General features: G+C 68.4%; 101 protein-coding genes and 3 pseudogenes (2 of these 104 cut by a window edge). 21 read left to right on the forward strand and 83 right to left on the reverse strand.

Annotated elements, in window-relative coordinates:
• On the forward strand, nt 1-1,780 hold the 3' portion of the coding sequence (locus tag Q0653_RS10075) for a DUF4012 domain-containing protein (protein WP_298944483.1). It extends 17 nt beyond the left edge of the window; only the last 1,780 of its 1,797 coding nucleotides appear in the window; the start codon falls outside the window, past its left edge; it ends in the stop codon at nt 1,778-1,780.
• A gap of 35 nt (nt 1,781-1,815) precedes the next feature.
• A complete protein-coding gene (locus Q0653_RS10080) occupies nt 1,816-2,364 on the forward strand; it encodes an LPXTG cell wall anchor domain-containing protein (protein ID WP_298944484.1) in 549 nt (182 codons plus the stop codon).
• Between the two features lie 9 nt (nt 2,365-2,373).
• Here Q0653_RS10080 and Q0653_RS10085 read toward each other — a convergent pair whose 3' ends face one another.
• The 39 genes from Q0653_RS10085 to Q0653_RS10275 form a co-directional block, all read right to left on the reverse strand.
• Nucleotides 2,374-3,048 carry an endonuclease/exonuclease/phosphatase family protein gene (locus Q0653_RS10085; RefSeq protein WP_298944485.1) on the reverse strand — a complete coding sequence of 225 codons (675 nt, stop codon included), beginning with the start codon at nt 3,046-3,048 and terminating at the stop codon, nt 2,374-2,376.
• 5 nt (nt 3,049-3,053) lie between these two features.
• Complete coding sequence (truA, locus tag Q0653_RS10090; RefSeq protein WP_298944486.1) at nt 3,054-3,914, reverse strand: tRNA pseudouridine(38-40) synthase TruA; 861 nt, start codon at nt 3,912-3,914, stop codon at nt 3,054-3,056.
• Entirely contained in the window at nt 3,901-4,788 is an 888-nt protein-coding gene (locus Q0653_RS10095) for a carbohydrate kinase (RefSeq protein WP_298944487.1), read from the reverse strand. The genes truA and Q0653_RS10095 overlap by 14 nt, the downstream gene beginning before the upstream one ends.
• Before the next feature lie 376 nt (nt 4,789-5,164).
• Nucleotides 5,165-5,722: a 50S ribosomal protein L17 gene (gene rplQ / locus Q0653_RS10100; RefSeq protein ID WP_298944488.1), complete on the reverse strand. Its 558-nt coding sequence runs from the start codon at nt 5,720-5,722 to the stop codon at nt 5,165-5,167.
• 41 nt (nt 5,723-5,763) lie between these two features.
• Nucleotides 5,764-6,753 (reverse strand): DNA-directed RNA polymerase subunit alpha, encoded by a 990-nt coding sequence (locus tag Q0653_RS10105; RefSeq protein WP_203189897.1) that lies wholly within the window; start codon nt 6,751-6,753, stop codon nt 5,764-5,766.
• A 148-nt stretch (nt 6,754-6,901) separates the two neighbouring features.
• Nucleotides 6,902-7,300 carry a 30S ribosomal protein S11 gene (gene rpsK / locus Q0653_RS10110; protein WP_203189898.1) on the reverse strand — a complete coding sequence of 133 codons (399 nt, stop codon included), beginning with the start codon at nt 7,298-7,300 and terminating at the stop codon, nt 6,902-6,904.
• 43 nt (nt 7,301-7,343) lie between these two features.
• Nucleotides 7,344-7,718 (reverse strand): 30S ribosomal protein S13, encoded by a 375-nt coding sequence (rpsM, locus tag Q0653_RS10115; RefSeq protein WP_203189899.1) that lies wholly within the window; start codon nt 7,716-7,718, stop codon nt 7,344-7,346.
• 165 nt (nt 7,719-7,883) lie between these two features.
• Nucleotides 7,884-8,000 carry a 50S ribosomal protein L36 gene (gene rpmJ / locus Q0653_RS10120; RefSeq protein ID WP_005050492.1) on the reverse strand — a complete coding sequence of 39 codons (117 nt, stop codon included), beginning with the start codon at nt 7,998-8,000 and terminating at the stop codon, nt 7,884-7,886.
• Between the two features lie 71 nt (nt 8,001-8,071).
• A complete protein-coding gene (gene infA / locus Q0653_RS10125; RefSeq protein WP_017201569.1) occupies nt 8,072-8,293 on the reverse strand; it encodes a translation initiation factor IF-1 in 222 nt (73 codons plus the stop codon).
• A 138-nt stretch (nt 8,294-8,431) separates the two neighbouring features.
• On the reverse strand, nt 8,432-9,118 hold the full coding sequence (locus tag Q0653_RS10130) for a thioredoxin domain-containing protein (RefSeq protein ID WP_298944489.1): 687 nt from the start codon (nt 9,116-9,118) through the stop codon (nt 8,432-8,434).
• A 240-nt stretch (nt 9,119-9,358) separates the two neighbouring features.
• Complete coding sequence (locus tag Q0653_RS10135) at nt 9,359-10,342, reverse strand: hypothetical protein (RefSeq protein WP_298944490.1); 984 nt, start codon at nt 10,340-10,342, stop codon at nt 9,359-9,361.
• A 232-nt stretch (nt 10,343-10,574) separates the two neighbouring features.
• A complete protein-coding gene (gene map, locus Q0653_RS10140) occupies nt 10,575-11,402 on the reverse strand; it encodes a type I methionyl aminopeptidase (RefSeq protein WP_298741200.1) in 828 nt (275 codons plus the stop codon).
• Nucleotides 11,402-11,989 (reverse strand): adenylate kinase, encoded by a 588-nt coding sequence (locus Q0653_RS10145; RefSeq protein WP_298944491.1) that lies wholly within the window; start codon nt 11,987-11,989, stop codon nt 11,402-11,404. The genes map and Q0653_RS10145 overlap by 1 nt, the downstream gene beginning before the upstream one ends.
• Nucleotides 11,986-13,314, reverse strand: coding sequence for a preprotein translocase subunit SecY (gene secY, locus Q0653_RS10150; protein WP_298944492.1), 1,329 nt, complete (start codon nt 13,312-13,314; stop codon nt 11,986-11,988). The genes Q0653_RS10145 and secY overlap by 4 nt, the downstream gene beginning before the upstream one ends.
• Nucleotides 13,315-13,445: 131 nt before the next feature.
• Complete coding sequence (gene rplO, locus Q0653_RS10155; RefSeq protein ID WP_298740483.1) at nt 13,446-14,009, reverse strand: 50S ribosomal protein L15; 564 nt, start codon at nt 14,007-14,009, stop codon at nt 13,446-13,448.
• Nucleotides 14,009-14,194 (reverse strand): 50S ribosomal protein L30, encoded by a 186-nt coding sequence (gene rpmD / locus Q0653_RS10160; RefSeq protein ID WP_091484804.1) that lies wholly within the window; start codon nt 14,192-14,194, stop codon nt 14,009-14,011. The genes rplO and rpmD overlap by 1 nt, the downstream gene beginning before the upstream one ends.
• Complete coding sequence (gene rpsE / locus Q0653_RS10165; protein WP_298741205.1) at nt 14,194-14,841, reverse strand: 30S ribosomal protein S5; 648 nt, start codon at nt 14,839-14,841, stop codon at nt 14,194-14,196. The genes rpmD and rpsE overlap by 1 nt, the downstream gene beginning before the upstream one ends.
• Nucleotides 14,842-14,873: 32 nt before the next feature.
• Nucleotides 14,874-15,233, reverse strand: a complete 360-nt coding sequence (gene rplR / locus Q0653_RS10170) for a 50S ribosomal protein L18 (protein ID WP_298740499.1) — start codon at nt 15,231-15,233, stop codon at nt 14,874-14,876.
• A 2-nt stretch (nt 15,234-15,235) separates the two neighbouring features.
• Nucleotides 15,236-15,772: a 50S ribosomal protein L6 gene (gene rplF, locus Q0653_RS10175; RefSeq protein ID WP_298740502.1), complete on the reverse strand. Its 537-nt coding sequence runs from the start codon at nt 15,770-15,772 to the stop codon at nt 15,236-15,238.
• Nucleotides 15,773-15,778: 6 nt separating this feature from the next.
• Nucleotides 15,779-16,177, reverse strand: a complete 399-nt coding sequence (gene rpsH / locus Q0653_RS10180) for a 30S ribosomal protein S8 (RefSeq protein WP_298740504.1) — start codon at nt 16,175-16,177, stop codon at nt 15,779-15,781.
• 66 nt (nt 16,178-16,243) lie between these two features.
• On the reverse strand, nt 16,244-16,831 hold the full coding sequence (gene rplE / locus Q0653_RS10185) for a 50S ribosomal protein L5 (RefSeq protein WP_298740505.1): 588 nt from the start codon (nt 16,829-16,831) through the stop codon (nt 16,244-16,246).
• Nucleotides 16,831-17,190, reverse strand: a complete 360-nt coding sequence (gene rplX / locus Q0653_RS10190; RefSeq protein ID WP_298740507.1) for a 50S ribosomal protein L24 — start codon at nt 17,188-17,190, stop codon at nt 16,831-16,833. Before rplX ends, rplE begins: the two co-directional genes overlap by 1 nt.
• A gap of 4 nt (nt 17,191-17,194) precedes the next feature.
• Nucleotides 17,195-17,563 (reverse strand): 50S ribosomal protein L14, encoded by a 369-nt coding sequence (gene rplN / locus Q0653_RS10195; protein ID WP_261606522.1) that lies wholly within the window; start codon nt 17,561-17,563, stop codon nt 17,195-17,197.
• A 3-nt stretch (nt 17,564-17,566) separates the two neighbouring features.
• Nucleotides 17,567-17,881 carry a 30S ribosomal protein S17 gene (gene rpsQ / locus Q0653_RS10200; protein WP_298944647.1) on the reverse strand — a complete coding sequence of 105 codons (315 nt, stop codon included), beginning with the start codon at nt 17,879-17,881 and terminating at the stop codon, nt 17,567-17,569.
• Between the two features lie 116 nt (nt 17,882-17,997).
• Nucleotides 17,998-18,312, reverse strand: coding sequence for a 50S ribosomal protein L29 (gene rpmC / locus Q0653_RS10205; protein WP_298740515.1), 315 nt, complete (start codon nt 18,310-18,312; stop codon nt 17,998-18,000).
• Nucleotides 18,312-18,731 carry a 50S ribosomal protein L16 gene (gene rplP / locus Q0653_RS10210; protein WP_056223975.1) on the reverse strand — a complete coding sequence of 140 codons (420 nt, stop codon included), beginning with the start codon at nt 18,729-18,731 and terminating at the stop codon, nt 18,312-18,314. The genes rpmC and rplP overlap by 1 nt, the downstream gene beginning before the upstream one ends.
• Nucleotides 18,731-19,492, reverse strand: a complete 762-nt coding sequence (gene rpsC, locus Q0653_RS10215; RefSeq protein WP_298740519.1) for a 30S ribosomal protein S3 — start codon at nt 19,490-19,492, stop codon at nt 18,731-18,733. Before rpsC ends, rplP begins: the two co-directional genes overlap by 1 nt.
• Nucleotides 19,492-19,884: a 50S ribosomal protein L22 gene (rplV, locus tag Q0653_RS10220; RefSeq protein WP_298740521.1), complete on the reverse strand. Its 393-nt coding sequence runs from the start codon at nt 19,882-19,884 to the stop codon at nt 19,492-19,494. The genes rpsC and rplV overlap by 1 nt, the downstream gene beginning before the upstream one ends.
• A gap of 37 nt (nt 19,885-19,921) precedes the next feature.
• A complete protein-coding gene (gene rpsS / locus Q0653_RS10225) occupies nt 19,922-20,203 on the reverse strand; it encodes a 30S ribosomal protein S19 (protein ID WP_288784074.1) in 282 nt (93 codons plus the stop codon).
• A 12-nt stretch (nt 20,204-20,215) separates the two neighbouring features.
• A complete protein-coding gene (gene rplB, locus Q0653_RS10230) occupies nt 20,216-21,055 on the reverse strand; it encodes a 50S ribosomal protein L2 (RefSeq protein WP_298740529.1) in 840 nt (279 codons plus the stop codon).
• A 25-nt stretch (nt 21,056-21,080) separates the two neighbouring features.
• A complete protein-coding gene (gene rplW / locus Q0653_RS10235) occupies nt 21,081-21,392 on the reverse strand; it encodes a 50S ribosomal protein L23 (RefSeq protein ID WP_261606526.1) in 312 nt (103 codons plus the stop codon).
• On the reverse strand, nt 21,389-22,051 hold the full coding sequence (gene rplD, locus Q0653_RS10240; RefSeq protein ID WP_298944493.1) for a 50S ribosomal protein L4: 663 nt from the start codon (nt 22,049-22,051) through the stop codon (nt 21,389-21,391). Before rplD ends, rplW begins: the two co-directional genes overlap by 4 nt.
• Before the next feature lie 2 nt (nt 22,052-22,053).
• Nucleotides 22,054-22,713, reverse strand: coding sequence for a 50S ribosomal protein L3 (gene rplC / locus Q0653_RS10245; RefSeq protein ID WP_298944494.1), 660 nt, complete (start codon nt 22,711-22,713; stop codon nt 22,054-22,056).
• An 8-nt stretch (nt 22,714-22,721) separates the two neighbouring features.
• Entirely contained in the window at nt 22,722-23,030 is a 309-nt protein-coding gene (gene rpsJ, locus Q0653_RS10250; RefSeq protein WP_005050520.1) for a 30S ribosomal protein S10, read from the reverse strand.
• A 565-nt stretch (nt 23,031-23,595) separates the two neighbouring features.
• Nucleotides 23,596-24,567 (reverse strand): class C sortase, encoded by a 972-nt coding sequence (locus Q0653_RS10255; RefSeq protein ID WP_298944495.1) that lies wholly within the window; start codon nt 24,565-24,567, stop codon nt 23,596-23,598.
• 124 nt (nt 24,568-24,691) lie between these two features.
• A complete protein-coding gene (locus tag Q0653_RS10260; protein WP_298944496.1) occupies nt 24,692-26,380 on the reverse strand; it encodes a SpaH/EbpB family LPXTG-anchored major pilin in 1,689 nt (562 codons plus the stop codon).
• Nucleotides 26,381-26,439: 59 nt separating this feature from the next.
• A complete protein-coding gene (locus Q0653_RS10265; protein WP_298944497.1) occupies nt 26,440-30,933 on the reverse strand; it encodes a SpaA isopeptide-forming pilin-related protein in 4,494 nt (1,497 codons plus the stop codon).
• 219 nt (nt 30,934-31,152) lie between these two features.
• Complete coding sequence (locus Q0653_RS10270) at nt 31,153-31,980, reverse strand: glycosyl hydrolase (protein ID WP_298944498.1); 828 nt, start codon at nt 31,978-31,980, stop codon at nt 31,153-31,155.
• Nucleotides 31,981-32,039: 59 nt separating this feature from the next.
• Nucleotides 32,040-32,255 (reverse strand): Rv0909 family putative TA system antitoxin, encoded by a 216-nt coding sequence (locus Q0653_RS10275; protein WP_298944499.1) that lies wholly within the window; start codon nt 32,253-32,255, stop codon nt 32,040-32,042.
• Nucleotides 32,256-32,747: 492 nt separating this feature from the next.
• Here Q0653_RS10275 and Q0653_RS10280 point away from each other — a divergent pair, with 492 nt between their 5' ends.
• Nucleotides 32,748-33,593, forward strand: coding sequence for a DUF559 domain-containing protein (locus Q0653_RS10280; RefSeq protein WP_298944500.1), 846 nt, complete (start codon nt 32,748-32,750; stop codon nt 33,591-33,593).
• A gap of 582 nt (nt 33,594-34,175) precedes the next feature.
• Here Q0653_RS10280 and tuf read toward each other — a convergent pair.
• The 13 genes from tuf to Q0653_RS10345 all read right to left on the reverse strand — a co-directional run bounded on the left by tuf (nt 34,176) and on the right by Q0653_RS10345 (nt 54,774).
• Entirely contained in the window at nt 34,176-35,369 is a 1,194-nt protein-coding gene (gene tuf / locus Q0653_RS10285) for an elongation factor Tu (protein WP_261606362.1), read from the reverse strand.
• Between the two features lie 152 nt (nt 35,370-35,521).
• Nucleotides 35,522-37,636, reverse strand: coding sequence for an elongation factor G (gene fusA, locus Q0653_RS10290; RefSeq protein WP_298944501.1), 2,115 nt, complete (start codon nt 37,634-37,636; stop codon nt 35,522-35,524).
• A 74-nt stretch (nt 37,637-37,710) separates the two neighbouring features.
• Nucleotides 37,711-38,181: a 30S ribosomal protein S7 gene (gene rpsG / locus Q0653_RS10295; RefSeq protein WP_023954027.1), complete on the reverse strand. Its 471-nt coding sequence runs from the start codon at nt 38,179-38,181 to the stop codon at nt 37,711-37,713.
• A gap of 5 nt (nt 38,182-38,186) precedes the next feature.
• Entirely contained in the window at nt 38,187-38,555 is a 369-nt protein-coding gene (rpsL, locus tag Q0653_RS10300; RefSeq protein ID WP_298740550.1) for a 30S ribosomal protein S12, read from the reverse strand.
• A 243-nt stretch (nt 38,556-38,798) separates the two neighbouring features.
• Complete coding sequence (locus Q0653_RS10305) at nt 38,799-40,268, reverse strand: DUF5684 domain-containing protein (RefSeq protein ID WP_298944502.1); 1,470 nt, start codon at nt 40,266-40,268, stop codon at nt 38,799-38,801.
• Nucleotides 40,265-42,691 carry a transglutaminase domain-containing protein gene (locus tag Q0653_RS10310; protein ID WP_298944503.1) on the reverse strand — a complete coding sequence of 809 codons (2,427 nt, stop codon included), beginning with the start codon at nt 42,689-42,691 and terminating at the stop codon, nt 40,265-40,267. The genes Q0653_RS10305 and Q0653_RS10310 overlap by 4 nt, the downstream gene beginning before the upstream one ends.
• Nucleotides 42,688-44,046 carry a DUF58 domain-containing protein gene (locus Q0653_RS10315; RefSeq protein WP_298944504.1) on the reverse strand — a complete coding sequence of 453 codons (1,359 nt, stop codon included), beginning with the start codon at nt 44,044-44,046 and terminating at the stop codon, nt 42,688-42,690. The genes Q0653_RS10310 and Q0653_RS10315 overlap by 4 nt, the downstream gene beginning before the upstream one ends.
• Nucleotides 44,043-45,008, reverse strand: a complete 966-nt coding sequence (locus Q0653_RS10320; RefSeq protein WP_298944505.1) for an AAA family ATPase — start codon at nt 45,006-45,008, stop codon at nt 44,043-44,045. Before Q0653_RS10320 ends, Q0653_RS10315 begins: the two co-directional genes overlap by 4 nt.
• The gene (locus Q0653_RS10325; RefSeq protein WP_298944506.1) at nt 45,005-50,959 is read right to left on the reverse strand and encodes an Ig-like domain-containing protein; all 5,955 of its coding nucleotides are present in this window, start codon (nt 50,957-50,959) and stop codon (nt 45,005-45,007) included. The genes Q0653_RS10320 and Q0653_RS10325 overlap by 4 nt, the downstream gene beginning before the upstream one ends.
• Nucleotides 50,956-52,086 (reverse strand): serine/threonine-protein kinase, encoded by a 1,131-nt coding sequence (locus Q0653_RS10330; RefSeq protein WP_298944507.1) that lies wholly within the window; start codon nt 52,084-52,086, stop codon nt 50,956-50,958. Before Q0653_RS10330 ends, Q0653_RS10325 begins: the two co-directional genes overlap by 4 nt.
• A 78-nt stretch (nt 52,087-52,164) precedes the next feature.
• Nucleotides 52,165-52,863, reverse strand: coding sequence for a spermidine/putrescine ABC transporter substrate-binding protein (locus Q0653_RS10335; RefSeq protein ID WP_298742075.1), 699 nt, complete (start codon nt 52,861-52,863; stop codon nt 52,165-52,167).
• Nucleotides 52,864-53,326: 463 nt separating this feature from the next.
• Nucleotides 53,327-53,761, reverse strand: coding sequence for a hypothetical protein (locus tag Q0653_RS10340; RefSeq protein WP_298944508.1), 435 nt, complete (start codon nt 53,759-53,761; stop codon nt 53,327-53,329).
• 38 nt (nt 53,762-53,799) lie between these two features.
• Nucleotides 53,800-54,774: an ABC transporter gene (locus Q0653_RS10345; RefSeq protein ID WP_298944509.1), complete on the reverse strand. Its 975-nt coding sequence runs from the start codon at nt 54,772-54,774 to the stop codon at nt 53,800-53,802.
• A 128-nt stretch (nt 54,775-54,902) separates the two neighbouring features.
• Here Q0653_RS10345 and Q0653_RS10350 point away from each other — a divergent pair, with 128 nt between their 5' ends.
• Complete coding sequence (locus Q0653_RS10350; RefSeq protein ID WP_298944510.1) at nt 54,903-55,505, forward strand: hypothetical protein; 603 nt, start codon at nt 54,903-54,905, stop codon at nt 55,503-55,505.
• A 7-nt stretch (nt 55,506-55,512) separates the two neighbouring features.
• On the opposite strand, the gene Q0653_RS10355 is transcribed toward Q0653_RS10350, so the two are convergent.
• The 5 genes from Q0653_RS10355 to Q0653_RS10375 form a co-directional block, all read right to left on the reverse strand.
• Nucleotides 55,513-56,115 carry a hypothetical protein gene (locus Q0653_RS10355; protein ID WP_298944511.1) on the reverse strand — a complete coding sequence of 201 codons (603 nt, stop codon included), beginning with the start codon at nt 56,113-56,115 and terminating at the stop codon, nt 55,513-55,515.
• A gap of 94 nt (nt 56,116-56,209) precedes the next feature.
• Entirely contained in the window at nt 56,210-60,085 is a 3,876-nt protein-coding gene (rpoC, locus tag Q0653_RS10360) for a DNA-directed RNA polymerase subunit beta' (RefSeq protein ID WP_298944512.1), read from the reverse strand.
• 41 nt (nt 60,086-60,126) lie between these two features.
• The gene (rpoB, locus tag Q0653_RS10365) at nt 60,127-63,627 is read right to left on the reverse strand and encodes a DNA-directed RNA polymerase subunit beta (protein ID WP_298944513.1); all 3,501 of its coding nucleotides are present in this window, start codon (nt 63,625-63,627) and stop codon (nt 60,127-60,129) included.
• 237 nt (nt 63,628-63,864) lie between these two features.
• Nucleotides 63,865-65,454, reverse strand: coding sequence for a 5-oxoprolinase/urea amidolyase family protein (locus Q0653_RS10370; RefSeq protein ID WP_298944514.1), 1,590 nt, complete (start codon nt 65,452-65,454; stop codon nt 63,865-63,867).
• Between the two features lie 73 nt (nt 65,455-65,527).
• Complete coding sequence (locus tag Q0653_RS10375) at nt 65,528-66,283, reverse strand: 5-oxoprolinase subunit PxpA (protein ID WP_298944515.1); 756 nt, start codon at nt 66,281-66,283, stop codon at nt 65,528-65,530.
• 52 nt (nt 66,284-66,335) lie between these two features.
• On the opposite strand from Q0653_RS10375, the gene Q0653_RS10380 reads away from it, so the two are divergent.
• The 3 genes from Q0653_RS10380 to Q0653_RS10390 all read left to right on the forward strand — a co-directional run bounded on the left by Q0653_RS10380 (nt 66,336) and on the right by Q0653_RS10390 (nt 68,343).
• Nucleotides 66,336-67,199 carry a fused MFS/spermidine synthase gene (locus Q0653_RS10380; RefSeq protein ID WP_298944516.1) on the forward strand — a complete coding sequence of 288 codons (864 nt, stop codon included), beginning with the start codon at nt 66,336-66,338 and terminating at the stop codon, nt 67,197-67,199.
• A 78-nt stretch (nt 67,200-67,277) separates the two neighbouring features.
• Nucleotides 67,278-67,805: a hypothetical protein gene (locus Q0653_RS10385; protein ID WP_298742065.1), complete on the forward strand. Its 528-nt coding sequence runs from the start codon at nt 67,278-67,280 to the stop codon at nt 67,803-67,805.
• A 49-nt stretch (nt 67,806-67,854) separates the two neighbouring features.
• Nucleotides 67,855-68,343, forward strand: a complete 489-nt coding sequence (locus Q0653_RS10390; RefSeq protein WP_298944517.1) for a SprT-like domain-containing protein — start codon at nt 67,855-67,857, stop codon at nt 68,341-68,343.
• 20 nt (nt 68,344-68,363) lie between these two features.
• On the opposite strand, the gene Q0653_RS10395 is transcribed toward Q0653_RS10390, so the two are convergent.
• Together Q0653_RS10395 and Q0653_RS10400 are read right to left on the reverse strand one after the other, a co-directional pair.
• A complete protein-coding gene (locus tag Q0653_RS10395) occupies nt 68,364-68,990 on the reverse strand; it encodes a 2-phosphosulfolactate phosphatase (RefSeq protein ID WP_298742063.1) in 627 nt (208 codons plus the stop codon).
• 193 nt (nt 68,991-69,183) lie between these two features.
• Complete coding sequence (locus tag Q0653_RS10400) at nt 69,184-71,634, reverse strand: glycoside hydrolase family 3 N-terminal domain-containing protein (RefSeq protein ID WP_298944518.1); 2,451 nt, start codon at nt 71,632-71,634, stop codon at nt 69,184-69,186.
• Between the two features lie 86 nt (nt 71,635-71,720).
• Here Q0653_RS10400 and Q0653_RS10405 point away from each other — a divergent pair, with 86 nt between their 5' ends.
• Nucleotides 71,721-72,230, forward strand: coding sequence for a hypothetical protein (locus Q0653_RS10405; protein ID WP_298742061.1), 510 nt, complete (start codon nt 71,721-71,723; stop codon nt 72,228-72,230).
• A 1-nt stretch (nt 72,231) separates the two neighbouring features.
• Here Q0653_RS10405 and Q0653_RS10410 read toward each other — a convergent pair whose 3' ends face one another.
• The 5 genes and pseudogenes from Q0653_RS10410 to Q0653_RS10430 form a co-directional block, all read right to left on the reverse strand.
• Nucleotides 72,232-73,674 carry an ABC transporter permease gene (locus Q0653_RS10410; RefSeq protein WP_298944519.1) on the reverse strand — a complete coding sequence of 481 codons (1,443 nt, stop codon included), beginning with the start codon at nt 73,672-73,674 and terminating at the stop codon, nt 72,232-72,234.
• A pseudogene (locus Q0653_RS10415) lies at nt 73,671-74,432 on the reverse strand (ABC transporter ATP-binding protein). Before Q0653_RS10415 ends, Q0653_RS10410 begins: the two are co-directional and overlap by 4 nt.
• A gap of 95 nt (nt 74,433-74,527) precedes the next feature.
• The gene (locus tag Q0653_RS10420) at nt 74,528-75,175 is read right to left on the reverse strand and encodes a response regulator transcription factor (RefSeq protein WP_298944520.1); all 648 of its coding nucleotides are present in this window, start codon (nt 75,173-75,175) and stop codon (nt 74,528-74,530) included.
• Nucleotides 75,172-76,374 carry a histidine kinase gene (locus tag Q0653_RS10425; protein ID WP_298944521.1) on the reverse strand — a complete coding sequence of 401 codons (1,203 nt, stop codon included), beginning with the start codon at nt 76,372-76,374 and terminating at the stop codon, nt 75,172-75,174. Before Q0653_RS10425 ends, Q0653_RS10420 begins: the two co-directional genes overlap by 4 nt.
• A gap of 32 nt (nt 76,375-76,406) precedes the next feature.
• Nucleotides 76,407-76,895 carry an Lrp/AsnC family transcriptional regulator gene (locus Q0653_RS10430; protein WP_298944522.1) on the reverse strand — a complete coding sequence of 163 codons (489 nt, stop codon included), beginning with the start codon at nt 76,893-76,895 and terminating at the stop codon, nt 76,407-76,409.
• Between the two features lie 74 nt (nt 76,896-76,969).
• Here Q0653_RS10430 and Q0653_RS10435 point away from each other — a divergent pair, with 74 nt between their 5' ends.
• Nucleotides 76,970-78,472 (forward strand): DUF6421 family protein, encoded by a 1,503-nt coding sequence (locus Q0653_RS10435; protein ID WP_298944523.1) that lies wholly within the window; start codon nt 76,970-76,972, stop codon nt 78,470-78,472.
• A 6-nt stretch (nt 78,473-78,478) separates the two neighbouring features.
• On the opposite strand, the gene Q0653_RS10440 is transcribed toward Q0653_RS10435, so the two are convergent.
• Entirely contained in the window at nt 78,479-79,855 is a 1,377-nt protein-coding gene (locus Q0653_RS10440; RefSeq protein ID WP_298944648.1) for an MFS transporter, read from the reverse strand.
• A 127-nt stretch (nt 79,856-79,982) separates the two neighbouring features.
• On the opposite strand from Q0653_RS10440, the gene Q0653_RS10445 reads away from it, so the two are divergent.
• The gene (locus Q0653_RS10445; protein ID WP_298742054.1) at nt 79,983-81,044 is read left to right on the forward strand and encodes a low specificity L-threonine aldolase; all 1,062 of its coding nucleotides are present in this window, start codon (nt 79,983-79,985) and stop codon (nt 81,042-81,044) included.
• Nucleotides 81,045-81,374: 330 nt separating this feature from the next.
• Here Q0653_RS10445 and Q0653_RS10450 read toward each other — a convergent pair whose 3' ends face one another.
• The gene (locus tag Q0653_RS10450) at nt 81,375-82,616 is read right to left on the reverse strand and encodes a DivIVA domain-containing protein (RefSeq protein WP_298944524.1); all 1,242 of its coding nucleotides are present in this window, start codon (nt 82,614-82,616) and stop codon (nt 81,375-81,377) included.
• A 164-nt stretch (nt 82,617-82,780) separates the two neighbouring features.
• A complete protein-coding gene (locus tag Q0653_RS10455) occupies nt 82,781-83,437 on the reverse strand; it encodes a DUF4916 domain-containing protein (RefSeq protein ID WP_298742052.1) in 657 nt (218 codons plus the stop codon).
• A 56-nt stretch (nt 83,438-83,493) separates the two neighbouring features.
• On the opposite strand from Q0653_RS10455, the gene Q0653_RS10460 reads away from it, so the two are divergent.
• Genes Q0653_RS10460 through Q0653_RS10470 form a run of 3 tightly spaced genes read left to right on the forward strand, consistent with a single transcriptional unit; the run spans nt 83,494 to nt 89,619 of the window.
• Complete coding sequence (locus Q0653_RS10460; RefSeq protein WP_298944525.1) at nt 83,494-84,156, forward strand: alpha/beta fold hydrolase; 663 nt, start codon at nt 83,494-83,496, stop codon at nt 84,154-84,156.
• A 49-nt stretch (nt 84,157-84,205) separates the two neighbouring features.
• The gene (locus tag Q0653_RS10465; RefSeq protein ID WP_298944526.1) at nt 84,206-88,828 is read left to right on the forward strand and encodes an ATP-dependent helicase; all 4,623 of its coding nucleotides are present in this window, start codon (nt 84,206-84,208) and stop codon (nt 88,826-88,828) included.
• A 17-nt stretch (nt 88,829-88,845) separates the two neighbouring features.
• Entirely contained in the window at nt 88,846-89,619 is a 774-nt protein-coding gene (locus Q0653_RS10470; protein WP_298944527.1) for a DNA-formamidopyrimidine glycosylase family protein, read from the forward strand.
• Nucleotides 89,620-89,622: 3 nt separating this feature from the next.
• Here Q0653_RS10470 and Q0653_RS10475 read toward each other — a convergent pair whose 3' ends face one another.
• Nucleotides 89,623-90,282, reverse strand: a complete 660-nt coding sequence (locus tag Q0653_RS10475) for a YitT family protein (protein WP_298944528.1) — start codon at nt 90,280-90,282, stop codon at nt 89,623-89,625.
• Between the two features lie 77 nt (nt 90,283-90,359).
• Here Q0653_RS10475 and Q0653_RS10480 point away from each other — a divergent pair, with 77 nt between their 5' ends.
• The gene (locus tag Q0653_RS10480) at nt 90,360-90,767 is read left to right on the forward strand and encodes a transferase (protein ID WP_298944529.1); all 408 of its coding nucleotides are present in this window, start codon (nt 90,360-90,362) and stop codon (nt 90,765-90,767) included.
• A gap of 23 nt (nt 90,768-90,790) precedes the next feature.
• Here the strand turns inward: Q0653_RS10480 and Q0653_RS10485 are convergent, their stop codons facing one another.
• Nucleotides 90,791-91,189, reverse strand: a complete 399-nt coding sequence (locus Q0653_RS10485; protein ID WP_298944530.1) for a DUF1304 domain-containing protein — start codon at nt 91,187-91,189, stop codon at nt 90,791-90,793.
• Nucleotides 91,190-91,237: 48 nt separating this feature from the next.
• Here Q0653_RS10485 and Q0653_RS10490 point away from each other — a divergent pair, with 48 nt between their 5' ends.
• On the forward strand, nt 91,238-91,957 hold the full coding sequence (locus Q0653_RS10490) for a LysR family substrate-binding domain-containing protein (protein WP_298944531.1): 720 nt from the start codon (nt 91,238-91,240) through the stop codon (nt 91,955-91,957).
• A 32-nt stretch (nt 91,958-91,989) separates the two neighbouring features.
• Nucleotides 91,990-92,709 carry a GMP synthase gene (locus Q0653_RS10495; RefSeq protein ID WP_298944532.1) on the forward strand — a complete coding sequence of 240 codons (720 nt, stop codon included), beginning with the start codon at nt 91,990-91,992 and terminating at the stop codon, nt 92,707-92,709.
• Nucleotides 92,710-92,893: 184 nt separating this feature from the next.
• Here Q0653_RS10495 and Q0653_RS10500 read toward each other — a convergent pair whose 3' ends face one another.
• From Q0653_RS10500 to treZ, 6 genes are all read right to left on the reverse strand, one after another.
• Complete coding sequence (locus Q0653_RS10500; protein WP_298742043.1) at nt 92,894-93,703, reverse strand: tryptophan-rich sensory protein; 810 nt, start codon at nt 93,701-93,703, stop codon at nt 92,894-92,896.
• A gap of 246 nt (nt 93,704-93,949) precedes the next feature.
• Nucleotides 93,950-96,427 carry a CHAT domain-containing protein gene (locus Q0653_RS10505; RefSeq protein WP_298944533.1) on the reverse strand — a complete coding sequence of 826 codons (2,478 nt, stop codon included), beginning with the start codon at nt 96,425-96,427 and terminating at the stop codon, nt 93,950-93,952.
• Nucleotides 96,428-96,469: 42 nt separating this feature from the next.
• Nucleotides 96,470-98,113: a S8/S53 family peptidase gene (locus tag Q0653_RS10510; RefSeq protein ID WP_298944534.1), complete on the reverse strand. Its 1,644-nt coding sequence runs from the start codon at nt 98,111-98,113 to the stop codon at nt 96,470-96,472.
• 48 nt (nt 98,114-98,161) lie between these two features.
• A complete protein-coding gene (locus Q0653_RS10515) occupies nt 98,162-98,623 on the reverse strand; it encodes a hypothetical protein (protein WP_298944535.1) in 462 nt (153 codons plus the stop codon).
• The gene (locus Q0653_RS10520) at nt 98,613-99,254 is read right to left on the reverse strand and encodes a sigma-70 family RNA polymerase sigma factor (RefSeq protein ID WP_298944536.1); all 642 of its coding nucleotides are present in this window, start codon (nt 99,252-99,254) and stop codon (nt 98,613-98,615) included. Before Q0653_RS10520 ends, Q0653_RS10515 begins: the two co-directional genes overlap by 11 nt.
• A gap of 57 nt (nt 99,255-99,311) precedes the next feature.
• The gene (gene treZ, locus Q0653_RS10525) at nt 99,312-101,057 is read right to left on the reverse strand and encodes a malto-oligosyltrehalose trehalohydrolase (protein WP_298944537.1); all 1,746 of its coding nucleotides are present in this window, start codon (nt 101,055-101,057) and stop codon (nt 99,312-99,314) included.
• A gap of 1,233 nt (nt 101,058-102,290) precedes the next feature.
• Here treZ and Q0653_RS10530 point away from each other — a divergent pair.
• Nucleotides 102,291-102,650 (forward strand): hypothetical protein, encoded by a 360-nt coding sequence (locus Q0653_RS10530; protein ID WP_261606306.1) that lies wholly within the window; start codon nt 102,291-102,293, stop codon nt 102,648-102,650.
• Nucleotides 102,651-102,934: 284 nt separating this feature from the next.
• Nucleotides 102,935-104,344 carry an HNH endonuclease signature motif containing protein gene (locus Q0653_RS10535; RefSeq protein ID WP_298944538.1) on the forward strand — a complete coding sequence of 470 codons (1,410 nt, stop codon included), beginning with the start codon at nt 102,935-102,937 and terminating at the stop codon, nt 104,342-104,344.
• Nucleotides 104,345-104,439: 95 nt separating this feature from the next.
• On the opposite strand, the gene treY is transcribed toward Q0653_RS10535, so the two are convergent.
• The 6 genes and pseudogenes from treY to Q0653_RS10565 form a co-directional block, all read right to left on the reverse strand.
• A complete protein-coding gene (gene treY, locus Q0653_RS10540) occupies nt 104,440-106,803 on the reverse strand; it encodes a malto-oligosyltrehalose synthase (protein WP_298944539.1) in 2,364 nt (787 codons plus the stop codon).
• Entirely contained in the window at nt 106,800-109,031 is a 2,232-nt protein-coding gene (gene glgX / locus Q0653_RS10545; RefSeq protein ID WP_298944540.1) for a glycogen debranching protein GlgX, read from the reverse strand. Before glgX ends, treY begins: the two co-directional genes overlap by 4 nt.
• 72 nt (nt 109,032-109,103) lie before the next feature.
• Entirely contained in the window at nt 109,104-109,568 is a 465-nt protein-coding gene (locus Q0653_RS10550; RefSeq protein ID WP_298944541.1) for a glutaminase, read from the reverse strand.
• On the reverse strand, nt 109,565-110,254 hold the full coding sequence (locus Q0653_RS10555) for a cation:proton antiporter (protein ID WP_298944542.1): 690 nt from the start codon (nt 110,252-110,254) through the stop codon (nt 109,565-109,567). Before Q0653_RS10555 ends, Q0653_RS10550 begins: the two co-directional genes overlap by 4 nt.
• 20 nt (nt 110,255-110,274) lie before the next feature.
• Nucleotides 110,275-111,471: pseudogene (locus tag Q0653_RS10560) on the reverse strand (APC family permease); the annotation flags it as partial.
• 72 nt (nt 111,472-111,543) lie between these two features.
• Entirely contained in the window at nt 111,544-112,233 is a 690-nt protein-coding gene (locus Q0653_RS10565; RefSeq protein WP_298742031.1) for an SDR family oxidoreductase, read from the reverse strand.
• Between Q0653_RS10565 and Q0653_RS10570 the strand changes: the two genes are divergently transcribed.
• Nucleotides 112,219-112,575 (forward strand): GNAT family N-acetyltransferase, encoded by a 357-nt coding sequence (locus Q0653_RS10570; protein WP_298944543.1) that lies wholly within the window; start codon nt 112,219-112,221, stop codon nt 112,573-112,575. The two genes, Q0653_RS10565 and Q0653_RS10570, sit on opposite strands and share 15 nt — an antisense overlap.
• Nucleotides 112,576-112,683: 108 nt before the next feature.
• Here the strand turns inward: Q0653_RS10570 and Q0653_RS10575 are convergent, their stop codons facing one another.
• Entirely contained in the window at nt 112,684-113,223 is a 540-nt protein-coding gene (locus Q0653_RS10575) for a YaeQ family protein (RefSeq protein ID WP_298944544.1), read from the reverse strand.
• A 3-nt stretch (nt 113,224-113,226) separates the two neighbouring features.
• Between Q0653_RS10575 and Q0653_RS10580 the strand changes: the two are divergent.
• A pseudogene (locus tag Q0653_RS10580) lies at nt 113,227-114,069 on the forward strand (aminotransferase class III-fold pyridoxal phosphate-dependent enzyme); the annotation flags it as partial.
• Between the two features lie 3 nt (nt 114,070-114,072).
• Here Q0653_RS10580 and Q0653_RS10585 read toward each other — a convergent pair.
• Nucleotides 114,073-114,792, reverse strand: a complete 720-nt coding sequence (locus Q0653_RS10585; RefSeq protein ID WP_298944545.1) for a VIT family protein — start codon at nt 114,790-114,792, stop codon at nt 114,073-114,075.
• 119 nt (nt 114,793-114,911) lie between these two features.
• Between Q0653_RS10585 and Q0653_RS10590 the strand changes: the two genes are divergently transcribed.
• Nucleotides 114,912-115,343, forward strand: partial view of a GAF domain-containing sensor histidine kinase gene (locus tag Q0653_RS10590; protein ID WP_298944546.1) — the 5' portion only. 756 nt of this gene lie beyond the right edge of the window; the window shows 432 of its 1,188 coding nt (coding positions 1-432); the start codon lies at nt 114,912-114,914; its stop codon lies beyond the right edge, outside the window.

Consider the following 115,343-nt stretch of genomic DNA (forward strand, 5'->3'; position numbering starts at 1 on the left):
GCCCCCGCTGGCGCAGACCGTGGGTCGCGTGTGCGCATGGATCCTCGGCGGTGTGCTCGTGCTCGCCGTGCTCGCCGCAGCATGGATCGGTGTGCGCGGAGCGTTGGCGTACGGGCATCTGAGCGATGCTCAGCAGTCCGCGGCCGGTGCGGCCGAGGTGCTGCGCGACCCGTCCGCGGCCGCCGCGCTCGTCTCCGACCTCTCGGCCGACACGCGGGCCGCCCGAGACCTGACGAGCGATCCGATCTGGACGGCCGCCGAGGCCCTCCCCTGGATCGGTCCGCAATTGGATGCCGTGGGCACCGTCGCCGCCGCGATCGATGACGTCGCCTCCGAGGCCCTCACCCCCCTGACCGACGTCGCTGCGGGGTTCTCGATCGACGCCCTTCGCCCGGTCGAGGGGCGCATCGACCTGGCCGCCTTCAGCTCGATCAGCGCAGCCGCGCGCGCCGGCGCTGACGGCCTCTCCCGCGCCGCGACCTCGGTCGGCGCGATCGATGACACCGCGCTGCTCGGCCCCGTCCGACAGGCCGTGACGGAGGTGTCGGATCTCCTCGACTCGACGTCGCAGACCACCGACGCGCTCGCCCGTGCGACCACGCTGCTGCCGGCGATGCTCGGCGAGACGGGGCCCCGCAACTACCTCATCGTCTTCCAGAACAACGCGGAGTGGCGCTCGCTGGGCGGCATCGTCGGGGCGATGGCGGTCATCCAGACCGACAACGGCGCACTGTCGCTGACCGAGCAGGGGTCGTCGTCGGACTTCCGCCGCTATGACGGGCCGGTTCTCCCCCTCAGCCCCGAGATCGTCGGCATCTTCGGCAACCGCCCGGCGCAGTGGATTCAGAACGTCACCCAGGTGCCCGTTTTCTCCCTCACCGGCCAGCTCGCCCGCGAGATGTGGCTCCGCGAGAAGGGCCTGGCCGTCGACGGAGTCATCTCAATGGACCCGGTCGCGCTCTCGTACCTCCTCGCGGCGACGGGCCCGGTGGACCTGCCCACCGGGGAGCAGCTGACCGCCGACAACGCCGTCTCGCTGCTGCTGAACGAGGTGTACCTCCGTTACGAGAACCCGGCCGACCAGGATGCGTTCTTCGCCGCGGCGGCCGCCGCGGTGTTCGCGAAGGTCGCGGCCGGCGTCGCGGACCCTGCCGCTCTCGTCACCGCGCTCGGTCGCGCCGGCGAAGAACGGCGTCTCTTGATGTGGAGCGCGCTGCCGGAAGATCAGGCCGTGCTCGCCGACACAACCCTCGTGGGACCGTTGCCGGTCACGAATGAGGACCAGCTCGGTTTCGGCGTCTACCTCAACGACGGTACCGGCTCCAAGATGGATTACTACGTCGACGCCGACACGACGCTCGTCTGGGACACCTGCACGCGAAACGCCGACGACACTGCGACGGGGTCGATCACCCTCACTCTCACGCTCACCAACACGGCGCCGGCGGATGCCGCCACGTCCCTCCCCGACTACATCACCGGCGGCGGCGGTTTCGGCACCGAACCGGGTATTGCGAAGACCGTCGGCTACCTCTACCTTCCCCCCGAGACGGAGCTGACCGCAGCCACGATGTCGGACGGAAGCGGGTTCGGCGGAGGCATCGACGCGGGGCGGCAGGTCCTCTCGTTCAGCACGGATCTCGACCCGGGTGAGGCGACCACCGTCAGTCTCACCGTCCGCACGAAGACGCCCGGTGCGCAGAAAGCCGTCGCGTGGGTGACGCCGACCGTGCACCCGGACATTCCCACGTCAATTGGCGATTCCTGCACCGCCGACTAGACTTCAGCCACACCGCCTTACCACATCGGAGCATCATGCCCCCCGGCATCCAGAAGTCTGCGATCGCGCTTGCCCTCATCGGCCTGACGACCTTCGCTGTTCCGGCTGCCGCGCAGGCCAGCACGATCTACCCTCCCCGCGACGCCTGTTCGGTCACGCCGACCACCACCTCGCCCGGATCGCGCATCGTCTTCTCGTGCGCCGCCGACACCTTCGGCACCGAGGAGAACATCAAGATCACCGTGACCGGCGAGAACGGCGGCAACGCGACGTTCGGCTTCGTCCGGTTCGCCGTGAGCACCGGGTCCTTTGACGCGACGTCCAGCGCCGACGGCGCCCTCGGTGACGTCTCGATCACGTTGCCCAGCGACGCCTCGGGCATCTACAACATCGCCGCGGTCTCGCCCTCCTCGGCAGGCGGCACCGCCAGTGTCACGGTCACCGCATCCGGCGAAGAGAGCCTCCCGAGCACGGGAGGCGACGCCAGCGCGCTCGGCCTCTGGGCGGGTGCAGGACTCCTCGTCGTCGCCGGCGGCGCTGTCGCTATCGCAGCATCCGTTCGACGGAGCCGGAGCAACCGCTGAGATTTCTCTTCAGCGCCGCGTGAGCTCGGCGGTGATGAGGATCGGCAGGTGGTCGCTCAGCCCCTGCGGCAGTGTCGTGATGTCACCGATGGTGACACCGACCGAGGTCGCGAAATCGTAGTGACCCTTGAAGAACTTGTACCGCGTGTAGGTGCGGGTGTCGCTGAGGGTCAGCTCGTACCCGGCCTCTCGCACCTTCTGGCTGAGGGCCTCTTTGAACACGGGGTAGTTGTAGTCGCCGACCATCAGGATCGGCAGGTCGTCGCCGAGCGTCGACAGCTCCTGGAGCGCGGCCTGGATCTGCTTGCGGCGAAGGGAGTTCAGCGCCGTCAGCGGCGCCGCGTGGAAGCTCGCGACCGTGAACTCACACCCGTGGTCGATGTCGTACAGGCGCACGGCCAGCATCCGCTCCTCGGCCGGTTTCAGAACGCGGTCGTGCAGCGATTTCTTCAACGCAAGGGTGCGGATCTCGCGCGCCTCGAACGTGTTCCGGCGGTAGTAGACGGCAAGGCCCAGGCGATTGCGCGCCGTCGCCTCGGCAAGCTGCAGGCCGGCGATCTCGTCGGGGAGCGCTTCAGTGACCGCCTCCTGCAGGCAGAGGATGTCGGCGTGCGTCGATTCGACGAGATCGTCGAGCTCGCTGACGGCCTTGTGCTTGTTGAGGTTGTACGAGATGACCTTCACTCGGATCAGCCTAGGTGCTCCACGCCCCGTCGGGCACGTGTCTGCTCGGCACGGAGGGCCAACAGGTCCTCGGCCGGGTAGCCCACCTCGATGAGCGTGAGGCCACGGGCCGCGAGAACCGGAAACTCGCTCGTGCGGAGGCCCTCGTCGCGCAGACGCAGGATGTCGGCGGCCGTGAGCCGCCCTTCCCCGACCCGCGTGCACGCTCCGACGAGAGCGCGCACCATGCTGTGGCAGAAGGCATCCGCCTTGACGTTCGCGATCAGGATGCCGCGCTCATCGCGTCGCCACCCGAATTCGAGCAGCGTGCGGATCGTCGTCGCACCCTCGCGCCACTTGCAGTACGCCGCGAAGTCGTGGAGGCCGACCAGGGAGCGGGCCGCGGCATCCATCGCCGGGACGTCGAGCGGGGCCTTCACGCTCGTCGTGCGGCCGCGCTCGAGCGGGTCGTAGGGCCCGTCCGAGATGCGGTACTCGTAGCGACGCCAGACGGCCGAGAACCGGGCATCGAAGCCTGCGGGCGCCTCGACCACGCGGTGGACGGCGACGTCGGAGTACGGGCCGAGCACGCCGTTCAGCCGCGCAGCGAGCGCCTCGGGCTCGGGCGAGCGCCCCTTCGCCAGCCGGTCGCGCTGCGCATCGGTGAGGTCGAGGTGGGCGACTTGGCCCGCCGCGTGCACCCCGGCATCCGTTCGCCCGGCGACGACCAGTTGCGGGTCGCCGCCGAGGACACGGGCGATCGCCGCCTCCAGCGTGCCCTGCACGGTGCGGAGCCCCGGTTGGCGCGCCCAGCCCCGGAAGGCGGTGCCGTCGTACGCGAGATCGAGGCGCAGGCGCACGCGTCCCGGCTCTTCAGAGTGCAGCATCGACCTCGGCCCGGGTCGGCGGGTTGGCGCCCGGGCGCGACACCGTGATCCCGGCCATCACCGCGGCGCGGCGGAGCGCCCGCTCGAACGCCGCCTCGGACTCGAACAGGAGCGGATCGTCGAGAGCGCTGGAGATGAGGCTCGCCATGGCGGCATCGCCGGCGCCGATCGTATCGGCGACGTCGACGGCGTACGGGTCGACCTCGATGATTCCGCCGGGGCCGAGTCCGAGCGCTCCCTCACCGCCGCGGGTGATGACCGCGATGCGCGGGCCGTAGGCGGCGATCTCGGCGAGCACCTGCTCGGGCACGAGACCCGGGAAGAGCCACGCGGCATCCTCGTCGCTGAGCTTGACGAGGTCGGCCGTGCGGGCGGCGGCGACGAAGCGCGCGCGGGCCGCGCGGTGTTCGCCGACGAGCGCCGGGCGGATATTGGGGTCGAGCGTGACCAGGGCTCGGCCCTTCGCGCGCTGCAGGGTGTCGAGCACGGCCGTGCCGCCCGGCTCGAGAAACAGGGCGATCGAGCCGGTGTGGACGGCGCTGGCGTCACCGAGCGCCGGGGCGGCGATCGTCCAATCGATGTCGAAGTCGTACTCGGCCGAGCCGTCGGCGCGCAGGCGCGCCCGCGCGGTGGAGGTGCCGGCATCCGTCCATGACTCGTCGGCGACGACGGCGCCGGACTCTTCGACCTGGGCGGCGATGCGCGCACCGCGGTCATCGCGGCCGAGGCGTGTCAGCAGCGTGACATCGTGGCCCTGCCGCGCGAGACCGACCGCGACGTTGGCGGGGCTTCCGCCGACGAGCTCCCGATTGCCGCCGGCAGTTTCGACGATGTCGATGAGAGCCTCACCGATCACCAGCACCTGAGATGTCATTCCCCCAGTCTGGCCGACGCGGCGTCTCGCCGCGCTCACCCACGCGTTCCGGGCACCTTTTGTCGCCGCGGATGCCGGTTGGCGACACATCCTGCCCGCAAAGCGCCGCGTCACCATCGCACCCCCGCGCATCCCGGGCACCTTTTGTCGCCACGGATGCCGGTTGGCGACACATCCAGCCCGGGATGCGCCGCGCCGCGTCACCATCACACCCCCGCGCATCCCGGGCACCTTTTGTCGCCATGGATGCCGCAACACGACGAATCCTGCCCGCAACGCGCCGCGCCCCGCGACCACGCCCCGCGACCACGTCCCACGCGCGCGAAGAGGCCCGCACCGAAAAACGGTGCGGGCCTCTTCGGCTACAGCGGGAGAGTTACTTCTCGTCGGCGGGAGCCTCGACAGCCTCGTCGGCCGCAGCCTCAGCGGCTGCGCCCTCCTCGGGCGACTCAGCGCCGGCTTCGGCGGCCTCGTCGGCGACGGGAGCCTCCTCGACGGGCGCTTCCTCGGCCGGCTCAGCCTCAGCAGCCGGAGCCGCAGCAGCCGACTTCTTGGCCGACTTCGGCTTCGGGTTCACGGGCTCGAGAACGAGCTCGATGACCGCCATGGGGGCGTTGTCGCCCTTGCGGTTGCCGATCTTCGTGATGCGGGTGTAACCACCCTCACGCTCGGCGACGAGCGGCGCGATCTCGGCGAAGAGCTCGTGCACGACGCCCTTGTCGCCGATGACCGACAGCACCCGGCGACGGGCGTGCAGATCGCCGCGCTTGGCGAACGTGATCAGACGCTCGGCGAGCGGACGCACGCGCTTGGCCTTCGTCTCGGTCGTCGTGATCGACTTGTGGGTGAAGAGGGCCGCGGCGAGGTTCGCAAGCAGCAGGCGCTCGTGTGCGGGGCCGCCTCCGAGGCGGGGACCCTTTGTGGGCTTGGGCATGTCAGTTACTCCAGATGAAAGATGTCAGCGAGGGCCGAGACTCAGACGGTCTCGTCGTCGTAGCCGCCGTAGAAGTGTGCGCCGTCGAACCCGGGGACCGAGTCCTTCAGCGACAGACCGAGCGAGATGAGCTTGTCGCGCACCTCGTCGACCGACTTCTGGCCGAAGTTGCGAATGTTCATGAGCTGCGTCTCCGAGAGAGCGACGAGCTCGGACACCGTGTTGATGCCTTCGCGCTTGAGGCAGTTGTACGAGCGGACGGACAGATCGAGGTCCTCGATCGGCATCGACAGTTCGTTCGTGAGGACCTGCTCGACCGGCGCGGGGCCGATCTCGATGCCCTCGGCCTCGACGTTGAGCTCGCGCGCCAGACCGAACAGCTCGGTCAGGGTGCGGCCGGCCGATGCGACAGCATCGCGCGGCGACATCGACGACTTGCTTTCGACGTCCAGCACGAGCTTGTCGAAGTCGGTGCGCTCACCGGCACGGGTCGCGTCGACGCGGTAGCTGACCTTGAGCACGGGCGAGTAGATCGAGTCGATCGGCACCTGGCCGGCCTCGGCGTACTCGTTGCGGTTCTGGGTCGCCGAGACGTAGCCGCGGCCACGCTCGATCGTCAGCTCGAGCTCGAACTTGGCCGAGTCGTTGAGCGTCGCGATGACGAGCTCGGGGTTGTGGATCTCGACACCGGCGGGAGCGGAGATGTCGGCAGCCGTAACCTCACCGGCACCGGTCTTGCGCAGGTACGCCGTGATCGGCTCGTCGCGCTCCGAGGAGACGACAAGCGTCTTGATGTTGAGGATGATCTCGGTGACATCTTCCTTCACGCCCGGAATGGTGCTGAACTCGTGCAGCACTCCGTCGATCCGGATGCTGGTGACCGCGGCGCCGGGGATCGACGAGAGCAGGCTGCGACGCAGCGCGTTACCGATCGTGTAGCCGAAACCGGGCTCGAGAGGCTCGATGACGAACCGGCTGCGGAACTCGCCGATCTTCTCCTCGGTCAGAGTGGGACGCTGTGCAATAAGCACTATGTGTTCCTTTCGATCACGTGACCGCTATATGACACGTGTGGGTGGTGAGGTGTTGAGTTTTGTGAGGACGGATGACAGCGGCATCCGTCAGAAGTGATCGACGGGCCCAGGAACCCCCGAAGGGTTCCTGAGCCTGTCGAGAAAATCAGACGCGGCGGCGCTTCGGGGGACGGCAGCCGTTGTGAGCCTGGGGCGTGACGTCCGAGATCGAGCCGACCTCGAGGCCGGCGGCGGTGAGCGAACGGATCGCGGTCTCGCGGCCGGAGCCCGGTCCCTTGACGAAGACGTCGACCTTCTTCACGCCGTGCTCCTGCGCCTGGCGGGCGGCCGACTCGGCGGCCATGCCGGCGGCGTACGGCGTGGACTTGCGCGAGCCCTTGAAGCCCACTCCACCCGAGGATGCCCAGCTGATGACGGCGCCCGAGGGGTCCGTGATCGAGACGATCGTGTTGTTGAACGTCGACTTGATGTGGGCGTGGCCCAGTGCGATGTTCTTCTTTTCCTTGCGGCGCGGCTTGCGCGCTGCGGACTTGGCCTGTGCCATGTGCGTTATCTCCTAAAACCTGTGAGAAGCCGAGGGCCGCGCGTCAGCGCGCCTTCTTCTTGCCGGCGACGGTGCGCTTGGGGCCCTTGCGGGTACGCGCGTTGGTCTTGGTGCGCTGACCGCGCACGGGAAGGCCACGACGGTGGCGGATGCCCTCGTACGAGCCGATCTCCACCTTGCGGCGGATGTCAGCGGCGACCTCACGGCGAAGGTCACCTTCCACCTTGTACTCGGCGTCGATGTGATCGCGCAGGGCGATCAGCTGGTCGTCGCTCAGGTCCTTGACGCGGATCGACTCGTCGATCTCGGTGGCCTTGAGGATCTCGACCGAACGGGTACGGCCGATGCCGTAGATGTAGGTGAGGGCGATCACCACGCGCTTGTCGCGCGGGATGTCAACGCCGGCAAGACGTGCCATGCGGTTTCTCCTAGGAGTAGTGGAGGTGTGGAGCAGGATCGGTGCCCGGGCCTCCAGCCCGGGGTGTCCCCTCCGAAGAGGATCTGAACCTGCCTGTGGTTCTCCGGTGATCGAGTGCCGGCGGAGCCGGTGTACCGAGATCCCGGAGGGGATTGAATTGTGGGGTCAGCCCTGGCGCTGCTTGTGGCGCGGGTTCGACTTGCAGATGACCATGACGCGACCGTGGCGACGGATGACCTTGCAGTGGTCGCAGATGGGCTTGACGGAGGGGTTGACCTTCATGATTTTTCTTTCGCTGTCTTCGAGTCGGGTGGATGCCGCGGCATCCCCTCGCTCGTTACTTCTCGACCGGCCTAGCGGTAGCGGTAAACGATGCGCCCGCGGGTGAGGTCATAGGGCGAGAGCTCCACGACGACACGGTCCTCGGGAATGATGCGGATGTAGTTCTGCCGCATCTTGCCGGAAATCGTCGCGAGGACCTTGTGTCCGTTGCTGAGCTCAACGCGGAACATCGCGTTGGGCAGTGCCTCGGAGATCACACCCTCGATCTCGATGACTCCGTCTTTTTTCGCCATACGCTCGCTAACGCTGGGCAGACCGGTCGGTCTGCGGTGGATGGTTGTGTTCGGTGCAGAGACACGCCAATGAAGGCGCAACGCACCAAAGATCTAGTGTACGTGATAGTGCGGGATGCGGCAAACCGCCGCATCCGCTCAGTTGAAGAGCGTGGCGAACTGCCCCGTCGCGGGGATGGTGGAGTTCGAGATGACCTCGCCGTTGACCGCGAGCGTGGGCGTGCCGATGCCCGACGAGCCCGGCTGGACCGGAGTGTCTTGGGTCATCGCGGCGACGAAATCGGTGTAGGTGCCGTCCGTGACGCACGTGTCGATGCTCTCGACGCCGACGCCCTTGGCGATCTCGAGGATCTGCTCGTCGGTGAGTCCGGTGGAGTTCTCTTCGGGCTGGTTGTCGTACATCGCCTGCATGAAGGGGACAGCGGCATCCGGATCGGCTTCGGCAACGCAGTACATCGCATTCGCGGCGCGCGTCGAGAACGCGGTGCCCTGCGAGTAGCGGTCGAGGATCGAGATCGGGTGGATGTTGAGGGTGATTGTGCCGTCGTTGACGAGATCGAGGATCTCCTCGCCGTACGCCGACTCGAACTGGCCGCAGATCGGGCACATGAAGTCGAGGTATTCGTCGAGGGTCTGCTCGCCGTCGCCGACGATGATCGCACCGGTCGACTGGTCGATGCCGGATCCTGTCGGCAACGTGCCCGGGTCATTGGCAGCGTTGTTCATCCACACGACGAGGGCGATGACGAGGGCGACGATCGCGACGACGGCCACGCTCACCCAGATCGCGAACCGGTTGGTCTTGCCTGCTGCTGCCTGTGCCATGTTTCGGGTTGCCTTCTTCTCACGCCGCCGCTTGTCCCCTCTATCTTCCCCCATCCCCGGCTATGCATTCCCCGTGAGCGCCTCCCTCGCCCGGGCCGCTTCCCCCTCTCCCCTCTCCCCTCTCCCCTCTCCCCTCTCCGCCGAGCCGACACCTTCGGTGCGAGCCGACAAGTTGCGCACGCACCGAACGTGTCGGCTCGCGCCAAACCTGTCGGCTCGGCGGGTAGCCGCGGGTGCCTGTCAGCGACCCGGGCTGAGGTGGAAGGAGCGGAGACGCGCGGCGAGCGCGGCCGGTGATCGCAAGTGGCCGAGCTCCCAGCGGGCGAACGGGCGTCCGGTCGTGCCGCGGATCCAATCCTCGCGCCGCTTCTCGTCGATCATGACGTCGGCGGACGTGCGGCCGGCGAGCATCGCCGGATCGGAGTACTTGCCGAGGCCATCGAACTCACCCCACGCGCCGACGTCATCGAGCCCGAAGTCGACGAAGTAGTCGCGCCCACTCGGACCCGGGATCGCCACCTGTAGTCGCGGCGGAGCGTACCCGAGCAGCGACAAGTACCAGCGGCTGACGCTCTCCCCGGGTAGCTGAGCGCGTCCATCCGCGAATTCGACAATCGCACGCGCATGGACCACGCCACGTCCTCCGCGCGGAAGCCGCGCCCGCACACCCGCGCGGAACGCCTCCGCCGTGGCAGTGTCGTAGCTGCGCTCGGTCGCATCCCACGCCACGAGCCGGATGGCCGCATCGGCCACCGCGATCGCGGCTTCCTCGGAAGCCATGCGGACGGTGTCGGCGACCGTACGCGCGAGAGATGTGCACGGGATGCCGTCGATCTCGACGATGTCGTGACCGGGGACGGCCACTTCGTGCCGCGCGACCAGCGGGTCACCGGCAGCGACGTGCCCGTTCGCATGGATGCCGCTGACGTGGACGCGGCGCGGCTCCGTGCGAAAGAGCGGGAGCCCCCAGAGGACGGCAGCGGAACAGTGGGAGAACACAAGGCTCGATGTCGGGGGGCGTCTCTCGGCCGCCGCGGCGATACGCAGGAGATGTCGACCCTCCGCGTAGGTCGCCTGCCACGTACCCGCAGCCACGTACCACCCTCGTCCCACGCGGCGGAGGGCACCGGCGTTGACCTCGGCCGCGAGCGCACGGCCGGAGAGTCCTGCCCGCGCGAGGTCGCGGCGGGATCGGAGCATGGCGCGCGCGTCGGGCAGGAGCATCCTTCGACCCTGCCGTGCCGACGCACTCCCCCTCCGCGTCATCCCCATGATCCGTGGACAACTCCGCCAGAAACCTCACTGTGGAGGCAACTCCGAGCCGACAGCATCCGCGCGAGCCGACACGCTCTGTGCGCACAGAACCATGCGGCTCGCACAGAACCATGCGGCTCGCACAGAACCATGCGGCTCGCACAGAACCATGCGGCTCGGCGGGGCGCGCTGCGGGCGGGGGTTAGGGGATCGGGACGGGGGTCACGCCGAAGGGGGCGAGAGACGCGGCGCCGCCGTCGGCGGCGGTCAGCACCCAGATGCCGTCGTCGTGCACCGCGACGCTGTGCTCCCAGTGCGCGCCGTCGCTGCCGTCGACCGTCGTCACCGTCCAGTCGTCGTCCTCGACGAACGTCGCGTCGGATCCGGCGGTCACCATCGGCTCGATCGCCAGGCACAGGCCCGGCTTCACCTCGGCGCCGAGGTCGGACGTGCGGTAGTTGAAGACCGTGGGCGCCTCGTGCATCTTCCGCCCGATGCCGTGACCGACATAGTCGCGCAGGATGCCGTACTCCCCCTGCGCTTCGATGTAGGCCTGTACGGCGTCACCGACCTCACCGACCCGGCGGGCCGACGCGAGCGCCGCGATGCCGGCCCAGAGCGAGCCCTCGGTCACATCCGACAGACGCTGACGCGCATCGACGACAGCGGCATCCCCACCGGGAACCACAATCGTGATCGCCGAGTCGCCGTTCCAGCCTTCGTACTGCGCACCCGAGTCGATCGACACGATGTCGCCGGGCTCCAGCACACGCGAGCCCGGGATGCCGTGGACCACCTGGTCGTTGACCGAGATGCAGGTCGTGTGGCGATAGCCGCGCACGAGCTGGAAATTCGATTCCGCACCGCGCGAGCGGATGACGTCGAACGCCGCGGCATCCAGCTCCCCCGTCGTCACACCGGGAGCGATCAACGCCCGCACCGCGTCGAGGGATGCCGCCGTGATCAGACCCGGCTCCACCATCGACCGCAGCTGCGCGGGCGTCTTGTAGATCGAGCGACGAAGCCCCATCACGCCGTGATGCCGCGTGCGGACAGCGCCGCGACGACGCGCTCGAACACCTCGTCGAGGGAGCCGACACCGTCGACCTCGACCGCGATTCCGCGCGAACGGTAGACGTCGAGAATCGGCGCAGTCTCGGATTCATAGATCGCCAGGCGCTTGGCGATCGATTCCTCGTTGTCGTCGGCGCGGCCCTGCTCGGCCGCCCGCAACGACAGGCGCTCGATCGATTCGTCGCGCGGCACCGAGAGCTCGATGACGGCCGTCAGCGGTTCGCCGCGCTCGTCGAGGAACGCATCGAGGTCACCGACCTGACCGAGGTTGCGCGGGTATCCGTCGAGGAGGAACCCCGCGGCGGCGTCCGGCTGCGCGAGGCGATCGCGCACGATCGCGGACGTCAGCTCGTCGGGGACGAGGTCTCCCGCTTCGATGATGGCCTGAACCTGGCGACCGAGGTCGGTGCCGTCCTTGACGTTCGCCCGGAAGACATCTCCGGTCGACACAGCCGGAATCCCGAAGGCTTCGGCGATGCGGACGCCCTGCGTCCCCTTGCCGGAGCCCTGCGGTCCGATGATCAGGAGGCGAGCGGCGGTCATCGCAGGAGCCCTTCGTAGTGGCGCTGCTGCAGCTGCGCATCGATCTGCTTGACGGTCTCAAGACCCACGCCCACGATGATCAGGATCGACGCGCCACCGAACGGGAAGTTCTGGTTGGCGCCGACGGTTGCCAGCGCGATCAGCGGAAGCAGGGCGATGAGACCCAGGTAGATCGAGCCGGGCAGCGTGATGCGGGTGAGCACGTAGTCGAGGTACTCGGCGGTCGGGCGGCCCGCACGGATGCCGGGGATGAACCCGCCGTACTTCTTCATATTGTCGGCGACCTCGACCGGGTTGAACGTGATCGCGACGTAGAAGTACGTGAATCCGATGATCAGCAGGAAGTACGTGAGCATGTACAGCGGCTGGTCGCCGGTCGTGAAGTGCGCCTGGATCCAGGTGACCCATCCGGGGATGTTGCCCTCGGCATCCGGAGTCTGGTTGAACTGGGCGATCAGCGCGGGAATGTACAGCAGCGAGGAGGCGAAGATGACGGGCACGACGCCGGCCATGTTCACCTTGATCGGGATGTAGGTGTTCGTGCCGCCGAGCGTGCGGCGTCCCACCATCCGCTTGGCGTACTGCACCGGCACACGCCGCTGCGACTGCTCGACGAAGACGACGAGCGCGACGACGATCACGCCGACGGCGAGCACGAGGAGGAAGACCTCGAAGCCACGGGCCTGCTGGATCGACCACATGGCGGCGGGGAAGGTCGCGGCGATCGAGGTGAAGATGAGGATCGACATGCCGTTGCCGACGCCACGCTCGGTCACGAGCTCGGCGAACCACATGATGAGGCCGGTACCGGCGGTCAGCGTGATGATCATCAGCAGCTGCGCCCACCAGGCGGTGTTGGTCAGCAGCGCGTTGCACTCGGCGATGTTCGTCGAACCGAACAGCTGGCCGGAGCGGGCGACCGTCACGAGGGTCGTGGACTGCAGGAGCGCCAGCGCGATCGTGAGGTAGCGCGTGTACTGCGTCAGCTTCGCCTGGCCCGCCTGGCCCTCCTTGTAGAGGGTCTCGAAGTGCGGAATCACCACGCGCAGCAGCTGGACGATGATCGTCGCAGTGATGTACGGCATGACGCCGAGCGCGAAGATCGACAGCTGCAGAAGCGCGCCGCCCGAGAACAGGTTCACGAGCGAGAGCAGGCCCTCGCTGGCAGAACCGGTCTGGTCGAGGCACGACTGGACATTCGGGAAGCTCACGAACGGCGCCGGCACGTGCGCGCCGAGACGATAGATCGCGATGATGGCCAGGGTGAAGCCGATCTTCCGCCGGAGGTCCGGGGTGCGGAAGACCCGCGCAATAGCGCTGAACAAAGGAATTTCCTCCAGTGGGATTTCCGCCCGCGGGTGGCGGGTGCTTCGGGAGCACCGTTTCCCAGCGTACGGCAACAGGGACCGGCACCGGTTCTCGAGCGAATCGAGATCGGGCCGGCCCCTGCCGTGGATTACTTGATCGAACCGCCCGCGGCGATGATCTTCTCGCTGGCCGAACCCGAGACCTTGTCGACCGACACGGTGAGCTTGACCGAGATGTCGCCGGTGCCGAGCACCTTGACCTTCTCGTTCTTGCGCACGGCGCCCTTGGCGACGAGGTCCGTGATGGTGACGTCGCCTCCGGTCGGGTACAGCTCGGCGAGCTTGTCGAGGTTGACCACCTGGTACTCGACGCGGAACGGGTTCTTGAACCCGCGCAGCTTCGGTGTACGCATGTGGAGGGGCATCTGCCCACCCTCGAAGCCGGCCTTCACCTGGTAACGGGCCTTCTGACCCTTGGTGCCGCGACCGGCGGTCTTGCCCTTCGAGCCCTCACCGCGACCCACGCGGGTCTTGGCCTTGTTGGACCCGGGGACCGGACGCAGGTGGTGGACCTTCAGCACACCGGGACGCTTGGTCTCCGCTTCCTTCGCAGCCGCAGCCTTCGTCGCAGGCGCCTTTTTGGCGGCCGGCTTCTTGGCGGGGGCCTTCTTTTCGACGACTTCTTCGGTCGCCTTCGTGGCCTTCTCAGCCATCAGTCGATCTCCTCAACCTTGACGAGGTGCGCGACGGTCTTGACGTATCCGCGCGTCTGCGCGTCATCCGGACGAACGACGGAGTCGTTGATCCGCTTCAGACCGAGCGAACGCAGCGTGTCACGCTGGTTCTGCTTTTCGCTCACCTTGGACTTGATCTGTGTCACCTTCAGACGGGCGGCCATCAGGCACCTACCTTCGCAGCGGCCGCGGCGTCAGCCTCGGCGCGGATCAGACGAGCCGGAGCCACCTGGTCGAAGTCGAGACCACGACGGGCGGCGACGGCACGGGGCTCTTCGAGCTGCTTGAGCGCCGCGACGGTCGCGTGCACGATGTTGATCGTGTTCGACGAACCGAGCGACTTCGAGAGCACATCGTGGATGCCGGCGCACTCGAGGACGGCACGCACGGGGCCACCGGCGATAACACCGGTACCGGCGGCAGCCGGACGAAGGAGCACGACACCGGCAGCGGCCTCACCCTGCACGGGGTGCGGGATGGTCGAGCCGGAGCGGGGCACGCGGAAGAAGTTGCGCTTGGCCTCTTCGACACCCTTGGAGATGGCGAGGGGAACTTCGCGGGCCTTGCCGTAGCCGACGCCGACGAGTCCGTTGCCATCGCCCACGACGACGAGCGCCGTGAAGCTGAAACGACGACCGCCCTTGACGACCTTCGACACGCGGTTGATGGTCACGACGCGCTCGAGGAACTGGCTCTTCTCGGCGTCACGGCCACCGCGGTCGCGGGTCTGGCTGCGCTCGCGGCCACCGCGACGCGGCTCACGCTCGCGCTCGACGGGTGCCTCGGCGACGGCAGCAGGCTGCTCGGTCACTTCGGTGTTCTCCACATTCACAGTTGCATCGCTCACAGGTTCAGACCTCCCTCGCGGGCGCCCTCGGCGATCGCCGCAACACGTCCCGCGTAGCGGTTGCCACCGCGGTCGAACACGACGTCCTCGACGCCGACGGCCTTCGCACGCTCGGCGACCAGCTCGCCGACCTTGCGGGCCTTGGCGGTCTTGTCACCGTCGAACGCGCGCAGGTCTGCTTCGAGCGTCGAAGCGGATGCCACGGTCACGCCCTTGCTGTCGTCCACGAGCTGGACGAAGACGTGGCGGGCCGAACGGTTGACGACCAGGCGCGGACGCGCCTCGGTGCCCACGACCTTCTTGCGAAGACGCAGGTGACGACGCGTACGCGCGTCGCTCTTCGACTTAACAGCCATGATTACTTACCACTCTTTCCGGCCTTGCGACGAACGACCTCGCCGGCGTACCGCACACCCTTGCCCTTGTACGGCTCGGGCTTGCGGATCTTGCGGATGTTCGCAGCTGCCTCGCCGACAGCCTGCTTGTCGATGCCCGCGACGGTCAACTTGTTGTTACCTTCGACGGTCAGCGTGATGCCGGCCGGCGCTTCGATCAGAACGGGGTGCGAGAAGCCGAGAGCGAACTCGACCGCCGTGCCCTTCTGCGCGACGCGGTAACCGGTACCGACGACCTCGAGGCCCTTGGTGTAGCCCGTGGTCACGCCGATGATGTTGTTGTTGATCAGGGTGCGGGTGAGCCCGTGCAGCGAACGCGACTCGCGCTCGTCGTCGGGACGCGAGACCAGAACCTGGCTCTCTTCGACCTGAACCTGGATGGGCTTTGACACGGTGAGCTTCAGCTCGCCCTTGGGGCCCTTGACGGACACATCCTGGCCGTCGACCGAAACGGTCACTCCGGCGGGGATGTCGATGGGAAGACGTCCAATACGCGACATGTCAGATCACCACACGTAGGCGAGGACTTCCCCGCCGACGCCCTTCTGGTCAGCCTGACGGTCCGTGAGGAGGCCAGAGGAGGTGGACAGGATCGCGATACCCAGGCCACCGAGGACCGTGGGCAGCTCGGTGGACTTCGCGTAGACGCGGAGGCCGGGCTTGGAGACGCGCTTGATGCCGACGATCGACCGCTCGCGGTTCGGGCCGTACTTGAGCGTCAGGGTCAGCGTCTGGCCGACCCGTGCGTCCGAGACCTCCCAGGAGGCGATGAAGCCCTCCTGCTGCAGGATCTCCGCGATGTGGGTCTTGAGCTTGGAGCTCGGCAGCGACACGGAGTCGTGGTGCGCCGAGTTCGCGTTGCGCAGACGGGTCAGCAGATCTGCGACCGGGTCTGTCATTGTCATGAGTGGTTTCCTTTGTTCATGCGGTTTCGGATGCCGTTACACGGCAGCCGACCTTCAATGGGGGTCTTACTGGGCGTCGTCCGTCTTGAACGGGAACCCGATGTGACGCAACAGCGCACGCCCTTCGTCATCCGTCTTCGCCGTGGTGACGATCGTGATGTCGAAGCCGCGGACGCGGTCGATCTTGTCCTGGTTGATCTCGTGGAAGACCGACTGCTCCTGCAGGCCGAACGTGTAGTTGCCGTTGCCGTCGAACTGCTTCGGCGACAGGCCACGGAAGTCGCGGATGCGGGGCAGGGACAAGTTCACAAGGCGATCCAGGAACTCCCACGCGCGGTCCCCGCGGAGGGTGACGTGCGCGCCGATGGGCTGGCCCTCACGCAGCTTGAACTGCGCGATGGACTTGCGGGCCTTCGTCACGATCGGCTTCTGGCCGGTGATCTTGGTGAGGTCGTCGACCGCACCATCGATCACCTTGGAGTCGCGAGCTGCCTCACCGACACCGGTGTTGACGATGACCTTGACGATCCCGGGGATCTGCATGACGTTCGGGTAGCCGAACTCTTCCTGCAGAGCCTTTTTGATCTCGCCCTGGTACTTCTGCTTCAGGCGGGGCTGGATCTTGCCAGCCTCCGCGGCAGTGGTGGTGCTCATCAGAGGTCCTTACCGCTCTTCTTCGCGTAGCGCACACGGACGGTGCGCTTCACGCCATCCTTCGTCTGCTCCTCGACGCGGTGACCGACCTTGGTCGGCTTCTTGGTCGAGGGGTCGACGACGGCGACGTTGGAGATGTGGATCGGGGCTTCCATCGTTTCGATGCCGCCCGTCTTCGTGCCGCGCTGGGACTGACCCACGCGCGTGTGCTTAGTGACGTAGTTGACGCCCTCGACAATGACACGGTTCTGCTCGACCAGGATGTCGAGAACCTTGCCCTGCTTGCCGCGGTCGCCGCCCTTGTCCTGCTTCTTGCCTGTGATGACCTGAACCAGGTCACCCTTCTTGATCTTGGCCATGAGGTCAGATCACCTCCGGTGCGAGCGACACGATCTTCATGAACTTCTTGTCACGAAGCTCGCGACCGACGGGTCCGAAGATGCGGGTGCCGCGGGGCTCCCCGTCGTTCTTCAGGATCACGGCGGCGTTCTCATCGAACTTGATGTACGAGCCGTCGGGACGACGGGTCTCCTTGACGGTGCGGACGACGACGGCCTTGACCACGTCACCCTTCTTCACGCTGCCACCGGGGATGGCATCCTTGACGGTCGCGACGATGATGTCGCCGAGACCGGCATAGCGGCGGTTGGACCCACCGAGCACGCGAATCGTGAGCAGCTGCTTGGCGCCGGTGTTGTCGGCGACCTTGATGCGGGACTCAGTCTGAATCATTTCTTACTTCGCCTTCTCGAGGACCTCGACCAGACGCCACCGCTTGGTGGCGCTCAGCGGCCGGGTCTCGTTGATGAGAACGAGGTCGCCGATGCCGGCGGTGTTCGCCTCGTCGTGCGCCTTGACCTTCGACGTGCGGCGGATGACCTTGCCGTACAGCGGGTGCTTCACGCGGTCTTCGACCTCGACGACGATGGTCTTGTCCATCTTGTCGCTGACCACGTAGCCGCGACGCGACTTGCGGTAACCACGGGCGTCCGCATCGCGAACGTCGTTGGCACCGTGCTCGTGACCGGCGGCGACGACGGGCGCCTCCACGACGGCGTCAGCCTGGGCAGCCGGAGCCTTCTTGGCCGGAGCCTTCTTGGCGGCCGGAGCCTTGGGGGCAGCGGGCGCCTTCTTGACGGGCGCCTTCTTCTCAGTTGCGTCAGCCATTACTCGGCCTCTTCCTTCTCGGCCACGTCGGCGGCATCCGCCTTCTTGGCCTTCGTCTTCTTCGCCTTCGTCGCGACCTCGACCGGAGCGGGCGTGGCACGGATGCCGAGCTCGCGTTCACGGATCACGGTGTAGAGCCGCGCGATGTCGCGCTTGACGGCGCGGATGCGCCCGTGGCTCTCGAGCTGGCCGGTGGCCGACTGGAAGCGCAGGTTGAACAGCTCTTCCTTGGCCTTGCGCAGCTCCTCGACGAGGCGCTGGTCCTCGAACGTGTCGAGCTCGCTCGGTGCGAGCGTCTTGGTTCCGACAGACATTACGCGTCGCCCTCCTCGCGCTTGATGATGCGTGCCTTCAGCGGCAGCTTGTGAATTGCACGGGTCAGAGCCTCTCGTGCGAGCTCTTCGCTGACACCGGCGACCTCGAAGAGGACGCGACCCGGCTTGACGTTGGCAACCCACCACTCCGGCGAACCCTTACCGGAACCCATGCGGGTTTCGGCCGGCTTCTTGGTCAGCGGACGGTCGGGGTAGATGTTGATCCACACCTTTCCACCACGCTTGATGTGACGGGTCATGGCGATACGAGCGGACTCGATCTGACGGTTCGTGACATACGCGGGCGTGAGCGCCTGGATGCCGTACTCGCCGAACGAGACCTTCGTGCCACCGGTCGCCTGGCCGGAACGGCCGGGGTGGTGCTGCTTGCGGTACTTGACCTTGCGGGGAATAAGCATTATGCCGATGCTCCTTCTGCGACGGGTGCGTCGTTGCGGGGGCCGCGACGACGGTCGCCACCACGGTCATCGCGACCACGGGGTGCCTTCGGCGCGTTCGCCTGCTCGCGTGCGAGCTCCTTGTTGGTGAGGTCGCCCTTGTAGATCCAGACCTTCACGCCGATGCGGCCGAAGGTGGTCTTGGCCTCGTAGAAGCCGTAGTCGATGTTCGCACGCAGGGTGTGCAGGGGCACACGGCCTTCGCGGTAGAACTCCGACCGGCTCATCTCGGCGCCACCGAGACGGCCCGAGACCTGAATCCGGATGCCCTTGGCGCCGGCGCGCTGAGCGCCCTGCAGACCCTTGCGCATCGCACGACGGAACGCCACACGAGCAGAAAGCTGCTCGGCGATACCCTGCGCGACGAGCTGAGCGTCGGCCTCGGGGTTCTTGACCTCGAGGATGTTCAGCTGGATCTGCTTGCCGGTGAGCTTCTCGAGGTCGGCGCGGATGCGCTCGGCCTCGGCGCCGCGGCGACCGATCACGATGCCCGGACGGGCGGTGTGGATGTCGACACGAACACGGTCACGCGTGCGCTCGATCTCGATCCCACTCACGCCGGCGCGGTCGAGTTGCGTCTGCAGGAGCTTGCGGATCTTGATGTCCTCGGCCACGTAGTCGGCGTAACGCTGACCGGGCTTCGTCGAGTCGGAGAACCAACGCGACACGTGGTCAGTGGTGATACCGAGGCGGAAGCCGTACGGGTTTACCTTCTGTCCCATTACTTGCTCGCCTTCTTGTCGGTCGAAGCTGCCGTGGCAACCTCAGGGGTCGCCAGCATGATCGTGATGTGGCTGGTGCGCTTCTTGATCTGGAACGCGCGGCCCTGTGCACGGGGGCGGAAACGCTTGAGCGTCGCACCCTCGTCGACGAACGCGTTCGCCACGTACAGGTCCTGGTCATCCAGGAACTCGCCGTTCTTGTCCGCGGTGACGCGGGCGTTGGCCATGGCCGAAGCGACGAGCTTGTAGATCGGCTCGCTGGCGCTCTGCGGGGCGAACTTCAGGATGGCCAAGGCCTCCTGAGCCTGCTTGCCCTTGATGAGCGCGACGACACGACGAGCCTTCTGAGGGGTCACGCGGATGTGCTTGACGCGTGCGATGGAATCCACCATTTGTCTCCTCCTCTGTCCTCTCTGGGAACGCCCCGCGTTAGCGGCGGCGCCCCTTCTTGTCGTCCTTCTCGTGGCCGCGGAAGGTGCGGGTGGGCGCGAATTCGCCCAGCTTGTGACCGACCATGGTCTCGGACACGAACACGGGGATGTGCTTACGTCCATCGTGCACGGCGATCGTGTGCCCCAGCATGGCGGGGATGATCATCGAGCGGCGTGACCAGGTCTTGATGACGTTCTTGGTACCGGCTTCGTTCTGCGAGGCGACCTTGCGAAGCAAGTGCTCGTCGACGAAGGGGCCCTTCTTGAGACTGCGAGGCATCTTCCTCTACTCCTACTTACGCTTCTTGCCGGCGTTACGGCGGCGGACGATGTACTTGTCGCTTTCCTTGTTGGCGTGGCGGGTGCGACCCTCAGCCTGGCCCCAAGGAGTGACGGGGTGACGACCACCGGAGGTCTTACCCTCACCACCACCGTGCGGGTGGTCGACCGGGTTCATCGCGACACCACGCACGGTCGGGCGGACGCCCTTCCAGCGCATGCGGCCGGCCTTACCCCAGTTGATGTTCGACTGCTCGGCGTTGCCCACCTCGCCGATGGTCGCGCGGCAGCGCGCATCGACGTTGCGGATCTCGCCCGAGGGCAGACGCAGCTGAGCGAAGTTGCCGTCCTTGGCGACCAGACGCACCGAGGTGCCGGCCGACCGGGCCAGCTTCGCGCCGCCACCGGGGCGGAGCTCGATGGCGTGGATGACGGTACCCGTCGGGATGTTCTTCAGCGGCAGGTTGTTGCCCGGCTTGATGTCAGCCGACGCGCCCGACTCGACGACATCGCCCTGCTGCAGCTTCGCCGGAGCGAGGATGTAGCGCTTCTCACCGTCGAAGTAGTGCAGGAGCGCGATGCGCGCGGTGCGGTTGGGGTCGTACTCGATGTGAGCGACCTTGGCGTTGACGCCGTCCTTGTCGTGACGACGGAAGTCGATCACGCGGTACTGGCGCTTGTGGCCACCACCGATGTGACGGGTCGTGATGCGGCCCTGGTTGTTGCGGCCACCGGTCTTGGAAAGCGGGCGCAGCAGCGACTTCTCGGGCGTCGATCGGGTGATCTCAGCGAAGTCCGCCACCGACGAACCGCGACGACCGGGGGTCGTGGGCTTGTACTTGCGAATAGCCATGGTGTGTTGTCCTCTATCCCGACCGTCAGCCGACTGCCGTGAAGATGTCGATGGTGCCCGAACGCAGGGTCACGATGGCGCGCTTGGTGTCCTTGCGCTTTCCCGTGCCGAAGCGCGTGCGACGCGCCTTGCCCGTGCGGTTGAGCGTGTTGACCGCGGCGACCTTGACGTCGAAGATCTTCTCGATCGCGAGCTTGATCTCGGTCTTCGAGGAGCGCGGGTCCACCAGGAAGGTGTACTTGCCCTCGTCGATGAGCCCATAGCTCTTCTCGGAGACGACCGGCTTCAGGATGATGTCGCGCGGGTCCTTGTTCAGAGCGGCGTGTGCGGTGGTCATGCGGAGACCTCCTCGGTCGCGCCGTCCTTCGAAGCGACGAACGCTTCGTAGGCGGACTTGATGAAGACGATGTCGTCGGAGACGAGCACGTCGTAAGCGTTGAGCTGGTCGTACGTGAGCACGTGGACGTACGCGAGGTTGCGCACGCTCTTGACCGTGATCTCGTCGCCGCGCTCGATGACGACCATGACGTTCTTGGTCGCGTTGAGAGTCGACAGCACCGTGGACGCGGCCTTGGTCGAGGGCGCACCCTCGATCGCGAACGAGTCGATGACGTGCAGACGGCCACCACGAGCACGGTCGCTGAGCGCGCCCAGGAGGGCGGCGGCGATCATCTTCTTGGGGGTGCGCTGCGAGTAGTCACGCGGCTTCGGGCCGTGGACGATGCCACCACCGGTCATGTGCGGCGCGCGGATCGAGCCCTGACGGGCGTTACCGGTGCCCTTCTGCTTGAAGGGCTTGCGGCCGGCACCCGAGACCTCACCGCGACGCTTGGTCGAGTGAGTACCCTGGCGAGCCGCCGCGAGCTGCGCGACGACGACCTGGTGGATGAGGGGGATGTTCGTCTTGACGTCGAAGACGGATGCAGGAAGCTGGACCGTGCCAGCCTTCTTGCCGTCGGCCTTCAGGACGTCGAGCGCGAGAGTCGAGTCAGCCATGATCAGGCACCCTTCACTGCGTTGCGGACGTAGACGATGCGGCCACGAGCACCGGGGACGGCGCCCTTGACGAGCATGAGTCCCTTCTCGGCGTCGATGGCGTGCACCGTGAGGTTCATGACGGTCACGCGCTCGCCACCCATACGGCCGGCCATGCGCATGCCCTTGAAGACACGGCTGGGGGTCGACGAGGCGCCGATCGAGCCGGGCTTGCGGTGGTTGCGGTGCGCACCGTGCGAAGCGGAGACACCCTTGAAGTTGTGGCGCTTCATGACACCGGCGGTGCCCTTGCCCTTGCTGGTGCCGACGACGTCGACCAGCTGGCCGGCCTCGAAGGTGGCGTCCACGGTGAGCTCCTGGCCCAGCGTGTAGTCACCGGCATCCGCCGTGCGCACCTCGGTGAGGTGACGACGCGGGGTCACGCCAGCGGCCTCGAAGTGAGCCGTGAGCGGCTGGTTGACCTTGCGCGGGTCGATCTGCCCGTAGGCGATCTGCACGGCGTTGTAGCCGTCGCGCTCGGGGGTGCGCACCTGGGTGACGACGTTCGGTGCAACCTCGATCACGGTGACGGGAACGAGCTTGCCGTTCTCATCCCAGACCTGGGTCATGCCGAGCTTGGTGCCCAGGAGTCCCTTGGAAATCTTGGAGTTGATATCAGTCATCGCGAGCCTCAGAGCTTGATCTCGATGTTGACGTCGGCCGGGAGGTCGAGACGCATCAGCGAGTCGACGGCCTTGGGCGTCGGGTCGATGATGTCGATGAGGCGCTTGTGGGTGCGCATCTCGAAGTGCTCGCGGCTGTCCTTGTACTTGTGGGGCGACCGGATGACGCACACGACGTTCTTCTCGGTCGGAAGGGGCACGGGGCCCACAACGGTGGCGCCTGCGCGGGTCACCGTGTCGACGATCTTGCGCGCCGACGTGTCGATGACCTCGTGGTCATACGACTTCAGGCGAATGCGGATCTTCTGTCCCGCCATTGTCTGCTCTCTCTCTTCTCGCGTCATACCTCGAGGGCATCGGACGCACGTGGCACAGGGGTGGTGTGCCGGGCACTCTCCCGCGCGGTTGCGAGGGATGCTGCACCGCTGTTCTGGTGTCAGACCCACTCCTCCGCACGCGTGCGGAACCTGTTTCCAGGGGGAGTGGGGTTGTGGTGTTCTGACTGCCCGCGGCCTAGGACCCTGCGCTCTCGCGCCGCCTATGCACTGCCGTGACAGTGATCCCGCACCGAGGCGCAGGAATGTGGAACTGGTCTAGTCTACGTGTCGCCCGGGCGTGTCGCAAACTCGGGCGTGTCGCGCTCGGTGTGTCGCGATTCGGGCCCGGCGGGCGGGCACCGCACGAGGAGATGTGCATGCACGAGGAGGATGCCGCAGCATCCACCCTCTGCTGCGTACATCCTCCTGGGGAGTACGCCGGAAGTACGCAGGGAGTACTCCGGGGCACGCGCTCTGCCAGCGGGTGGCGCAAGCCAAAGCGGCAACAGCGGCAGCGGACCGCCGGAGCTGACCGCAGTGAAACCGAGCCGGCCAGCGTGCGCGGTTACCCGTCGCCCCGGTCGTCGTCTCCGCGCGGCGCGCCTGCCTGGTCCGCTTCAGACAGAGCGCCGCTCGCTCGCTTCACTCGACTCGGACGCCCCGACACATAGATGTACGTTCCGACAACGAGGGTCGCTCCGCCCATGATGATCACCCACCAGGGGAATCCAGGAACATCGGGTCGCTTCCCCACCGCGTCGATATCGCCAACCGGCGTGGGGGTGACCCGTTCTCCCGTCACAAGGATGCGCTGGGTGTTGATACCGAGCGGAGTGCAGGTCACCAGGGTGACGAGGTCTTCGCCGACGACCGGTCGGAGGGCCTCCCGTTCATCCGGCTCCACGACCTGTGTGCGGATGACCTGGTAGGTGAGGACCTCACCGAGCACCTCGATGGTGAACGTGTCTCCCTCCTGGACCCGGTCGAGGTTGGTGAACATCTTCGCTTCCGCGAGACCGCGATGCGCGGTGATCACCGAATGTGTACCCTCGCCACCCACCGGCAGCGACGTGCCCCGCAGATGACCCGCGCCGCGTAGCAGCGTGTCATCGGATGTGCCGTGATAGACGGGCAGGTCGACGTCGACGGCGGGGATGCGCAATCGCGCCATCACATCCGAAGGTGTGGCGCGGAGCAAGGTGTCGTAATCGAGCGCGTCATCCGCCGCAGACCCCTCCGCGGTCGGCAGCCGTTCGCCTACTTCGAGAAGCGCACCCGAATTGACGGCAGCGTTGTACTCGCGCGCGAGTGACAGCTGTTCGCTCGCAGACGGATCGAGATCACTGTCGCGCGCCTGGGCACTGTAGTTCTCGATGAGGAGCGACTGGTTGTACTGGGAGAACCACGCAGCGATGTCGGGGTACACGAACAACAGCACGCCCATCCAGGCGAGGACAGCGGCGCCGATCGCCAGCCACTGGGGTCGCCAGCGTCGTCGATCGTCGGTGCTCGTCGCAATGGCGGATGCCGTGGACATCGATGCAGCTCCTCGGATCATGGGCGTGGACGACACTAGCAGCGAGAAGCGGGGCGGGAAGGTTTCCCTCCCCGCCCCGCCTCACCGGTGCAGCGGGCTCACACCCGACCCGCACCGGTCGCTCTCACTGAGCCTGCTTTTCCTTGCGGCGGCGTGCGACGAAGGCCGCGCCTCCGGCGATCAGGATAAGACCGGCACCCAACGACATGAGCACGACCTGCCCCTGTCCACCCGTGAGCGGCAGGTTGGGCACATCGCTCTTGACGTTGCCGATCGCACCGTCATAGCTGGCGAGGTCGCCGGCTGTGACCGTGGTCTCGCCGATCTCGACCTGAACGGCCAACAGCGCCGCGGCACCCGTGGGGGTGACGAAGCCGGCGGGCGCCGCCGTCTCCTTCAGCACGTAGCACCGCGTGGCGTTGTCGACGGGCGCGTTCGAGCTGTCGGAGACGAACAGACCGGGCACCAGCACCAGCCCGTTGGTCGACGTGAAGGTCGTTGCCCCGTCGACCTCGATCGGATCGACGTTTACCGTGCTGACGTCGGTCGTGCATGTTGTGGCATACGGGGTCGCGGCCTCGTAGACCTCGAACACCGCGCCATTGACGGCCGTGCTGCCGTTGCCGGCGTCGTACTTGAACACCTTCACGTCACCCCAGTTCTGGGTGACCGCCGGGGACGGGATGCTCGGAACTGCGGGCTCGTTCGGATCGAACGGCTCGTTGGGGTTGACGGGGCCACCCGGCGCGAGCGGCGGGGTTCCCGGCGTCACCGGCGGCGTCGTGCCAGGCTCGTTTTCGGTGACGAGGTAGGCGATGTTGTAGATCTCGCCGGCATCCAAGCCAAAGCTCGCGACCGGGGCGATCGAGCTGACGGTGCCGCTGAAGACCGTCGTGACCGACTGTCCTCCGCTGGCCTTCAGCGTCGTGAGGCCCGCCTGGGTGAAGCTCACCATGAGCACATTGCGATCGGTGACCACCGTGTAGTCGACGTCCCGAACGAGTGCGGTCGTGCCCAGGGTCACGCTCTCGACCGCCGTCGGGGTCAGACGCGGATCCATCGGGTCGACCACCGTGTAGCTGGTGAACTGGTTGCCATCGGCGATGCGCGGAACAGTCGTGACGACCTCGAAGCTTGCGGTCGCACCCAGACCCAGTTCGGTCTGCGCGTCAACAGTCTTGGTGATCGTCGGCGCGAGTCCGTTCTTCGGGTAGGCGTGGACGTTGTACAACCAGCCGTTGCTGTTGGTGGGGGCCCCCGCCTGATTGTCCGGGAAAGGAACGGTCACGACGAACGGAACGGCGATGTCCGTCGCGTCGGTAGGCGGCGTGGTCTCGCAGATCAGATAGGCGCCGAGGAGCGCGTTGGGCTGAGCCGGGCTCGCGTTGACGAGCGAGAGCGTTGCGATGCCGCTGGCATCGGTCGCTGGCAATGCCGTACCGGCACCTAGGGTCCAACCGCTCAGCGACGGGGCTGCACAGGCGTCAGCCGGCACAGCGACCGTGCTCAGCGTGTTCCAGTCCGCGGCATCCGTGACCGAGAAATCTGTCAGCTGATATGCCGTGAAGACAACGCCGGCGATCGGGTTGGGCAGGGTCGAGCCCGGGGCCTGGGGATCACCCGACACGGGTGTTCCCCCGGACTGGTGCTCGTGCTTGTGGATCGTGATCGAGCCGTCGGCGTTGGCGTTGATATTGCCGTACTCGGGGTCGGCGGCGAGCGCGGGAGCACCGAAGCCCACGGCGCTCAACGCCACGACTCCGACTACGGCCGCAATGCGGGCGCCCCACCGGGGGGATGTGTGCGAACTCACGATGAGACCCTTCTGAGATGTGGTCGGGATGTTGATGCGGTCAGAGATGTCGTGGGAAGTCATATCGGGGAGTCACGCGGCCTTCTTCTTCGGTGAATCCAGGCGCCGAGAAGAGCAAGTCCGATGAGCATGCCGCCCGCAATCACGAAGGCATCACGGGCGGTGCCGCCGGTGAGCGGGATCTCCGGCATCGGAATCCGCTCATTTTCAAACGACGCAGCGAAGCTGTAGTCGAGCGCGCTCGGCGAGATGATGAAGGTGTGGACTTCGTCGCTCCTGATGAACCCGGCGGGGGCTTTCGACTCCGTCAGCGAGTAGGTTCCGTGAAGGAGCTGGGTAATACGGAAGTGCCCCGCTCGGGCGTCGCGGTCGACGTACGTGCCACTGCCCGCGCACAAGCTGTCACTCGCGGCGATGCAGTCGACCACGATCGTTCCGGCCGGCACGTTCGGACCGGTAAGTGCCCATTCCGCCCCGGACAAGAACGTGGTTGTTGAGGCGGCGTCGACCTTCTGCCAGGTGACCGATCCGGCCCGCTGCCGATTGACGAAGGAGCATTCGACGCGGTCGCCTGCCTTCACGCCGGACACCTGCACGGTCGTGGCGGTGATCAGCACCGTACGCGGTTGACCGATCGGTGGGGTCACTGTGCAGTAGCTGCCCGCGAGCGAGCTGCCGCTCCCGGTTCCCGGGACGAGATCGTGGCCGGGCTGTTGCGCCTCAGCGACCTGGAGATTGACGAATGCGCTCGAGTTCGGGATACCCACGGTCCACGGCGTCGGCACAGCTCCACCGGAGATCGTGGTCTTCGTCGCTGGTGTCGAGATCGTCGTCCCGGCCGTGCTGGTGGTCAGACGAGTCGAGGTTATGGCCCACCCCACACCTGGCGTCGGGTTGGCCCCACTCGGATCGAGGATCGTCTTGGTCGCCACGACGGTCGCATCGAACACGGGCGTGTTGGTGATGGTGCAGACGAGTTGCTGACCGGCTTTTCCTCGAGCTGTGCCGAGGTCGGCAGCTGACGGGATGGGACCCACACTCGCCTGGCGTGCGGCGCCCGATGGGGAGAGGACCGCAGCATCACTGGGTGCTGTGTCATCGCTCCATTGGCAGGAGTAGCTCGCGATGTATCTATTGAGGTCGGCGGGTGCACCGACCTCGCGGATCACGTAGCTCTTCCCCACAGTCACGACCATCGAGCCCGCGTACTGCGTCTGGATTCCGGTGGTGGAGCCGGCGGTCGTCGCGCTCTGCACCACCACATCGTCGATGCCCGTCCCGGCGCCGTCGGCACGGATTTCGAGGCCGAACTGGTCGGTTGAGACAACGCGCCCGTCGACCTCCTTCTGAAGCCGCATCGTGGGCGGAAGGCCGCAACTCGCGAGATCAACAACGCCGGTGGTCGTGTCCACGATCCCGTTTCCGTTGGTCCCTCCCATGGGCTGACCAGTGCTCGGGTCGAGCCGCTTGATGCCGAATCCTCCCGAGGCAAACAACTCACCCCGTCCGTTGAACGTGATGCCGTTGAAGGTGTCGTTTGACGCGAGGAACGCGATACGCACGGCGTCGCCGTTTGAGTTGACTTTCCCCGCGTCAAGGCGCGCCAGCACGTGTGTTGTTCCCAAGCTCCACACCAAGTAGAGGTTGCCGCTGGCATCGAACGTGATGTCACCGTTGGCATTTCCCGTACCGGCGCCCGGTATGGAAATGTTGCGGACGAACTGGAATGTCGAGGCATCTGCGCGGACGACGAAAAGTCGGAAGTTACTTCCGCTGTAGCCGCCGAAGTAGTAGTCGCCCGTCGTCGGATCGATCGCTCCGCCAACAAAGTCGCTGGGGGTGGCGGGAGTCGTCGCTCCGGTTCTGGTGAGAATCGAGGCCGTCGGCGTGCCATTCCCGAGTGCGGCCGTCCACTTTCTCATGACCAGTTGGCCACTCCCGTTGGGCGCCTGTGTGACGGCGATCGCCGCGCTTCCGTCCAGGTTGACCGCGAGCGCATTCTGGTTGTCGGTTGTGCCGAAACTCACCCGGTTGGGAACTGTCGTTCCGGTTGACATTCCTGAGCTCGTGACGCGCTTTGCATACTGCCCGGCGGTCGTACGGTGTAGCGCGTAAACGCTGTCCACGCTGCAGTCGAGTGCCTGCGGCGGTGTCAACTGGTTCGTGATCGTACAGGTGAGGACCTGACCGTTGTAGCCGGCGGGGATCGCGGGGAGCATCGACTGCAACCGCCCGTTGGCGCCAACCGAGAGCACACCGCGGGCAAGCTCTCCGCCCCCACTCCAGGTGCACGCGAAGCTCGCGGCGTATCCCAGCAGCGTTCCGGCACTCCCCGCCGCACCCTCGGAGATCGTGTAGGTCACACCTTGTTCAGCCGTCGTCCGCGCGACCGTAGCGGTCTGCAGCCCGTTCGTCGTGCCGGTCGTTGTGTTCTCGGTGAGGAGCGCGTTGTCGAAGGTGCGATTGACCGCCAAGTGGAACTGGTGCCCGGCCGTGCGACTTGCAATGTTCTTCTGAAGATCCAAACGCGGCGGCACATCGGCAGCGTTCTTCGCCGTGTTCACGACGGTGCACGCGAGTGCCTGCCCGTCGCGGTCGGTCGGGATGCCCGGCAGCGTCGCGGAGGCGCGCCCCGTGTTGATGTTGTAGGTCAGCGATGACCCCGCGGCGACGAAAGTGCTCCCGTCCGCCCACACGCATCCGTAAGTGAACGTGTACGCGCCCAGACTCGCGCCCGCGGCACCGGTCTGGGCGATCGTGTACACCGCCCCGGCGACGACGTTGAGCGGGCCGGCAGCCGGCGCCTGAGGGCCGGTGGCGGCGGAAGTCGTGGTCGTCGCCTGGGAAAGATTCGTCTGCGAGCCGGACTGCCGGATGTCAAGCGTGAACTGGTCGGTTGCGGCGAAGCGCGCGCTCGTCAGGCTCGCCTCGAGCGTGAGCGCCACGGCTTTGGCCACGTTCGTGATCGTGCAGGTCAGCGCCTGTGCGTTGCGGCCGCTGGGGATCGGCGGGAGCGTAGCCTGCGCGCGGCCGCTGTTCACAGACAATGTCGCCCCGGCAGCAACGAAGATGTCGCCGTTCGCCCACGTGCAACCGTATCCCAGAATGTAATCGGCGAGGCTCGCCCCGCTGGCGCCGGTTTCGGCGATTGTGTACACCGCACCGGCTGTCACCGACAGCGGTCCGACAGCGGGCGTCTGAGTGCCGGCTGCAGCACCCGTAGTCGTCACTGACGCGAGATTCGCGCCACTTCCGGAAAGCCGAACATCGAGCGTGAACTGGTCTCCGGAGTTCAGGCGACCGATCGGAAGATTCTTCTGCAGGGTCAGCGTCGGCGGCACGCTACCGCAGCTCGCGAGATCAGTTATCGCATACCCCGACTTCGTAGCAGTGCTGGTCAGCGCGCCCGTCGTCGCGTTGACAATTGCCAGCGTGCTCGTCGGCGGGTCTGCCGTGCTCGCTCGGGAGACCCACAGGTTGCCGGAAGAATCGTAAGCCAGGCCGCTCCAAGGCTGATTTGTCGTTGTCCCGATCGCGACGGTGCGCACTGTGGCCGTGAAGCCAGTAGTCCCTGCCGTCGTGCGCACCGAGTTCGCAGCAAGCTGGTAGAGCCGACTGCTCGTGCCGCTGTTCGCGTGACTCCAGAGGATCAGGAGGTTGCCTTGAGCGTCGAAAGCGATATCGCCTCCGGCACCGGCGCTGATCTGGTCGCTCGTGAACAGCGTGACGCGCGACACCTGCCCGATCCAACTATCGGCGGTGACGTTGTAGGCAAAGAGTTCGAGGTGGACTTGCCCTAGAAACGTGCGCGTGAAGTTGCCGAAGTAGAGATAGTCGACGCCACTGATGCGTGTCATGGCAGCTAGGACGGGCGTTCCCAGGTTGGCGACGTTGCCGATATTTGCGGAGTAGACGGACGATGCGATGTCACCGGTCGCGGCAAGACGATAGATCGATAGCTGATCCGCGACACGCGCCACAGACCACGCACCGGATCCGTCCGGTGAAATCGCGAGCGCGCCAGCCTGGTTTCCGATAGTTCCTGTGACCGCATCGCTTCCGGCGCCCTCCAGCAGGAGGGAACGGACGCTTGTGGCCGCGGCGGGAGTGTCGAGCGAGTACACCCCGGGAGCGCTGCAATAGGTGGCGCCCGCCGCTAGGCGCGCGACGCTCGGTCCGGCGGCCTCCTCCGTGGGCGTTCCGTCGTTCACCACGGGCTCTGCGTCGCTGTTCGCATTCACATCGCCCGACTCCGTCGAGACGATCGGAGCATCCACGTCGTCGACAGCTTCCGCGACCTCGCTTGACTCGGTGTCGGGCGTCTCAATCGCCTCCGGCTCGGCAGCAATCGCAGCGGCGTCGGGCTCGGGCTCATCCGCGGGCGGGGACACAGACCCAACTGATTCGGAGTCGGGCAGCGCGTCGCCCTCGATGACGGCCGCATCGGGCGTGGGGATGAAAGTCTCGGCGCTGCTGATGGTGGGGGGCATTCCGGCAAAGAGCAAGGCGCCGCACAGGACACCGACGAAGAGGTTGTACGTGCGCCGGCTCAACGGCACGGTTCTGGAAGTCGTCGTCGCGCGAAGACGCGACGAGCTTCCGTTCCGTGCAGGCGTGCGCATAACGTACCCTCCCGAGAAGGTGCCGCCGCAGTGTGCGGGATGCGACGGGAACGACCCTCCCACAGAAGAGCCGGCGTGACTCTCCCCCAGGAGGATACTGTTCACGAGCCTATAGCGACATCCCGACTCAAAGCGAATCGACGGACGCGATCACGGCAGCACGCGTACGACGACGCCTTCCTCAGAGACCGGCACGGAGGCAACGCCGTCCACCGGTGTCACCGTTGTAACCTGACCGCTCACGGCGGTCACCTCGACGGCGCCCTCCGCCTTCATCTGCACCGTGGTGGCACCCGCCGGAGCCCAGGCGAATCTTGTCAGATCGTCGCCGTCGCCGAAGGCGTACGAGAGCACGTCAGCAGACAAGGGCTCAGCCGCGGCGGCCTCATGATCAGCGAGGTGGGTGATCACCAGTGCAACGGCCATTGCGACCGGCTTGGGCGGCAGAGCGGTGACACCCGAGATCGGCTGGCCGAAGAGCCCGAAGTTCCCCTCGTGCACGGTGGGATCCGGGCTGTCGTTGATCAGGTCGTACCAGAAGAACTTCTCGACTCCGTTGCCGAATGCCGTGATCGAGGCTTTGAACGCGAACTCCGCTTGTTCGAGCTGCGACGGCATGCCGCCTGTGGAGGTCGATCCGAGCTCAGTGATCCAGATGGGCAGGGTTCCCCCGCCGTAGGTCTGCATGCTCTCTCGTGACGTCGTGATGATCGTCCCAAGCGCGGCCGGGTCGGTCACGATCTGATAGGGGTGGTAGCTCGCGGCATCCGCATACGTCATGCCACCGGCCTGCCAGAGGCCATCGAACCAGGCCGCGTCATAGTTGGCCGTCGACCCCGCAACCAGCGGAAGATCAGGATCGACCGCGCGAACGTTGTCGTGGACGGTCTGCAGCAGCGGGACGTAGCACGTGGGCGCCGTGCCGCAGCCGGTCTTGTTGAAGCGTTCGGAGTGGTCTCGAAGGATGTTTTTAAGCACTGCCGGACAAGACAAGAGGGGCCGGGAGCGATGCCCCCGACCCCTCTCCGAGTGGATTCTTACTCGTTGCCGACTGCCTTGTCGATGTTGTCGCGCACGCCGTCGACATGGGCGTCGACGCTGTCGGGAGCCACCTTCTTGACGAACTCAGCGGCGGCGTCGAGGACGTTGTCGCTCACGTCTTCTGCCTGATCGCTCTTGATCACCTCGTCGATCTTCGCCTTGTTCTGCTCCAGGAAGTCCTTGCCCTGATTGACCAGATCTTCGATTCCCATTACGGCCCCTCCCGCGCGCAGACTCTCCGCACACAGAAGACATCTTGGCGTGAGTGCGGGCGACTTGTCACGCGTGATTTCCGCGGTTGCCGCGCGCGCCGCGCGAGGAGATGTACACCCATGAGGTGGATGCCGCGGCATCCACCCTCCACTCGGTACATCTCCTCCCGGGGAGCACGCGGGTAGACACAAGACACGCAATACACGCGCCGCGGAGTGCGAGGCGCGAGCTGCCGTGCCCGTCCACCACGCGGCTCATTGCCCCGCTCGTCCTCCGCGCACCGCGCGAGGAGATGTACACGCACGAGGAGGATGCCGCGGCATCCACCCTCCGCTCGGCACATCTCCTCCTTGGGAGCGCGCGGGCACGCAGTGAAGAGGCGCGGCAGGAGTATGCGCAGAGATGCCTCCACAGGTCGGTGGGGGCCGAAACTGTCCACAGATGCGCGCACAGCATGCTCCGGGCTTCGGGCGGCGCGGCACGCTGTGCAGATGAGTTCCTCCTCTCGCGCTGCCGCACTGCGCACTGTCACCACCCGCGATGGTCTGGCTCGCCTTCGCGACCTGCGGGATGCGGGGCATTCGCGGCGCACGATCGACGGCCTGCGGGCGGATGGCGCCCTGATCACCGCCGGTCGGGGATGGGTCGCGCTTCCCGGGGCCGACCCGTACCTCGTGGCCGCGGCGCGCGCCGGAATCGTGCTGACGTGCGTGACCGCCGCCGCGCGGCGCGGGTTGTGGATGCCGGAGGGCATCGCGACGCCGCACGTCGGTGCCCCCGCTCACTCCAGCCGCGCTGCAGGACTCCCGGCGCGTGTGCACTGGACTGCTCCCCTTGTCCCCCGGCATCCGTCATCGCTTGTTGACCCCATCGAGAACGTGCTGCAGATCGTGGCGACCTGTCAGCCTTATGAACATGCGCTCGCTGTCTGGGAATCCGCACTCCACCAGAAGCTCACCGACATCGATCTCCTCCGCGGCTTCACCTGGGGGCCCGCTGCGCGGCGGCTACTCGCCGACGCGCAGCCGTGGTCCGATGCCGGGCTCGAGACCTATGTGGTCCCGAGGCTGCGGTGGCTGCGCCTACCGCTCCGTCGGCAGACCTGGCTCTACGGTCACCGCGTCGACCTCCTGATCGGTGACAGACTCGTGCTGCAGATCGATGGCGGCACCCACGTCGGACGGCAGCGGGAGAGCGATATCGCCCACGACGCCGAGCTCCGTCTCCGGGGATATACGGTCTTCCGCGTGGGCTATCGGCAGATGATGCACGACTGGCCCGCCGTGCAGGATCTCCTCATGCGCGCGGTCGCCCAGGGGCTGCACCAGGCGCGCTGAGCGCGTGCACGACGGGAGGAGAAGTACACAACAGAGGGCGGATGCCGCAGCATCCACCCTTATATGCACACATCTCCTCATGCCGCGTACACACCGGGCGAAGAACACGGGCCACCGCCGCTGGACGCCGCACAGCGGGTGGATGCCGCAGCATCTACCCGCATGCGCGCACATGTCCTCGTGCCCGGCGCCCGGACCCGGTGCACGGCGCACCAGGGTCTGAGTAGTGCCAACGGAGTTGGGCGCCACGGCAGGAAATGACCACAACAGAGGGCGAATACCGCAGCATCCCCCTCATGCGTGTACATCTCCTCACGCCGTGTACACGCAGGGGCAGCACAGGCGCCCCGCGCGGGGTGCGCTGCGCGCTGGCACACCGGGAGGAGAAGTACACAACAGAGGGCGGATGCCGCAGCATCCCCCTCATGCGTGTACATCTCCTCACGCCGCGTACACGCAGGGGCAGCGCCCCGTGCGCGCACGCGCGAGGACGAGCACAGACACCCCTCACACTCACACCCGCACAGCACAGAACGCCCCCGGGAGCACGAGGCTCCCGGGGGCGTTCTAGATCACGCGGTATTACTTCAGGATCTTGGTGACGGTGCCGGCACCAACGGTGCGGCCACCCTCACGGATCGCGAAGCCGAGTCCGTCTTCCATGGCGATGGGCTGGATCAGCTCAACCGTCATGTCCGTGGTGTCGCCGGGCATGACCATCTCGGTGCCCTCGGGCAGGGAGATGACGCCGGTGACGTCCGTGGTGCGGAAGTAGAACTGCGGGCGGTAGTTCGTGTAGAAGGGGTTGTGACGGCCACCCTCCTCCTTGGACAGGATGTACGCCGTGCCCTCGAAGTTGGTGTGGGGCGTAACCGAACCCGGCTTGACGACAACCTGGCCACGCTCGACGTCGTCACGCTTGGTGCCGCGCAGGAGCAGACCACAGTTCTCGCCGGCCCACGCCTCGTCGAGCTGCTTGTGGAACATCTCGATACCCGTGACGATGGTCTTCTGCGTCGGGCGGATGCCGACGATCTCGACCTCGGAGTTGATGGCCAGCGTGCCACGCTCGGCGCGACCCGTGACGACCGTGCCACGACCGGTGATGGTGAAGACGTCCTCGATCGGCATGAGGAACGGCTTGTCCTTGTCACGCACGGGGTCGGGGATGTTCTCGTCGACGGCTTCCATGAGCTCGACGATGGAGTTGACCCACTGCTCGTCACCCTCGAGAGCCTTCAGGCCCGAGACGCGGACGACGGGAGCGTTGTCGCCGTCGAAGTTCTGCGAGCTGAGCAGCTCACGGACCTCGAGCTCGACGAGCTCCAGGATCTCCTCGTCGTCGACCATGTCGCTCTTGTTCAGCGCGACCAGCAGGTAGGGAACGCCGACCTGCTTGGCGAGCAGCACGTGCTCACGCGTCTGAGCCATCGGACCGTCAGTGGCGGCGACCACGAGGATCGCGCCGTCCATCTGAGCAGCACCGGTGATCATGTTCTTGATGTAGTCGGCGTGACCCGGGGCGTCGACGTGCGCGTAGTGACGCTTCGGGGTCTCGTACTCGACGTGCGAGATGTTGATCGTGATGCCGCGCTGACGCTCTTCGGGAGCGGAGTCGATCGACGCGAAGTCACGCTGCACGTTGGTCGCGGACGGGAACTTGTCAGCAAGCACCTTCGAGATCGCTGCGGTGAGCGTGGTCTTGCCGTGGTCGACGTGACCGATCGTTCCGATGTTTACGTGCGGCTTGGTGCGCTCGAACTTGGCCTTAGCCACTGGGTCCTCCTCAGGACGTTCGTGTAGAGGTCCCGGTCGCTGGTTTGCGACCGGTGCTCTACGGGGATGGTGTCAGTGTAGTTGACGGTTCTGTATTCAGTTTGGGTGGATGCTGTGCGCCTCCGTGGCGCACAGCATCCGGCCAGGCGGTGTTACTCGCCCTTGTTCTTCTGGACGATCTCGTCGGCGACGGCCCGCGGGACCTCCGCGTACGAGTCGAACTCCATCGAGTAGACGGCGCGGCCCGAGGTCTTCGAGCGCAGGTCGCCGATGTATCCGAACATCTCCGACAGCGGAACGAGAGCACGGACGATCTTGATGCCCGAACCATCCTCCATCGACTGGATCTGGCCGCGACGGCTGTTCAAGTCGCCGATGACGTCGCCCATGTACTCCTCGGGCACGCGCACCTCGACCGCCATGAGCGGCTCGAGGATGACGGGGTTCGCCTTGCGGAGCGCCTCTTTGAAGCCCATCGATCCGGCGATCTTGAACGCCATTTCGGAGGAGTCGACATCGTGCGATGCACCGTCGAGCAGGATCGCCTTGACGCCCACGATGGGGTAGCCGGCGAGCACGCCGACGTTCATCGCGTCCTGGAACCCCTGGTTGGTCGGCTCGATGTACTCACGCGGGATGCGGCCACCGGTGACCTTGTTCTCGAACTCGTACGTCTGGTCGGACGCGAGATCGAGGGGCTCGATCGCGAACTGGATCTTCGCGAACTGGCCCGAACCACCGGTCTGCTTCTTGTGCGTGTAGTCGTGACGCTCGACGGCCTTCTTGATCGTTTCGCGGTAGGCCACCTGGGGCTTGCCGACGTTGGCCTCGACGTTGAACTCGCGCTTCATGCGGTCCACGAGGATGTCGAGGTGCAGCTCGCCCATGCCCTTGATGACCGTCTGGCCGGTGTCGGCGTTCAGCTCGGTGCGGAAGGTCGGGTCTTCTTCGGCGAGCTTCTGGATCGCGACGCCGAGCTTCTCCTGGTCGGCCTTGGTCTTCGGCTCGATGGCGACCTCGATGACGGGCTCGGGGAAGGTCATCGACTCGAGGACGACGGGCGCGGCCGGGTCGGTCAGGGTGTCACCGGTGGTGGTGTCCTTCAGGCCGATGACGGCGTAGATGTTGCCGGCGGAAACCGCCGGAACCGGGATCTCCTTGTTGGCGTGCATCTGGAAGATCTTCCCGATGCGCTCCTTCTTGCCCTTGGTCGAGTTGATGACCTGCGCACCGGAGTCAAGGCGACCCGAGTAGACGCGGATGTAGGTGAGGCGACCGAAGAACGGGTGCACCGCGACCTTGAATGCGAGAGCCGCGAACGGGTCCTCAGCGTCGGGGTGGCGCTCGATGATCGCGTCGTAGTCCTTCGGGTCGTGCGCCTCGATGGCGCCGACGTCGAGGGGGTTCGGCAGGTAGTCGATGACCGCATCGAGCATGGGCTGCACGCCGCGGTTCTTGAACGCCGACCCACACAGCACGGGGTAGATCTCGCTCGCGACGGTGAGCTTGCGGATCGCGCCCTTGATCTCGGCGACCGTGAGCTCTTCGCCACCGAAGAACTTCTCCAGCAGCGCGTCATCGGTCTCGGCGACCGTCTCCAGCAGACGCTGACGGTACTCGGCGGCCTTCTCGGCGAGGTCGGCGGGGATCTCCTGGATCTCGTACTTGGCGCCCATGGTCACGTCACCCTTGGAGTCACCGGGCCACACGAGCGCCCGCATCTCGACGAGGTCGATGACCCCGAGGAAGTCGTTCTCCGCACCGATCGGCAGCTGGATGACGAGGGGCTTGGCGCCCAGGCGGCTGATGATCGTGTCGACCGTGAAGTAGAAGTCGGCGCCGAGCTTGTCCATCTTGTTGACGAAGCAGATGCGCGGGACGTTGTACTTGTCGGCCTGACGCCACACGGTCTCGGACTGGGGCTCAACGCCCTCCTTGCCGTCGAAGACGGCGACGGCACCGTCGAGGACGCGGAGCGAACGCTCCACCTCGACCGTGAAGTCCACGTGACCGGGGGTGTCGATGATGTTGATCTGGTTCTTGTTCCAGTAGCAGGTCACAGCGGCAGACGTGATCGTGATGCCGCGCTCCTTCTCCTGCTCCATCCAGTCAGTCGTCGATGCGCCGTCGTGCGTCTCACCGATCTTGTGGTTGACACCCGTGTAGAAGAGGATGCGCTCGGTCGTCGTCGTCTTGCCGGCATCGATGTGCGCCATGATGCCGATGTTGCGGACCTTGTTGAGGTCGGTGAGCACTTCTTGTGCCACGGGGTGTCCTTACTTGTGGTGGGGAATGTCGCGGGGATGACCGGCCCAGGTGGGCCGGCCATCGGAAACGCTGATTACCAGCGGTAGTGCGCGAAGGCGCGGTTCGACTCGGCCATCTTGTGGGTGTCTTCGCGGCGCTTGACCGCGGCACCCAGGCCGTTCGAGGCGTCGAGGATCTCGTTCTGCAGACGCTCGGTCATCGTCTTCTCACGACGACCCTTCGCGTAGGAGACGAGCCAGCGCAGCGCGAGCGTGTTGGCGCGGTGCGGCTTGACCTCGACGGGCACCTGGTAGGTCGAGCCACCGACGCGGCGGCTCTTGACCTCGAGGGTCGGACGGACGTTGTCGAGCGCCTTCTTCAGCGTGGCGACGGCATCCTGACCGTTCTTGGCTTCGACACCCTTGAGCGCGGTGTAGACGATCGACTCGGCGATCGACTTCTTGCCGTCGACGAGGATCTTGTTCACCAGCTGGGTGACGATCGGAGCACCGTAGACCGGGTCGTTGACGACGACGCGGCGGGGTGCGGGTCCCTTGCGAGGCATCTAACTCAACCCTTCTTTGCGCCGTAGCGGCTGCGAGCCTGCTTACGGTTCTTGACGGCCTGGGTGTCCAGGGCGCCACGGACGATCTTGTAACGGACACCGGGGAGGTCCCTGACACGGCCTCCACGGACGAGCACGAGCGAGTGCTCCTGCAGGTTGTGGCCCTCACCGGGGATGTACGCGGTGACCTCGGTACCGTTGCGGAGCTTCACACGGGCGACCTTGCGCATCGCCGAGTTGGGCTTCTTGGGCGTGGTCGTGTACACACGGGTGCAGACGCCGGCCTGCTGCGGGTTCGACTTCAGGGCGGGTGCCTTGGTCTTGGTGACCTTGGGCGAGCGACCCTTGCGAACCAACTGCTGAATGGTTGGCACGTTCTCTCCTTGTTGTGCTGCACGGTGACAGCGTTCGTGGTTTCACCACAAATCCACCGGCGCGGCAGAAGAGCCATGCTTTTGGGTGGTGGATATGCCGTGGGGGCGACCTGTTCGCAGGTCGTTCCCGTGATGTAGCGCACATTCGGCCCGTGTCGTGTCGAGACATGACGCAGGGCGCGCATGAGCGCACACCCGCTCTATCATACGGGTGCGCGGGAACCCGGTCAAACGGTCGTGGGTTCAGCTTTCGACCCGGTGGAGCAGGAACTCCTCGTCACCTAGATAGAACCGCTCCCCCGCCTGCAGTTCGGTGCCCGGTTCAATCTCGAGCTCCTCTCCCATGAGGGTGCGCAGCAGGACACCGTTGGTCGAGGCGAGGTCGGTGATCTGCCACCGTTCGCCGCGCAACTCGATGCGCGCGTGGGTCTTCGACACGGTGCGCGCGCTGTCGGGGACCGCGAGAAGCTGCGCCCGGGGGAAGGCCGGATCAGCAGCCGGACGTCGGCCGAGGATCACGACATCCGCGGTCAGGGGCAGGGGCACGCCGGATGCCGGGACCAGCTCCCAGGCGGGGCGTTTCAGGCGCCGGGCGATGACGGTGCGCTCGAGGTCGTCGTCCTCGTCGCCGAACGGTTCCTGGCGGCGCTGCTGGGCCGAGACCGAGCTCATCGCCGAACGCGGCGTGCCGGCGCTGGGCGCGCCGATCACCGCGGAGACCTCGCCGGAGAGCTCGGGGAATGCCTCCGGCTCGTCCGAATCGTCGGTGCGTGCCGCCCGGCGGGTGCCCGGGACGGCAGCCGGCATCCGCGTCACGGGAGGTTCGACGGCCGCCGGTTCGGCGCTCGATCGCCGCCCGGGGACGAAGGCGATGGGGCCGCTGTGGTCGTCGGCGGGCTCGTCCTCACGCACCGGCGGTGCGGCGTAGCGACGTCCCGCGGCGGCGCTCGGCGGGAACGGGGAGGGGGACACGGCCGAGACGTCATCGATCTCGGACGGCCACGAGATCTCCTCGGGTTCCTCCGCCACCGGCGGTGCGGGTGGCGTCACGGGCGCCGCAGCGACCGGCGTCACGGGCGGGACAGGCGTGACCGGACGTGCCTCGACGGCAGGAGCGAGGGGCGCCGCCGCGGCGGGCGGGGAGGTCGTGATGTCCGGCGGCACCCACACCGGACCGGTGCGCGGCGGCGGCGGGGCGAACGCGTCGGGCGAGGTCTCCACCTGTGTGGACGGCGGCGCGACGACCGGTGCCGGCGGCGCGGCCGGTTCGACCGGCGACGCAGCGGACGCGGCCTCCAGCGGATCCGTGACCGCGGGGCGCCAGGCCGCCGCCCGCGCGCCCAACCACCGGGCGGGGCCGAACCCGAGGATGCTCGCCCAGATGATGAAGAAGAAGGCCGCGAGCACGGTCATGCCGGTGCCGTACCCGAAACCGGGATTGATGCGGTGGGCCGAGACGATCAGGAGGATCAGGAGGACGATCGGTCCGACCACGGGAAACAGGCCGACGAGCACGAGCCAGGGATTGAACCCGCCCCAGCGGAGCACGGTCGCGAGGTTGAGGAAGGGCACCCAGCCCTTCCACGGCTCTTCGCCCATCTTGCGGAACATCGCTGAGAGGGCAAGGCCCGCCCACAGGTACCCGATCACGCCGATGACGAGCCCGAAGAGCCCGAGAAGCGAGAGCAGCGATTCGTCGACCATCGGCGTCATGTGGTGTGTCGCGACGTCTCAGACACGCGACTCCCCCTCTCGATCTGCGGTGCGGGCCGGCGCCCGGGCGGGACGAACGATCTCAACGATACGGCCGCACGCACGCGGGCCCAGAACCCGGGGGCGAAAGAACGGCGTTCCGCATCGACGATGCGCCAGAACTCGTCGGCGTCGAGGTCGTCCACGGCGGCGGCGGAGAAGACCGCTTCATCCGCGCTCGTGGCCAACACCGAGGCCCCGGGTGAGGCGTGCAGGGCCGCGATCTCGGTGCGGGTGGATGCCGCCGGCGCAGGGCGTCCGGCATCCACAGCGGCGTCGAGATACTCCTCCCACCCCCCGGCGACTCGGTCGGCCGGACGCTCGGCTGTGCGACGGCGGAGACGACGGAGCGCCTTCGCACCGAGCACGAGGAGGAACGGCCCGGCGATCACCGCCAGGATTCCGAGGGACCACGCCGCGATGCGCAGACCCGCCCAGAGCCAGCCGAGATCAGCCGGCTCGTCCGGAGGGGGCGCGCCCGAGGTGTCTTCCTGCGCGGGCTTGGGCGGCTGGACTTCGTCGACCGTGGCCGGCCGCACGGCCGTGCCGATCGTCGGATCCGGCTGCTCGGTCACCTCGCGGCTCGGTGCCTGGGTGTGCTGGGGGGTGACATCGATCGGGATCCACTCACTCGTGGATGCGCGGACCTCGACCCAGGCCGACATGTCGCCCGACCGGCATCCGGTGGCGGCGCAGACGCTGACGCCGGGATCGGCCGAGGACAGGCGCGCACCCACGACCACGCGCGCGGGAAAGCCCAGCTCGCCCGCGATGAGGGCGACCGCGGTCGCGAACTGCTCGTCGTCACCGATCGCGGCAACGTAATTGCCCGTCGCGGCGGCCCGCGGATCGGCCTCACGCTCGGCGAGCGCCGCGAACATGTCGTCGATCCGTGCGAGGGAGTGTCCCGATGCGCTCGGGGCGAAGCGATAGTCGCCGAGGTCACGCATCCATTCGGCGCCGCCGTCGTCGCCGACCAACGCGTGCGAGAGGTACCCGCGCGCCCGGAGGAGCTCGACGAGAGAAGCGAGGGCCGCTCCCCCGGTGCCGGTGGTGTGCTCCTCCACCCACGCGCGCAGACTTGCCGGGGCCAGGGTCGTGCCCTCGAGTCCGCCGGGCGCGCTCACCTCGCTCAGGTCCGGCACCGCGGGAACCGCCGCGCGGAGGCGGTAGGTGTCACCGGCCGCCCACGTGCCGGTCTGGACCGCGGCCGAAAGGTCCGGGCTGTAGTAAAAACCGTCGGCGAGAGACACGGCGCGCCCGCCGCCGAAGTCGACGCGCGCGAGCGACCCGGCCGAGGGCATCCAGATGCCCTCCAGCGTGCCGATGACGACATCGACCTCGGCGGGCTCACCGTCGCCCGCGTCGCGCCCGGCCGGCACCCGGACGAAAGGCGCTCCCGAGGCCGTCGCATCGGTGCGAAAGACCGCGCCATCGTAGGCGTCGAGCACGGCCAGCCTCACGCGCTCGGGCGGGTTTTCTCCCGTGGCGGAGAAGAGCACCTGTCCGAAGGTGCCGTCGGCGAAGAGCGCGCGAAACGACGCGAGCGGACTGATCTCGCGGGAGATCTCGACCTGCGGACCGGTCGCGTCGCGGAGCACCGTGCGCGGGGCGGATGCCGCGGCGGCCGGCACGACGAGGCCCACCGCGAGCGCGCCGACCGCGATCATGCCCACCCCGAGTGCCAGCCGGCGCGCATCGGCCGGTGCGGTCCGCCGCATGCGCACGCCCGTCGATTCCGCGGCGCGGCGGAGCGCCCGCACGCGTTCCTCCCGGCTCCGCCATGACAGCCACAGCACGCCCGCCACGAGCCACGTGACGCCCAGCGCCGTCTCGACGGGCGCGGCCAGCGTCACCGGCCCGAGCGTGAGCGGGGCGCTCACGTCGGTACGCCCGAACAACAGGCCGAAGCCGACCATGCCGAGACTCAGGGGCACCGCCCCGAGCGCTCCGGCATCCGACCGCCACGCGGCCCGCAGTGCCAGCGTGGTTACGACGAGGAACACCACGAGTGCGGGGACCAGGAGGTTGCGGTAGCTCCCCACCGGCACCTGGACCGTCAGCAGATCTTTCCACCCGACCACGAGCCCCGCGGCGAGTTCGCCGAGGCCGTGGAGGAGCTCGCTCGGCCCGCCCAGGCGTCCGGGGACGGCCAGCGGAACCCCGAAGACGAAGAAGGCTCCCGCCAGGAGCCCGGCGGTCGCCCCTCCGCCCCAGCGCCGCCAGGTGACGAGCACCGCGATGCCGACGGCAAGCAGGGTCGCCACCCCGACGAGCACGAGGAAGGCTTCGGACCGATAGATCGGCCAGGCGGCGACCGCGGCCAGCAGGACCGACACCCCCACGTAGAAGGAGCCGGCGGTGATGTGCGGGGAGCTTCTCACGACGTCGCTCCTCGCAGCAGCAGCCCGGCGAGGTCTTCGAGAGTGCCGATCGTGAGCACCGTCAGCGGTCCCACGATCTGGGTGCGCGGGTGCGCGTGTTCGTCGCACACGATGCCGACGACGGCAGCATCCGCCGGGAAGGCCAAAGCCGCCTGACGCAACTGGGTGAGCGAGACCGCAGAGCCGACCACGAGGACGGCGATCGACAGGCGCTCGGCTGCTTCCGCGGTGAGGCGGCACACATCACGGAAGGCCATCGTGTTACTCAGGCGCTCGACCGAGCTGAAGCCGTCGAGGACGACCCGCGGAGCGCCGGTGGGCAAATGCCGGATCGCGCGCAGGCGCCCGCGGACGACACGAGGGATCTCGGCGCCCACGACGATCTCGAGATCGCGCGCGTCGTGCACGGCCCGCAGCGACAGCGAGGCGGCGGCGCTGACGGCGAGCTCGAACTCATCGGGCGACGCGAATTCGTCTTCGGCCAGGCCCAGCACGACGGCCATGCGCGAGCGCCGCGATTCTTCGTACTGACGCACCATGAGTCGTCCGGTCTTGGCCGTCGACTTCCAGTGGATCTGCCGCCGCGAGTCACCCGGCGCGTACTCCCGGATGGCATGGAAAGACATGTCGGCGTCGACCAGGCGACGCGTCGGGTTGCCATCGAGGTCGCGGATGAGCCCGGCGCTCGACGACGGCACGGTCAGCGTCCGCGGGTGGACGTAGAGGTCGTGGATGTCGTCGAACGCGTGCTCGCGATGCAGGAGCCCGAGCGGATCGGAGCGCACCGTGGTGGCCGGGCCCACCCGGACGATCCCCCGCGGCTGCGGGGGAATCTCGAGCGTCCGTGGTGATTCCTGACCGGCGTGCAAGAGCGGCACCCCGAACTCCACGAGGCCCGCCCCCACCGGGACGTCGATGCGACCGGGCAACGCCGCCCGTGCCCCGGTGTTGCGCACGGTCACGGTCGCCGAGACGCCGTTGCCGGCGACGATGCGCTCGTGTTCGAGGGTGAGGTCGACGTCGTAGGTGCGCGTCCCGAAGAGGAACGGGATGCTGAGGACAAGGAACACGAGGGCGAGCGCTCCGGCGACGAGCGCCTCGACCCACCCGAAGATGAGCCCGGCGAGGAACCCGATCGTCGCGACGGCGATCACGAGCGCACCCGCGGGGCGCACCGTCCGCGCGCACCACGCGATCGCTGTGCGGAGCGCCCTGCGCACCGCCGCCCACGCCCGCGAGGCCCGGACGGCCGCCCCGACGACCGCGCGGGAGCGCGCCGAGGTGACCTCGGTGCGCTCGGTGCGATCGCCGGTGGAGGCGGACGTCCGGGTCAGGCGGGTGTCGGGAAGGCTCACGGAGCCTCCCGGCGCGTCGGCGGCGTGACGTCGAGGAGCACCTGTCCGATGACCGCTTCGGGGGTGACCCCGTCGAACTCGGCTTCGGGGTGGAGGATCAGGCGGTGCGCGAGGACCGGCACGGCCAAGCGCTTCACGTCGTCGGGCGTCACGAAGGTACGCCCCTGCGCGGCGGCGCTGGCGCGCGCGGCGCGGGTGAGCGCCAGCGCCCCGCGAATGCTGACACCCAGGCGGACTTCATCCGCGGAGCGGGTCGCGTCGACCAGGCGCGCGATGTAGTCGAGCACGAGCGCATCGACGTAGACATCGGCGGCCAGTTCGCTCATCCCCACGAGTGCATCCGGGGTGATGACGGCGGCGAGCTCCTCGGTCGCCACCGCCGCGCCGCCGAGAATGCTCACCGTCGCGGCGTGATCGGGGTAGCCGAGCGAGGTGCGCAGCAGGAAGCGGTCGAGCTGCGCCTCGGGAAGGCGGTACGTGCCCGCCTGCTCGACAGGGTTCTGGGTCGCCAGCACGAGGAAGGGCTTGCCGACGGCGCGCGTGATGCCGTCGATCGTCACGCGGCCCTCCTCCATGACCTCCAGGAGCGCCGCTTGGGTCTTCGGGCTCGCCCGGTTGATCTCGTCGGCGAGGACGATGTTGGCGAAGATCGGACCGGCGTGGAAGTCGAAATCGCCGGTCTTCTGGTCGTACACCGTGATGCCCGTGATGTCGCCGGGCAGCAGGTCGGGGGTGAACTGGATGCGGGTGTTCGTCCCCTGCACGGACTGCGCGATCGCCCGCGCGAGCGAGGTCTTCCCCGTGCCGGGGACGTCCTCGATGAGCACGTGGCCCTCACTCAGCATCGCGGTGAGGATGAGTTCGACGACATGGCGCTTGCCGAGCACGGCCCGCTCGACGTTGTCGGCCAGGTGCGCGAAGGTCTGCGCGAACCAGGTCGCCTGCTCGGTGGTGATCGTCATGGGAGTGGGTCCTCGGTTCCGGGGGCGGGCTCTGGTTCGGGTTCGGTCGGCGGCAACGGCGTGCACGTGGCGGACATCTCGGCGGTCGCGGAGTCGAGGTTCCACACGGGCCAGTCGACGCGCACGCCGACACCCGTGACGCGGACAGCGGCATCCGGCACCCGGAGGGGGTCGCCACCGGTCGGCAGAACCTCTCCGTTCGCGTCGGTGTAGGTGATCGCATCGGTGGGAAAGCTGATCGACGCGCGACCGTCGGTCGAGGTCCCCCTCGGCTCGAGGAGCGAGCCCCCCGTGCAGGCGCCGAGCGACCAGCGCGCCTGCACCTGATACGGCGCGCTCCCGCGGGCCGGAGTGACCTCACCCCAGGCGGATTGCCACCACCCGGCGGTGTGCTCGTACCTGACGCGGATGCGCGGATCGCTGTCGAAGACGCCCGTCGGGAATCCGTCGAACACGGCGACGTTGCTCTCCGGCGGCCTCTCCGGGGACGTCGGTGTGCTGTCGATCGTCCATGTCGCACGCCCGTCGGCAACCCGCGCGGTCGGGCCGACGACGAACGTGTAGTTCCGCGGGGCGGCGCCGTTCTGCGCGGCGCGCACGTCGGCGCTCGTTGTCACGCGCCCGAAGACCGTACCGTCGAACCACGACTCCACGCACAGCACGAACGTGTACTGGCGGCCGTCGGGAAGATTCGGGAAGACCTCCCGCTCACCGCCGTCCGACACCGTGCACGCCGTGCCATCCGGCACGATGCCGTACCGCAGCGTCGAGCCGTCGCCGCCGGATGCGGCTGAACCGACAGCCGTGACCTCCGCCCGACCGTTGCCGGTGTTGACCGCCGTCAGGGTGAGTGCTGGCGACAACGGTGCGCCGATGCCGTGCGCGGAGACACTGACCGACTCGATCGCGGGGCCGCCGAGGCCCGGCGGCACGTCGAACCGGGAGACGGGGGTCACCGTGACCGTGGTGGCGGTGTTCGATCCCACCCCGAACGACGGCAGGGTCACCTCTGTCTGCGTAGGGCTCACGGCGACGGACACCGTCTCTCCCGCGGGGCTCGCGACCTGCAGCGCGCCGGTGTCGGCGGCATCCACCCCGCGCATCGTGATCGCGGCCATGCCCCCCTCTCCAGTCGTGGCGACCGGAGCCGCCGACACGGACGTCGGGGCAGCCGGCGGGTCGTACGCCCACGCGATCGTCCGGACGGCCGTCCGCGACGCACCGACGGCGTTGACGGCGACGGCCTCGTAGGTGCGCTGTTCGCCGTTGGGCGCCGCAATCGCGGGGCAGACCCCCTGTGGAGTGCACGTCGCGACGACCGCACCAGCCTGGCGCACTTCGAAACCGGTGATCGCCGGGGCGGCCGACGAGGCGGCGCCCGGGTCGACGCGGAGGGTCAGGGTCCCGTTCGCGTAGGAACTCTGGGTCATGCTGGCCGGCGCCTTCGGGAAGCCCTGCAGGTCGAGCGTGATCCGCCCGTTGCGGGCGCCCGTACTTTCGCGCCCCTGCGCGTCGCGGACGGTGAAGGCGGCGACGCAGGTCGCGCCCGGCGCATCGTCGGTCCAACTCGCGACCACGCGCGTGGCGGACGCCACCGCGAAGCTCACGCCCACGCATGCACTCGCCGACGATGCCGCAACGAGGGTGAGCGGCGTCGCGGGCAGCGGATTGATCTCGCCCGGTGCGGCGATCACATCGATCGCGCAGGACGACCCTGAGGCCTGACTGCATTGCTGCTGGACGGTTCCCCCCTGCGGAAGGGTAGAGGGAGCCGCGCCCACGCGAAGGGTCACACGGGCCGGGGCCACCCCGGCATGACTGGCGACTTCCACCGACACGGATTCCACCGCGCCCGGAACCGCGGCATCCCGCGCCCGTGCCGTGAAGGTCGCGCCCGTCAGCGTCACGTCGAAGGATGCTGCGTCGCCACTGATCCGGTACACGATCGGTTCGGGGGCACCCTGCCAGGTGGTCAGGGTCCCGAGATCCACCGTGTGGCTTTCGCCGGGCGCGATTTCGTACGAGGCGGCGCTCACGAGCGGCTGCGGGTCGATCGGTGTCACCACGACGGGGACGGAAAGCACCGCCCACGCCGCCTGCCCCGAGAGGCGGACCGAAACCAGGCATCCGTCGTTCCAGGGCGCACCGGTCCCCGCCGCGTAGCGCAACGTCGTGCCCGATTCCTGCGCGCACACTCCGGCAGCGCGCGCGCCGGACGCACGAACCCCGTCACCGATCTCCAGCACACTGCCCCGCGGCTGCGACACGAAATCGGACACGTCGAACGTGACGTCCTGCCCTTCGCCGACCTGGACGGGCGCGACCCCGGGGCGCAGCGAGACGGTGGCTTCCGATGCGGCCGGCACGCGCAAGAACCCGTAGGTCGTCACGGGGCCGGTGGCTGTCTCTCCGGTGACGGAGAACGCGATCACACGCGCGTCCTCACCGACGTCGCCCCGGATGCGCGATCCCGAAACCCGCACCCCCTCGGGATCGCCCCACAGGCCGACAGTCAACGCGGCGGAATCGCCGCCGGACCACAACACCTTGCCGGAGAGCACGTCGACCCCCGTGCGCAGATCATCGCGGTCCTGAGCGCTGAGCACGGTGTCCACGACGACCGGGAAGTCGGGCACGCGTTGGGCGACGACCCGGACGACCATGAGCCCGCGCGCCGTGTTGCCGGAGGACGACTCCACGTCGTAGAGGAAAGCCATCGTCCCGGGCTCCGCGCCGGCCGCGATCGTGGCGGTGTCGTCGGTCACCGAGACGATGCGCGCTGCCAGCCGCCGATACTCGGGAGAAGGGGTGCCGTCCTCGGCGGTCTCGGGCACATCCGGCCGCACGCCGGTGAGGGTGAGCGCGCCCTGGGTCGGGTCGAGGTCGTTGGCCAACGGATGCACACGGATGATGCTGTCCGCGCCGGCTTGCACGTGCACGTAGTCGGTATAGGTGATCGGGCTCGGGTCGGCATCGCCACCGAGGATGCCGATGCGGACCCGCCCCTCGCCCGCCGCGCCGAACGTGTCGACGACGCGGTAGCGGAACTCGACCTGACCGGTGTCGCCGGGAACGCTCGTGTAGATGATCGACGTTCCGTCGGCCGAGATCGCCGCGGAGCCGCGCGCCGGTTGATCGACGATGCTCGCGAGCCGGACCACATCGCCGTCGGGGTCCATCCCGAAGCCATCCACGGCGATGGAGGTCGTCAGGCCGCTCAGCACCCGGCCGCTCAACGAGCGCGGCAGCGGTTCACGGTTCGTGTCGTCAGCGACGACCCGCACGTGCACGGTCGCCTGGTCGCCGAGGTCGGGGGCGCCGGTCGTGAAGGCGCGGTACTGGATGCTGTACTGGCCCGGCTCGGTCGGCGCGAGGTAGCGCAGGACGTCGCCGGAAGCGAAGGCGAGCACCCCGGTCGACGATGACACGATCGATTCGGGATCGAGGCGGGGGCGCGTGCCCGAAGACGAGATGTCGTTGGCGAGCACGGGGATGTCGATTTGCGACCCCGCCCGCACCACCACGCTGTCATCGACCGCGATCGGGGCATGCTCCGACGCGACCGGGAGCAGGTACACGGTCGCCTCGCCGATCACCGACGAGCCGGTGTCCTCGGTGCCGTCGCTGACCCGATAGGTCACGGTACCGAGGAGCCCGGAGTCGCCGGTGGCCGTCGTCCCCGAGACCCGCAGTTGACTCTGACCGACGGCATCGGCATCCATGCTCGCGCCCGGCGCGGGATGGCGGACGATGTCGCTGAGCAGCAGCACGCGGCCGGTGGGGTTGGAGACGGCCGCGAACACGTCGACGGTCGCGTCGGCCTGCGGGCGGACGAACGCCACGACCGGGGCCGTGGAGAGATCGGCGGGCGCATCGGCGGGCAGGAGAGTGATCCGCACCGTACCGGTCACCTCCTGGCCCGCGGCCGACACGGTCACGGCGACCCGGTAGCTCCCCGCCGCCGGCGCGGTGAAATCGAACGCGGTCGAGCCGCCGACGACGGTCGCGGTGGCGCCCGCGTCGTCGAGCACCCGCGCGGAGGTCACGCTGATCTCTCCGGCCGTCCCGGTCACGTGGGGCGCGACGTCGACGCTGACCCGCGCACCCGCGGTGTCGAGCACCGCGAAAGACTGCAACGTCGGCTGCGGGTCATCCACGACCCGCACATCGAGGGTCCGGGTCGCCGTGGCACCCCGCGCGTCGCCGACAGTCAACACGATCGACACGAGCTGCTCGCCGCTGTCACCCGTGTCGTTGTGCTGATAGACGACGTTGCCCTCGGGGGTCGCGGCGACCTGTCCCGATCCCGAGGCATCGGCGGCCGACAGCAACAGCATCGGGTCGCCCTCGGGGTCGACCCAATCGCCGAGCACCGGGAGCGTCAACGTTCCGCCGCGCGCGACATCCGGCCGGGGCCACGTCTGCTGGCATTGCTCGACCGCGCACCAGGCGGGCGCCGCGTTCTCCGCCTCGCCCGCCACCGTCAGGCTCACCGTGGCCGGGGGCGACAGCAGTCCGTCGACCGCGGTCCCATCGGTGACGGCATAGGAGAACGTGGCCGATCCCGCGGCATCCGCCGCGACCCGCACGGCCAGGCGCTGGCGGTCATCCGTCGTGGTCAGCACGCCGAAGCCCGGGTCGAGCCCGGTGACGGATGCCGGATCGATCGCCAGCACGTCTTCATTGGGGTCATGGTCGTTGAGCAGCACCGGCAGCGCGACGAGTGCTCCGGGTCGGACACCGAACGCATCGTCGACCGCGACCGGCGGCCGCGGGTCGATGACGGGCGGCGGCTCATCGTCGCTGACCTGAGCGGCCGTCTCGACGCGATCGTCGATGTCCCAGTTCTGCGTGGAGGCCAGGAGCGCTCCCGACGGCGCGCTCCACACCCACCCCGAGCGGGCGTCGTTGAGGAGCAGGGTGTTGCCGGCATCCGTGAAGACCGGCCGTCGCTGGGCGCCGAGACTGAGCCCGGCATAGTCGAGGGACACGTCGCCGTCCACCGAACTCCACATCGTCCCGGGGCCGGCACCTTCGGGGAGCCACGCGGCGTACACGGTGCCCGCCCGCACGACCGGGCGGGCGGCGGTCCCGCGCGAGGTCGTACTGTCGCCGAAGACCCGTTCGGCACCGTCCGGCGAAATCCGCACGAGTCCGCTCTGATCGGCGACGTAGACGGCATCCGCCTCGGCGTCCGAACGCGCCACCGCGACGGTGCCGCTCGTGCCGGCCGACGCAATCGTGTCGGCACCCCGGGGCAGGTACAGTCCGGATGCGGTGTCGATCACGACCCACTGCTCGCCCGCCGCCGTCACGGTCGGTGAGGTGAACGAGGCCGGCGCCGCATCGATCCCGCGCACCTCGGCCGTCGTGACATCGACCCGGGCGACCGTCTGGTCGCCGATCGAATAGCTGACCAGCAGCCCGTCGGCATCGATCGCAATCGCGTCGGACGTGTACGCGGGAACATCATCGGCCGCGTCGGTGGGGCTTACCCGCGGCTCGATCCTCGTCAACGAGCCGGTCGAAAGCCGGCCGGCGTAGACCGCGCCGGCATCCGTGCGGTAGGCGACGAAATCACCCGCGTAGTCGACTTCTTCCGTGCCGGGCGGAGCCGAGGACGCCGTCTTCAGCCCCTCGGCATCGAGATCCACCGGGGCCGCGTCATCGATCCGGATGACCTTGCTGTCGCTGTCGGTGAACATGTAGGCGCCGGTGGAGGCCCCGGCGATGCGACTGGGATTGCTCACGGCGCGGACGGTGTCGAGCTCACCGATCGCGCTGTTGACCCGCGCATAGCGCAGCCCGTCGGCCTGCAGCACCCACGCCGAGGCCGTTTGCACCGGCGTCTCCTGCGCATCCAGCCCCGGCCAGGCGATGCTGACGCCCGCCACGAGAGCGATCGCCGCCGCGGCGGCCGACACCCCGATCGCGGTGCGGCGGCGATTCACCACAGCCCCCACCCGATACCGGCCGCCAGGGCCGCGCCGGAGACAAGCACCAATCCGGCGGCACCGCCGACCACCCACGGCCACACGCGGCGGGGCGCCGGCGGGGCGGTCATACTCGTGTCTTCGTCGCGGCGGTGACGGGTCTCCTCCGGCAGGGCGCGGGCGCGGCGCGTCGTGGTCTCGAGTCGGCTGCGCACCGGCCCGCGCGCAGCAGTGTCGGTGAAGTCGATGGCCTCGGATGCCGGGGCCCACTCGTCGGTGGGGACATCCAGCGGGGTCGGGGCCGTCCCCACGGACTGCTGCACCGCGCGCACGGCCTCACCGAACGCCTGCGCGCTCGGGTAGCGCGCGTCGGGATCGCGCGCCATCGCGGTCGCCAGAACGTGCTGCAGCGCATCGGGAACGTCACTGCGTGGCACCGGCACGAACGTCGCCCGCGCGATCCGCCGCCGCATCAGGTCACGGGCGTTCTGCCCCTTTTCGCGGCGCTCGAACGGGCTGTGGCCTGCCAGCAGCGAGTACACCGTGGCGCCCAGACTCCACACTTCGCTCGCGATCGTGCCGCCGGTGTGCTCGGTGACCACTTCGGGCGCACTCCACGGGATCGACATCGCGACGACGTCCCCGGCGGATTCGCGCAGGAGCGACGATGAGATCCCGAAGTCGGCGAGCACGGCCGCGCCGAAGCTCGTCACGAGGATGTTGCTCGGCTTGATGTCGCGGTGGATGAGGCCCGCGCGGTGCGCCGACTCCAGCGCACCGGCCAGACGCACGGCGATCGCCATGACCTCATCGACCGGCATCCGCTCGATGCGGTACCGCTGCGCGAGCGAGCCCGGGCAGTACTCCATCACGATGTAGGGCCTGCCATCGGCGGAGATCCCCGCCTGGTAGACCGTCACGATCGCCGGATGCGCCGACAGATGCGCCAAGACATCGGCTTCGGCGTTGAACATCCGGAGCAGATCGGGATCGCGTTCATCCGTCGGCAGGACCTTCACCGCGACCGCACGCCGCGGCATGTCCTGCTGGTACAGGAAGACATCCGCGAATCCGCCCGATCCGAGCGGGCGGATATAGGTGAGCCCCGGAAGCTGCGGCGGGGCGGACGGGAGTCTGCGCGTCATGGCATCCCTCGTCGCTCTCTCGGCACGGCCGTCCTCACATCCCGGCAATGCTAACAAAGCCGCGGGGGACGTTCGTCGCTACGGTCCGGTCCTCGCGCCGCCGGTCGGGTCGGAATCGCCGTCGCTCGGCGGGTCGACGGGGGCGGCGAACGGGGCATCGAGCGATCGGGTGAGTTCTTCCAGCATCGCCGCGATCTGTGGCTCGACGTATTGACTCACCGCGGACTGGATGCGCAGGCGATGGTGGAGCAGAATCGTGCACACCTCGCGGCCGACGAGGTTCGCGTAGTCGTCGGCGAGCGCCACCTCCTGACGGAGCGCCGCTTTCGCCTCGGCGCTCAGGGGCGGGAGGTCGGGGAGGGCGGCATCGCCCTCATCGGCCAATCCGGAGATCGTGAAGAGGAAGGGAGCCCCGGGCACAGGGTCGGGATCCATCGGCAGGCCTTCGAATTCAGGATCGAGCCCCTCCGCGGGCCGGTAGCTGCGGGCACGATTGCGCGCGGCCTGCTGATCCAGCTCGGACTGCAGCATGGGCAGATTCTGCGCCGTGTAGTCGGCGACCGCGTGATCGATGATCGTCTTGACGCGCGTCGACAACCCGTGCTGCACGCCGTGCGGGACATCCGCGCCGAGCCCCGCGGCAGACAGCACCGGCGAACCGAAGCACCGGCGGCACGGAGCCACACGTCCGCGGTGCGTTGCGGGCTCCCAGCGGGGCAGCCAGCGCAGCCAGGCGTCGACCGCCTGGCTCACCTGCGTCTCGATCGACCGCTCCATAAGGCCCATTGTGCCCCGCACGTGGCCCCTGCGGGGGATGTGGGGCGGAGCCGTGTGGCGTTCGGAGGGGGATGCCGGCATCCCCCACCTGGCACGCGCCGCCAGGTTCACGCGCGCGCGGTTGCGTCCGTCTGGCGCTGGGGGTCGCAAGCTGTGGGTTCCTGGCGCCTGAGGGGGCAGATTGCGTCCCCGTGTTGACCGGGCGCAGCACAGGGGGCGCAACTGGCCCACCCCTCGCGGCGGAACCCGCAGAATGCGCCACCTCGTCGCGCACGCCCAGAACAGGGGGCGCAACTGGCCCACCCCTCGCGGCGGAACCCGCAGAATGCGCCACCTCGTCGCGCACGCCCAGAAGAGGGGGCGCGAGCGGCCCACTCGAGGGCCCCGAACCATCGGGTTGCGCCACCTCGTCGAGCAGCATGCTCGGGACAGCCGACGACGGGCGGGATGCCGGCGGTCTCCCCTACTCGTCGTCGTCGCGCTCCCACGGCCAGCGCGGGCGGGAGGCGTGCGTGCGCACGAGCGCGACACCGGCCCAGGCCGCCGCAAAACCCGCCAGCGCCAGAACGAGCGCGAACCACGACACCGCGAACGTGCCCGCCGTCGCGATAGCTGCCGCCACGTCGGACCCCTCGATGAGCGCGCCGACGAGGATCCCCAGCACATACGCGACGAGCACCCCGACGGCAACCGTGAACGAGACGCCGTACGACGGCGGCACGCGGCGGATGCCGGTCCACAGGACCGCAGCGAAGGCCAGGGTCGCAGCGGCAAGGCCGACCATCCCGGGGATCTGACCGTGGCCCGGGCCCGCGATGACATCGGTCTCCGTCACCAGACTCGTCACACCGAACCCGGCGATGACGACCGCGAAGAACCCGACGACCGCGAAGGTCACCGCCAATGGCGGTGAGACCCCCGGACCCGGGGACTCCATCAGGACTGGTGGAGTCGGGGACCCGCCTCGAGCGTGCGCTCGTATTCACGCTGGGCTTCGTTGTTGATCTCGGTCACCCGCGCTCCGCGCGAGGCCACCCACGCGCCGAACCAGATCGTGATCTCGCGACCGATGACCAACGCGGCGATCGCAAGCGGGGCGAGCAGCTGGCCCTCGACGAGCTCCGCGCCCTCGCGCGCCGTGAGCGACCAGAACGGAGCCTGGAAGAGCTGACCCAGGAGGTGTCCGCCGTAAGAGGCGACGCCCACGAGGAGCCCGAAGATCACCCAGTGCGCCCAGCGCCCGCGGTTGATGATCGCGCCGAGCGACCAGAACGAGATGAAGAAGACGACGACCGGCACCCAGAACCACCAGGTGGTGAGGGCGGCGAGGGCTTCAGTGCCGACGTTCGCGCCGGTCACGTCGCCCGCGATCGCCCGGAATCCGAGCGCCGCGGCGAGGTAGAGCACGCCGAACGTCAGGGCCGCCAGCAGGCCGATCAGGCCGGCCGCGGCGCGGTTGCCGCGCGGACGCGGCGCTTCGGGCGCCTGCACGAAAATGGGCTGCGGGGCGGGAGCAGCAACGGGAGCGACCGGCTCGCTGGGCGTGACAACCTCGGTGCGGGCATCGGCAACAGGGGCCGCGGCGACCGTGGCCGGTGCGGCGGCTGCTCCGGCGGAGTAATCCAGCGACAGGTCGTCGCCGCGGTACAGCGGGTCATCGGCGGGCTCTGCAGCGACCGGCTCACGCTGGTCCGGGGTGGCGACCGGTTCGACGCGGTCTGCGTGGTCGACGTTGTCGGCGTGTTCCGGAGCGACCGGGTACTCACCGGCGGCGGAGGTGTCCACGGCATCCCGCGAGGCGGCTTCGGCCTCGGCCAAACTCTCGTTCACGCGGCCGACCACGTCATCGCCGTGCGCGGCGTCGTCCGTGTGGGTCTCGTCGACGGGATCGCCGTACTTGGGGTCGCTCATGGCGGGTGCTCCTCACGCGGGGCGCACGCCACCGCACAGCGAGCGTAACGCCCGGGCACGACAGCACAGCGTAGGCGTGCCGTCGTGTCTCGACGCCGCGGGGGGCAACCCGCGCCTATCGTGGAGGCATGCATGCGCGCCGAGGTCACATCGCTCTAGCCGCGCTGGGCCTTGCGGCGCTCCTGGTGAGCGGGTGCGCCGGCACCCCCGCCCCGGAGGCGTCGACCTCTGACGCACCCGTGGCGATCGCCACCTCCCCCGCCGCCACGCCGAAGCCCACGATCAGCCCCTTCCCGATCGGCCCGTCCGCATCGACGACCGCCCTGCCGACCGACTGCGAATCGATCCTCAGCGGCACCGTCCTGACCCAGCTCGACGGCGTCCCGCTGAACGCCCCGGGCATGGGTGGCGGCATCCGCCCCGACAGTAGCCGGGTCTGCGTGTGGGGTGAGCCGGGAGCCCTCGCCACACGTCTCGTGACCGTCATCGGCTACTCGCCCGAGCGTGAGGCGCTCGACGCGCTCTACGCGCTCGGCAACGACGGGTTCACGTGCTACGAGCCCACCGGAGGCGTCCGGTGCGAGAAGACCTGGACGAGCGAGACGCTCGGGATCGAAGAGGGACGGACGCTCTTCTATCGCGACGGCGTCATCGTCGACACGCAGTTCACGAACCTCGCACCCGCGGGCTACACCAACGCGATCATCCGCTCCCTCTGGCCCACCGGCTGAGGTCGGCTCAGGGCCAGACCTGAGCGGCGACGCGGTCGGTGTACCCCTCAGGATGCCAGCCGCTCTCGCTCGTGGACACCCACAGCCCACCGCCGGACTCGATCGTCTCGATGAGGTCACCGTCGGTGCGCGTGCACCGGATGCGCTCCTCGCGCGCCTCGCACGCGAACCCCGACCCCGGCAGGGCCGATGCGGCGATGGCACCGGCATCCGTCGCCACGGTGGCGAGGGTCGTGGTGACCGTGCCGGCGTCGGCGTTCCAGGAACACGTCAGCTGCACCTGCGGCTGGAGGGCATCGACGAGCGCCGTCGCTGTTGTCGTGGGCGCGTCGGTCGAGGGCGCGAGGATCGCGCCGTCCGAGAAGCGCAGCGACGCCCAGAGCGCCTCGCCGTAGAGCTGATCGCACTCGGTGGGGGTACCGCCCTGCTCCCCCTCGACGGGGGCTTCGCTGACCTGGCCGTCTGCGGGGCCGCGCGCGGTGTCTTCGACCCACGTGAGGGATGCCGGCAACAGCGGCAGCGCGAGAAACGCCAACGCGCCGAGGGTCGCCGCGCATCCGATGCCGACCACCCACGCGATGAGGGCATTCCTGCCGCCGACTCGGGCCATGACTCCACGCTACGTCGCGAAGGCGCCCGCGCCCGACGGACACGGCGAAGGGCCCCGGGATCGTGAGATCCCGAGGCCCTTCGTGTGACTGCGCTCAGTTATAGGTACCGGGCGTGAAGTCGTCCGTCGAGAAGCTGTCGAAGTCGACATAGCTCAGATCGGCGTCGGAGTACGCACCATCGGAAGCGAAGATGCGGTTGGGGTACCGCTCGCTCTTGGCCTCGTCCGTCGCCTCGACCACGACGTTGCGATACTTCGCAAGGCCGGTGCCGGCGGGGATGAGCTTTCCGATGATGACGTTTTCCTTCAGGCCGACGAGCGGGTCGCTCTTGCCCTGCATGGCCGCCTCGGTGAGGACGCGGGTGGTCTCCTGGAAGGAGGCCGCCGACAGCCACGACTCGGTCGCAAGCGACGCCTTCGTGATACCCATCAGCTCCGGGCGACCCGACGCGGGGCGCTTGCCCTCGGCCACGGCCTCACGGTTGATCTGCTGGTACCGCTTGAAGTCGACGAGCTCGCCGGGCAGCAGCGTGGTGTCCGCGTGGTCGACCACGGTGACCTTCCGCAGCATCTGGCGCACGATGACCTCGATGTGCTTGTCGTGGATCGGCACACCCTGCGAGCGGTACACGCCCTGGACACCGTTCACGAGGTACTTCTGCACCTCGCGGGCACCCATGACACGCATGACCTCCTTGGGGTCGAGCGTGCCGACCAGGATCGGCTGACCGACGGTGACTCGCTGGCCGTCCTCGACCAGCAGCGTCGCGCGCTTCAGGACCGGGTAGACGTGCGGCTCGTCGCCGTTGTCGGGCGTCAGGATGACCTTCTTGGCCTTGTCGGTCTCATCGATCTTGATGAACCCGTCGGCCTCGGCGATCGGGGACGCACCCTTGGGGGTACGCGCCTCGAACAGCTCCTGCACACGCGGCAGACCCTGGGTGATGTCGTCGGCGGATGCCGAACCACCCGTGTGGAAGGTACGCATCGTGAGCTGCGTTCCGGGCTCACCGATCGACTGGGCCGCGATGATTCCGACGGCCTCGCCGATGTCGACGAGCTTTCCGGTCGCGAGCGACCGGCCGTAGCACTGCGCGCAGACACCGACGGCCGACTCACACGTGAGGACCGAGCGGACCTTGATCGACTCGACGCCGGCCGCGACCAGCTTGTCGATCAGCACGTCACCCACGTCGTCACCGGCGTCGGCGATGACCTCACCCGAGGCCGTCACGACCTCGGCCGAAAGGGTACGGGCGAACACCGAGTTCTCGACGTTCGCGTCGCGCACGAGGGTTCCGGTGGAATCCACTGCGGCGATCGTGAACTCGAGGCCCTTGCCGGTGCCACAGTCCTCTTCGCGGATGATGACATCCTGCGACACGTCGACGAGTCGACGCGTGAGGTAACCCGAGTCGGCGGTACGCAGAGCCGTGTCGGCCAGACCCTTACGGGCACCGTGGGTCGCGGTGAAGTACTCCGCCACGCTCAGCCCCTCGCGGTACGAGGAGATGATCGGACGGGGCATGATCTCGCCCTTGGTGTTGTTGACGAGGCCTCGGATACCGGCGATGTTCCGGATCTGCAGCCAGTTACCACGAGCACCCGAGGTCACCATGCGGTTGATGGTGTTGTCGGCCGGGAAGTTGTCGCGCATCGCCTGCTGAACCTCGTCGGTCGCTTCGGTCCAGATCTTGATCTGCTCCTGGCGACGCTCGGCATCGGTCACAAGACCCTTGTCGAACTGGTTCTGCACCTTGGTGGCGAGCTTCTCGTACTTCGAGATGATCTCGCCCTTGTTCGGCGGCGTGAGGATGTCGCTGAGCGCGACGGTCACACCCGAGCGCGTGGCCCAGTAGAAACCGGCATCCTTGATGCGGTCCAGCGACGCGGCAACCTCGACCTTGGGGTATTCCTCGGCGAGCTTGTTGACGATCTGCGACAGCTTGCCCTTGTCGGCCTGCTCGCGCACGAACGGGTAGCCCTTGGGGAGCGTGTCGTTGAAGATCGCCTGACCCAGCGAGGCATCCAGCAGTCCGTGACGCTCGTAGTTCTCGGGCGCTTCGCCCTCGAGGAACGTCAGACCCGGAACGCGGATGCGGACCTTCGCCTGGAGGTCGAGGGTTCCCTCGTCCTTGGCCAGGATCGCCTCGCCGACCGAACCGAACACGCGGCCCTCGCCGGTGGCACCTTCCTTGACCGTGGTCAGGTGGTGGAGGCCGATGATCATGTCCTGCGAGGGCAGGGTGACCGGGCGGCCGTCGGACGGCTTCAGGATGTTGTTCGAGGCCAGCATGAGGATACGGGCTTCGGCCTGCGCCTCGACCGACAGCGGCAGGTGGACAGCCATCTGGTCACCGTCGAAGTCGGCGTTGAACGCCGCGCAGACGAGCGGGTGCAGCTGGATGGCCTTGCCCTCGACGAGCTGAGGCTCGAAGGCCTGGATGCCCAGGCGGTGCAGGGTCGGTGCACGGTTGAGCAGCACGGGACGCTCGCGGATGATCTCCTCGAGCACGTCCCAGACCTCGGGACGCGTGCGCTCGACGGCACGCTTGGCCGCCTTGATGTTCTGGCTGTGACCGAGGTCGATCAGGCGCTTGATCACGAACGGCTTGAAGAGCTCGAGCGCCATCTGCTTGGGCAGACCGCACTGGTGCAGCTTCAGCTGGGGTCCGACGATGATCACCGATCGGCCCGAGTAGTCGACGCGCTTTCCGAGCAGGTTCTGACGGAAACGTCCCTGCTTGCCCTTGAGCATGTCGCTGAGCGACTTGAGCGCACGGTTGCCCGTACCGGTGACGGGACGACCACGGCGACCGTTGTCGAACAGTGCGTCGACGGCTTCCTGCAGCATCCGCTTCTCGTTGTTGACGATGATCTCGGGGGCGCCGAGGTCGATCAGACGACGAAGACGGTTGTTGCGGTTGATCACGCGACGGTAGAGGTCGTTCAGGTCGCTCGTGGCGAAGCGGCCACCGTCGAGCTGGACCATCGGACGCAGCTCCGGCGGGATGACCGGGACGACGTCCAGGACCATCGCGGCCGGGCTCATGCCGGTCTGCAGGAAGGAGTTCACGACCTTCAGACGCTTGATCGCACGGATCTTGCGCTGGCCCTTGCCCTCGGAGATCTGCAGGTGCAGGTTCTCCGCCTCGGCGGCCAGGTCGAACGCCTGGAGGCGACGCTGGATCGACTCGGCACCCATGTAGGCCTCGAAGTACTGACCGAACCGGTCCTGGAGCTCGTGGAAGACGTCGTCCTCCTGCTTGAGCTGACCGACCGACAGGCCACGGAACTCGTCCCACATGCGCTCGAGCTTGGCGATCTGCTCGTCAGCACCCTTGCGGATGAGGGCCATGTCCTTCTCGGCGGCGTCCTTGACCTTCTTCTTCTGGTCGGCCTTGGCGCCTTCGGCTTCGAGAGCAGCGAGCTCCTCTTCCCACTTCTGCAGACGGGTCGCGATGCGGGCATCGCGACGGTCGCCGAGGTTCTTGATCTCCAGGCGCAGGTTGGTCTCGTGCGTCGGGAGGTCGCGGTGACGCGCATCCTCGTCGACCGAGATCACCATGTACGCGGCGAAGTAGATGACCTTTTCGAGGTCCTTCGGCGCCATGTCCAGCAGGTAGCCCAAGCGCGAGGGCACGCCCTTGAAGTACCAGATGTGGGTGACGGGTGCGGCGAGCTCGATGTGGCCCATGCGCTCACGACGGACGGAGCTCTTGGTGACCTCCACGCCGCAGCGCTCGCAGACGATGCCCTTGAAGCGGACGCGCTTGTACTTGCCGCACGCGCACTCCCAGTCGCGGGAAGGACCGAAGATCTGCTCTCCGAAGAGGCCGTCCTTCTCGGGCTTCAGGGTGCGGTAGTTGATGGTTTCGGGCTTCTTGACCTCGCCGAAGGACCAACGACGGATGTCGTCGGCCGTGGCCAGGCCAATGCGAAGCTGATCGAAGGTGTGTGACTCGAGCACTGGTTCTCCTGTGTCGGAATTCTCTTGAGGGGTGGCCGAGATCAGATCTCGTCGATGGACGAGGACTCGAAACGGCTGGAGATGTTGATGCCGAGCTCTTCCGCTGCGCGGAAGGCTTCATCGTCGGTGTCGCGGAGGTTGACCTCGGTACCGTCGGCCGAGAGGACCTCGACGTTCAGGCAGAGCGACTGCATCTCCTTCATGAGGACCTTGAAGGACTCGGGGATGCCGGGTTCCTGGATGTTCTCGCCCTTGACGATGGCTTCGTAGACCTTCACGCGACCGACGATGTCGTCACTCTTGATGGTCAGAAGCTCCTGGAGCGCGTATGCGGCGCCGTAAGCCTCGAGGGCCCACACTTCCATCTCACCGAAACGCTGGCCACCGAACTGCGCCTTACCACCCAGCGGCTGCTGCGTGATCATCGAGTACGGACCGGTGGAGCGCGCGTGGATCTTGTCGTCCACGAGGTGGTGCAGCTTCAGGATGTACATGTAGCCGACCGAAACGGGAGCGGGGAACGGATCGCCCGAACGGCCGTCGAACAGGAGGGTCTTGCCCGACCCGTCGATCAGACGCTCGCCGTCGCGGTTGGGGCGGGTGGAGTTCAGGAGACCGACGATCTCCTCCTCGCGCGCACCGTCGAACACCGGCGTGGCAACCTTGGTCCCCGGGGCTGCCGCACGGGCATCCTCCGGCAGATCCTCGGCCCACTTCGGCGAACCGTCGACCTCCCAGCCCTGCTTGGCGATCCACCCGAGGTGGGTCTCCAGCACCTGGCCGAAGTTCATTCGACCCGGGATACCGAGCGGGTTGAGCACGATGTCGACCGGCGTACCGTCCGCGAGGAACGGCATGTCCTCGACGGGGAGGATCTTCGCGATGACGCCCTTGTTGCCGTGACGACCGGCGAGCTTGTCACCCTCGGTGATCTTGCGCTTCTGGGCGATGTAGACGACGACGCGACGGTTGACGCCCGAGCCGAGCTCGTCGTCACCACCCTCGGCGTCGAACTCCTTGACGGCGATGATCGTGCCCTGCTCACCGTGGGGAACCTTCAGCGAGGTGTCACGGACTTCGCGGCTCTTCTCGTTGAAGATCGCGCGCAGCAGGCGCTCCTCGGCGCTGAGCTCGGTCTCACCCTTGGGCGTGACCTTGCCGACGAGGATGTCACCGGGACGCACCTCGGCACCGATGCGGACGATGCCGCGCTCGTCGAGGTCCTTCAGCAGGTCGGGGCTGACGTTGGGGAGATCACGGGTGATCTCCTCCTTGCCCAGCTTCGTGTCGCGAGCATCCACCTCGTACTCCTCGATGTGGATCGAGGAGAGGGTGTCGTTCTTGACGAGCTCCTGGCTGAGGATGATCGCATCCTCGAAGTTGTGACCTTCCCACGTCATGAAGGCGACGAGGAGGTTCTTACCGATCGCCAGTTCGCCGTTCTCGGTTGCCGGACCATCGGCGATGACCTCGCCCACCTCCACCCGCTCGCCCGCCGAAACGATGACGCGCTGGTTGTAGGAGTTGCCCTGGTTGGAGCGGTCGAACTTGCGGAGGAAGTAATCCTTCGTGCCGCCCTCGTCGAGCTGCACGGTGACGACGTCGGCCGAGACCTCGGTGACGACACCGGCCTTGTCGGCGGTGACCACGTCACCGGCGTCGATGGCCGCGAAGCCCTCCATGCCGGTACCGACGAGCGGCGAGTCGCTGCGCAGCAACGGCACCGCCTGACGCTGCATGTTGGCACCCATGAGGGCACGGTTCGCGTCGTCGTGCTCGAGGAAGGGGATCAGCGACGTACCGACCGACACCATCTGGCGCGGGGAGACGTCCATGTAGCCGATTTCCTCGGCGTGGAAGAGGTCGACCTCGCCGCCGTCGCCGCGGCGTGCGAGCACGCGGTCCTGGGCGAAGGAGCCATCCTTCTTCAGCTCGGCGCCGGCCTGGGCGACGATGAACTCGTTCTCTTCCGACGCCGTCAGGTAGTCGATCGTGTCGGTGACCTTGCCGTCTTCGACGCGACGGTACGGGGTCTCGATGAACCCGAACGCGTTGATGCGGGCGAACGAGGCCAGCGAGCCGATCAGGCCGATGTTCGGGCCTTCCGGGGTCTCGATGGGGCACATGCGTCCGTAGTGCGACGGGTGGACGTCACGGACCTCGACACCGGCGCGCTCACGAGAGAGACCACCGGGTCCGAGCGCCGAGAGGCGACGCTTGTGGGTCAGACCCGCGAGCGGGTTGTTCTGGTCCATGAACTGCGACAGCTGCGACGTTCCGAAGAACTCCTTGATCGCGGCGACGACGGGTCGCACGTTGATCAGGGTCTGCGGCGTGATCGCCTCGATGTCCTGCGTGGTCATGCGCTCGCGGACGACGCGCTCCATACGGCTGAGGCCCGTGCGGACCTGGTTCTGGATGAGCTCGCCGACGGCGCGGATGCGACGGTTGCCGAAGTTGTCGATGTCGTCGACCGACAGACGGATCTCGGCCGGCTTGCCGGCGCGGACGCCGGGGATCGAGACGTCGCCACGGTGGATCGCGACGAGGTACTTGATCGTCGCGACGATGTCCTCGACGGTCAGAACCGAGTCGCTCAGCGGCTTGTCGAGGCCCAGCTTCTGGTTGATCTTGTAACGACCGACCTTCGCGAGGTCGTAGCGCTTGGAGTTGAAGTAGAAGTTGTCCAGGAGCGCGCGGGCGGCCTCGGCGGCGACCTGCTCGCCCGGACGGAGCTTGCGGTAGATGTCGCGGAGGGCATCTTCCTTCGTGAGGATGGTGTCCTTGCTGAGGGTGTCCTCGATCGACTCGTAGCCGGCGAACTCGGCCAGGATGTCTTCGCTGGACAGTCCCAGAGCCTTCAGGAACACGGTGACCGACTGCTTGCGCTTGCGGTCGATGCGCACGCCGACCTGATCGCGCTTGTCGATCTCGAATTCGAGCCAGGCACCGCGGCTGGGGATGACCCGCGCCGAGACGATGTCCTTGTCGCTCGTCTTGTCGGGGGTCTTGTCGAAGTAGACACCGGGCGAACGCACGAGCTGCGACACGACGACACGCTCGGTGCCGTTGATGATGAAGGTGCCCTTGCCGGTCTGGAGCGGGAAGTCGCCCATGAAGACCGTCTGCGTCTTGATCTCACCCGTGAGGTGGTTCATGAACTCGGCCTCGACGTACAGCGGGGCGGCATAGGTCTTGCCGCGCTCCTTGCACTCTTCGATCGAGTACTTCTCGGGCTCGAGGTACGGGTTCGTGAAGCTCAGCTGCATCGTCTCGCCGAGGTCCTCGATCGGAGAGATCTCCTCGAAGATCTCCTCCAGACCGCTCGTCGACGGCACATCCGTGCGTCCGGCTGCGGTCGCCTCGGCGACGCGGGCCTTCCAGCCCTCGTTTCCGACGAGCCAGTCGAAAGACTCCGTCTGCAGCGCGAGAAGGTCGGGGACCGTCAGCGTGTCAGAGATCTTGGCGAACGAGAGGCGCGAAGCACCTCGGCCGTTCTTAGGGGTGGTGGTGGAATTGGTTGCGTTGCGCGCAGCAGCCAAGGGGATTACCTCCATGAGCCCGGGCAGGGGCCGGTTCCTTGTCGTCAGGTGGAGTGCTCCCGATTCCCACTGCCTGTCGCACGCGCCGCCGGGGCGGGGGCTGCAGGCACAAGCCGACCACCATATGAGGGCATGGGGGAAGGGAGCGCAACTACCTACTATATGCCTCGCGACTCGCCATGGCAAGCGGAATCCTTGACGAGTTTCGGATGCTGCGGTATAAACCCGCGGGAGTGTTCAGCGGGCGTGCCGGAAGAGCACCCGGGTGCCCGGATGCGCCTGGGCCAGGAGGTCCCGCGTCGCGTCGGTCACGACCGCGATCACGGGATAGCCGCCGGTCACCGGGGCGTCGGGGCCGAGGATCACCGGACGGCCGTCGGGTGGAACCTGCAGGGCACCGGGCAGCATCCCCTCGCTGGGCAGTTCGCCGGTCCGCGCGCGTTCCAGCGCCGGCCCGTCGAGGCGGATGCCGACGCGATCGGCCGCGGTGGAGACCGTCCATGTCGCCTCGAAGAGCATGGCGCGCGCGGCCGGGGTGAACCACTCCGCGCGTGGCCCGGGCGCAAGATCGACCGTGATCAGCGCGTGCTCGGGTGGACCCCACGGGTGCACGGCCACGGGTGGGATGCCGGTGCTCGCCGCATCGGCGAGGACCAGCTCGTCGCCGTCCGACAGCGGTGCGGGCCCGAGCCCGGCGAGCAGATCCGTCGCGCGGGACCCCGCCACGAGGGGGCCGCCGATCCCGCCGCGGATCGCAAGGTAGCCGCGCGCGCCGTGGGTGAACCAGTCGAGGTGGAGGTCCGTGCCCGCAGGCCACGGGTGCGCGTCGTAGGGCCCCACCTCGCGCCCGTCGATGCGGATCGGGCCCCAGGCACCGGTCACCGCAACCCACAGATCGCGGAGCGCGCGCAGGCGAAGGCCACCCATCGTCACTTCGATCCCCGCGGCGGTCTCGTCGTTGCCGACGAGCCGATTCGCCGTCCGGAGGGCGCCGCGGTCGGCCGCGCCAGACAGGGAGATCCCCTCCGCCAGGTGGCCCGCGCGTCCGTGGTCCTGGACGGTGGCGAGGAGCCCCGCCGCCTCGACGCGCATCGCCGGTCGCGCGGGCTGCGACGGGGGCGCGGCGTGCTCGGGGGGCGGGTCTCCCGCGGAGGCGCGGGAGGCGGAGGAGGCGGCAGACATGCGGGATCTCGGGGTGAAACGCACGCGCGTGCCGGGAACGAGGAGCGCGGGATGCGCGGCATCCGGGTCGAACAGGGTGGCGCTCGTCGTGCCGATCAGTTGCCATCCGCCCGGCGTGGCCCGCGGGTACGCTCCGGCGAACTCGCCTGCGAGGCCGACGGCGCCGGCCGGGACACGCGTGCGCGGGGTGGCCCGCCGCGGGACGTCGTACGGCCAATCGTTGCTCACGAGGTAGCCGAAGCCGGGGGCGAACCCCGTGAAGGCCACGGTCCAGGTGCAGGCCGCGTGTCGGGAAGCCACCTCATCGACGGTCAGGCCCACTGCCCGCGCCACGGCGGGCAGATCCTCCCCGTCGTAGACGATCGGCAACTCGATCGACGGCGCCGCGACCGGTGCACGCGCCATCGACTCCCGATCGGCCTCGATCCACGCGCGGACAGCAGAGGGGGAAAGCACGCGTCGGTCGAACCGCACGAGGACCGTCCGCGCGGCGGGGACGAGCTCGAGCAGTCCCGGCGGGAGGGACGCGGCCAGGCGTGCGTGGAGGGCGAGCGCGTCCGCGAGGGAGTCGACCTCGGCCAGCACCGCGGACTCGCCGAAAGGCAGGACGCGCGGGCGTTCCGGCGGATGTTGATGTTCCGGCAACAGGAGATTTCCTCCCCCGGGTGGCGAAAGGGCCTCTTCTGCGCGCTCGCGCGCAAATTCTCCTGTCATCGGTTCACCACGGCGCCCGCACCGTCACCCCGGCGGCATCGAGCGCGGCGCGGACAGCGCGGGCCATCGCGACGGCGCCCGGCGAGTCGCCGTGGAGGCACAGCGAGACGGCGTCGACGGTCACGGGCTCTCCCGCCACGGACACCACGGTCCGCTCGGTCACGAGGCCGACCGCGCGGGCGGCAACCTCGGCGGGGTCATCCAGCAGCGCCCCGACGTGACCCCTCGGCACGAGGGAGCCGTCCGGAAGGTACCCGCGGTCGAGGAAAGCCTCACCGTGGAACGGCAACCCGGCATCCGCCGCCGCGCGCGCGATCGCTCCGTGCATCCCGAGAAGGGGAACGGCCCGACCGAGCTCCGCCGACAGGTCCGCCGTGGCAGCGGCGACAGCCCGCGCTTCCGCGCGATCGCTCCGAATCGCGTGGTAAAGCGCCCCGTGCGGTTTGACGTAGCGGATGTCCGCCCCGGCATCACGGAGTGCTCGCAGCTGGGCGGAGATCTCCGCGTGGAGCTCGTCCGCCGGCATCCGCACTCGAGTGCGGCCGAAACCGGCACGATCGGGATAGGCGGGATGGGCGCCGACAGTCACACGGTGCCGCGCCGCGACGGCCACGGCATCCCGCATCGACCCGGCATCGCCGGCATGCCCACCGCACGCGATCGACGCGCTCGAGATCACCGCGAACATCGCCGGGTCATCGGCTGTCGGCTGCCCGTCGACGGTCTCGCCGAGGTCTGCGTTCAGGTCGATCGTCGCCATGGCCCCACGCTACCGGCGGCCCGCGCGGTGAGGCCGCCGGTAGCGTGGGCACATGGCCAGAGCGCACGTCGAAGAATCCGGCGCCTCCGTGCGCGTGTCCGACGGGACGATCGCGCGGGTGGTCCCCAGCCGCTTCGCGGGCGGCTTCGAGCTCGACGTCGACGGCACGCCGCAGTCACACGTCGACCTCGACGATCCCACCCATCTGCACTTCGAGTACGTGGCGCGGATGGGGGCGGTCATCGACCGGCTCCGGATGCCGGGCCAGCCGATCACGGCCATCCACCTCGGCGGGGGCGCGCTGACCCTCCCCCGCTACGTCGAACAGACCCGGCCGGGATCGCGGCAGCAAGTGGTCGAACTGGAGCAGCCCCTGATCGACCTCGTGCGCGAGCAGCTGCCACTGCCGCGCGGCGCCCAGATCCGGGTACGGATCGGCGACGCGCGCGATGTCGCCGGCCGCCTCCCGGCGGGGCTCCAGGGCGCCGCCGACCTCGTCATCTCGGATGTCTTCGCCGGTGCGCAGACTCCGGCCCACCTCACGACGGTCGAGTACTACCGCACGCTGGCCGCGCTGCTGGCGGCGGACGGCGTGCTCCTCGTCAACGTCGCCGACGGCGCCGGGCTCGCGTTCGCGCGGCGCCAAGTCGCGACCGTACGCGCCGTGCTGACGGAAGTGATCGTGCTCGCCGAGGTGCAGACGCTCAAGGGTCGCCGGTTCGGGAATCTCGTCATCGCCGCTTCCGCCGCACCTCTGCCCACCGAGTGGCTGCCACGGCTGATGGCGGCGGGGCCCCACCCCGCGAAGGTCGCCCAGGGCCCCGAACTCGACGAGTTCGTGCGCGGATCGATGCCGGCGACGGATGCCGATGCCACCGCTTCGCCGAAGCCCGCGGCATCCGTCTTCGAACGCTGACTCGGCGCACGCGGCGTGCCCTCAGGAGATCCTGCGCAGGCCGGGTGAGACTGGACGGACGCGTCGGAAGGAGCAGCAGTGAGCTACATCAAGGGATACGACCCGGAGACTCTGCGCGAGCTCGTCGATGCCCATCAGTGCGCCGAGCGGCTGCGCGAACTGGGCGACCAGCGCAGCCTCGCCGCCCTCCTGGAACGGGTCTGGCTCCTCAAGGTGCTGGGTCGCCTGGACGACGCGCTCGTGATCTCGGAGCAGTCGGTGCGCGTCGCACGCATGGGCGGCACCCGGAAGGACCTCCTGCGTGCCCGCATTCTGCACGCCTCGGTGCAGCAGCAGCGTGGGGCGTACGCCGCGGCGTTGCAGGAGCTGACGACGTGCGCCGAAGAAGCCGAGGGGCAGGGCTGGTCAGCGCTGGCGGCCTTCGCGTACCAGCACCGCGGCAAGGTCAGCTACGACATCGGCGACTTCACCGATGCGCGCGCCGACTTCAAGAAGGAACTGTTCCTGCGTCAGGAAGCCGGCGCCCCCGATGACCAGCTCGCCTCGACCCTGCTGGCGATCGAAGCGACCGAGCACCGACGCGCGTCGTCGTCCGTCGCGAGCTGAGTGTCGTACATCTGTTCTATTCTTCCGGGCATGACCGAATCTCTGCATCATGTCTGACCTGCGGGACGTCCGCCGCGAGGCGGAGGAGCTGATCGCGGCGCACCTGGACGCGTCGTGGTCGTTCGCGTTCGACAACGCCAAGCGCCGGGCCGGGGCGTGCGACTACACACGGAAGCGCATCACCGTCTCGCGGTATCTCTCGGCGCGCTACGACGACGAGACGAACCGGCAGACGCTCCTGCACGAAGTCGCCCACGCGCTCGCGGGTGCCCACGCCGGGCACGGAGCGGGCTGGAAGCGCACCGCGCGGGCGCTCGGCTACACCGGCGGAACGACTCATCACGGCGAGACCGCGACCGAGCTCGCACCCTGGGTGGGTGTCTGCCCGGCCGGCCACACGGCTTATCGGCACCGACAGGCGACGCGGCCGACGTCGTGCGCGCGCTGCTCGCGATCGTTCGACGAGCGATTCTTGTTCGTGTGGACTCGGCGCGACATCTCCCCCGCGACCCGTCTCGCGGCGATGACCCCGCGCTGAGCGCAGGGGCTCAGCGCGGCTCACCAGGCGACGAAGGCACCCGCTCGCAGGACCGGCACGACGTCGAGGTCGTCGAGCACGGATGCCGCGAGCACCTCGTCGCGACGATCGCCGTCGATGAGCTCTTGCCCCGACCCGCTCGCGGTGAGCAGGTGTCGGAGCGCCGGGCGGAGCCCCCGGAACGCCTCGCCGGTGATGGCGGCCTCGGGGGACGTGTGGTCGATGCCGAGCTGACCCAGCGCGTCGATGATCGCGCCGGCGCCGAGCTGATCCTCGACGGCGAAGCGCACGGGGCCGTCCCGGCCCTCGCGCTCACCGGCAGCGATCACCGCGATCGAGGTGCGCGCACCGCGGTCGTGCTGGTAGGCCAGGACGGCGCGCGCGACCGCTTGGGCGTTGCGGAGGCATCCGAGCACGATGAGCGCGTCACCGGCACGGTTGGCAACCGCCGCGCCGTTCCGCGAGACCGCATGGGCTGCCTCGTCAAGGGGGACGGATTGGCCCCCGGCGACGCGAGCGGCGACCGTGGACGAGAAGCGGAGCACATCCACCACGACGACGATGTCAGCCGTCGCGAGCCGATCAATCCCCTCGGCGCCCCACTCGAAGCGGACCTGGTAGCGCGACTGGTCGAACGGTGTAGCCATCCCTCCAGGCTAGAGCCCCGGCATCCGCCCGCCGACGCCGGGCACCCACTGCCGGCCTGTTCCGCGCGCGGCTGGCGGCCCCGCGCGCACCAGATTCGGGTGGATGCCGCAGATTCGGGCGCGGAGGCCACCCCGCATCCGAATCGGGCGGAAATATCCGAATCTGGTGACGGCTCAGACCCCCCGACCCGGGTCAGGCGTGGGCGTCGATCACCGGGGTGAGGGCGAGCACGAGCCCGAGGACGTTGCGGGCCCCGCGCTGCAGCTCACCGAGTGTGAGCCCATCGGGTCGCGCGAGCGACTCGGCGATCGAGTCGTCCGCGTAGGGCTGGGGGCCGGCATCCGTCTTCACACCGCCCGGCATGAGCACGTCGACCTGCGCGCGCACGCGGTACGCACTGTTCTCCAGCGCGGGGAAGAGCGGATCGACCGCCTCCTCCATCCACCAGTCGGTCATGACGCATCCGGTGTAGCCCCACTCGCCGCGGAGGATCGTCGTCACGAGATCGTGGTGATAATGCGCCCACACTCCGTTGATCTGGTTGTACGAGGTCATGATCGCGAGCGGCTGCGCCTCGCGCACACAGATCTCGAAACCGCGCAGGTAGATCTCGCGAAGGGCTCGCTCGGAGACGCGCGAATCGTTGCGCGTGCGATTGGTCTCCTGATTGTTGGCCGCAAAGTGCTTGGGGCAGGCCGCCACACCCTGCGATTGGATGCCCTGGACCACCGCCGCGGCCGTCCAGCCGGTGACGAGCGGATCCTCGGAGAAGTACTCGAAGTTGCGGCCGCACAGCGGGTCACGGTGGATGTTCATCCCCGGGCTCAGGAGGACGTCGGATCCCTTGCGGATCATCTCCTGGGCATGCAGCGCGGTCAGTTCGCGCACGAGCACCGGGTTCCAGGTCGAGGCGAGGGCGGTGCCGGACGGCAACAGCGACGCATACGCCGACAGGCGGATGCCGCTCGGGCCGTCGGTCGTCGTCACGGGGCGCACACCCTTGGCGCGCAGCGACTCGGAGACCCCGCCGAGGACACCGGCGTTGCCGGCCGCGCCGAGCGGCGAGTGCATCGTGATGTCGCCGCGCGCGATATCGGCGAGCTCTGTCGCGGTCAGCTGCGCGACGAAGTCGTCGAGCGACGCCTCGCCCGCCGCCACGGAATCGAGTGTCAGCGGCGCGGTCGACGCGGGAAGGGCCGCCGGCAGCTGGTGGGTGATCCGCTCGCGCAGGTCGACGGTCGCGGTCGGCACGGGTGCGGTGGCCACGCGCGCCGTACCGTCGGCATCCCGAGTCAGGGTCATACGGTCGAAGGCCGTCACCGGGGCCGCTGCCTCGGTGACCTGCCGGACGACGCGCACGTCGGGGACCGTCACGGTCGTTTCCACGACGGCGCTGCGGGCATCGGTGCCGACGAAGAAGTGATAGTCCCCGGGCTCGAGCACCCACGCGCTGCGGTGGCCCGTCGCGCCACCGTCGTCGTAGGACGCGAGGTCATCGATCGCGACCGACAGGTCCACGCGCTCCGACTGACCGGGCTGCAGCACAGCCGTCTTCCGGTAGGCCGCGAGTCGCCGCGCGGGCTGACTCAGCGCGCCATCCGGAGCGGCGACATAGACCTGCACGGTCTCCGCACCGGCGCGCGTGCCGGTGTTGCGCACGTCGATGCTCAGGTGCAGGATCCCGTCCGCCTCGTCCGCGTGCGTCGTCACCGCGAACGTGGTGTACCCGAGGCCGAAGCCGAACGGAAAGAGCACCCGCTCCGGCGCGAAGGTTTCGAAGTAGCGGTACCCCACGAAAATGTCTTCGACATACGTGTTCGCATCGGGGTCGCCGAAGTTCGCCGAACTCGGGTAATCGGCGTAGCTGCGGGCGATGGTGTCGGTGAGCTTTCCGCTGGCCGGAGTCTCGCCGGCCAAGACCGCCGCGACAGCGCGGGCGCCCTCCATCCCGCCCTGCCAGGCCGCGACCAGGCCCGTGATGCGGTCGCCGTAATCGGCGAGCCACGACAGGTCCATGACGTTGCCGACATCGAGGACCACGACCGTGCGAGCGAAGGATGCTGTGACAGCATCCAGCAGGGCACGCTCCTCCGCGGCGAGGTAGTAGCTCCCCGGCTCGAGGATGCTCTCCCGCGCTTCGCCGGCGGCCCGGCCGATGACGACGACAGCGGTATCCGCACGCGTCGCGGCTGCGGCGGCGACCGCGGGCGCGAGAGGCATTTCGGGGAAGTGATGCGGCCACTGCCCCCAGGTGCCGGTGAGCTCCGCCGGGTTCTCCGCACACCACGCCGCATAGAGATCGGCGACCTCGGTATCGACAGAGACGCCGGCATCCCGCAGTCCCGCGACGAGATTCCAAACGTACGGGACCTTGACGTCGCCCCCGGAGCCGTAGCCGACCGCGAACCAGTCGAGCTGGGTGCGCCCGAAGACCGCGACCGTGCGCCCGTCCAGCGGGAGGACGGCGTCGTCGTTGCGGAGCAGCACGATCCCCTCGGCTGCGGCCTGCCGCGCCAAACGGCCCAGCGCCGGGTCAAGAGTGGGGTCGGTGTCTTCCAAAATCGTCGACAACTGGGCGACCGACTCGATCGCGGCGGCGCCGTGCGAGCGGTCACCGGATTCGATAGCGGGGGTGAGCGGCACTGATCTTCCTTCGAACAGGCTCCCGGCGAGGCTTGGGAGCGCTCCCACATTACCGGATACCCAGGTCGATGGTGCGACACTGCAGTATGCGGATTCTGTTGAAGCTCGTCCTGGACTGTGATGCCGATGCGGCCTGGCGAGCCCTTCATTCGCCGCGCGCGATTGCGGAGCTTTACGGACCGCTCATGATGATGGAGCCGATGTCGCCGAGCGGCATGCCCTCCTTCCTCACTCCGGGGACCGATGTTCCCGTCACGCTGTCCCTCGCCGGCGCCGTCCCGGTGGGTCAGCAGTTGATCCATGTGAGCGAGCGGCACACCGACGATGCGCACGGCCCGGTGCGCATCTTCCGCGACAGCGGCATCCCCCTCACCGGACCGCTCGCCTCGCTCGACGTCTGGGATCACCAGATGGCGGTCTCACCCCTGCCCGGCGACGCGACGAAGACGCTGTGGCGCGATCGGCTCGTGATCGACGGGCCGACCGCGCTGGCGCTGTGGCCCGTCCTGTGGGCCACCTGGCAGTGGCGCGGCGTGCGCTTGCGCGCCCTCGCGCCCACGTGGGCGCACGACCCGGACCACACCACCGCCGGCTGACTCATGCGGCGAGCGCGGCGATCGGGGCGACCCGCGTCGCCAGGCGGGTCGGGGTGACGGTAGCGGCGACCGTCAGTACGGCCGTGGCGATGACGATCACGAGCACCGGCATCCACGGGATGGCAGGCGCGACGAGCGTCGGCGATGACCACGCCGGCGGCACCGCGACCGAGCCGAGGAGCGACTGCGCGGCGACCCAGCCGTACGCGACACCCAGGACGAGTCCGAACACAAGCGACGTGATCGTCACGTGCACCGCTTCCAGCAACACGACCTGGCGGATCTGCGGCGAGGTCAGCCCGAGCGCGCGGAGAAGTCCCAGCTCGCGCTGGCGTTGGACGATTCCGATGCTGAGGAGATTGACCAGGCCGATTCCGGCGATGACGGCCGACACCGCCACGAGGCCCATCATGATGCCGGCGAACGTGTCCATGATCTGCGACATCTCGGCGGGCGGCGCTCCGCCCGCCGAGGCCGTCATGACCCCCTTCACCGACTCATTCGCGACCGCGAACATCGAAACCAAGGTGACCCCCATCACGACGCCGATCGCCATGCGACTCGACCGCTCCGGGTAGCGCAGCGCGTTCTCCGCGGCAAGCCTGGCCGTGGCGGAACGACCGAACACACGCCCGGTCAGGCGCAGGAGCGGCGGCATGATCTGCACGGCTCCGAGCGAGAGTCCGGTGAAGGAAAGGATGCCGCCGACAAAGGCGATCACGACACCGAGCGGGCTGACGAGCCCTGCGGCCACGCCGAGGGCGAGAAGACCGGCACCTCCGGCGCTGAGCGCGATCGCGGCGACACGTCGGCCGCGGGCGCGCGACACCTCGTCGTGGGTGCGAGCGGTCGCTCCGGCGAGCGCCTGCAGCGGCGTGACGGTGAGGACACGCCGCGATCCCGCCCACGCCCCGATCCACGTCGTCAGCGCGACCATCACTGCCGGGAGGACCAGCACCGGCTGGACAAGTGCGTAGTCGGCCGTGATGTCGAACGCGATCCGCGCTCCGGAGAGGAGCACGGCAGTGAGCGCCACACCGAGGGCGAGGCCCGCAACCGCGCCCATCGCGCCCACGATGAGCCCCTGCCGCGCGATCTCCACGCGCTGCGATCGGGCGGAGGCGCCGATCAGACGCAGCAGGGCGATGCGGCGGGTGCGCCCCGCGACGATCGTCGCGAACGTGTTCGCGGTGACGATCGCGGCGACGTAGACGGCGACCCCGACCAGCAAAACGCTCAGGATCCCGACGACGATCGCCACCGTTTCACCACCACCGATGTACGGATCGCTCTTCACCCACGCGCCCATGAACCCCGTCGCGCTCAGAAGCAGCACGCCGAAGGCGGAGGAGATCGCGGCGACGAGCACCGTGGCACCCATCCCCCGCTCGCGGAGCCAGTGCCACGAGCCGACCGTCCGCGGCATCCGACCGGCGGCGGTCATGCCGACACCTCCGCCGCGAGCATGAAAGCCGAAACCTGCTCGGCGCTCTGCCGAGGCTTGTCGGCGACGATCCGGCCGTCACCGAGGAAAAGCACGCGGTCGGCGAACGCGGCCGCGACGGGATCGTGGGTGACCATCGCGATCGACTGGCCGTGCTCCCGGGCCGCGACCGCCAGCAGCGTCAGAACTTCGCGGCTGGAACGTGAGTCGAGGTTACCGGTCGGTTCGTCGGCGAACACGAGATCCGGCGCCGTCGCGAGGGCGCGCGCGATCGCCACGCGCTGCTGCTGTCCGCCGGAGAGCTCGTGCGGACGGTGGCGCAGGCGCGCCCCGAGGCCGAGCGTCTCCACCAGGCCGTCGATCCGGGCACGTTCGAGGGCCGACGGTGTCCGCCCATCGAGATCGAAAGGAAGCACGATGTTGCCGATCGCGTCGAGGGTGGGCACGAGGTTGAACGATTAGAAGACGAACCCCACGCGGCGGCGCCGCAGAATGGTGAGTTCGAGGTCGGAGAGCCCGGTGATCTCGGTGTCGCCGATCCAGGCCCGGCCGCTCGTGGGAGCGTCGAGACCGGCCATGATGTGCATAAGGGTCGATTTGCCGGAGCCGGACGGCCCCATGATCGCCGTGAATTCACCCCGCCGGATGCCGACGCTCACGTCGTCGAGCGCACGCACGCCGCTTTCGCCGGTGCCGTAGGTGCGGGTGAGGTGCTGTACGCGGGCCGCCAGGCCCAGGTCTGTCGTCGAAATCTGCATGTCCTCGACGCTACGAAGCGGAGGATATCGCGGACATCGGCCTGGGGTCGCGCGGGCCTACATCGCGAGGATGATCCCGCCCGCCTCTGCCGGTGTCAGGTGAGGCCGTGCTCGAAGGCGAAGACCACCAGCTGCACGCGATCGCGGAGCGCGAGTTTGGCGAGGATGCGGCTGATGTGGGTCTTCACCGTCGCTTCGGAGAGGTATTCACGGCCGGCGATCTCGGCGTTCGACAGCCCGCGCGCGGCGAGCGCGAAGATGTCGCGCTCGCGATCGGTGAGCGACGCGAACGACGCTGGCGCCTCCTTCGGCGGCGCCGCGAACTGGGCGAACAGCTCACGGGTAGCCGCGGCAGCGATCACGGACGATCCGGCGTGGACGGTGCGGATCGCGGCGAGCAGGAACTCGGGGTCGGCATCTTTCAGCAAGAACCCGCTTGCGCCCTGCCGTATCGCGTGAGCCGCGGCCTCGTCGAGATCGAACGTCGTCAGCATGACCACGCGAGGCGGCGCATCGCCGAACGAGGTGTCCGCCAGGAGTTCAGCCGTCGCCGTGAGGCCATCCATGACAGGCATGCGAATGTCCATGAGAACGACGTCCGGTCGGGCCGCGCGGACGACCCGGAGCCCCTCGACCCCGTCTCCCGCCTCTCCCACGACCTCCAGATCGGGCTGCGAATCGATGACCATGCCGATGCCTGCCCGGAACAGCGCCTGATCATCGATCAGAACGACGCGGATCACGACGTCTCCACGATCGGGATCTGCGCGCGCACCACAAACGCACCGTGGGTCGCTCCGGCCTCCAGCGTCCCGCCCACAAGGTGCGCCCGCTCCCGCATGCCGATGAGTCCGTGCCCCCGGACAGGGTCGGCGCGCGCCGGGGCATCCGTGGGATTGCGGACCGACAGATCGACGCGATCGGCGCGCCAGGCCAAGGTGAGCTCAACGGGCGCGCGTCCGTGCCGGAGAGCGTTGGTGAGCGCCTCCTGCAGGATCCGATAGACCGCGAGCTCGACGGATGCCGGCTGCGCCCCCTGCGGTGCCGGATCGACGTCGACGCGCAGATCGATGCCGGCGGCGCGCACCTGCGCGTACAGCGCCTCAAGATCGGCCAGGCGCGGCTGCGGTCCGGGCGCTTGCGCGTGTCGGAGCTGAGTCAACAGCATCCGCACGTCCGCCAGCGCCGAACGCGCCGTCGTCGAGATCGTGCCGAGGGCGGCCGTGGCTACCGCGGGCTCGGCCGCGTATCGCGCGCCGTCGGCCTGCGCGATCACGACGGCCAGCGAATGCGCGACCACATCGTGCATGTCGCGGGCGATGCGCACCCGCTCCTGCTCCGCAGCCGTCTCGGCCTCGGCGAGTTCCTGCGCGGCCCGGTTGGCACGTGCGCGCATCGCCGTGCGGGCGAGGGCCCCAACAGTCCAGGACAGGAGCAGGGCAAAGACTGCCGCCGCGAACGTCGTGATGCCGACCGCGAGGTACGAGCCCACCACGGACTCGAGGCTCCACGACCCGGCGAGGAGCAGCGGGGCAAGCAGATACACCGTGATCAACAAGCCGCCGGCGAGTGACGAGGCGAACCCCACCCAGAACACGAAACGAGTGCCGTACGCGGCGGTGGTGTAAAGGATGCCGAAGATCGCGATGTTGCCGGGGAGCGGCGGAAGGCCGCCGGCCATCTGCAGGAAGGCGGCCGCCCAGGCGACCGACACGGCGATTCCGGGAGCACGCCGGCGGAGAGCGAGCGCGACACCGAAAACGAGCGTGAGCGCGACGGCGACAAGGATCGTCAGCGACTCGTCCGGAAGCAGAGACCCTACGCCCCGCCACGGCACGAGTGTCGTCAGCGTCGCGAGTGTCGTCAGCGTCGCGATCAGCGTGAACGCTGCGGCCACCACGACGTCGGTGACGAACTGGTAGCGCGGAATCTGGCGGGACACCCTTCCGACGCTACGCGGGGACGGATGCCGGATCATCCACCCAGCGATGTATTCGGGTTCGGTGATCGGTGCTCTGCGACGGGGACGAGCGGACGATGCTCGTAGAAGCTCTGCAGCACGACGGTCGTCCGGGTGTTGACTGACGCGGCCTGCCGGATGTCCCGGATGAGTTCTTCCAGCGCGCGTGGCGTGGGGACTCGGACGAAGAGCATGTACGCGGCGTCACCGGCGATGGAGTGGCAGGCCTCGATCGCATCGAGGTGCTCGAGCAGTTCGGGGGCGTTGTCGGGCTGGGCGGGGTCGAGCGGCGTGATTTCGACGAACGCCGCGAGAGGCCGCCCGGCGGCCTCCGGGTCGACGACGGCCCGGTATCCCGTGATGGTGCCATCCGCTTCGAGTTTCTTCAATCGCGCTTGGACCGCCGACACCGACAAGCCCACCGCGTCGGAGAGGTGGGCGAGCGTGGCTCTCCCATCCCGGGAGAGTTCGCGCACGATCGAGAGGTCGACAGCATCCTGCATGAATGGAAGAATAACGGATGAAGGGTTCAATCGCCGGAATATTTCCTGCTGCGAGTCGAAAGATCGGAGTTCTCATGTCCTTGACCGCCCACCAGGCACCTACCGTCATCGGAGAGCCCGAGGTTGTCGAAGACAACCGAGCGACCACGCAGCTTGTCGAAGACAACCGAGCGACCACGCAGCTTGTCGAAGACAACCGAGCGACCACGCACGTTGCCCAAGGCAGTGCCCTCACGGAACAGCCGGCGTGGCTCGCCCTCAAGGATGCGGCCATCCAGCTGCAATCGCTCCAGCACAAGGACGGGTCGCTCGCGGACCCGGCCGACCTGCCCGCGGCGCGCGCCCATGTGACGACCATCACCGCCGCGATCCGCACGCTCGCCCCCCTGTTCCCGCACGACGCGGCGTACCTCGCGGCATCCATCGTCGACTTCGAGCGCTGGGCGACAGCGGGCTTCGGTGTGCCGGACTTCCTCGATTCGCTCCAGGCATTCCAGCCGCAACGCGAGCGCGTCGACGGGCTCGCTCATCTCGTCGTCTTCCCGATGTACACCCAGAACGGCTCGCGCAGCCGCCTCGTCGAAGCGGTCCTGTGCGAAGTGATCTGGCCCGAGTTCATCGGCGAATTGGAGACGACCTACACGAACGGCCTCTTCCTCTCGCTGCGGTTTCTCGATTTCACTCCCGGCTACGACACGAATTCGGCGGTGCTGTTCCCCGAGACGGTCGCGATGCGGGAGATTCCGGCGTTCACGTGGGGCGCGATCTTTCAGGACCGAGAAGCAGCCCGGTTCCGTCGGGTCGTGCGCACGGCCGCAGAGATCACCAAGCTCGATCTTCCCGAGGGCGCGCAGCGAATGCTCTCCGATCAAGAGCTCACCGAGAAGACGTTCGTGATGTGGGACATCATCCACGACCGCACCCACATGCGCGGCGACCTGCCGTTCGACCCGTTCATGATCAAGCAGCGGATGCCGTACTTCCTCTACTCGCTCGAAGAACTGCGGTGTGATCTCACGGCGTTCCGGGAATGCGTGAACATCGAACAGCGACTGTCGGCCGCCGCCGCCCTCAGCGATGCCGAGACGGAGATGCGCGACCACGCGCGACTCGTGCAGTACGCGGTGCTGTTCGACCGGATCTTCCGCTTCGCGATCACCGGCTCGCGTGTGCGCAACTACGACGGCCTCGGCGGCCAATTGCTGTTCGCGTGGCTGCACCAGCGCGGCGTGCTGCACTGGACCGACACCGCGCTCGCGTTCGACTGGGACGATGTTCCGAGTGCCGTGATCTCTCTCGCCGACGCGATCGACCGTCTCTACTGGGAATCGATCGACAGGCCGAAGGTCGCACACTGGCTGGCCGCGTACGAGCTCGTCCGCGCGGTCGTCACCCCGCATCCCGCCTCGCAGTGGGCGCGCGGTCTGTCGGATGACGTGCTCTCGGGCCCGCCGTCCGGCTACACCGACGCGGTCCTGGACGACGAGTTCCCGTTGTCGATGTTCTTCGAGGCGCTCGAGAAGAAAATGCGGCCGGTGATCACCTCGACCGAGGGCATCCGCGGCACCGACGCCTGAATCGACCTACTGCTCCGCCACGCCTCCCCGCGCCTGCGCGGCGGAGGCCGGTGGCGTGGGCGGCTCTTCATCAGCGGTCTCGACCACGATTTCCGGCGCCTCCGAGTACCCGGCGGAAAGGATGCGGTACGAGCGCGTCGTGAACGCCACGATCGCGAGCACGACCATCGCCGACCCCGAGAACAGGAAGATGAGCGCGATCCCGCGCGCCTCCCCGTCGCCGAGGAGCCAGCCCCAGGTCGCGAAGCCCGCGTCGGTCTTCATATACGGGATGATCCAGAGCTCCGCGATCGGCGCGATCGCGAACGACGTGATCGGCGCCGCCGACACTTCGAGAGCCGTCGCTGCGCCGAACACGCGCCCTTGCTTCTCGAACGGGACGACTTTCTGGATCACGGTCTGCTCGGCAGCTTCGACGGCCGGGATGAGCATCATGTACAGCCAGATGCCGACGACGTAGAGCCATGGCCACTCGCGGATCGTGAAGATCGCCCCGAGGAAGCCCATCAGCGCGACCAACCAGAGCATCGTGCGGATCGGGTTGCGCCCGAGGCCGCGCGCGGCGACGATCGCACCGCCGATGATGAAGCCCGTAGAACTGAAACCCAGGACGACGCCCCACCACTCGACCGGGAAGAGCGTGAGACCGTACGGGTCCATCAGCGCCATGTAGACGCCGCCGATGAGGTTGTTGAAGGTCGAGAAGATGATGAGAGCGAACAGGCCCGGCACCGCTCCGATCGCCGCGGCCGCACCCCGGATGTCGATGAGCTCGCCGCGCTCGCCTCGTTCGGGTTCATCTTCCGGCACGCGCAGGAACAACAGATGAATGAGCGCCGCGAGCGTGAACACGATCGCGATGAGGAGCGTCCAGCCCATCCCGAGCAGCCCGATCGACAGGCCGGAGAACACGCTCGTCACGAGGAAAGCCAGTCCCTGAACGGTCCCGACAAGCCCGTTCGCGTTGGCGTGTCGCTCGGTGGGGACCAGCAGGGTCACCGTCGTCGACAGGGCAATATTGCGGAGATTCTCGATCACCGCCCCGCCGAGGATCACGCCCGAGAAGAGCCAGAACCACGGCCCGCCGAGATCGAGCAACTCTGCTTCGGGCCGGGCGAGAAAGATCGCCCCCGCGAAAGTGAACGCGGCCAGGGTCACCACAGCCGAGAGCACCATCACCCGAATCTTCCGGTGCCGATCGACGAGGGTTCCGAAGACCATGCCGAAGATCGCGAGGAGCAGCATGTAGGCCCCGCCGATGATCCCCGTGGCGAGCACCGATCGAGTCTCGAGGTAGACCCAGAACGTGAGGGCAAACCAGAGGAAGCTCGTGGTCACGTTCGCCGCCGCCGTATTCACCAGAACATGGAGGAAGACACGCATCCCGTTCTCGGGAACCGCCCGCGTGGACGCGGCTGCGTCCGGTTCACCCTGATGCTCGCTCACGAGGCCGAGGTTAGCTGAGGGCTCCGACATTCGGAGCGGGTCCCGTGCTCGTAGGCTGGACCGTGTGAGCACACTGCATGATTCGGCCGTCCGCGGCTTCGCGAGCGACAACTATTCCGGAATCCACCCCGAGGTGCTCGCGGCCATCGCGGCGGCCAACGACGGCCACCAGATCGCCTACGGCGAAGACGCCTACACCGCGCGTCTTCAGGAGGTGTTCGCGCAACACTTCGGCGAGAGCGCGCAGGCGTTTCCCGTCTTCAACGGCACGGGAGCCAACGTCGTCGGGTTGCAGTCGATGTTGCCTCGCTGGGGAGCGGTGATCGCGGCATCCACGGCGCACATCAACGTGGACGAGGGGGGCGCCCCCGAGCGGGTCGCCGGGATCAAGATCCTCGGCATCCCCACCGACGACGGCAAGCTCACCCCCGACCTCGTCGACCGTGAGGCATGGGGATGGGGAGACGAGCACCGCGCGCAGCCGCTCGTGGTCTCGATCACGCAGTCCACCGAGCTCGGCACGGTCTACACGCCCGATGAGATCAGGGCGCTCGCCGATCACGCCCACGCGCGGGGCATGCGCCTGCACCTCGATGGGGCGCGCATCTCGAACGCTGCGGCTGCCCTCGACCTGCCCCTTCGGGCGTTCACGACTGACGCGGGTGTGGACCTGCTCAGCTTCGGCGGGACGAAGAATGGCGCGATGCTCGGGGAAGCGATCGTCGTGCTCGATCCCACCGCATCCGACGGTCTTCTGTTCCTCCGCAAGCTCAACATGCAGCTCTCCAGCAAAATGCGTTTCGTCTCGGCGCAGCTGATCGCTCTGCTCGAGGGTGATCTGTATCTGCGCAATGCGCGTCATTCCAACGCGATGGCTGCACGGTTGCGTGCCGGGGTCGAAGCGGGCATCGCCGACGGGACGATCGCGGGCGTCTCCTTCAGCCAGCCGACGCAGGCCAATGGTGTCTTCGCAACGTTGCCCGAGGGCGTGGCCGATCAGCTCCGCGCGGCCTTCCGCTTCTACGACTGGGACGCGGCGAAGAACGAAGTGCGCTGGATGTGCTCGTTCGACACGACAGAGCAGGACGTCGACGCGTTCGTCGCGGAGCTCGCACGCCTCACCTGAGCCAGGTCTGGTTCGCGCCCCCGGTCCATATTCAGTCCGCCCGCACGTCACCGCGCGGCCGTGCCGCGGAAAGTCCGCCCCACGTACCCGCCGTCGTCGCGGGGAGACTGAATACGGCCCGCGGGGCAGCGTCCGCTCGCGACGGCTGTCGGCGCGGACTGTGACGGGTGGTGGCTCAGTCGTATGGCGCGTGAGGTGTTGGGCGCCCCACGCGCAACACCGGACACCACACGCACCAGCGACCATGCGAGTCGGCCGCGATCAGCGTCGGCGCCCTCCGCGGGCTCGACGGTGATCAGTCGCCGGCGCCCTCCGCGGGCTCGACGGTGATCAGTCGCCGGCGCCCTCCGCGGGCTCCGGCGTGGGCGCCGCCGCGGCGGCCGACTCGGCGCGCATGAGCTCCTTGACCTCGGACATGAAGCTCGTGAGCTGTTGCTGCTGCCACCGCAACTGGCGCGTGCGATCCTCGGCGTCGCGCAGGACCGACTGCGAGTGCTCGGTCACCGTGTCGATGATCTTCTGCGCCTTGACGCTGGAGCGCTCAAGGATCTCCCGCGCCCGCAACTTCGCGTCGGCCTCGAGCTGCTGTGACTGCGCGCGCATGAGCTTGTCGAAGTCGTCGGCCTTCGCGGTGATCCGCTGCGAGTGATCCAGCGACGCGGCGACCTGGTCGTTGGCATCCTGCGTGATGCGCTCGGCGTGGGCGACGGCCTGATTGTGCAGCATCAAGAACTCCTGCTGCGCGTCGTCCTGCCGGCGCGTGAGCGATTCCTCGAACTCGAGCGCACGCATCCGCTGCTCACGAACCGCGTCTTCGGCCTCGGCGCGCATCTGCTCGCTCTCCCGGGCAACGAGAGAACGGAGCGAGGCCGCACCCTTCTCGGCCTCGGTGCGGATCGCGGCAGCTTCCTGCTGCGCCTGGGCGACCTTCTCGGCCGCGTGCGCCGCCTCACGCTCGAGCTGCGATTCATGCGCCGTCAGCTCGGTCTCGATGCGCAGTCGCGCCTGCTGCGCGTCCGTCTCGGCCTGCGTGCGGAGCGTCTCTGCATCGGCCTGCGCGTCGGCACGCCGGGCGGATATCTCCTCGCGCGCCGCTTCGAGCAGGCGATCGGCCTGGACGCTCGCGTTCTTGATGATGACGCTGGCCTGTTCCTCGGCCACACGCAGCACTTCCTCGAAGCGCTCGCGTCCCTTCGACGACTCATCGGCCGCGCCGACAAGCTCGGCGCTGAGCGTCGAGACCTTGTCCTCCGCGTTGCTGACCTTTGCCGCTTCGACGGCGAGATCCGCCTCGAGCGCGGCCTTCCTGTCTTCGAGCTCCTCGATCGTCGCCAGGTGGGTCTTGATCGTGGCGACCGCGCGACGGTACTTGTCCGTGAGCTTTGCCACCTCGTCGCCGTGCCCGGAGCGCTGCGCCGTCAGCTCGGCGATGGCGGCATCGACCTCGGCTTTGTCGTATCCACGGAACGTCGTCGTGAACGAGCCGCTGGATGCCGCGGGAGCCCCCGCGATCAGCTCATCGAACGGCGACGATTCGGTGTTCTCATCGTGGGAGGAGTGCACATCGGACACAGCGGTCTCCGCTTCTCGCGGGTGCCGCGACGGGAACACGACACCAGAGGGGGATGCCGGCGCGGGTCAGCCGACGATCGAACAATACCCGACACCGGAGCGCGCCCATCACGCGTGACGCAGGGGCCCGCACCGCGGCATCGACGCCGCGTCGGACCAGCTCCTCAGCGCAGCGCCCCGACGCTCGCCAACGCGAGGCGCAGGAGAGTCAGTCGCCCGCCCTCCATCTCCGCGGCGAGCGCGTCGGATGCCGCTTCCTCGGGCGACATCCACGTCACCTCGAGCGCATCCTGACGCGGTTCGCACGTCCCGGTCACGGGCACGACGAAGGCGAGCGAGACGGCATGCTGCCGCTCGTCGTGATAGGCGCTGAGGCCGGGCATCGGGAAGTACTCCGCGACCGTGAACGGCACCGGCTGGGGCGGCAGCAGCGGGAAGGCCATTGGGCCGAGATCGTTCTCGAGATGACGGAAGAGGGCGTCGCGCACCGTCTCGCCGTAACGGACGCGGCCGCTGACGATCGTGCGTGTCATCTCCCCCATCGGCGTCGACCGCAGCAGGACACCCACATGCGTCACCGCGCCCATTCCGTCGGTGCGCACCGGAACGGCCTCGACGTAGAGGATCGGCAGCCGTCGGCGTGCTTCGGCGAGCTCGATATCGGTCAGCCACCCCGGGTTGGCGGCATTTCCCGGCGCGGGTGATCCGAACGAGCCATCCCCGTCGGGATGCCCGGCGCGCCCATATCCGCGCAACGGGTCGCGCTCCGCGCCGTCATCATCGCGCTCGTTCGGATCGGGGTCGGGGGTGCGAACGGCCATGCCTCATGTATACCCCAGCCCACCGCGACGTCCGAGGTGGCTGTCAGACTGGGCGCATGATCGAGGTCCCCCTTCTGGATGCCGATGCCGTCCGCTGGTCCGTTCCGCCCGATGAACGCGCGGGGCGCCCGCTCCTGGTCCTCTTGCACGGATACGGGTCTCACGAGGGAGATCTCTTCGCCCTCGCCCCGTTCCTCCCCGAGGAGTTCGTCGTCGCGGCCGTCCGCGCTCCGCTCTCGCCGCCGTTTCCGACGCCGGGCTGGTCGTGGTTTCCGATCGAGGGTCTCCACGCGCGCCGTGGCGACGCCGCGACGGCAGCCGCCGAACGCCTGATCGAGTGGCTCGACACGCAGTCTGATGCCGCCACGATCGGCCTGCTCGGGTTCTCGCAGGGGGCCGTCATCGCTCTGCAGGCGCTCCGGTTGCATCCCACCCGATTCGCCTTCGCGGTGACGCTGGCCGGGTTCGTCGCCGACGAACCTCTCCCGACGGATGCTGCACTGGCCGCGGTGCGCCCCCCGGTCTTCTGGGGGCGCGGTGCGCGCGACGAGGTGATCCCCGAGGAACGCATCGCGCACACGAGCCAGTGGCTTCCCGGGCACGTGGATCTGAGCGGCCGAGTGTATCCCGGGCTCGCACACAGCGTCTCGCAGGACGAGCTCGACGATGTCACGCTGTTCCTGCGTCAGCGCCTCACGGCCATCGCGGTACCGGAGTAGAACGAGCCTTCCGGAGCCGAATGTCGGTGCCCCGCGCGAAGATGGGGAGATGGCCGATGTCCTCGAGCGGTTCGGTCCTGCCACGCAGGACTGGTTCCGTGGCGCGTTCGCCCAGCCCACGACCGCGCAGGCGGGAGCCTGGGAGGCGATTTCCGGCGGAAAGCACGCTCTCGTTGTCGCCCCGACCGGTTCGGGTAAGACGCTCTCGGCCTTCCTCTGGGCGATCGACCGGGTGTTCCACGACCGGCGCGATGCCCCGATCGACACGAAGCCGAAGAAGAAGGATGCCGCGCCGCGCACCCGCGTGCTCTATATCTCACCGCTGAAAGCGCTCGGCGTCGACGTCGAGCGCAACCTCCGCTCGCCGCTCGTCGGCATCGGCCAGTCGGCGAGGCGCCTCGGCGATCCTCTGCCCGAGCTCACCGTCGGGGTCCGCTCGGGCGACACCCCCTCAGCGGATCGACGCAAGCTCGTCACCGATCCGCCCGACATCCTCATCACGACGCCCGAATCGCTCTATCTCATGCTCACGAGCCAGGCCGCCGAGACGCTGCGCGGCATCCACACCGTGATCATCGACGAAGTCCACGCGGTCGCCGCTACCAAGCGCGGCGCCCACCTCGCCGTCAGTCTCGAGCGGCTCGACGCGCTGCTGGAGAAGCCCGCACAGCGCATCGGACTGTCGGCGACCGTCCGTCCGATCGACGAGGTCGCCCGCTTCCTCGGCGGGTCGGCCCCTGTCGAGATCGTGGCGCCGCGCGCGACGAAGGCTTTCGATTTGTCGGTCGTCGTCCCGATGGACGACATGCTGCATCCGCCGCCTCCGCCCGGCACCGACACACCAGACGCATCGCCGGACGGCGACGGCGAGTGGTTCGCGGCGCCCGGACCGACGGAGATCACCGGTTCAGTCTGGCCCCACGTGGAAGAGGCGATTGTGGACCGCGTGCTCGCGCACCGCTCGACGATCGTGTTCGCCAACTCGCGGAGGCTCGCCGAACGCCTCACCGGCCGACTCAACGAGATTTACGCCGAGCGACTCGGCACGGAGCCGGCCGTCCGAACGGTGCCGGCGGCGATGATGGCGCAAGCCGGAGCATCCGCGGGTGCGCCGCCAGAGCTCGCCAAGGCGCATCACGGGTCGGTGTCGAAAGAGCAACGCGCGATCGTCGAAGACGAGCTGAAGTCCGGCATCCTGCGCTGCGTCGTGGCGACGTCGAGCCTCGAACTCGGCATCGACATGGGTGCGGTCGATCTCGTCATCCAGGTCGAGGCACCACCGTCCGCCGCATCCGGCCTGCAACGCGTCGGGCGCGCGGGCCATCAGGTCGGCGAGGTCAGCCGTGCGGCGCTGTTCCCGAAGCACCGCGGAGATGTCCTGCACACGGCCGTCGTCACAGAACGGATGCTGGCCGGGCAGATCGAGGCGATCGCGGTTCCACAGAATCCGCTCGACATTCTCGCGCAGCAGACGATCGCCGCCTGCGCACTGGGGGCCATCGACGTCGAGGGCTGGTTCGAGACCGTCACGCGGTCGGCACCGTTTCGAGCTCTTCCCCGCTCGGCGTACGAGGCCACGCTCGACCTGCTCGCCGGCCGCTTTCCCTCCGACGAATTCGCCGAGCTCCGCCCGCGGGTCGTGTGGGATCGCGATCAGGGAACACTGACGGGCAGGCCCGGGGCGCAGCGGGTTGCCGTCACGAGCGGCGGGACGATCCCCGACCGCGGCCTGTTCGGTGTGTTCGTCGCGGGCGAGACACGCAATGCCCGCGTCGGCGAACTCGACGAAGAGATGGTCTACGAATCGCGGGTGAACGACATCTTCACGCTCGGCACGACGAGTTGGCGGATCGTGGAAATCACCCACGATCGCGTCAACGTCCTGCCCGCCTTCGGCCAGCCCGGCAAGTTGCCCTTCTGGCACGGTGACGGATTGGGGCGTCCGGCCGAACTCGGCGAGGCGCTCGGAAAATTCTCCCGCGAAGTCGCCGCAGCGACCCCCGAGAAAGCCACCGAACGGCTGCGTGGCTCGGGGCTCGACGACAACGCGATCGGCAATCTGCTGGCCTACCTCGCCGAACAGCGTGAAGCCACCGGCACCCTCCCCACCGACAAAACGCTGACTGTCGAGCGGTCGCGCGACGAGGTCGGCGACTGGCGGGTGATCTTGCATTCCCCGTACGGCATGCATGTGCACGCACCGTGGGCGCTCGCCGTCAACGCCCGCATCCGTGAGCGTCTCGGCGTCGAAGGTTCGGCGGTCGCGAGCGATGACGGGATCATCGCCCGCGTGCCCGATGCCGAGACCGAACCTCCGGGCGCCGAACTGTTCGTCTTCGAACCGGACGAGCTCGAACAGCTCGTCACGGACGAGGTGGGGGGGTCCGCCCTCTTCGCGTCGCGGTTCCGGGAGTGCGCCGCGCGAGCACTTCTCCTCCCCCGACTGAACCCCCACAAGCGTTCTCCCCTCTGGCAGCAGCGGCAGAAATCCGCCCAGTTGCTGGAGGTCGCCAAGAACCATCCGACCTTCCCGATCATCCTCGAAACGCTCCGCGAGGTGCTCCAGGATGTGTACGATCTTCCCGCGCTTCTGCGGATCGCGCGCTCGATCGGTGACCGCGGCATCCGCCTCGTCGAGACCACCACGAGCCAGCCGTCGCCGTTCGCTCGCGACCTGCTGTTCGGATATGTCGGCGCGTTCATGTACGAAGGTGACTCGCCGCTCGCGGAACGGCGCGCGGCGGCGCTCTCCGTCGACCCCGCGCTGCTGTCCGAGCTCCTCGGCAAGGTCGAGATGCGGGAGCTGCTCGACCCCGGGGTCATCGCCCAGTTCGAACGCGAGGCCCAGCGCCTCGATCCGAGCAGGCGGGCACGCGGCCTCGAGGGCGTGGCCGATCTCCTGCGTATCCTCGGCCCCCTGGACGCCGACGACACCGCCGCACGCCTCGAAGGAGACGATCCGGTCGCCGACACGCTCCTGGAGGAACTCGTTGCCGCGCGACGCGCGATCCGTGTCACGATCGCCGGCACCGACCGGGTCGCCGCGATCGAGGATGCGGGCCGCCTCCGCGACGCGCTCGGGATCGCGCTGCCGGTCGGGATCCCGACCGCGTTCCTCGAGCCGCTCCCCGACCCCCTCGGCGATCTGATCGCCCGGCATGCCCGCACGCACGGGCCGTTCCGGACCGCCGCGGTCGCCGAGCGCCTGGGAATCGGCGCGGCCGTCGCGCGCCAGACGTTGCAGCGGCTCGAGTCGCAGGGGCGCCTGACGAGCGGTTTCTTCCTCGCGGCCTCGGCGCCCGGTGACGGCGACCTGGAATGGTGCGACACCGAGGTCCTGCGCCGGTTGCGTCTCCGCTCGCTCGCGGCGATCCGCGGCACGGTCGAACCGGTCTCCCCCGAGGCGTTCGCGCGCTTCCTGCCGGTCTGGCAGCATGCCGACGGACGGCGGCTGGAGGGCATCGACGGCACGCTCGCGACGATCGAGCAGCTTGCCGGCATCCCGCTCCCCGCCAGCGCCTGGGAGTCACTCATCCTCCCGTCTCGGGTATCCGACTACACGCCCGCGCTCCTGGATGAGCTCACCTCGACCGGCGAGGTCATCTGGTCGGGGCACGGATCGCTCCCGGGTCGGGACGGCTGGATCGCGCTCCACCCGATCGACACGGCGCCCCTGACGCTGGCGGCGCCAGATGAGGCCGAACCCGAGATACCCCTGGAACAGGAGCTGCTCGCAGCCCTCGCCGGCGGTGGAGCGTACTTCGCCGCCCAGCTCAGCGCGATGACGGCAGCGGAGTCCGAGCAGGCCGTCATCGATGCGCTCTGGAACCTGACCTGGACGGGCCGCGTGACCAACGACACATTCGCTCCCGTCCGCGCACTCCTCGCCGGGGGCTCGCAGGCCCACCGGACCGCCCGGCGCACACCGCGGGCGCGCATGTTCCGCGGGACGTCGCTCGCTGTGACGCCGCGCGCCGCGGCACCCCAGCGTCCGCCTTTGATCGGCGGACGCTGGTCGATGCTGCCCACAGCCGAGAGCGATCCGGCGATCCGTGCCACCGCATCGGCGGGTCTCCTGCTCGAGCGCTACGGCATCCTGACTCGCGGTTCTGTGCAGGCCGAAGGCGCCGCGGGCGGTTTCGCGCAGGCATACCGGGTGCTGGCCGGGTTCGAGGATGCCGGCCACGCCCGCCGGGGCTACTTCATCGAGCAGCTGGGCGCCGCCCAGTTCGCCGCCTCGGCGACCGTCGATCGCCTCCGCACGTTCGCCGGGCTCCCCGACCCGGCCCCGCTCCACGCCGTCACACTGGCCGCCACCGACCCCGCGAACCCGTACGGGGCCGCACTCGGCTGGCCGGCCCTGGAGGGGATCACCCACCGTCCCGGGCGCAAGGCCGGTGGACTCGTCACGCTCGTCGACGGCTCACTCGTGTTCTATCTCGAACGCGGGGGCAAAACCGCCCTCGCCTTCACCGACGATGAGCCTCTGCTGGCCGCGGCGGCGCGGGGTCTCGTCGAGACCGCGCGCGCCCGGCGCCTGGAGACCCTCACGATCGAGCAGGTCTCGGGCGCCTTCGTCTACGGCACTCCGGCCGGGCGGGCCCTCCGCGATGCCGGTTTCGTCGAGTCTGCGCGCGGGCTCACCCTCCGCAAGGCCCCGGCACGTGGCTGAGCACGGCGGAGACGACGATGCCCGAGGGTGACACCGTCTTCCGCACCGCGCGCCGCCTCCACGAGGCGCTGGCGGGCCGCGAGGTCACACGCTTCGACATCCGCGTGCCGGGGAGTGCCACCGCCGACCTCGTCGGCGCGAGCGTGCACGAGGTCGTCCCGCGAGGGAAACATCTGCTCCTGCGGATCGGCGAGATGACACTCCACTCCCATCTGAAGATGGAGGGCGAGTGGCACGTCTACGCGCCCGGCGAGCGGTGGCGAAACGCCGCATTCCGCGCCCGCGCGATCGTCGGCGTCACCGGCGCCGACGCCGTGGGGTTCGATCTCGCGATGGTCGAGGTCCTCCCCACGGCGGATGAGGCCCGCGTCGTCGGCCACCTCGGCCCCGACCTCCTGGGACCCGATTGGGATGCCGCGGAAGCCGCGCGGCGCGTCGGCGCGGACACCCGAGCCATCCACGTCGCGCTCCTGGATCAGCGGCACCTGGCCGGACTCGGCAACGAATACGTCAACGAGCTGCTCTTCGTCCGCGGCATCCTCCCGACGACACCTGCGACCGCCGTCGACGCTGCCTCTCTCGTCGAGACGGGCGCCCGCATGATCCGCGCCAATCGCGATCGCACTCCGCGCACCTTCACCGGCGACGCGCGCCGCGGCCACCAGACCTGGGTCTACGGCCGCGACCGGCGTCCGTGTCGGCGCTGCGGCACGCTGATCCTTCGGACGTCGCTCGGGGCGGATCCGACACGCACGCGCACCGTGTTCTGGTGCCCGCGATGCCAGACCTGACGGTCAGTGCCCGAGGTACCGGCCCGGGCGATGATTCAGTGCGAGCACGAGATTCAGGAGGATCGCTCCGGCTGCGCTCATCAGCACGCTCTGCCACGGCACGACCAGCAACGCCGCCACGATGATCAGCAGATCGAAGATCATCATGGTCCAGCCCGCGCGGAAGCCGGTGCGGTCCTGCACTTCGAGTCCGATGATGTTGATGCCACCGATGCTCGAGCGGTGCCGGAAGAGGATCAGCACCCCGACACCGGCGAGCAGATTACCCGCCAGAGTCCCGTAGAGCGGCTGGATGTCGGAGATCGGGAAGTACAGGTCATGGACGACGGCGAGTCCCGAAACGAGGCCGATCGAGACGACCGTGCGGATCGTGAAATCCCACCCGCGCCGGTAGACCGCGAGCAAGGCGAACGGAACGTTGATCAGCGCGAACAGCGCCCAGAACGGCCATCCCGTCGCGTAGCCGATCAGGAGGGACAAGCCCGCTGTTCCCCCCGTGACTGCTTCCGACGCGTGCAGCAGATGCAGTCCGAGTGAGGCGAGGAACGTCCCCGTGAGAATACCCAGGATGTCCTCGGCTACGGAGTGCGCGTTCGCCTTGCCGTCGAAGACCAGGGACGGGCCGGTCGTCGGGTCGACGGCGTCGGAGTCGGGCGTACTCACCCGGCGAGCCTACTCGCGCGCATGCGCGGGAATGAATCGGCAGGGCACGCCGTTGTCTTGAATCTCGGGAGGTTTCAGTGGGCAAGAACTACATCGACATCGAGAACGACCACGGCGAGACGCTGCGCTATCGCAAGCACGCGAACGGGCGAGGGCTCATCGCGCAAGGCGCCAAAGTGCACGCGACCGCGCTCATCGAAGTGGGCGCCTATGTCGAACCCGGAGCGCAGATCGCGGCCGGTGCGCACATCGGCCGCGGCGTCTGGGTCGAGCCGGATGCCGTCATCGGCCCGGAGGCCGAGATCGCCCCGCACGCCCACATCGGCGCCGGCGCGGCGATCGGTGCCCGCGCGAAGATCGGGGTGCGCGCCTTCATCGGAGCCCGCGCTCGGGTGGCCGGGGACTCGCTCATCGGCGACGACGAGCAGGTCGCGGACGGCGAGCAGGTCGCGACCGACCAGCGCGGTCTTCGCCTCGCCGCCTGAAACCTGGGGCGGTCTCAGCCGCCTCAGGCGAAGAGGAACAGGACGAACCCGATCAGCGGGAGCGTGCCCTGAATGAGCGCCGGTCGCAGGTACTTCGCACCGCTCGTGATCAGCACGAGCGCAGCGGCGGCCATCGATCCCAGGCTGAAAAGCAGGAGCGTCCGCCCGGCGACATCGGCGACCGTGCCGGATTCCCCGGCCCAGAAGAGTGTCAGCCCGATGACCACGCCGATCGCGAGGAACAGGTTGTAGAAGCCCTGGTTGTAGGCCATCGGCCGGGTCGTGTCGGCGGCATTCTGATCGGCGACCCCGAACCGCCTCCACACGCGAGGTTGCGTCCACTGGATCGACTCCATCACGAAGATGTAGACGTGCAGGAGCGCGGCGAGCGCCGCGACGACGGTTGCGATGATCGGCACCATGCTCTGACCATAGCGGTGACCGCTTTCACCCGCGGCTACGCTGACACCATGGCGAAAACGAGCGGCAGCCCCCGGCGCGGCGGTCGCCGACCGGTGCGAGCCTCGGCAGCCCGGCCCGCGAAAAAGCCCACCCCGGCGAAGAAGAAGCCCCCCGAGCCCGCCGCCCCGGCGCTGCCGACCGGTCCACTCCGGCTGGGCGCGACCCCCGGCGCGACACCGGGCACCTGGATCGACCGCTGGCACGAACGGATGCCGGGAACACGTCTCGAGCTCGTGCCGCTGAGCGTGGCCGATCAGCACGCCGCGCTCGTCGAGGGCGGTGTCGACGTCGCGATCGTGCGGGTGCCGATCGATCGCGACGGGCTGAACGTCATCGCGCTCTACGACGAAACGGCCGTCGTGGTCTGTGCGGCCGACTCGCACCTGACCGCTGCGGACGAGCTCGACCTCGCCGACCTTGCGGGCGAAGTAGTCATCGTGCCGCGCGACGCGGTCCTCACTCCCCCCGTGCCGGATGCCGGCCTCCCCGCCTTCGCTCCGCCCGACACGACCGAAGACGCGATCGCGATCGCGGCCACCGGCATCGGGATCGTCATCGTTCCGATGTCTCTCGCCCGCCTGCACCACCGCAAAGACACCGCGTGGCGACCGCTGGTAGACGGTCCGCTCGCCCCCGTCGCGATCGCCTGGCGAGCCGACGCCGACAATGTGCTCGTCGACACCTTCGTCGGCATCGTCCGTGGCCGGACGGCGAACTCGTCGCGGTGACGCGCGGCATCCACACGCCTAGACTCGACGCCATGGCACCGCTGGTCTACATCTGCGCTCGCCCGCAGCAGGGTGCGGCCGAGGCCGAGTTCGCGTCTTTCCGCACCGCCATGCGTGACGCGACTCTCGAGCGCTGGGACCTCGTGCACGAGCCGTTGCCGGCGGATGCCTGGGACCGCTGGCGCGGCTTCGTCGTCGGCGGGAGCCCGTTCAACGTGAGCGATCCCGAATCGTCGAAGAACGCGTCACAGCAGCGGCTCGAGGCGGACCTCGCGCGCATCGCTCGCCGCGCCGCGGCGGCCGAGACGGCGGCCCTGTTCACGTGCTTCGGAATTGGTGTCGTGACCCGTGCGCTCGGCGGCGAGGTCACGCGCGCGTACCCGGAGGATACGGGGCCCGCCCGCATCGCCCTGACCGACGAGGGGCACCGCGATCCGTTGTTCGGCGGACTTGCCGACATGTTCACGGCGCTGACCGCGCACAAGGAGGGCACCGGCACGCTCCCGGAGGGCGCTGTCCTCCTTGCCCGCAACGACGACTGCCCCGTGCAGGCGTATCGAATCGGGGACCGCCTCTATGCGACGCAGTTCCACCCGGAGCCTACGGCCGAGGCGTTCACGGAGCGGATGGCCGTGTACCGCGATGACGGCTACTTCGCCGCCGGCGATTACGACCGCATCGCGGCGAAGGTTCTCGCGTCGTCGCTGACCGAGCCGCCCCGGATCCTGCGCGCCTTCGCCGAGACCTACTGACTCGCCGCGATGCCGGCGGCCTGGCGAGCGGCACCGAGGGCCCGGGGCACGGGGGCATGTCCCACTTATGGTCGCTTTGGGCCGCGAAAACCAGCCAATAGTGGGACACACCCTGCCGAAAGTGGGACATACCCTACCCAAAGTGGGACACGCGCGGCACGGGCGAGGGCAACCTCGACGAGGGTCAATCCGGGGTGCTGCGCGCCAGAATAAGGCGGATGGCCACCGCCACCAGAAGCACGACGGCGGCGACGACTCCTGCGGCGATCGCGATCGGGAGCGACTGCGGCTCACCGGTCGACCGCCCCACGGCGATCCAGGCGAGACCCCATGACATGGCGATGGCGGGCGCAAGGCGTCCCTTCGTGCCGAGAGCAAGGGCGATGCCGATGAACCCGACGACGAGCAGCACGGCGATGCCCCAGAAATCCGCGGCATCACCCCAGGAGGCCGGCACGACCTCGGCGGTCAACCAGGCGGTGACGTTCGCCACCGTCGCAAGCGCCACCCAGCCGAGGTGCAGCCCCACGGTGAGGTCGAGGAACACGGCATCCTGCCATCCTTCGCTCGGCTGCACGGTCAGCACCCGGATCGTCACCGCCAGCGCGATCAGAAGGACGACGATCGCGATCACGGTCATCGGCAGGTTCAAGAACTGCGCAGCGAGCAGCCAGCCGCCGTTGAGGACAGCCGTGACGGCGACCCACCATCCGGCCGCGCGCTGACGCACCCGACTCCGCTGCGCGGGAAACGCCTGCCAGATCGCGTACGCCACCATCAGGATGTAGATGGCGGTCCAGATGCTGAAGGCTTGCGTGGCGGGAGCGAGGTAGGTGGCATCGGCGTCGAGCGCGCCCCCCTGCAGCTCGCGTACGTTCGTGCCACCGAAGAGTCCCGTCCCGACCATCGCGGCGATGATCATGAAGACCACGGCGGAGATCACCCCGATCTGGCGGCCGAGGTCGGCGGGACGATGCACACGTGTGTCACTCATACCCCGACGCTAGGCACTCCGACGTCTTCTCGCCACGGGTTGACACGCCGGTCGCGGGCAGAGAAAGGCCGGCGGAGCCCCCGCATCCGCCGGCCCGAAGACCGGTCGCCCCCAGCTTCCGGACTTCTCGAACGACGGATTGTCCTCCCCCACAGGTGCGACGCCCCGCGTCCCCCACGCTCACGTCTCTGTCGTTCACAAGAGAGGAGCACCCCGGCGGCACCCTGATACATCGCCGGGGTTTTTTCAGAGCCCTGCGCCGTGACACTGGAACGCCGTCAGGATGCCGGTCTCCGCCTGGGCGGCAGCCAGCGCTTCGGCGGGGCTCCGGCCGGCGGCGAGGCCGCTGTGCAGGGCGCTGAGCACCGCGCTCGCGTCGTCATCGGCGACCACGACGGGCGCGGCGATGACGCAGTCTGCGCCCGCATGCAACCACGCCCGCGTCATACCGATCGCTTCCTCTCCCCAGCGCACGGCCGACCGCCCGACTTCGCACGCCGAGAGCACGACGGTGCGCGGGATGGCGGCGATGCGGTCAATGTCGTAGCCGAACAGCACGCCGTCGCTGAGTTCCAGACCCGAGAACAGGGGGTTGTCGGCCGCGTGCCGTCCGTGCGCGACGATATGGAGCACATCCGCCTCTCCCGCCACGGCCGAGGTGGCCTCGACGGTCGCCGCGGGTCCGAGGAGAAGGCGCGGCGAGTCCCAGACAGCGGCGGCCGTCGTGACCTCCTCGATGCCGCGGTCGATCCGCGGGCCCACGGCGAATGCCGCGGTGCGCAGCGGCTGCGGTTCTGTCAGCGCCCACCGCGACGCCGATCCGGCGAGCGTCAGCGCGCACTCCGCGAGGCCGGGCACCATGTTCCAGGGGATGCCGGCAAGGACGCCCGGCGCGGTCACGACCAACCGGCGGACGCCCGCAATACGTACCGGCTCGTCGACGAGCGCGCGCGACAGGACGGCAAGGCGCTCCTGGAGGGAGCGCTGGATGACCTCCGCCAGCGGACCGGTGCGCACGGTGGCGGTCATGTCGAGGTCGGCCCGCAGCCCTGCGATGACCGTGCGCGCGGTCTCCCATCCGGGTAGCGACACGACGGATGCCCCGGTGGAGGTGACCACCAGGCACCGCAGTCCTGCCGTCCCGTAGACGTAGGACAGCACCGCGGTGTCCGGAGCGAGCGTCGCGCGGAGAGCATCCAGATCGAGGCGTGTGTCGACGGCGTCACCGCGTGCCGCGCCGGCGGTCTGCCACTGCCGGTCGCGCACTCGCGCGCCGAGTGCGATCACGCGGGGGTCGGCGAGCCAGTCGGATCCGGCGAGGTCGGCGCGCAGCATCCGCAATTCGGACAGGTCGGCCGCCTGTGCGGGGTCGTGCGGGGGCCGCACCGGCACGACCTGCTGACTGAGGAGACGGGCACGTTCGGACCATTCGAAGATGACGTCGGGGCGGCCCGATGCGACCGCCGAGTCGATCCCCGCGAGCAGGAGCGCCTGGCCGTGCATCGCAAGCGAGGTCTGCAGGTCGAGGCTGCCGGATGCCGTGCGTCCCGCCCCCCGTTCTGCGAGCCCCGCAGCGGCCTCGGCGCGGGCGCGCGCCGGGCGCGTGCGTTCCGCGCGACGCGCACGCACCTCCCGGGCGAGCAGGCGCACATCCAGCGACGCATGATCGGTGATCGGCGGCATCCGCCCGCCGCGTGCACCATACCGCGCACGCCAGAGTTCGCGGGCAAGTCGCAGGGCAGTGGCCTCGCCGGTGAATCCGGCACGGCGCAGCGCCCGCGCCACCGCGTCGACCTCGGCGTCGTCGGGGCGGCGGCGGCGCATCGGAAGGAGGCGGCCGGACTCGTCCATCCCCCCGGCTGACAGTGCCGCACGGAAGCGCACACCGTCGGCCCTCGTCGCCCACGACCGCGAGCCGAGCGCGCGGAATCGCCGGGCTGCCGTGCGCGCCACGCGCTCTGCCCGAACCGGATCGTGCCGGACGAGCGAGGTCGCGAGCCGCAATTCCGCCTCGGCGCGCGCTTGCGGCATCCCGTCCGCACCGAACGACGCGGCGGCAGCGGCGAGCACCCGCTCGGCTTCCGTCGCCAGACCGGCGTCGCGGAGGACCTCGGCACGGTCGGCATCGCAGATGGCCGCGTTCGCCGACGACAACGCCGCCAGCACCGGGCGGGCAGTGGCCATCTCGCGTATCGCCCGAACGAGGTCGCCCTCGAGGAGCGCGACGTAGCCCAGGTTGTGCTGCGCCTCGGCCAGATCGGATGCCGAGCCATGTTCGGCGAAGACCGGGAGCGACGCCTGGAGATCGGCGGCGCTCTGGGCGAGATCACGCCGCTGCATGTGGATGAGACTGCGGTTGACCCGCAGGTTCGCGACCGCAAGCGGATCATCCGGGATCGTGTCGATCGCACGCCCCAGCCACTCGAGTCCTTCGTCGAGGCGCCCCTGGTTGACGAGGACACTGCCGAGTTGCCCGGCGACGACACCGCGCGTGTGCGCGCTGATACGGTCATCGGCGAGCGCCGCACGGCAATCGCGCTCGCCGTCCCCAGACCGACCAGTCTGCGTGAAGACGTACGCGCGCGTTCCGAGGACCCGCGCGTGGAGATCGGGGTCGGCTGTTTCGGCCGCGACGGTGTCGAGCACGACGATCGCCTCGGCGAAACGCCGCTGCGCCGCCAAGTCGAGCCCGCGCGCATACTCGCGCTCGTCGGGGGACGTCATCCCCCCAGCATGCCGTGCCGGCCGCCTCCCGCGCGAGCGCGCCTAATCGTCGTCGCCGGCCAGCACAGCCCGGGTTGCGGCGAGCGCGGCCGCCACCGCGCTGTCTTCTCCGGCGGACAGGAGAGCCCCCTCCGCGAGGCGTGCGGCGATTCGCCCCGCCACGAGGGGTGCCGCGAAGGAGGTGCCGCTCCACACGGCGAAACCGCCGCGATAGTCCTCGGGTCCGATCGTGAGGCGCTCGCGGCCGTACTCGTCGTCGCGAGCGGATGCTTGGACGCCCCCGAAGAAGTCGGGGATCGTGCTGACGACCGCGGCGCCGGGCGCATAGAGCCGCACCCACGGCCCGACGTTCGAAAACAGCGCGGTCGTGCGCCGGTCCGGGTTGAGGGCGCCGACGCTGAGGTGGGCGGCACCGCCATCGGGGAGAAGGCCATTGTCGGCCCCGGGCCACGGCCACAGCGACGCGGGGAATGTGGGGCGGTCGATCGCATCGTTTCCCGCCGAGACGACGACCGTCGTGCCGAGTCCGCGAAGGACAGCGAGCAGGTCGTACAGGTCGCGGGTGTACAAACCGTCCTGCGGCGTCTCATGGTAGTACCCGAGCGAAAGGCTCACGACGTCGATCGGGCGTCCGCCGTCCTTGCCGTGCCGCGCCCGGTACGCGAGGAGCGCGAGATCCTCGAGTACGGCGAGCAGGCTCGACTCCTCCACCATCCCGTGCGCGTCGGCGACGCGGATGGCGAGAATGTCGGCGGCGGGCGCGGCCTGCCGGATGATTCCGGCGATGAACGTCCCATGGCCGGCGACATCGTCGAGTTGTCCGTCGAGCGGTCCGTACAGGTCGGGATAGATCTCCGGGTTCGCCTCGTCGTCGAGGCCGACCACCCGGCCGTCGACCGTGACGCGGCGGTCTACGATGTCGTCGGGGAGCCAGCTGTGAGCGCCGGCTCCGGTGTCGAGCACCGCCACGACGGCACGTCGGTGACCCTCCGGTACCGGCGGCCGGGTCGGTCCGGGCCCGACCCACGCCACAGGCTGGCGCCCACCCGAGCCACGCGAGCCGTACTCGTCGACCGGGTTCGTCTTCATGAACGGGTTCGTCTTCATGAAGGGATTGGTCTTCATGAAGGGATTGGTCTTCATGAACGGGTTCACCCCGATGGGATCGAGGGTCAGGATGTGGTCGAGCCCGATACGGTCCGCTCCCGCCTTCCGGAGCGCGGCGCCGACGTCTGCACCTTCGCCGACGGCGTCCAGCGCGGTCCGGCGAACACGCTGGAGCACGCGCCATGCATCGGGGAGAGACGGCGAGACTCCGCGGGCGACCTCATCCGGCGTCGTCAACTGCACGCGGAGCACGCGCGGCGCGCCAGGCACGCGTTCCTCGGGAACCTCCGCCAGTTCGGCACCGTCGAGGCGCTGGGCGACCGCATCCCACCCGAACGCCCGCGCCGCGGCACGCACCCGGGCGTACGGTCCCTCCAGGCTCTCAAGGCCGGTGTCGCCGGGCGGGATGCTGATGAGGAGCCGATGCGGCACGTACGCGGTCTGGAAGGCCTCGATGCCGTCGAGCGGCTCGGCGCCCGGGTCGAGTACCACGCCGGAGATCACCGATCCCCGCGCGCGATCGCGCCACGACCATCCCTTCGGCTGCGGCGGGCGGGGGTCGCGGGTGTCGTCAGGCATGGATCATCCCCTCATCGGCACCGTCCGCGCGGCGCGCGGACCGGTGCATCACACATCGAACCGGGGCGTACGCAGTTCGGCGGAAGCCCCGGGCTCGGCCGTGCGGTCCAGAAGCACCCGCACGTGACACATCCCCGCGGGAATGTCCTCGAACGAGAAGCGACCGTGATCGGGCGTCATCGTCCAGGTCTCGTCGTCCTGCACAAGAGTGATCTCGGTTGCCGGGGCGTCCACCCAGCCGTCGATGCGGCGACGGTTCTTCTCGTCGGTCACGACATGCACGAGGACGCTGGCCGTGCCGTCGGTGAACTGCAGCGTGAGGGCGTCGGTCTCACCGCGGACAGCAACGGCATCCGTGTCGACGACGAGAGTCAGAAGCGCGTACTCGGCGGAGAGGTCAGCGGTCGCGACAGCGACGATCATGCGGTCGATGAGGTCGTCCGGCACCGGGTCGATCTGCTGCCACGTGTCGCGCAGCGCGCGGAACAACACGGCATCGTCAGTGGCCATCGGCGTCTCCCCTCCATCCATCGGCGCTCAGCAGCGCCCGCATTTTGCCGAGGCACCGTTGCCTGGTGGGTCCGATCGAGCCGACCGGCATGGCGAGGTCTTCCGCGATGCGCGCGTAGTCGGGGCGCTCCTCGAACGCGACGATGCGCAGCAACCGTCGGCACCGGTCATCCAAGGTCTCGACCGCGCGCCAGAGCCGGTGATCGACGTCGGCAGCCTGGGCACGCTCTTCGGCCGATTCCGCCACCGGCAGTCGCGACTCGAGCTCGTCGTCTTCAGTGGGACGTACACGCTGATGCGCTTTCGCGGTCCGCCAGGCTTCACGGCGGGCACAGGTCGTCAACCAGCCGGCAATCGCGGCGGCGTCGACGATCCGCTCGTGGCTGCGGAGGAAGGTCATCCACGTCGTCTGCACGACGTCTTCGGCGAGCGCTCGTTCCAGGCCGTACGAGCGGACGACGTGCCAGAGCACGGGCGTCATCGTGCGCACCAGATCATCCATCGCGCGCGCGTCACCCTGACGCCACCGCGTGAACGCCGCAGACGCGCGCTGCCAGATCGACCCCGACTCACCCGCGCGCGCATCGTCGCCCGATGCGCCGCGGACGTGCGGCGGGTCGGTGACGGTCATAACCCCCATTGTGGCCATACCCAGAGGAGTCCTGCCAGACCCACCTGATACACGCCGTTAAGAACCGGCATCCTCCGGCCCGACGATGACGGCCGAATCGGGCACGATCACGAGAGTTCCGGATGCTGCCACCAGCGCCTCAGTGGCCAGCCACACCGTCTCTCCGGCGCGGAGCGCGACGTTCCACGGCGCCTCGGAGAGGTTCACGAGGACACGCGCGGCCCCCCGCTCGAGTTCGTAGACGCGACCGCCGATCGCATCCGCCACGCTTGCCCCTCGGCTCACGGCGCGCGGGTCGGTGAAGCCGGGGTACGCGCGGCGCAGCTGCGCCAACCGGCGGTACAGCGCAAGAAGCTCGGTGTGCGGCTCCGTGTCGATCTCGGCCCAGTCGAGCTTCGACCGGAGGAACGTGGCGGGATCGTTCGGATCGGGGACGACGGATTCATCCCAGCCCATGGCGGCGAACTCCGCCTTCCGCCCCGCGGCGGTCGCGGCGGCGAGCTCGGCTTCGGGATGCGAGGTGAAGAACTGCCATGGAGTGGACGCACCCCACTCCTCCCCCATGAACAGCATCGGCGTCCCGGGCGCCGTCATCGTGAGCACCGCCGTGACCGCGAGTCGCTGCGGGGAGAGTGTCGCCGACAGCCGGTCGCCGGCGGCTCGGTTGCCGATCTGATCGTGATCCTGCGCGAAGGTCACGAGCCGCCACGACGGCACCTCGGGCGGAATCGGGATGCCGTGCTCGCGCCCGCGGAAGGTCGACAGCGTCCCGTCGTGGAAGAATCCACCGGTCCAGGTTTTGGGCACCGCCTGGAGGGCCGCGAAGTCGGCGTAGTACCCGTCGGTCTCGCCGCTGACGGCGACATGCACCGCGTGATGCCAGTCGTCGACCCACTGGGCGGCGAGGCCGTGTCCGCCGGATTCGCGCGGCAAGATCATGACGGGATCGTTGAGGTCGCTTTCCGCAATGAGCGACAGCGGACGGCCTAAGTGCGCGCTCAGGGCATCGGCGACCTCGCCGAGCTCACGGAGGATGTGCGTGGGGCTGTCGGGAGATTCGTGCAGCGCGTGGACGGCATCCAGCCGCAATCCGTCGACGTGGAAGTCGCTCAGCCACATGCGTGCGTTGTCCAGGATGTAGTCGCGCACGGCCCGCTCGTCGAGATTGAGACTCGCACCCCAGGTCGTGCCGTGGGCGTCGCGCTGGTACGGACCGAACTCGGGCAGATAGTTGCCGGAGGGGCCCAGGTGGTTGTAGACGACGTCTTGGATGACCGCGAGACCTTCCGCGTGCGCGGCATCCACGAAACGGCGGTACGCCTCGGGCCCGCCGTAGGCCTCGTGCACGGTGTACCAGAGCACGCCGTCGTAGCCCCAGTTGTGCGTGCCGTTGAAGCCGTTGACCGGGAGGAGCTCGATGTGGGTCACGCCGAGGTCGCGAAGGTGCGCGAACTTCGACGTGGCCGCATCGAGCGTGCCTTCGGGCGTGAAGGTCCCGATGTGGAGCTCGTAGATCACGCCGCCGGCCAGCTGCCGGCCGCGCCAGTCACCGTCGGTCCAGGCGAAGGCGGCCGGATCGTCGACGGCCGACATCGCATGCACACCCTGCGGCTGGCGTCGTGAACGGGGATCGGGCAGCACGCGGTCACCGGCGCCGAGGACGAAACCGTACTCGTCTCCCGCCACGAGCGTGACCTCCGCGCCCCACCACCCGCGGTCTCTCGGGGTCAGATCGATGTCGTCGTGACCCGGGCGGCGCAGCCGCACTCGCTCGGCCCGCGGTGCCCATACCTCGATGCTCATGCATCCATCCTGCCGCGCCGGGCTCCGCCCGCGCACGCCCCCGCCGACACCCCCTGCGCTCACCCCCGTCGCGAAACCTCGTGTGTGTCCGCTTTTGGGCGGTGAAATCGGACATACGGGCGGTTTCGCGCGAGAGGGTCCGCAACGCGACGGTACCCGCGCGATGGAGGCGCGCGCCGCCTGCGCAGCGCCCACGCGCGTAGCCCTCACCCCCGTCGCGAAACCTCGCGTGTGGCCGCTTTTGGGCGGTGAAATCGGACATACGGGCGGTTTCGCGCGATGGCGGCCCGCGGCGGCGGGGCGACGTCCCCTGGGGTGGTGTAGTTCTTGGCCGGGTTGTCTTCGTCGTAGACGTTGGTGAGCCATCGTGCGATGGTCAGTGAGAACCGATCAAAGTCACTCACAGAAAGACGTACGCTGTGGGCTAGTGCTGTGCAGCACCGCCCGTGACGATCCCAAACCCGCACGCCGCAGCTCTACAACTGGCCGGCCGATCATTCGCACGCGTCAAAGCGTGAGATGCGGGCGACGATCCAAGATGTAGACGATAGGCTCAGGCGGTCAGGCGGGGACCGACCTAAGCTCGCGATCGAGCGGCGAACCTTGGTCGCAGGACGAGAGATGACATGAAAGCCAGAATCGCCTCCGGGCTGGTCGGCCTCACGATGGTCGCAGTCGCAGTCTTCAGTGCATACCCGGCGCAAGCATCCACGAGCGCAAGCGTCGTTGGTGGAGCGTCGAGCGCTTCGCAGCTGACCATCGTTCCCTTCCGCGAACCGACACCGGCATGCGGCGACCAGGTGCAGCTAGTGCGCAACGGAACCCAGATTCGTGCGGTTGGCGTTGGCGTCACGGTATTTCCACCCAGCTATCCGTACCGACTGATTAACGTGTACGGACCGAACGGGTCGCTGTTGGCCCAGGGGAATGCCTCAAATAGTGGCGGTGCTAACGTCCCGTTCACTGCCGTCTCGACGGGCAAGTCAACTTACCGAGCTGTTCTCAGCAACCCGGCCAATACGTACAGCTACTGTGCGGGCTACTACTCCAAATAACATGGAGGGCTACCACCCGCCAACGTATCCGCTCCTCGAGGCGCGATTTCATCGTTCCGAGAACGACACTGTGCGGTGGCTATATGGCTGGAACGGCCCAGTCACTGAGACTGCCCGGGATGTCACCCTGGCAGCCTCAGCCCCGGCGGGACGTGCGTTGGTAACGTCGGGTCTATGGATGGATGAGCGGGACGCCCAACTATCCGCACTCATGGCTGCGAATTCGCTGGAGCGGGCGCAATTGCTCTCGAACTCCGGTATCGATGCGGCTATGAATGACATGCTTTGGTTACCAGCGCCGCTCACAATCAACGGTGAATCTGCGCAAATCGTGATGGGGCAGATCGGCGAATGCACAGTTGCATACGCAATCGATACTCCGGCACAGTTTGCCGCCGCGTGGGCAAAAGGCAGCGAGCTCGAATCGCTCAGCACGATCGACGCGACCGGCTACCTCATCAATCCGCTAGAAATGCATTCCTATCCGTCGCTCAACAAGCAGACAACGAGAGTGATGTCAGTCGTCGATTTCTACTAGTTGATGTGGTGCCAGTGAGGAACTTTGATCCCAAGTCGAGGCGCGCTTGGGTTTCGTTGAAGCCGACCGATTGGCGCGCTTAGTTATGAGCTAGTGCTGTGCAGCTCCGGCAGTGACGATCCCCAGACCCGCTCGCCGAAGCGCGGCCGAAAGGCGGTGCGCCAACCCTCCTCGGTCGGTGCCGTTTCGACATGAGAAAACCCTCATCGCCGTCGGTTTTTTTCCTCTCTCGATCTGGTCTTTTCGCCCGGCTAAGTGTCGGAACCCCTCGGCAGAATAGGGGTATGGATCTCCTCACCACGCCGCTTCAGAACCTGCGGGCGCAGGTCCGCGAAGTGCTGCGGAACGGGGTCGACGACCGGGCATTCGAACGGGCGACTGAAACAGAATTGGCGCAGCAACTCGCGCTCGTCGCCGAGGTCGGTCGGCTCGCGGACGCGCTCCTGCTCGATGCGGTCGGTGAAGTCATGCGGCGCTCGGAGCTCCCCGAGCGCGACGCGCGGATGACATCGCACCTCGGATGCCGGGACGTCGCCGAACTCGTCCAGAAGATCACCCGGCTCGGCTCGCAGGCCGCCGCGAGGGCGCAACGCGGGGCGAAGGCCGTGCGACCCACGTTGTCGGACACGACCGGCGAGCATCTCGACTCGGCGTTTCCGTCGGTGCGTGACGCGATGCTCGCCGGTGTGCTCGGCGTCGACGGGGTTCTGGCGATCACCGACCCGTTGCAATCAACGGCGCCGCGCGTGGCTGTCGCCGCGCGGCGGGACGCAGCCGACATGGTCGTCGCCGAAGCGCGCGGGGAAGGCCCCGACGGGGCGCCGCCGGCGTGTGCGGAACTATTGAAGATTCATGCGCAGACGTGGGCGATCGCGCTCGATCAAGACGGGGCGGAACCGCGGGAGCGAGCCGCGATCCGCAAACGTGCAGTGACGCTTGGTGTTGCGACGCCGTCGGGTGTCCCGATCCGGGGAACCCTACTCCCCGAAGTCGCCGCGCAACTCCGCACCATCTGGGATGCCCTCCTGTCGCCGAAAGTGTCGTTCACACCAGGTGACGGTGAACGGGACACTGAGGGCCGGTTGATCGCGCCGCTCGATGACCGCACGCACGCGCAGCAGCAGCATGACGCGCTCGCGGCCGTGCTGGGAATCGCCGCGTCCAGCGGTCTCCTTCCCACGATCGGTGGGCACGCGCCGACCCTTGTCGTGTCGGTCACTGCCGAGGATCTCGCATCAGACACCGGGTACGCGTACGCGCAGGGGTGCGCGGAACCGATCACGATCACTGTTGCCCGGCACATCGCGTGTGCTGGTGCGATCCAACGGGTCACGACCCGCCGGGACGGGAAGATCGTCGAGATCAGCACCACCGAACGTGTCTTCAACCGGCACCAGCGGAGAGCGATCGCGCTCCGCGACGGCGGATGCGTCATCCCGGGCTGTGGAACCCCGGCCGCGTGGTGCGAGATTCATCACGTCCTCGAATATGCCAACGGCGGCCCGACTCATACCGACAACGGGGTGCTGCTGTGTTGGTTCCACCACCGCTTCCTCGACCGCATCGGGTGGAAGATTCGGATGAACCGGGGCGTCCCCGAAGTCATGGCACCGGTCTGGTTCGACGCGTCCATGAGGTGGAGACCCGTCACGACCTCACCGATCCGGCTCCGCGCACATCTCCTGAGAACCTGACTGGGCACGTATCGTCTCGTCGCTTCGCTCCCTCACCCAACGACCGGTGGCCGCCCGCGCGCCCCGCGAGCACAGCGAGACGAGACACCTCGCGATCACGCCGGGATCAGCAGCGCAACCGGGTAGGTGTCCAGGAGGTCGGCGAGCGCCAGCGGACCGCCGGTGTACTGCCGCCCCGTGAGAACGTCGATGGTCGGTCCGCTCTGCCGCAGGAGAACCGTGTCGCCCCAGCCACCGCGCGCGGCAAGCCCGACGGGCAATCTCGTCGCGACGGCGAGCGCACCGCCCCGGTCGAACGCGATCGCGTGTTCCGCCGCCTCTCCGACGACGGTCATCGGGGTGTAGCGCGAGAACAGATCGGGCCGGTCCCTGCGCAGGCGCAGAGCGCGCGATGTCACGAGGAGTTTGACGGCACCGGTGGCGTCGATCTCCGGCATCCACCCCGCGTCGATCCGGGCCAGAAGCGCACGGCGCTCCGCGAAGTCGACGGCGCGGCGATTGTCCGGGTCGACGAGCGAGAGGTCCCACAGCTCCGTGCCCTGATAGACATCCGGCACGCCAGGCCCCGCCAGTTGCACGAGCTTTGCGGCGAGCGCGTTCGATCGCCCGGGACCGGTGATCTCGGCGACGAATTCCTCGACGATCGGTTGCACCGCACCAAAAGCCGCGTCGACAAGGGCGTGCACACGTGCCTCGGCTGCGGCATCCGGATCAGCCCACGACGTGACGACCCCGCCCTCGCGGGCGGCCTTCTCGGCGTACGCGTGCAGTCGTTCGGGCGTCACCGGCCAGGCGCCGACCGCAGCCTGCCAGAGGAGCGCGTCGAGCGGTCCATCGCCGGTCGAGGCGACCGCGCGCAGGCCCTCGAGGACCTCCGCCCACCGCTCCGGCAGCTCGGCGAGCACGGCGAGCCGCGCGCGCACATCCTCCGAGCGCTTCGTGTCGTGCGTCGACAGCGCCGTCATCGCGGCGGGCCACGTCGCCTGCCGGCGGGTGGATGCCGCGTGGAACCCCGCGACGTCGAGCGCGAACTGCGACGGGTCGGCGCCCACTTCGGTCAGCGACCCGAGCCGCGTGTACCGGTAGAACCCGGAGTCCTCGACGCCCTTGGCCATCACGGGACCCGTGGTCTGCATGAACCGGCGCGAGAACTCCTCGGCGCCGAATCGGGCTGGCTCCGCGATAACGCGCTCGAGCGCCGCGATCGCGTCGGCAAGGTCCGGACGCGCCCCGGTCGCCTCGGCGACGGCGTGGGCCACGTGCTCGGTGCCGGCCGGGAGGTAGGCCCGATACACGGGGAACGCCGTCAACACCTCGGCGAGCGCATCCCGCAGCACCGTGTCATCGAATCTGTCGCGCACGTCGGCGGGTAGACACCGCACCAGACGGCCGACTTCGGCCGCCTGCGACGTGTCGGCGACGGTGCGCTTCGTGTCGTGGATGAGCGCGTTCCAGGCGAGCGGTTCCCCCCGCAGGCGGGTGTCCAGCGCGGTCAGCTCCGCCTCTCCGGCGGGATCGGTGAGCACCCGGTCGATCTCGCCGAGCGCGTCGTACCCGGTCGTGCCGGCGGTTCGCCACCAGCCTGGCAGTTCTTCGCCGTGTTCGAGGATCTTCTCCACCACGACATACGGCGAACCCGCGGCCTCGGCAAGGTGGTCGAGGTACCCGCCCGGGTCGGCGAGCCCGTCGGGGTGGTCGATGCGGAGTCCGTCGACGAGGCCCTCACCGATCCACCGGAGGATTTCGATGTGGCTCGCGTCGAAGACCTCGGGGACCTCGACCCGCACCCCGGCGAGCGAGGTGACGGTGAAGAAGCGGCGGTAGTTCAGTCGTTCGGCATCGCGACGCCAGAACGCCAGAGCCCAGTGCTGCAGCGCCAGGACATCGCGCACCCGGTCCGGCTCGCTGGTCTCCTCGGCCGAGGCAGTCCCCTCCGCGAGCGGTAGCACGAGGTCGAAGTAGCGCGCCGTCCCGAAGGGAGCGGCATCCGTCGCACCGGGTGAAACGGTGATCTCCCCCGCCCCGACGATGTCGTCGGGCTCGCCGCCGAGCACGGGCAGGACGACCCGCCCGCCGCCGTGCTCCCAGTCGATGTCGAACGCACTGGCGTGCACCGACGTGCGGCCGCGCAGGAGAACATCCCACCACCAGGGGTTTTCGGTCGGATCAGAGACACCCTGATGGTTCGGCACGATGTCCACCAGGATGCCGAGGCCTGCGGCGCGGGCCGCGGCACTGAAGCGTGCCAACCCTTCCGGTCCGCCGCGTGCGTCGTCGACCCGGGTGGGATCGACGACGTCGTACCCGTGGTCCGACCCGTCCGCCGCCTGCAGCAAGGGCGACAGATAGGCCCAGTCGACGCCGAGATCGCGCAGGTAGGGCACGACCTCGGCGGCGGCATCCAAATCGAAGGACGGCCGCACCTGCAGCCGATAGGTCGAAACGGGGCGGCGGCTCATCGTCCGCTCGACTGCTCCGCCTTCGGTGCCGGCGCAGGCACGACATCGATCGGGGTCGTGAACGCGGCGAGCGAGGCGGCGACCGAGTGATCGACCTCGGGCTGCTCCACCTCGTGGTCGCGCAGCACCATCAGGGACCTGCCGAGGAGGTCGACGTGGTCGCCCCCCGACAGCGGCTCACCGTCGGCGGCCGCGCCAGCGGTGTCGACGATCACTTCCCACTGCGGACCGAACTCGGACTGCGGCATCGTGAACTCGACGTGCTCGTCCCCGGCGTTGAAGAGAATCAGGAAGTGGCGGTCATGGATCTCCTGACCGCGCCGGTCGCGTTCGCGGATACCGTCCCCGTTGAGGAAAACGCCTACCGCGCGGCCGAATCCGGAATCCCAGTCCTCCGGCTGCATCTGCGTGCCGTCGGGCCGCAGCCACACGATGTCGGGCACCGGCGCACCCTCTTCGCGGCGCACGGGGCGACCGTCGAAGAAGCGACTGCGGCGGAACGTCGGGTGCTCGCGGCGCAAGCGCGCGAGGGCCGCGGTGAATTCCACGAGCGGCTGATCGACGTGCTCCCAGTCGACCCACGTGATCTCGTTGTCCTGCGCGTAGCCGTTGTTGTTGCCGCCCTGTGTGCGCCCCAGCTCGTCACCGTGGCTGATCATCGGCACACCCTGGCTGAGCAGGAGCGTGGCGAGGAAGTTGCGCTGCTGACGCGCGCGCAGCGTCAGCACCTCGGGGTCGTCGGTCGGGCCTTCGACGCCGCAGTTCCACGAGCGGTTGTGCGACTCCCCGTCGTTGTTGTCCTCGCCGTTGGCCTCGTTGTGCTTCTCGTTGTACGAGACGAGGTCGCGGAGGGTGAAGCCGTCGTGCGCCGTCACGAAGTTGATGGATGCGACGGGCCTCCGGCCCGAGTGCTCGTACAGGTCGGCGGACCCGGTGAGGCGCGAGGCGAATTCGGCGAGCGTCGACGGCTCACCGCGCCACAGATCCCGCACGGTGTCGCGATACTTACCGTTCCACTCGGTCCACTGCGGCGGGAAATTGCCCACCTGGTAGCCGCCCGGACCGATGTCCCAGGGCTCGGCGATGAGCTTGACCTGCGAGACCACCGGATCCTGCTGGACGAGTTCGAAGAACGCCGCGAGCCGGTCGACTTCGTAGAACTCTCGAGCGAGCGTGGCCGCCAGGTCGAAGCGGAAACCGTCGACGTGCATCTCGAGCACCCAGTAGCGGAGCGAATCCATGATCAGCTGCAGCGTGTGCGGGTTACCGACGTTCAGCGAGTTCCCGGTGCCGGTGTAGTCGGTGTAGTACCGCTTGTCGTCGTCTTCGAGGCGGTAGTACGCCTCGTTGTCGATCCCCTTCATCGACAGGGTGGGGCCCATATGGTTGCCCTCGGCGGTGTGGTTGTAGACCACGTCGAGGATCACCTCGATGCCCGCGGCGTGCAACGCCTTGACCATGCCCTTGAATTCCTGGACCTGTTGCCCGCGCTGGTCTCCCGCCGCGCTGAAAGAGGCGGAATAGGTGTTCTGCGGCGCGAGGAAGGCGATCGTGTTGTAGCCCCAGTAGTTCGACAGACCCTTCTCCTGCAGCGTCGAGTCGTTGACGAACTGGTGCACCGGCATGAGCTCGATCGCGGTGACGCCGAGTTTCTTCAGGTGCTCGATGATCGCCGGGTGCGCGATCGCGCTGTAGGTCCCGCGGATCTCTTCCGCGATGTCGGGGTGCAGTTGCGTGAGGCCCTTGACGTGCGCTTCATAGATGAGCGATTCGGCATAAGGCGTCTTCGGCTGACGGTCGCCCGACCAGTCGAAGAAGGGGTTGATGACGACGGCCTTCATCATCTGACCGGCAGAATCTTCCTCGTTGACCGAGTCGGGGTCACCGAAGTCGTACCCGAAGACCGACTGTCCCCACTGGATCTCACCGTCGACCGCTTTCGCGTACGGGTCGAGGAGCAGCTTGCTCGGGTTGAAGCGCTTGCCGCTGGCCGCATCGACGGGCCCGTAGACCCGATAGCCGTAGCGCTGTCCGGGCTGGATCGTGGGCAAATACGCGTGCCAGACGAAGGCGTCGACATCGCGCAACTCGACGCGCGTCTCCTCGCCGCCGTCGTCGAACAAGCAGAGCTCGACGCGCTCGGCCCCTTCGCTGAACAGCGCGAAGTTGGTGCCGCTGCCGTCGAACGTCGCCCCCAATGGATATGCCGAGCCGGGCCAAACCTGCATGAGCGCCTCCCAGTGCTGTGAGCATCCACCCTACTTTGCGCAGATCGGGGGCCCGTGACCCTTGACAGTCGCTCAGCGCAACGCCACCTGTTCGTCGAGGTAGTCGCCGAGCGGGCGGATGCCGCCCCCCGCGCTCCAGCGGATCTGCGGAATGCCGACGACGACCGACAGCGGGCCGGAGGTGCCTCCGGCATCCACGACGTCGAGATCCAGGACCTCCCAGCCGAGATGCACGGTCTCGCCCTCGGCGAAGCCGCCCCGGCGCGCCGCCGCGGCGAGCGCCGCACGCGCACGTTGCGACTCGGCGGTGAAGCCGCGGATCACTTCGGTCCGCGCACGGACGATCTCCCCCGTCGCGGCGACGGCATCCGGTCCGATGAGGAGCACGCCGAGGTGCCAGGCCTCGCCGGCCGGCACGATGCGCGGGGCTCGCCCGATGCCGAGGACCTTGCGGGACGACGTCCACTCCCCGAGGCGCTCACGGGGCGCGGCCGAGAGGCGCGCGCGGACGTCGGCGATCAGAGCGCTCGCGTTCATCGCACCGCCTCGCCCGACGGCTCGACGCGGCTCACCGGATCCCCGCGCAGGGACATCCCGACGAGAGGGAAGATCAGGAGCGAGAGCATCCCGGCACCCACGAGTACCGAGGCGAGGCCGCTGGAGATGAGGTTCTGGTCGACGCCGATACCCGTGTCCGCGACGATGATCGGCAGCCCCGTGGCGCCGAGCAGGATCGAGATCGCGATGAGCGGCCCGAATTCTCCGACGGCGCCGAGCGCGCTGACCGCACGCCCGAACGGGGTCCGCAGTTCCCCGGCATCCCGCAGGATGGGCAACAGGGCGCCGAGCGCCGTCGAGGCGAGGGCGATCCCGACCACGATCGCGCCGAGCCCCGGTGCGATCAGAAGGCCGAGCGCGACGCCGAGCGCGAAGCTGACGAACCACCCGCCGATCGCGCGGCGACCCGTGCGCCCGCGGAGGACGGCGAACTCGATCTCGGTGCCCGCGATGAAGAACAGCATGGCGAGTCCGAACTCGGAGAGCAGCCCGACGAACTCGGAGGGACCGGTCCAGCCGAGCACGCTCGGCCCGATGACGATGCCGAGCACCAACTCGAACACGACGACCGGCACGCGTATCCACGCGCCCATCGCGCGCGCCGCGACCGGTGCGAGCACCGCCAGGAGCGGGATCAGCACGATCGCCGTGTCGAGATCATCCATACCGGAACGGTACCGATATCTCAGATGCCGCCGTCGATCGAACGGACGAACTCGCCCGGTTCTTCCGGCACCATGACCGGAGTTTCCCGGTTGAGGCTCTTGCCCCCGAAGAAGGGCTTCGACCGGGGGAAGAGGTACCAGATCACCATCAGGACGACCCCGACGAGCAATGCGCCGATGCCGACCACGAAGGTGCCGCCGATCCCCAGGAGCACCGAGTAGCCGTAGTCGACGTCGTACATGTCGATCGCCGACTTCACGAACGCGAACGTGAGCATGAGCGCGCCGAGCAACGGGAAGATGCCCTTGAACCAGAGGTCGCGGGCAGAGCGGCCCAGGTCACTGCGGAAGTACCAGATGCAGGCGAAGCCGGTGATGGCGTAGTAGAACGCGATGGCGAGACCGAGCGAGAGGATCGAGTCCTGCAGGATGTTGTCGCTGATGAGCGTCATGCCGACGTAGTAGCAGATCGCGACGGTGCCGCCGACGAGCGTCGAGAACGACGGTGTCTTGTACCGCGGGTGCACGGTCTTGAACCGTTCGGGGAGGGCCCGGTAGACACCCATCGCGAGCGTGCCGCGGGCGGTCGGGAGGATCGTGGTCTGAGTCGACGAGACCGCGGAGATGAGCACGGCGACCACGAGCAGCCAGCCCCAGGGGCCGAGGAGGCCGTCCTTGATGGCGAGGAAGAAGTCATCGGCGTTGGCCTCGTTCCCGAGGCCCGTGCCATCTTCGCCGGGGCCCGCGTACATCATCGCCGCGATCGTCACCGAGACGTACGTGAAGAGGAGGATGACGGTGGTGAGCAGCGCCGCGCGGCCAGGGATGCGTTTCGGATCCTTCGTCTCCTCGTTGAGGACGAGGCACGTGTCCCAGCCCCAGTAGATGAAGAGTGCCAGCAGCACCGCCTCCGTGAACCCGTCGAAGTCGGTGAAGGCGAAGGGGTTCAACCACTCCCAGTCGAATGCGGTCGCGCCCGGTGCCGTTCCGGCGAAGAACTGCCAGAGAGCCGCCACGACGAAGATCGCGAGGGCGAGGTACTGGATGGCGAGCAGGATGTTCTGGATGCGTTCGCCGATCTCGACGCCGCGCCAGCTCACCCAGGTCATCGCGGCGATGAAGACGACGGCGACGAGGATGATGCGCCAGTCGTTGTTCTCGAGTTCGAGGCCGAAGAGGTCCCAGAAATACACCGAGGCGATCTGGGCGAGGTTCGCGGCTTTTCACCGAAAACTAGACCCTCGGATGCCGTGATCGCACGCGGTGGCGATCGCCGCGCCGGGCGCGTGTCAGCGGGGACCGGGCCGCACCGAGACGTCGGTGATGACGGCATCCGTCGGCAGATCGAGCGCTGTGAGGATCGCGGTCGCCACCGACTCGGGGTCGATGAAACGCGCCGGGTCGTAGGCGGCACCTTCCTGCTCATGCACGCGCGCTTGCATCGGGGTCGCCGTTCGACCGGGGTACACGGTCGTCACGCGCACTCCGTGTGGTGCCTCTTCGCCGCGGAGTGCGTCGGCGAGCGCCTTCAGTCCGTGCTTCGACGCGGCGTAGGCGGCCCACTGCGGGTGCGCGGTGAGCCCTGCTCCGGAGTTGACGAACAGCACCTGGCCGCGGGCCGCACGGAGGGCGGGCAGAGCGATGCGCGTGAGTTCGGCGGGCGCGATGAGATTGACCGCGAGCTGTGATTCCCAGGCATCCAGGGGCAGATCGGCGACGTGGCCGAGGTCGACGACCCCCGCCGCGTGGATCACGGAGTCCAGTGCTGGCGGCAGGCCCGCGGCGGCCGCCGCAAGAGATTCGGGATGCCGGAGGTCGGCGACGACGGTGCTCGACCCGGCGAACAGCGCGGTGAGGTCCGCCGCGCGATCGTCGTCGCGGGCAACGAGGACAAGTCGGTCGCCGCGATCGGCGAGCCGGCGGGCGACCGCGAGTCCGATGCCGCTTCCGGCGCCGGTGAGGAGATGGGTCTGCGTCATGCCGCCATCCTCCCACCGGAGCATCGGGTTGAATGGACCGGTGCCCCTGCCGACACCCGCGTCATCCAGGTCGCGAATCAGGATGCGGGGCTCATCGCCCTCCGCGACGAACCCGACGCACGGTGGATCGAGCACTTCTCCCTCGACCCGGCGCACCAGGGCCGGGGCATCGGGAGCGCGGCATTGGAGACGCTCCTGTCGGCGACGCCCGGACGCACGCCGTTCCGCCTCAACGTCCTGCAGGGCAGCCCGGCCCGGCGGTTGTACGAGCGGCACGGATTCGTCATCGACTCCCAGGACGACGTCGACGTCTGGATGACCGCCCCCGCGCTCCGCGCGTGAGCCGCCTCCCGCCGAGCCGACACCTTCCGCCCGAGCCGACAGCATCCGTGCGCACATAGCCATGCGGCTCGCTCGAAACTCTGCGGCTCGAGGCGCGGAAGGAAGGCCTCAGACGATGGCGTCCTCGTGCAGCGCGGAGCTCAGCGTCGTCCCACCCATGTCCAGGAACAACTGCCCCTCGGTGACCGAGAGCACGAGGTCGTTGCGCCGCTCCAGCAGTCGCGCCGCTGCATCCACAAAGCCCGGATCGAAGCTGCGCACGACGATGTCCTCTGCCCGGTGGATCCGCTTGCCGGCGAGCCGCGTGATCACCTTGGCCGGATCGCGGTGCGTGTAGACGATTGTCCGGTCGGCCGCCTTGCTGCCGAAATGCAGACGCTCCGCCTCGGGCGCACCGATCTCGATCCAGGCGACGAGTCTGCCGGTCATGTCGCGCACCAACACGGCGGGCTCATCGGTCTGCGAGATGCCCTCGCTGAACACGATGCCCTCCTGGTACTCCAGCAGGTAGGCCAGGATCCGGGTGACCATGTACGCGTCGGTCTCGGACGGATGCCGGGCAACGCGGAGCGGGATCTCCTCATAGACGCCGCGATCGACGTCAGCCAGCTGCACGGAGAAAGTATGGATTGTTGCGCCGATGGCCATGACGACCGAGCCTATCGGCCCTGGTCGTACGCGCATCCGCCGGCAATCGAGCTTGCTGCGCGACTGGCCGATATGGCGCCCGGCGACCTCAACCATGTCTTCTTCTCCACCGGGGGAGGCGAAGCCGTCGAGACGGCGTTCAAACTCGCCAAGCAGTACTGGAAGCTGCAAGGCAAGCCAGGAAAGCACAAGGTGATCTCCCGCTACATCGCCTATCACGGCACCCCGCAGGGGGCGCTCGCCATCACCGGCCTCCCGGCCATGAAGGCGATGTTCGAACCGATCACCCCGGGCGGCTTCCGCGTGCCGAACACCAACTATTACCGGGCCGCCGCGCAGGGGTTCACCGGCGCCACCCCCGAGGAATTCGGCGTCTGGGCGGCCGACCGTATCGAGGAGATGATCCAGTTCGAGGGCCCCGACACGATCGCCGCCGTCTTCCTGGAGCCGGTGGCCGCCGCCGTCGCGATGGCGAACCTCGACATCTTCGAAGAGGAGTCGCTCCTGCAGAACGTGCGCGAGAATTCGCCGGTGTTCCGGTCGACGCTGGAGAAGCTCACCGATCTGCCGATCGTCGGGGACGTCCGCGGCGACGGCTACTTCTTCGGCATCGAGCTCGTCAAGGACAAGGCCACCAAGGCCACGTTCGACGACGACGAATCCGAGCGCCTGTTGCGCGGGTTCCTCTCCGGGGCGCTCTACAACGCCGGCCTTTACTGCCGGGCCGACGACCGCGGCGACCCGGTGATCCAGCTCGCCCCGCCGCTGACGACGGGGCCGGCGGAGTTCGACGAGATCGAGCAGATCCTCCGGGGCGTGCTCACCGAGGCGTGGAGCCGCCTCTGACGCTCACGCGACGGCAGTGCCGAAGAGCGTTCCGACGAGGAACGTCGCGCCGAGTGCGAGCGCGCCGCCGATCGTGATCCGGAGGATCGCGCGTCCGCGATCGGCGCCGCCGATCCACGCGGCGACGTACCCGGTGATCGCGAGGGCGATGAGCACAGCGACGAACGTGAACCAGATGCGCATCGGGTGCGGGAGCAGCAGGATCGTCGCCATCGGCAGGAGGGCGCCGACCGTGAAGGCCACCGCCGACGCGAACGCGGCGTGCCAGGGGCTCACGACGTCGTCCTGGTCGATGTTCAGCTCGGCGGAGAGGTGCGCCGCCAACGCGTCCCGCTCGGTGAGCTCCTCGGCGACCTTCGTCGCGGTGTCCTCTGACAGGCCCTGCGCGCGGTAGAGCCCGACGAGCTCCGCGAACTCCGCCTCCGGCTCTTCGGCCAGCTCCCGCCGCTCCTTCTCGATGAGCGCCTTCTCGCTGTCGCGTTGGCTGGACACCGAGACGTATTCGCCCAGAGCCATCGAGATCGCGCCACCGACGAGGGCGGCGGATCCCGCCAGGAGCACGGGCATCACCTCGGAGCTCGCCCCGGCCACACCGACGACGACCGCAGCCGTGGAAACGATGCCGTCGTTCGCACCCAGCACGCCGGCGCGCAGCCAGTTGAGCCGCTGGGCGATCCCCATCTGGTGCGGCTCGTCGAGGTGCGTTCCTGCCGGAGTGGTCATACCACCACGGTAGGCCGACCGATGCACGCGCGCCACGAAGGTGAGCCGACCCAAAGCGCGGCCGCCCCTGCTCCCGGGACCCGTAGGGTGGGTCCGGGACGGGCGCAACAGGGGGCACGGTGAAGACGGCGGAAGATCTGACGCGACGGGACACGATCGCGGGATACGGACCCATGCGGCCCGCGAGCGAGCCCGATCTCTACGGGTTGGTCCAGATCGCCGCGACGGTCTGCGGCATCCCTTACGCCACGGTGAACATCATCGACGACCGGTGGCAGTACGAGGTCGCCACCGTCGGTTCCGAGGCGGCCATGTGCGCGATAGAGGATTCGATGTGCGCCGTCGTCCTCGCAGACGGAAAGCACGTCGTCGTTCCGGACGCACGCTCGGACGAACGTTTCGCCGACAACCCGTTCGTCACGGGCCGGCTCGACGACGTGCGCTTCTACGCGTCGAGTCCCCTGGTGACCCCCGACGGGGTCGTCATCGGCACCCTGTGCGTCTTCGACCGGAAGCCGGGCGACCTCACCTCCGAGCAGAGCCACGCGCTC

The sequence above is a fragment of the uncultured Microbacterium sp. genome (genome assembly GCF_947488465.1).
Classification (GTDB): Bacteria; Actinomycetota; Actinomycetes; order Actinomycetales; family Microbacteriaceae; genus Microbacterium.

Coding starts and splice junctions, on each gene's coding strand:
- Q0653_RS10080 (WP_298944484.1), top strand. CDS start 1,816: ATGCCCCCCGGCATCCAGAAGTCTGCGATCGCGCTTGCCCTCATCGGC.
- truA (WP_298944486.1), bottom strand. CDS start 3,914: ATGCTGCACTCTGAAGAGCCGGGACGCGTGCGCCTGCGCCTCGATCTC.
- Q0653_RS10095 (WP_298944487.1), bottom strand. CDS start 4,788: ATGACATCTCAGGTGCTGGTGATCGGTGAGGCTCTCATCGACATCGTC.
- rplQ (WP_298944488.1), bottom strand. CDS start 5,722: ATGCCCAAGCCCACAAAGGGTCCCCGCCTCGGAGGCGGCCCCGCACAC.
- rpsK (WP_203189898.1), bottom strand. CDS start 7,300: ATGGCACAGGCCAAGTCCGCAGCGCGCAAGCCGCGCCGCAAGGAAAAG.
- rpsM (WP_203189899.1), bottom strand. CDS start 7,718: ATGGCACGTCTTGCCGGCGTTGACATCCCGCGCGACAAGCGCGTGGTG.
- rpmJ (WP_005050492.1), bottom strand. CDS start 8,000: ATGAAGGTCAACCCCTCCGTCAAGCCCATCTGCGACCACTGCAAGGTC.
- infA (WP_017201569.1), bottom strand. CDS start 8,293: ATGGCGAAAAAAGACGGAGTCATCGAGATCGAGGGTGTGATCTCCGAG.
- Q0653_RS10130 (WP_298944489.1), bottom strand. CDS start 9,118: ATGGCACAGGCAGCAGCAGGCAAGACCAACCGGTTCGCGATCTGGGTG.
- Q0653_RS10135 (WP_298944490.1), bottom strand. CDS start 10,342: ATGCTCCTGCCCGACGCGCGCGCCATGCTCCGATCCCGCCGCGACCTC.
- map (WP_298741200.1), bottom strand. CDS start 11,402: ATGGGGCTTCGTCGCTCGATCTACAAGACGCCCGCGCAGCTGCGGTCG.
- Q0653_RS10145 (WP_298944491.1), bottom strand. CDS start 11,989: ATGACCGCCGCTCGCCTCCTGATCATCGGACCGCAGGGCTCCGGCAAG.
- rplO (WP_298740483.1), bottom strand. CDS start 14,009: ATGGCTGAGAAGGCCACGAAGGCGACCGAAGAAGTCGTCGAAAAGAAG.
- rpmD (WP_091484804.1), bottom strand. CDS start 14,194: ATGGCCGCCCGTCTGAAGGTGACACAGATCAAGTCCAAGGTGAGCGAA.
- rplR (WP_298740499.1), bottom strand. CDS start 15,233: ATGGCTGTTAAGTCGAAGAGCGACGCGCGTACGCGTCGTCACCTGCGT.
- rplF (WP_298740502.1), bottom strand. CDS start 15,772: ATGTCGCGTATTGGACGTCTTCCCATCGACATCCCCGCCGGAGTGACC.
- rpsH (WP_298740504.1), bottom strand. CDS start 16,177: ATGACAATGACAGACCCGGTCGCAGATCTGCTGACCCGTCTGCGCAAC.
- rplE (WP_298740505.1), bottom strand. CDS start 16,831: ATGAGCACCACCACTGCCGCGGAGGCTGGCAAGATCCAGCCCCGCCTG.
- rplX (WP_298740507.1), bottom strand. CDS start 17,190: ATGGCCAAGATCAAGAAGGGTGACCTGGTTCAGGTCATCACAGGCAAG.
- rplN (WP_261606522.1), bottom strand. CDS start 17,563: ATGATTCAGACTGAGTCCCGCATCAAGGTCGCCGACAACACCGGCGCC.
- rpmC (WP_298740515.1), bottom strand. CDS start 18,312: ATGTCTGTCGGAACCAAGACGCTCGCACCGAGCGAGCTCGACACGTTC.
- rplP (WP_056223975.1), bottom strand. CDS start 18,731: ATGCTTATTCCCCGCAAGGTCAAGTACCGCAAGCAGCACCACCCCGGC.
- rpsC (WP_298740519.1), bottom strand. CDS start 19,492: ATGGGACAGAAGGTAAACCCGTACGGCTTCCGCCTCGGTATCACCACT.
- rplV (WP_298740521.1), bottom strand. CDS start 19,884: ATGGTGGATTCCATCGCACGCGTCAAGCACATCCGCGTGACCCCTCAG.
- rpsS (WP_288784074.1), bottom strand. CDS start 20,203: ATGCCTCGCAGTCTCAAGAAGGGCCCCTTCGTCGACGAGCACTTGCTT.
- rplB (WP_298740529.1), bottom strand. CDS start 21,055: ATGGCTATTCGCAAGTACAAGCCCACGACCCCCGGTCGTCGCGGTTCG.
- rplW (WP_261606526.1), bottom strand. CDS start 21,392: ATGACCACCGCACACGCCGCTCTGAACAAGGACCCGCGCGACATCATC.
- rplD (WP_298944493.1), bottom strand. CDS start 22,051: ATGGCTGACTCGACTCTCGCGCTCGACGTCCTGAAGGCCGACGGCAAG.
- rplC (WP_298944494.1), bottom strand. CDS start 22,713: ATGACTGATATCAACTCCAAGATTTCCAAGGGACTCCTGGGCACCAAG.
- rpsJ (WP_005050520.1), bottom strand. CDS start 23,030: ATGGCGGGACAGAAGATCCGCATTCGCCTGAAGTCGTATGACCACGAG.
- Q0653_RS10255 (WP_298944495.1), bottom strand. CDS start 24,567: ATGTCCACGGCATCCGCCATTGCGACGAGCACCGACGATCGACGACGC.
- Q0653_RS10275 (WP_298944499.1), bottom strand. CDS start 32,255: ATGGGAATCGAAGATCTGGTCAATCAGGGCAAGGACTTCCTGGAGCAG.
- Q0653_RS10280 (WP_298944500.1), top strand. CDS start 32,748: ATGAGTTCCTCCTCTCGCGCTGCCGCACTGCGCACTGTCACCACCCGC.
- rpsG (WP_023954027.1), bottom strand. CDS start 38,181: ATGCCTCGCAAGGGACCCGCACCCCGCCGCGTCGTCGTCAACGACCCG.
- Q0653_RS10305 (WP_298944502.1), bottom strand. CDS start 40,268: ATGACGCCGATGGTCGACGAATCGCTGCTCTCGCTTCTCGGGCTCTTC.
- Q0653_RS10320 (WP_298944505.1), bottom strand. CDS start 45,008: ATGACGATCACCACCGAGCAGGCGACCTGGTTCGCGCAGACCTTCGCG.
- Q0653_RS10330 (WP_298944507.1), bottom strand. CDS start 52,086: ATGACGCGCAGACTCCCGTCCGCCCCGCCGCAGCTTCCGGGGCTCACC.
- Q0653_RS10335 (WP_298742075.1), bottom strand. CDS start 52,863: ATGGAGCGGTCGATCGAGACGCAGGTGAGCCAGGCGGTCGACGCCTGG.
- Q0653_RS10345 (WP_298944509.1), bottom strand. CDS start 54,774: ATGAGCGACCCCAAGTACGGCGATCCCGTCGACGAGACCCACACGGAC.
- Q0653_RS10350 (WP_298944510.1), top strand. CDS start 54,903: ATGCATGCGCGCCGAGGTCACATCGCTCTAGCCGCGCTGGGCCTTGCG.
- Q0653_RS10355 (WP_298944511.1), bottom strand. CDS start 56,115: ATGGCCCGAGTCGGCGGCAGGAATGCCCTCATCGCGTGGGTGGTCGGC.
- Q0653_RS10375 (WP_298944515.1), bottom strand. CDS start 66,283: ATGGCGACGATCGACCTGAACGCAGACCTCGGCGAGACCGTCGACGGG.
- Q0653_RS10380 (WP_298944516.1), top strand. CDS start 66,336: ATGGCCAGAGCGCACGTCGAAGAATCCGGCGCCTCCGTGCGCGTGTCC.
- Q0653_RS10390 (WP_298944517.1), top strand. CDS start 67,855: ATGTCTGACCTGCGGGACGTCCGCCGCGAGGCGGAGGAGCTGATCGCG.
- Q0653_RS10395 (WP_298742063.1), bottom strand. CDS start 68,990: ATGGCTACACCGTTCGACCAGTCGCGCTACCAGGTCCGCTTCGAGTGG.
- Q0653_RS10405 (WP_298742061.1), top strand. CDS start 71,721: ATGCGGATTCTGTTGAAGCTCGTCCTGGACTGTGATGCCGATGCGGCC.
- Q0653_RS10410 (WP_298944519.1), bottom strand. CDS start 73,674: ATGACCGCCGCCGGTCGGATGCCGCGGACGGTCGGCTCGTGGCACTGG.
- Q0653_RS10430 (WP_298944522.1), bottom strand. CDS start 76,895: ATGCAGGATGCTGTCGACCTCTCGATCGTGCGCGAACTCTCCCGGGAT.
- Q0653_RS10435 (WP_298944523.1), top strand. CDS start 76,970: ATGTCCTTGACCGCCCACCAGGCACCTACCGTCATCGGAGAGCCCGAG.
- Q0653_RS10440 (WP_298944648.1), bottom strand. CDS start 79,855: ATGCGTGTCTTCCTCCATGTTCTGGTGAATACGGCGGCGGCGAACGTG.
- Q0653_RS10455 (WP_298742052.1), bottom strand. CDS start 83,437: ATGGCCGTTCGCACCCCCGACCCCGATCCGAACGAGCGCGATGATGAC.
- Q0653_RS10460 (WP_298944525.1), top strand. CDS start 83,494: ATGATCGAGGTCCCCCTTCTGGATGCCGATGCCGTCCGCTGGTCCGTT.
- Q0653_RS10465 (WP_298944526.1), top strand. CDS start 84,206: ATGGCCGATGTCCTCGAGCGGTTCGGTCCTGCCACGCAGGACTGGTTC.
- Q0653_RS10470 (WP_298944527.1), top strand. CDS start 88,846: ATGCCCGAGGGTGACACCGTCTTCCGCACCGCGCGCCGCCTCCACGAG.
- Q0653_RS10485 (WP_298944530.1), bottom strand. CDS start 91,189: ATGGTGCCGATCATCGCAACCGTCGTCGCGGCGCTCGCCGCGCTCCTG.
- Q0653_RS10490 (WP_298944531.1), top strand. CDS start 91,238: ATGGCGAAAACGAGCGGCAGCCCCCGGCGCGGCGGTCGCCGACCGGTG.
- Q0653_RS10495 (WP_298944532.1), top strand. CDS start 91,990: ATGGCACCGCTGGTCTACATCTGCGCTCGCCCGCAGCAGGGTGCGGCC.
- Q0653_RS10500 (WP_298742043.1), bottom strand. CDS start 93,703: ATGAGTGACACACGTGTGCATCGTCCCGCCGACCTCGGCCGCCAGATC.
- Q0653_RS10505 (WP_298944533.1), bottom strand. CDS start 96,427: ATGACGTCCCCCGACGAGCGCGAGTATGCGCGCGGGCTCGACTTGGCG.
- Q0653_RS10510 (WP_298944534.1), bottom strand. CDS start 98,113: ATGCCTGACGACACCCGCGACCCCCGCCCGCCGCAGCCGAAGGGATGG.
- Q0653_RS10515 (WP_298944535.1), bottom strand. CDS start 98,623: ATGGCCACTGACGATGCCGTGTTGTTCCGCGCGCTGCGCGACACGTGG.
- Q0653_RS10520 (WP_298944536.1), bottom strand. CDS start 99,254: ATGACCGTCACCGACCCGCCGCACGTCCGCGGCGCATCGGGCGACGAT.
- treZ (WP_298944537.1), bottom strand. CDS start 101,057: ATGAGCATCGAGGTATGGGCACCGCGGGCCGAGCGAGTGCGGCTGCGC.
- Q0653_RS10530 (WP_261606306.1), top strand. CDS start 102,291: ATGGATGAGCGGGACGCCCAACTATCCGCACTCATGGCTGCGAATTCG.
- Q0653_RS10535 (WP_298944538.1), top strand. CDS start 102,935: ATGGATCTCCTCACCACGCCGCTTCAGAACCTGCGGGCGCAGGTCCGC.
- treY (WP_298944539.1), bottom strand. CDS start 106,803: ATGAGCCGCCGCCCCGTTTCGACCTATCGGCTGCAGGTGCGGCCGTCC.
- glgX (WP_298944540.1), bottom strand. CDS start 109,031: ATGCAGGTTTGGCCCGGCTCGGCATATCCATTGGGGGCGACGTTCGAC.
- Q0653_RS10550 (WP_298944541.1), bottom strand. CDS start 109,568: ATGAACGCGAGCGCTCTGATCGCCGACGTCCGCGCGCGCCTCTCGGCC.
- Q0653_RS10555 (WP_298944542.1), bottom strand. CDS start 110,254: ATGGATGATCTCGACACGGCGATCGTGCTGATCCCGCTCCTGGCGGTG.
- Q0653_RS10570 (WP_298944543.1), top strand. CDS start 112,219: ATGGGTCTGCGTCATGCCGCCATCCTCCCACCGGAGCATCGGGTTGAA.
- Q0653_RS10565 (WP_298742031.1), bottom strand. CDS start 112,233: ATGACGCAGACCCATCTCCTCACCGGCGCCGGAAGCGGCATCGGACTC.
- Q0653_RS10575 (WP_298944544.1), bottom strand. CDS start 113,223: ATGGCCATCGGCGCAACAATCCATACTTTCTCCGTGCAGCTGGCTGAC.
- Q0653_RS10585 (WP_298944545.1), bottom strand. CDS start 114,792: ATGACCACTCCGGCAGGAACGCACCTCGACGAGCCGCACCAGATGGGG.